This is a genomic window from Polaromonas sp. YR568, assembly GCF_943372955.1.
GTDB lineage: Bacteria > Pseudomonadota > Gammaproteobacteria > Burkholderiales > Burkholderiaceae_C > Polaromonas.
The window spans coordinates 225417-340759 of sequence record NZ_CALSAL010000001.1 but is presented as its reverse complement, the minus strand read 5'-3'; the positions used below and the strand labels follow the sequence as shown (position 1 = coordinate 340759).

Below are 115343 nucleotides of genomic sequence, written 5' to 3'. Positions count from 1 at the left end.
GTTGGGGTGCACCAGCCGGGCATCGCCGCGCTCGCCCCCCAGCAACTCACTCGCGCGGTTGGCCAGCACCTCGTTGACGTTCATGTTGGTCTGCGTGCCCGAGCCGGTCTGCCAGACCACCAGCGGGAATTCATCGGCGTGCAGCCCGGCAATCACCTCGTCGGCTGCCGCGACGATGCCCTCGGTCTTGCGCGCATCCTGCAGCCCCAGCGCATGATTGACTCTTGCAGAAGATCGCTTGATCTGCGCCAGCGCGCGGATGATCTCCAACGGCTGGCGCTCGCCGGAAATATCGAAGTTCTGCAATGAGCGCTGGGTCTGGGCGCCCCACAGGCGGTCTGAAGGAACCTGAATCGGGCCAAAGGTGTCGCGCTCGGTGCGCGTGGAAGGGGTAGGTGTGGGGGTGTTCATGGGGCCTGCCTGACCTGTCAAAATAGAGGGTTGAACCACCGGCTGGATGCAAATCCGCGTTCCAGCATAGCTGTTCCCAAAAGCAGCGCCTGCACCATGGGCGTTGCCCCATTTCACGACACACCATGACCACCACCATCCAGCAAGCCGACCTGATCGAATCCGTCGCAGCAGCCCTGCAGTACATCAGCTACTACCACCCTGCCGACTACATTGCCCACCTGGCCCGCGCCTATGAGCGTGAGCAGAGCCCGGCGGCCAAGGATGCGATCGCGCAGATCCTGACCAACAGCAAGATGAGCGCCACCGGCCAGCGCCCGATCTGCCAGGACACCGGCATCGTTAATGTGTTCCTCAAGGTCGGCATGGACGTGCGCTGGGGCGGCTTCACCGGAAGCCTGGACGACGCCATCAACGAAGGGGTGCGCCGTGGCTACAACCACCCTGACAACACCCTGCGCGCGTCCGTCGTAGCCGATCCGCAGTTCGAACGAAAGAACACCAAGGACAACACGCCGGCCGTGATCTTCACCGAGATCGTGCCCGGCAACACCGTGGAAGTCACTGTGGCGGCCAAAGGCGGTGGCAGCGAAAACAAAAGCAAGATGGTGATGCTCAACCCCGGCGACTCGGTGGTCGACTGGGTGCTGAAAACCGTGCCCACCATGGGCGCTGGCTGGTGCCCGCCCGGCATGCTGGGCATCGGCATTGGCGGCACCGCCGAGAAAGCCGTGCTGATGGCCAAGGAAAGCCTGATGGATGACCTCGACATGTACGAACTGCAGGCCAAATCGTCATCCGGCGCCAAACTGAGCAAGACCGAAGAGCTGCGCCTTGAGCTGTTCGAGAAGGTCAACGCCCTCGGCATCGGTGCACAAGGCTTGGGCGGCCTGACCACCGTGCTGGACATCAAGATCAAGATGTATCCGACCCATGCCGCGAGCAAGCCGGTGGCCATGATCCCCAACTGCGCCGCCACCCGCCACGCTCATTTCGTGATGGACGGCAGCGGCCCGGTGTACCTCGACCCGCCATCGCTGGACCTCTGGCCCAATGTGAACTGGGCGCCCGACTACAACAAGAGCAAGAAAGTCGATCTGAACACGCTGACCAAAGCCGAAGTCGCCAGCTGGAAACCCGGCCAGACCCTGCTGCTCAACGGCAAGATGCTGACCGGCCGCGACGCCGCGCACAAACGCATCGCCGACATGCTCGCCAAAGGCGAAAAGCTGCCGGTGGACTTCACTAACCGCGTCATCTACTACGTTGGCCCGGTCGATCCGGTCAAAGGCGAAGCCGTCGGCCCGGCCGGCCCGACCACCTCGACCCGCATGGACGGCTTCACCGAAATGATGCTGGCGCAGACCGGCCTGATTTCCATGGTCGGCAAGGCCGAACGCGGCCCGGTGGCGATTGAGTCCATCAAGAAGCACCAGAGCGCCTATCTGATGGCTGTCGGCGGCGCCGCCTACCTCGTGTCCAAAGCTATTCGCCACGCCGAGGTGGTGGGCTTTGCCGACCTGGGCATGGAGGCCATTTACGAATTCGACGTGGTTGACATGCCGGTGACAGTCGCGGTCGATGCCGGCGGCACCAGCGCCCACATCACCGGGCCTGCGGAATGGCAGAAGAAAATTGCCACGGGTGAGTTCAAGAAGATTCCTGTCGCCAGCATTTGACGTTGCGTCGCGCCATCGGGGTTTTTGACAGCGGCGTGGGCGGCCTGAGCGTGCTCCGGGCGCTCAGAGCACGCTTACCGGCCGAGGACTTCATCTACATCGCCGACAGCGGCCATGCGCCCTACGGCGAGCGTGACGACGACTTTCTGCGCCGTCGCTCAGCCACCATCGCAGCGCACCTCGCGGCGCAGAACATTTCGGCACTGGTGGTCGCTTGCAACACCGCCACCGCTGCAGCCATCGATGAGCTGCGGCAGCATCACCCGCAGCTGCCCATCGTTGGCGTGGAGCCCGCGCTCAAGCCCGCCGTGCTGGCCACGCGCACGCACCGCGTGGGTGTGATGGCCACGCGCAGCACGCTGGCCAGCTCGCGCTTCCGCGCCCTGCAGGATGCAGTGGGCGAACAGGTGACCTTCGTGCTGCAGCCCTGTGACGGTTTGGCCGACAGCATTGAGCAGGAGGCCATGTCTGGCCATGCCACTGCAGCCCGCACGCTGTGCGCGGAATACATCCAGGCGATGGGCCGTTTCGGAGATGCGCCAGGGGCCATCGACACGCTGGTACTGGGCTGCACCCACTACCCGTTTGCCATCGGTCACCTGAGCGATCTGTTGCCGCCCTCGGTGCAGATTCTCGACAACGGCGATGCCATCGCCCGCCAGACCGAGCGCCTGCTCTCGCAGCGTGAGGCAAAGCACCTTGTGCAGGGCGCGACCAACTTTTCATCCCCTCCGCGGGGTGAGGTGCAGCTGATCACCACCGGCGACCCACAGCGCCTGCAGGCGGCCGCTGCCCGCTGGTTGGGGCTTGAGGTTCCGGTTCAGTCGCTGCGCCTGTGAGACTGGCTACGCCGCACGCCTGACAGCCAAGTCAGCGACCGAGCTGCGTCTCCGCACGCAGATTCAGGGGCGGCTCAGGTGGCTCTTTCCAGCCACCACCCAACACTTTGTACAAGGTCACCTGGCTCTGCAACTGCGCCAGCCTGGTTTGCACCACGGCCTGTTGCGCAGCGAACAGCGAGCGCTGCGCGTCCAACTGATCCAGCGAGCTGGCGATGCCATTCTGGTACCGAAGATCGGCCAGCTTGAAGCGCGTCGTCTCGGCCGCAGCCTGGGCCTGCTGGGCCCGCAACTGCTCATCCAGCGTCGCACGGCCGGCTAGCGCATCCGACACCTCCTTGAAGGCGGTCTGGATGGACTTTTCATACTGGGCAATCGCAATGTCGCGGCCTGCATTGGCAGAAGCGAGGCCAGCCTGGTTACGACCTGCGTCAAAAATCGGCAGCAGCAACTGCGGTGCCAGCGTCCAGCCGTAGGAACCTGCCTTGAACAACCCCGAAAGGTGCGAGCTGGCACTGCCTGCGGTGGCTGTCAGCGAAATTCTCGGGAAGAACGCGGCACGCGCTGCACCGATGTTGGCGTTGGCCGCCAGCAATTGCTGCTCGGCCTGGCGGATATCCGGCCGGCGCGTCAGCAGGTCCGACGGCAGGCCTGCAGGCACATCGACCATCATCGGCACATCAGCCAGACCCTTGCCTGGCGCCGCCACGACAGCCAGATCACCGGTGAGCGGCTGCCCGACCAGCAACTGCAAGGCGCTCTGGTTCAGGGCGCGCTGGCGCAGCTGCTGGGCCAGCGAGACGCGGGCCGCTTCGAGCAATGACTCAGCCTGGCGCAGATCCAGCTCGGAGGTGACGCCGTTGTCAAACCGCAGCTTGCTGAGCTTGAACGATTCCTCGCGCGTTGACAGCGCCTGCCGCGTGGTGGCCAGCAATTCCTCATCGGCCAGCAGGCTGAGGTAGGTGTTGGCCACGGAGGCGATCAGGCTGATCTGCGTGGTTTTGCGCCCTTCTTCCGTGGCCAGGTACTGCGCCAGCGCCGCCTCTTTCAGGCTGGACACACGACCGAAGAAGTCCAGCTCGTACGAGGTGACGGCAAAACCTGCGGTGTACACGCTGGTGATGCTGGTGCCACCGTTCGCGGTATTGGGTTGACGCGAGCCGGTCAGGGCGGCATTGACCGTCGGGAACTGGTCGGCACGGCGAATGCCGTATTGCGCCCTCGCCTGCTCGATGTTGAGCACCGCAATCCGCAGGTCACGGTTGTTGTTCAGCGCCGCATCAATCAGTTTGCGCAGTTGCGGATCGCTGAAAAACGTCTGCCACTCCATATCGGCTGCAGGCACGGTGGACGTCGGTCTCGCTGCAGCCCCAGGAACAGCCACCGCGGGGAACTCCGCAGCAACTGGGGCAGCTGGCCGCTGGTAGGCGGGGATCATCGAGCAACCCGCCACCAGCAGGCCACTGCCCAAGGCCAGCGCCACTGCACAGGGCCGCGCTGCGCGTGTCAATCGGTTAACCATGAGACTTGCCCTCCGTCTGAGGTGCAGCAGGTGGCTCATCAAGCCCCACCGCATGCGCATGGGCGGCAAAGCGCTCGCGCTGCCGCTCGCTGCCCTTGAACACGCCACGCACCACCACAAAGAAAATCGGCACAAAAATCACGGCCAGCACCGTGCCGGTGATCATGCCGCCGATCACGCCGGTGCCGATGGCCCGCTGACTGGCAGAACCCGCACCGGAAGCCAGCGCAAGTGGCAGCACGCCGAGCATGAAGGCCAACGAGGTCATGATGATGGGCCGAAAGCGCAGGTGTGCCGCTGCCAGTGCGGACTCGACCACGCTCTTGCCGGTGGCCTGCAGGTCTTTCGCAAACTCGATGATCAGAATCGCGTTCTTCGCCGATAACCCGATGATGGTGATGAGACCCACCTGGAAATACACATCGTTCGCATATCCTCGGAGCAAGGTCGCCACCACCACGCCCAGCACGCCCAGCGGTACCACCAGAATCACTGCCAGCGGAATGGACCAGCTCTCGTACAAGGCCGCCAGACACAAAAATACCGCGAGGATAGCAAATCCGTAGAGGATGAAGGCCTGCGATCCAGCCAGCTTTTCCTCGCGCGAAAGGCCAGTCCACTCGTAACCGAAGCCTTGCGGCAACTGCGCGGCCAGCTTTTCCATCTCGGCGATAGCGGCACCAGTGCTGTAACCGGGTGCCGCACTGCCGCTGATGCGGGCCGCAGGGTAGCCGTTGTAGCGAATCGCCTGCATGGCCCCCTTGACCCAGCGGGTCGAGGCAAACGCGGACAGCGGAACCTGCTGCCCCTGGTTGTTGGTGGCATTGAGCCGGAGCAGGTCTTCGGGTTGCATGCGGGCCGGCGCATCGGCCTGCACCACCACGCGCTGCAGTCGGCCCTGGTTGGGGAAGTCATTGACGTAGCTCGACCCCAGCGCGACCGAGATCACCGAGTTGATCGACTCAAAGCTCACCCCCAGCGCATTGGCCTTGTCTCGGTCGATGTCGATCTGCAACTGGGGCGCGTCTTCCAGTCCGTCCGGTCGCACCTGGGCCAGCACCGGGCTCTTCGAGGCCATGCCGAGCAGCTGGTTACGTGCCGCCAGCAGCGCCTCACGCCCTGCACCGGCGCGGTCCTGCAGGCGGAAGTTGAATCCGCTGGACGACCCCAGTTCACGGATGGGGGGCGGACTGAGCGGAAAGATGAAGGCGTCGCGTATGCCCGACAGCGCACCGAACGCGCGCCCGGCCACCGCGTCGGCCGCCTGCGAGGGCTCGGTGCGCGTAGACCAGTCCTTCAGCGTCACAAAGGCCAGCGCGGCGTTTTGCCCCTGACCCGAGAAACTGAAGCCCAGCACGCCGACCATGCTCTGCACTTCAGGCTGCTTGAGGATGAACCCCTCGACCTGCTGAATGACGGCACGCGTGCGCTCCTGCGTGGCACCCGGCGGCAACTGGATATTGACCAGCAGATTGCCCTGGTCCTCAGCGGGCAGGAAGGACGTGGGCAGTCGCGTGTAGACCAAGGCCACCACGCCGATGATCACGCCGTAAATGAGCAGGTAGCGTTTGGCACGCTGAAGCATGCGCGCCACCAGGCCTTCATAGCTTTTGGCGGTGCTGGAGAAGCGGCGATTGAACCAGCCGAAAAAGCCTTTCTTCTCATGGTGGTGACCGGCCTCGACCGGCTTGAGCAAGGTCGCGCACAGCGCCGGTGTGAGTGACAGCGCAAGGAAGGCAGAAAAACCAATCGCCGCCACCATCACCGCTGCAAACTGGCGGTAGATGTTGCCGACCGAGCCCGAGAAGAACGCCAGCGGCACAAACACGGAGATCAGCACCACCGTCACGCCGATGATGGCGCCGGAAATCTGGCTCATTGCCTTGCGGGTGGCCTCCAGCGGCGGCAAGCCCTCCTCGCTCATGATGCGCTCGACGTTTTCCACCACCACAATCGCATCGTCTACCACGATGCCGATGACCAGCACCATGCCGAACATGGTGAGCACGTTGATCGAGAACCCGAGCGCCAGCAAGGTCGCAAAAGTGCCCAGCAGGGCAATCGGCACGACGATGGTCGGGATGATGGTGTAGCGGAAGTTCTGCAGGAACAGGAACATCACCAGGAACACCAGCACCACGGCTTCCACCAGCGTTTCGGCGACCTGGCGGATCGACAGGCTCACAAAGCCGGAGCTGTCGTAGGGAATGGTGTAGCTCACGCCTTCCGGGAAGTAGCGCTTGAGCTCCTCCATCTTGGTGCGCACGGCTTTCGCTGCAGCCAGTGCGTTGCCGCTCGGCGTGAGCTGCACACCAATGCCGGTGGAGGGTTGGCCATTCAGGCGCGCGGACGTCGCATAAGTCTGCCCGCCCAGTTCGATGCGGGCCACATCCTTGAGACGCACGGTGGAGCCGTTGGTATTGGCCTTGAGCACCACATTCCCGAACTGCTCCACGCCGGACAGCTGGCCGTTGACGACCACGGTGGCGCTGATGCTCTGCCCAGGCACGTTGGGCAGATCGCCAATCGTTCCAGAGGAGATTTGCGCGTTCTGGGCGCGGATGGCGTTGGTCACATCGGCCGGCGACAGCGAAAAGCCCACCAGCTTGGCCGGATCGATCCAGATGCGCATGGCGCGCTCGGTGCCGAAGAGCTGCGCCTGACCGATACCCGGGAGGCGCTGCAGCTCGGGAATCACGTTGCGCGAGGCATAGTCGCCCAACGCCACCGGATCGATGGCGGGATTGCTCGACGACAGAATCGTGAACAGCAGGAAGTTGGCGTTGGACTTGTCCACCCGCACGCCCTGCTGCGTCACCGCCTGCGGCAGGCGCGGCGCCGCTCGCGAAAGGCGGTTCTGCACGTCCACCTGCGCGAGATCGGGGTTGGTGCCCGGTTCAAAGCTCAGCGTGATGTTGCCGGTGCCGTTGGCTTGTGCCACTGCCTCCATGTAGATCAGCCCGGGCGTGCCGTTCATTTCGCGCTCGATGACACCGAGCACGCTTTCTTCCAGTGTGGTGGCCGATGCACCGGGGTAGCTGGCCGACACCACAATCGCTGGCGGTGCCACCGGCGGGTATTGCGAGATCGGCAGCTGCGTGATCGCCACCGAGCCCATCACCAGAATGAACAGCGCAATCACCCATGCAAAGATCGGGCGATCAATGAAAAATTTGGCCATGCGCAGGCCTCCTTACTTCGCGGCCGCAGAGGCTGCAGAGGCCGGAGCAGTGGGGCTGGACGCACCTGCCGAAGCAGCAGAAGCAGCTGGCGCCGATGCCGTAGCTGCGGGCGCCCCCGCCGCCGACGGCGGCTGCCACGGCACCGGTTTGACCGTAGCGCCAGGCTGCAGCTTCTGGAAGCCATCGACCATCACCTGCTCGCCGTCCTTCAGGCCATCGAGAACCACCCACTGCCCGCCTTTGGCGGAGCCGATCTTCACAGGCCGCGAGGCAACCTTGCCCTCAGGCGAGACCACCATCACACTGTCGCCCTGGGCGGTGCGGGTCACGGCCTGCTGGGGCAGGGTGATGGCGTTCGAGGCCTGGGCCTGCTCCAGGCGCACGCGCACATACAGACCCGGCAATAGCTGGCCGTCCGGGTTCGGCACTTCGGCACGCAGGGTGACCTGGCCCGTCGTGGCATCCACCGTCAAATCAGAAAACAGCAGCTTGCCGGGGCGGGCGTATTCGGTCCCGTCTTCCAGCACGATCCGCACGCTGGCCGCCTCGGCGCCGCTGGCCCGCTTGAACTGACCGGCGTCCATGGCGGCGCGCAGCTTCATCACCTCTGAGGCCGACTGCGTGAAGTTCACATACATCGGGTTGATCTGCTGAACCACGGCAAGCTGTGTTGCCTCGCCCTGCCCGACCAATGCGCCTTCGGTCACCAGCGCACGACCAATGCGGCCGGAAATGGGCGACGTCACCGATGCGTAGCCCAGATTGATGCTGGCTGTCTGCACATTGGCACGCGTAGACGCCACATCCGCTTCGGCCTGCTTTTGCGCCGCGACCGCGTTGGCAAATTCCTGCTTGCTGATGGCATTGGCTTCCACCAGAGGCTTGTAGCGCTCGGCCAGTGCAGAGGCCTGCGCGAGGTTGGCTTCCGCACGAGCTTGACCGGCCCTGGCACTCGCCAAGGCTGCAGCGTAAGGCGCAGGGTCAATCGCGAACAGGGCCTGCCCGGCCTTCACGTCGCTTCCTTCCCGGAACAGCCGCTTTTGCAAAATGCCCGCCGCACGCGCACGCACTTGCGCAATGCGCGAGGCCTCCAGCCGGCCCGGTAACTCGGTCACCAGCCCCACATCGCCGGGCTTGACCACCACGACACCCACCGATGCGGGTGGCGGCGGGGCTCCGGGAGCGCCGCCGCTCTTGCCGCAAGCAACCAAAACCACAGACACTGCGACGAGTGCAGCCAACCGGCCAGCGCGCGGCAGGACAAAAAGATGGGTGGGTGACACGACCGGATGGCCGACGCAAGACTTGGGCATGCTGTTCCTCAAATTTCTGGGGTGGGCGCAAAAGCAGAGCCATCAGTCATTGACATGCGTCAAGCAGACCGACAAAGAAGGAACTGTGTATTCTGCGGCTGCTATAGTTTACATACATTTGTGAATGTATAACGACAAGCAAGCGCACTGCTGCACTGTTGCGAGGAGACACGGCGTGGTACGTCGAACGAAGGAAGAGGCGCAGGCCACCCGACACCGGCTGCTGGACGCTGCAGAGCACCTGTTTCAGATGCAGGGGGTTTCGCGCACCAGCCTGCAGGACATCGCACGCCGTGCGGGCACGACGCGCGGCGCGGTGTACTGGCACTTCAAGGACAAGGCCGACCTGTTCAACGCGATGATGGAACGGGTCACGCTGCCGATGGAAGAGTCGTTCAAGCCAGCGGAGCCTTGCGACGCAAGCGTGGATGAACTGCATGCTGGCCGCGATGCGATCAGCCTCATCCGGCTGGCCACGCTCAATGCCCTGAACCAGATTGCCACCGACAGTCAGACGCGGCGGGTGCTTGAGGTGGCCACACAGAAAGTCGAATACGTTGAAGAGCTGCAGGCGGTGCGTGCAAGGCATCTCAGAGTCCGCGACGGATTCCTGAGCCGGATTGAGCAGAGCATGCGTGTGGCGATGGGGCGGGACCGCATCCACCCTGGCGTGTCAACCGAGGTCGCGGCACGCGGCCTGCACGCGCTGCTGGATGGCCTGATCCAGAACTGGTTGCTGCAGCCGGAGGCCTTCGACCTGCTGGCGGTCGGGGAATCCACGCTGATGGTGTATCTGAAAGGCTTGGGACTTGACTGGGAGTTTGGCGATACCCCAGCGGCTGCGCCGGTGACCTCAAGAAGGCCGAAGCCCTGAGTGCACGACCGGGCCGAAGTCTAGTGCAAATGACGCGGCTTGCGGCCACCACCGTGGCCGGAACCACCCTGCGGCCCGCCCAAACCACGCGGCGGCTTGCCCAGCTGCAGCGAACTGGCCAGCGCGTCAAAACGGCTCTCGAACAGCCTGTCGACGGCAGCCACCACTTCGCCAAGCTCCGATCCGTCAAAGTGCCGCTCCATCAGGCCAATCATGTCTTGCACCAGCAAATCGCGCTGGACCTGCATGATGGCTGCGGGAGTGGGGCCGACGAAATACATCGCGAAGTCGTCACGCGCCTCGCCTTCCTGCGCGTCGTCTTCATCGTCGAAGTCGGAGTCGTAGAACGTCACCTCGATCGGTGCGCCCGCCACCGCCAGGTCGTTCAGGCCCATGCACATTTCATCAAGCGCCTGGCGGAAATCCTCGTCACCCGGTACCGTCCAGCACATCTGCAGCAGGTGTGCCGGGCTGTCAAAGCGGATGCCCGGTTCTTCCTCGTAGGCGCTGGCGGCGCCCGCTGCGAGTGACTTCGAGCCGGCGTACTTCCACAGCGGCTTCAGAGCTTCCTGGAGCTGCTCGAACGTGACATCGTCGCGCAACGGCACTTCGCCGTGCACGTGAATCTCGAAGGGGGTGTTGTAGCGGGCCATGTAATTTATCTTACCCATTTTCGGGAGGGCAACCGCGGGCAAATCAGCCGGGTGGTGCCTGAGACCGGAATCGAACCGGTACGCCCGTTTTCACGAAGCGGCGGATTTTAAGTCCGCTGTGTCTACCTATTCCACCACTCAGGCCTGAGCGTCGCAACCCCAGCGGGTATTGTCAGACAAGAACCCCGTGCGGCATACGCGGCTGTGTTGGGATGGAGGCGCGGGCCGGAGTCGAACCGACCTACTCGGATTTGCAATCCGGTACATAACCGCTTTGTTACCGCGCCGTATCTTTTGCTGGGCGGATGGCGCCTGAGGCATCATCCAACCTTTGTGTTCGTTCCAATGAAAAAGGACAGCATTTTGAAGTGCTGCCCTTTGAATTGGAGCGGGAGAAGAGTCTCGAACTCTCGACCTCAACCTTGGCAAGGTTGCGCTCTACCAACTGAGCTACTCCCGCGATTACAGCCTCAAATTATAGCGCATTTTTTTACGCCTTGATCGAGGTGCTCAAAAAATTGATCAATGTTTGACGGTACCCGCCACATCGGCAGGCGCCACCACACCCGCAGGCGCAGCCACGGCGGGCTCTTCGTCGGGCAGCGGCACGGGCTGCCGCTCCAGCGCGACCTGCAGCACCTGATCGATCCATTTCACCGGAACGATCTCGAGACCGCTCTTCACGTTGTCGGGAATCTCCTGCAGGTCCTTGGCATTCTCTTCGGGAATCAGCACGGTCTTGATGCCGCCGCGCAGGGCTGCCAGCAGCTTTTCCTTGAGGCCACCAATGGCCGTCACTTCTCCGCGCAGCGTGATCTCGCCGGTCATGGCCACATCGCCGCGCACCGGAATGCCGGTCAGCGCGGAGACAAACGCCGTCGTCATCGCAGCGCCGGCACTGGGGCCATCCTTGGGCGTGGCGCCGTCGGGCACGTGGATGTGGATGTCGCGTTTCTCGAACATCTCGTCCTTGATGCCCAGCACCTTGGCACGGCTACGCACCACAGTACGGGCCGCTTCCACGGACTCTTTCATCACATCGCCCAGCGAGCCGGTGCGCGTGATGACCCCTTTGCCGGGCATGATGGCCGCCTCGATGGTGAGCAGGTCACCACCAACTTCCGTCCATGCCAGTCCGACCACCTGGCCGACCTGGTTCTGTTGCTCGGCACGGCCATAGTTGAATTTGCGAACGCCCAGAAAATCATTCAGGTTGTCCGGTGTGACCACGACCTTGGGCGTCATCTTGCCGAGCTGGATGCCCTTGATGACCTTGCGGCAGATCTTGGACAGCTCTCGCTCGAGCGAACGCACGCCGGCTTCGCGGGTGTAGTAGCGCACGATGTCGCGCACCGCCTGCTCCTGCACTTCCAGCTCGCCCTCTTTCACGCCGTTGTTCTTGACCTGCTTGGGCAGCAGGTAGCGCATGGCAATGCTGGTCTTTTCGTCTTCGGTGTAACCCGAGAGGCGAATCACCTCCATGCGGTCCAGCAGCGCTGGCGGGATGTTCATCGAGTTCGAGGTGGCGACAAACATCACGTCGCTGAGGTCGAAGTCCACTTCGACGTAGTGATCGCCAAAGGTATGGTTCTGCTCCGGGTCCAGCACCTCCAGCAGCGCGCTGGAAGGATCCCCACGGAAATCCGTACCCAGTTTGTCGATCTCGTCGAGCAGGAACAGCGGGTTGCGGGTACCGGCTTTCGTCAGGCTCTGCAGCACCTTGCCCGGCAGCGCGCCGATGTAGGTGCGGCGGTGACCGCGGATCTCCGCCTCATCGCGCATGCCGCCCAGCGCCATGCGCACGTACTTGCGGCCGGTGGCCTTGGCAATCGACTGGCCCAGCGAGGTCTTGCCCACGCCAGGAGGGCCCACGAGGCACAGGATGGGGGCCTTGAGCTTGTCCACACGCTGCTGAACCGCGAGGTATTCCACGATGCGATCCTTGACCTTCTCGAGGCCATAGTGGTCTTCATTGAGCACGTTCTCGGCATTGCCCAGATCGTGCTTGATCTTGGTCTTCTTGCTCCACGGCAGGCTGGTCAGCACATCGATGTAGGAGCGCACCACAGTCGCCTCTGCCGACATCGGTGACATCAGCTTGAGCTTTTTCAGTTCGCTCTCGGCCTTCTTGCGCGCTTCCTGCGGCATCTTGGCGGTCTTGATCTTTTTCTCGATCTCCTCGATGTCCGCGCCCTCTTCGCCTTCGCCCAGTTCCTTCTGGATGGCCTTGACCTGTTCGTTGAGGTAAAAGTCGCGCTGGTTTTTCTCCATCTGGCGCTTCACTCGGCCGCGGATCTTCTTGTCGACATTCAGGATGTCGACTTCGCGTTCAAGCTGCTCATAGAGGTTCTCGAGCCGCGACTTGACGTTGTCGAGGTCCAGGATGACCTGCTTGGCATCAAGCTTGAGCGGCAGGTGCGCGGCAATTGTGTCGGCCAGACGGCCGGCGTCGTCGATGCTGGAAATCGAGGTCAGGATTTCCGGCGGAATCTTCTTGTTGAGTTTGACGTAGTGGTCAAACTGCTGCATCACGGCACGGCGCAGGGCCTCGATCTCGCTGCTCTTGTCACCGGCGGCAAGTACCGCCACATCCACCGGCGTGACGTTTGCCGAAAAGTGGTGCTCGCCTTCTTCAATCCTGTTGACGCGGGCGCGCTGCTGGCCTTCGACCAGCACCTTCACGGTGCCGTCGGGCAGCTTGAGGAGCTGCAGAATCGTGGCCACGCAGCCGACTTCGAACATGTCCTCGACCGAGGGCTCGTCCTTGGCGGCGGCTTTTTGTGCCACCAGCATGATGCGGCGCTCGGCTTCCATCGCCGACTCCAGCGCCTTGATGCTCTTGGGTCGCCCCACGAACAGCGGGATGACCATGTGGGGAAACACCACAACATCCCGCAATGGCAGCAGCGGCAGGTCGATGGGGGAAGATGGCAAGGCGGTTTGTCCGGACATATAAACCTTAAACGTGGGACGAGACGACCAAGGGTCGGATCAGGAAGAGCTCTGTCTTTTTCAGACTGGGGGCACGCATACCGCTTTTCAAGGCAAGCGGCTCTGCCCTCTCCCTCATGTTCAGGCTTTTTTTGCGGCTTCGCGGTACACCAGAAGCGGCGGTTTGTTTTCTTCGATTGTGGACTCATCCACCACAACCTTGTCGACATTGCTGGCATTCGGCAGATCGAACATGGTGTCAATCAGCGACTGCTCGAGGATGGAACGCAATCCCCGCGCACCCGTCTTGCGGGCCAGCGCCTTGCGGGCGATGGCCTTGAGGGCTGACGGACGGATTTCGAGGTCCACGCCCTCCATCGACAACAGCTTGCTGAACTGCTTGACGACGGCATTCTTGGGCTCGGTGAGAATCTGGACCAGCGCGTCTTCGCTCAGTTCTGCCAGCGTCGCGACCACCGGCATGCGGCCCACCAGTTCGGGAATCAGGCCAAACTTGATGAGGTCTTCCGGCTCGACTTCCTTGAAGGCATCGGTCAGGGTTTTGGCCTTCTTGCTGCGCACTGCGGCGCCAAAGCCGATGCCTGATGCTTCGGTGCGGTTTTCAATGACCTTTTCCAGGCCGGCAAAAGCGCCTCCGCAGATGAACAGGATATTGGTGGTGTCGACCTGGAGAAAATCCTGGTTGGGATGCTTGCGACCGCCCTGCGGTGGCACCGACGCCATGGTGCCTTCAATCAGCTTGAGCAAGGCCTGCTGCACGCCCTCGCCCGACACGTCACGGGTGATGGACGGGTTGTCGGACTTGCGGGAAATCTTGTCGATCTCGTCGATGTACACAATGCCCTGCTGGGCGCGCTCGACTTCATAGTTGCAGCTTTGCAGCAGCTTCTGGATGATGTTCTCGACGTCTTCGCCCACATAGCCGGCTTCGGTCAGCGTGGTGGCGTCGGCCATCACGAAAGGCACATTAAGGGTGCGGGCCAGCGTTTGCGCCAGCAGCGTCTTGCCAGAGCCTGTGGGGCCGATCAGCAGGATGTTGCTCTTGGTGAGCTCGACGTCGTCTTTCTTGGCCTTTTCGCGGTGACGCAAGCGCTTGTAGTGGTTGTAGACTGCCACGGCCAGCGTGCGCTTGGCTGGCTCCTGGCCGATGACGTAACCATCGAGCGTGGCCTTGATTTCCGAGGGGGTTGGCAGGCTGCTGCGCGCCTCGTTGACGTCGGTGCCGGCGGGCAACTCATCACGGATGATTTCGTTGCACAGGTCAATGCATTCGTCGCAGATGAAAACCGAGGGGCCCGCGATCAGTTTCTTCACTTCATGCTGGCTTTTGCCGCAGAAGGAGCAATACAGCGTCTTCTCGCTGGAGGAGCCTTTTTTCTCGGCCATTGGTGGGGATGCCTTTAAGGTGCCTGTGGAAACTGTCACTCAATGATAACCAAATAAAAAACGGCGTTTTCACGATGGAAAACGCCGTTGTTGCAGAGCAACTGCCGGGGGAATCCCCGGGATTTGGGGGAAATCAGGGCCGCTTGGCGATCACCTGGTCGACCAGCCCGTATTCCTTGGCTTCGTCGGCAAACATGAAATAGTCGCGCTCGGTGTCGCGCTCGATTTTCTCCACGGTCTGACCGGTGTTGGCGGCCAGGATGCGGTTGAGCTGGTCACGCGTTTTCAGGATGTCGCGGGCATGGATTTCAATGTCTGTCGCCTGGCCCTGCGCGCCGCCCGAGGGCTGGTGAATCATCACGCGGGAATTGGGCAGCGTGAAACGCTTGCCTTTGGTGCCGGCGGACAGCAGGAAAGCGCCCATGCTGGCCGCCATGCCGACACACAGCGTCGACACATCGGGCTTGATGAACTGCATGGTGTCGTAAATCGCCATACCGGCCGTGACCGAGCCGCCAGGGGAGTTGATGTAAAACGAGATGTCTTTGTCGGGGTTCTCGCTCTCCAGAAACAACAGCTGGGCCACCACCAGGTTGGCCGTCTGGTCGTTGACCGGACCAACCAGGAAAATCACGCGCTCCTTGAGCAGGCGGGAATAAATGTCATAAGAGCGCTCGCCGCGGCCGGACTGCTCGATCACCATGGGCACCATGCCCAGGCCTTGTATGTCTTGCGCGCCAGCCTGGTAGCCACCGCCGTGAATGCTGTTTCGAACCATCATGTTTTCTCCAGAGATGCGTGTACTGTACCGAAAATAACCACCCCAAATGACTTGGGGCCTGTGCTGCAAAGCACAAGCCCCAATTTCAGCGCCATCAGACCGACTGGTCAGTCCGGATGGCTCGGGATCAGTTCTGACCCATCAGCTCGTCAAACGCGATGGATTTTTCGGTGACCTTGGCTTTGCTCAGCACGAATTCGGTCACGTTGTTCTCGATCACCACGGCCTCGACTTCCGCCATGCGGCGGTTGTCGCTCAGGTACCAGCGCACCACGTCCTGGGGCTTCTCGTAGCTGGCGGCCAGCTCGTCGATGTGGGCTTTGATCTGCTCGGGCTTGGCCTGCAGTTCATTGCTGCGAACCAGCTCAGCCACCACCAGACCCAGACGCACGCGGCGCTCGGCTTGCGGACGGAATACATCCTCAGGAATCGGAGCCTTGTCGGCGTCCTTGATGCCGCGCTGCTTGAGGTCGGCGCGGGCGCCTTCGATCATGCGGTCGACTTCGGCCTGCACGCTGGATTTGGGCAGGTCGAGTTCGGCGCTGGCAATCAGTGCGTCCATGACGGCATTCTTGTTGCGGGCCAGCAGACGCGCCTTGACTTCGCGCTCGAGGTTCTTGCGGATGTCGCTGCGCAGGCCCTCAACGGAAGCATCGGCAATGCCGAGCGATTTAGCCAGGGCTTCATTCACTTCGGGCAGGTGCGCGGCTTCGATCTTCTTCACGGTGACCAGGAAGTCAGCCTGCTTGCCGGCAACGTCCTTGCCGTGGTAATCGGCGGGGAAGCTCAGCGGGAAGGTCTTGCTTTCACCGCTTTTCATACCGCGCACGGCGTCTTCGAATTCCTTGAGCATCTGACCTTCGCCAACCAGGAACTGGAAGTCTTCGGCCTTGCCACCGGCGAATGGCTCGCCGTCAATCTTGCCTTCGAAGTCAATCGTGGCGCGGTCGCCGTCCTGGGCAGCGGCGTCCTGCGCGCGCTGGGCGAAGGTGCGGCGCTGCTTGCGCAGGATGTCCAGCGTCTTGTCGATGGCGGCGTCGCTGACTTCGGAGCTCACCTTCTCGACGGTGGCGCCAGACAGATCGGCAATCTTGACGTCGGGGTAGACCTCGAACACCGCATCAAAGGACAGTTCGCCCTCAGGGGCGCCTTCCTTTTCGCTGATGCGCGGCTGGCCAGCCACACGCAGCTTGGCTTCGTTTGCCGCGACCGAGAAAGCCTCACCGACCTTGTCGTTCATGACTTCGTAGTGCACCGAGTAGCCATAGCGCTGGGCCACCACATTCATCGGCACCTTGCCGGGACGGAAACCGTCCATCTTGACGGTGCGGGCGATCTTCTTGAGGCGGGAGTCCACTTCGGACTGGATGACGTTGACGGGCAGGGTCAGGGTCATCTTGCGCTCGAGCTTGTCGAGGGTTTCAACGTTCACGGACATGGTGTTCTCTCTGTATGTAAATGAGGGGGCCCCGCTGGCACCAGACGGCGGCTGCAGCGCCGCGCTCCATTTCGGGTAACCCTGTATTCTAAGGGCTAAGGGTTTGCCGGCAGGGTCGGCGGCAGGGCGATAACCGCACGGCTGTTGCCTGATTCCGGCGAGTCGCTCAATCGCTTCTTCGTCAACCACCAGCCGACCCCGGATCTGCGCGCGTTCAGTGAACCCCAGAAACAGGCCGTGAATCTGCATCTCACGACATGCTCAGCGACGTCCAGATTCTGTTGGTAGATCGCAAAACACCCATGACGCGCCAGACGAATCGCTGGAAGCCGCCGATTATGAGCATCTTCACCCCCTAATGGTGCGCCTGCCCGGCTCGCATGCACATGAATTGACCGCGGGGCGAGACCGATCAAGGCAAAAAGCCATCGATCTGAGGGCTGTTCCCCATCCTAGGGCTGCTGAACACCACCATCTGGCAGGCCATGTCAGGGCCCATCAAGCGCACCAACTTAATGCGCACCAGCGACGCCCCAAAGTCTCCAGATGGTGGTGTTGAAGGAGGAAATGCGTCAAAACTTTTGTGGATACACGACTTTTGAAAAAAGTGGATGGCATAAGGCTTGCCTAGGTGCGGCGCTGCCCGGCTGACAAACGGCAGTTTGCAGACCGTTACTCTCACCAACGCAACAGGAGTTCCCTCATGACGCTGATCCGCCGAAATTTCATCACTGGTGCTGCCGTCGCTGGCGGCGTACTGGGCGCGCCCGCCATTGCCCGTGCACAAACCAAGACCGTCCTCAACTGGAAGATGACCAGCGCCTACGGCAAGGGCTCACCTTTCTATATGGATGGCCCCGGCAGCGCGACCGATCTGGCCAAACGCATCCGCGAGATGTCGGACGGTCGCCTGAACATCCAGGTGTTTGGCGCCGGCGAACTGATCCCGGCCTTCGAGGGCTTCGATGCGGTGCGCGCGGGCACCGTGGAAATGAACCACGCCAACAGCTACTTCTGGACCGGCAAGACCTTCGCCGCTCAGTACTTCACAGCGGTGCCGTTCGGCATGAACTTCCAGGGCATGAACGGCTGGCTGTATGACGGCGGCGGCATTGATCTGTGGAACGAGGTGTATGCACCGTTCGGCATGGTGGCCATGCCCTGCGGCAACACCGGCGTGCAGATGACGGGCTGGTTCAAGAAGGAAATCAACTCCGTCGCCGACTTCAAGGGCCTGAAGATGCGCATTCCCGGCCTGGCCGGCAAGGTGTACGCCAATCTCGGCGTCGACGTCAAAGTGCTGCCGGGCGGCGAAATCTTCCCTGCGCTGGAGCGCGGTGTGATCGACGCCGCCGAGTTCGTGGGCCCCTTCCAGGACCGGCGCCTCGGACTGCACAAGGCCGCCAAGTACTACTACACCACCGGCTGGCACGAGTCGGCCACGGTGTCCGAGTTGCTGATCAACAAGGCAGCATGGGACAAGCTGCCGGCCGATCTGAAGGCCATCGTCAGCAACGCTGCAGCAGCCTGTAACGTCATCAGCGAAGGCTGGTGCCAGAAGGCCAACTCCGAGGCGATGGAAGACCTCATCAAGAACCAGAAGGTGATTGCCAAACCGTTGCCTGATTCAGTGGTCAAGGCCCTGCGGGCCGAGACGGAGAAGGTGTTGGCCGAAGCGGTTGCCAAGGACCCATTGACCAAGAAAGTGCACGACTCCTACTTCTCGTTCAAGGCCAAGTTCGACCGCTGGTCTGAGGTCAGCGAAGAGGCGTACCACATCAAAGTCCGCGGCTGAACGGGAGCGCCGGCATGACGAAAGCGATGTCAGTCGCAATCAACGGAATTGAGTCGCTGATCGATCGGACCGGTAAAGCCACACTCTGGATTGCACTGGCCATGATTGGCCTGGTGGCGACCAATGTGGTGCTGCGCTACACGCTGAGCTTCGGCTCGGTGTGGGCGCAGGAGCTGGAATGGCACCTCTTGTCGGCACTCATTCTGCTGGCCATGAGCTATGCCATCCAGCGCGGCGACAACGTCCGCGTGGACCTGTTCTATGCGGACTTTTCGCCACGCATGAAGTTCGCGGTGGATGTGCTGTCGACGGTGTTGATACTGCTTGTGGCGATCCTGTTCGTCAAGCTGTCGTTGCCCTACGTCATGCAGTCGTGGTCCATCTCCGAGAAGTCCGCCGACCCGGGGGGCATTCCGTACCGATGGGTTATCAAAAGCCTGATTCCGCTGGGTTACAGCCTGCTGGCCCTGCAATCCTTCGGCGCCTTGCTGAAGCTTCTGCGCGACCGTGCGCAGCAAGGAAAGTCCAGCCATGTTTGAGCCGCAAACCCTTGCCCTGATGATGCTCGCGGCATTCTTCGGAATGCTGATGCTGGGCGTGCCGGTGGCCACCACGCTGGCGACCGTCGGCTTTGTCTTTGGCTATATCGGCTTCGGAGACTCGCTCTTCAACCTGCTCCCGGCACGCGTGTACGGCATCGTCGCCGGTTACCAGTGGATGGCGATTCCGCTCTTCGTCTTCATGGGCGTCATGCTGGAAAAGTCACGGCTGGCCGACGACCTGCTCGACGTCATGGGCCACATCGCCGGTGGCGTACGCGGCGGCATGGGTGTGGGCATCATCCTGTTCGGCGTGCTGATGGGTGCCACCACCGGCATCGTCGGTGCTACGGTCATCACACTGGGCTTGTTGAGCCTGCCCACGCTGATCAAGCGCGGCTACAACAAGAGCATTGCGTGTGGTGCCATCTGCGCGTCGGGCACGCTCGGGCAGATCATTCCGCCCAGCCTGATCCTGATCCTGCTGTCGGACATCATGCAGCTCTCCGTCGGCACGCTGTTCGCTGCAGCAGTGGGCCCGGGCCTGCTGCTGTCGGGCGTGTACATCATCTTTCTGCTGGTGCTGGGCATGATCAAGCCCGACCTGATGCCGCCGATTCCCCAAGCCGAAAGGGACGGTGTCAGTCGCCGCGAACTCTGGATTCGGTTCTGGAAAGTCGTGGTGCCTCCCATCCTGCTGGTGGTTGCGGTACTCGGATCCATTGTTGGCGGCGTTGCAGCCCCCACGGAAGCGGCATCGATGGGTGCGGTGGGCGCTGTGCTGATAACCATAGCTTCCGGCCGATTCAAGTTCGACGTGCTCAAGCAAGTGGCTCTGGAGACCGCCAAAATTACCGCGGTCATGATGTTCATCCTGATGATGGCTCAGGTCTTCGCCCTCGCCTTCCGTGGGTTGCATGGCGAAGACATGATCACCAAGATGTTTGAGTGGCTGCCCGGTGGCGTCAACAGCGACATCTGGTTCATGATGGCGTTGATCTTCGTTCTCGGGTTCTTCATTGAATGGATCGAAATCAGCTACATCGCGGTGCCACTGTTCCTGCCCGTACTGCTGGCCCAGGGAGTGGACCCGGTCTGGCTGGCCATGCTGATCACCGTCAACCTGCAGTCGTCATTCCTGACGCCGCCGTTCGGCTGGGCACTTTTTTACCTGAAGGGGGTGGCCCCGCCCGAGGTGACCATCAAGGACATCTACAAAGGCGTGGTGCCCTTCCTGGTCATGCAGGCCATCACACTGGGCCTGGTGTTCTACTACCCGCAAATCTCGCTCTGGCTTCCCAAGGCGATTGGCTGGTGAGTCGATCACTCCGGGTTGAATCCAAAACGCCGAAGGGGAGGACGAATTCGTCCTCCCCTTCGCTTATTTCAGGCTTGCTTTAAGAGCCTGTTGTGAACGCCTGGACGGCAAGCAGTGTCAGACGACCTTGGCGGTCAGGGTGCCCAGACCTTCGCAGTAACCTTCCATCACGTCACCAGGCTTGACTGCAGCCACGCCAGCCGGTGTACCCGTCATGATCAAATCGCCCGCTTTGAGCTCGAAGATGGCCGACAGGTGCGCAATGATTTCGGGAACATTCCAGATCAGCTGCGACAGGTCACTTTTTTGGCGAACGGCACCGTTGACCTTGAGCCAGATCTCGCCTTTGCTGAGGTGTCCGATCTGCGAAGCGGGAACAATCTCACCCATCGGGGCAGAGTGCTCAAAAGCCTTGCCGATCTCCCAGGGGCGGCCGGTCTTCTTGGCTTCACCCTGCAGATCGCGACGCGTCATGTCCAGGCCCAGTGCGTAGCCGTACACGTGGTCAAGTGCCTTCTCGACAGGGATGTTCACACCACCTGTGCCGATGGCAATCACCATCTCGATTTCGTGGTGCACATCCTTGGTCGCGGATGGGTAGGGAAAGTCACCGTTGTTGAGGATCAGGTTGTCCGGGTTCTTGTTGAAGAAGAACGGCAGTTCGCGATCTGGGTCATGACCCATCTCACGGGTGTGCTCGGCGTAGTTGCGGCCCACGCAGTAAATGCGGCGAACCGGAAAACGCTTCGTTTCCCCCTTGATACCGACCGAGTTGACCTCTTGCGGTGCGAACAGATACTGAGCTGACATGCTTGATTTCCTTTTTTATGAATGAAGGGGTAAAGAGAAGGTTAAAGGGGAATTAACGGGAAGAGGCGAAATACTTGAAGCGGCGTTCGGTCCACGCCAGCGCTTCATTGATGCTGAACGCGAAGGCGAAGATGACCAGAATCAGCGCCCAGAAGTGCTCCATCAGGAAGTGGGCAGCGTACAGCTCAAAGAGCGTTCCAAAGCCCACGACAGAGATCAGCAACTGGCCAATGACCACGCCCTTGACCGCCCGGATCATGCCCAGGCGAATGCCCGCAAGAATCTCAGGCAGGGCGGCCCAGACGTAGATATTGACAAAGGACTGGTAGCGCGTGGCACCAAAGCTGCGCGACATCTCCACCAGAGAAGGCGGTATGTTGAGCACGCCAGCCCGCGCATTGAGCACGATGATCCAGATCGCAAACAGCACCACCGTCAGCACGATGGTCACTTCGCCAATGCCAGCCAGCACCATGATGACGGGCACCAGGGCCGACAGCGGCGCCGACAGGAACAGGTTGACCCAGGGCAGGATCAAGGCGTCAGCGGTCTTGACACGGCCCATCAGCACGCCCATCGGAATGCCAATCGCAATCGCGATCAGATTGCCGAGGAAGAAAGACTTCCCGGTGATGTACAACGCGTCAAGAAAGGACTTGGTCGGAACAATCTCCACCATCCGGGTGAAGATCTTGGTGAGCGGCGGCAGGATCAGACCCAGACCGGTATGCCCCACTATTTCCCACAGGATCGCCCACAGGATGAGCGAGGTGAAAAGCGGTATTCGATAACCTTTGATCAGCATGCTTGCCTCAGTCCAGGAATTTCTTCAGGCTCTGCCAGATGTTCTCAACGGCGTCGAGGTACTCTGGCTGGCGCCGGATGGCTTCGGGGTCCACGTTGCGTGAAATCTTCGGCTCGATGATTTCGGAAACGCGGCTCGGACGGCGATGCAGCAGAACAATGCGGTCCGACACATACACAGCCTCTTCAATGCTGTGCGTCACAAAAATAAAGGTCTTGTTTTCCTTGGCCACCAGCTCGAGCATGTCTTCCTGGAACTTGCGCCGGGTTTGTTCGTCCACCGCGGAGAAGGGCTCGTCCATCAACAGGACTTTGGCATTCACGGCCAGTGCCCGCGCCAGACCCACACGCTGGCGCATGCCGCCGGAGAGTTCGTGCGGGTACTTGAGTTCAAAGCCCTTGAGCCCCACCGTGTTGATGTACTTGGCGGCAATTTCCTCGCGCTTGGCGCGATCCACGCCGGCCAGCTCCAGACCGAAGCCCACATTGCGCAGAATCGTGGCCCAGGGCATCAATGCGAAATCCTGAAACACAAAGGCGCGCTCTGGTCCTGGCTCCGACACGGGCTTGCCATCGACCAGCACGCGCCCGCTGCTGGGCTGCAGCAAGCCGGCGATGATTTTCAGCAGCGTGGTCTTGCCGCAGCCTGAGGGGCCCAGCAAGGTGGTGAGCTTGCCAGTGGGGAAGTCGAGTGAAATGTCGTTCAACGCTTCGACACCGCCGGGATAAACCTTCTTGATGTTCTGGACCTGAACAATGGGTGGTGAATTCTGAATGGTCATGAGGGTTGTGAAGTTGATTTGCCTGGGGCGTTGTTCAGATCCGCTTTTCGGGCGAGAACATGAGTTTTTCGGTCTTCTCAAGCATTTCAATGAAAAACACAGAGGACACAATGATGGAAAGAATGGCGGCGTACATCTTTCCGTATTCCGCGACGGACTGGTTGTACGAAATGATGTCGCCGATACCTGTCGGGGTGATCAGCAGTTCGGCCAGGATGATGCCGATGAAGCCGGAAGCACAGCCCAGGCGAAGGCCTACGAAGATCAGCGGGCTGGCAGCCGGCAAGATGATGTTCATCACCACCTGAAACCGCGTGGCCTGGAACGACTTGGCCATTTCGACCAGCGAGCCCGGGGTGTTTCGCACAGCACCCAGGGTGTTGAGCACGATCACCGGCATCGCCATGATGCACACCGTGAAGATCTTGGCGGTGATGCCAATGCCATAGGCGAAAGTCAGGATGGGGATCAGCGCAGCCAGCGGTGCCGCCTGTGCCACGATGAAGATCGGGGCAAACAGCCATTCGCCACCCTCCTTCAGACCCATGAACATGCCGAGCGACACGCCCACAAAAATCGATGCCAGCAGGCCGATGGCCAGCGGATAGAGTGTTTTGGCAAAAGCCGTACCGAGAGAGCCGTCCATGATCATTTCGAACAGGGCGGCCATCGTTTCGGTGAACGACGGAAGCGCAGAGCTGTAGTTGATTCGTCCGGCGTATTCCCAAAACAGGATGACGACGACGAAAGACGTGATTTTGAGGAAGAAGTTTTTATTCAGAAACATGGGGACTTGCCAGTTCGCGGTGTACCGGGCGAGGGGCCGGCACTGCACCGGTGCGGGCAGACCCGGGAGAGGTGTGAACCTTCCGCGGGTCTGCAGGGAATCTGGAACTTACTTACCAGCGGCCTTGCGGGCCTTGTCCAGAGGGGACAGATACCAGAAATCCTCAACCTTCAGGGAGTCCACCGGGCCTTGCATCTGGCCGGCCTCAACATAAAACTCGAAGTCGCTCTTGGCCACGTCAGCGCCGCCACCCAAAGGTGAGTAGATGCCTTCCTTGGTGCTGACGGTGTAGAAGTTGGAGACCTTCTCCAGCACTTCCTTCGGCTGGTCCATCATCAGCTTGTACTTCAAGCGCTCCTGCTCAACGATGCCGGGGTTGGCCTGCATCTCGTTCCAGAGCTTGTAGAACTCGCCGACGATGATGTCGACCTTGGCTTCGTTTTTCTTGATCCAGTCCATCTGGCCGAAAATGGTTTCGTCAGAAGCGGGGTTGCTCACGCCAGGCAGGATGGTGAAGCGGCCGGGGGCCTTTTCCATCAGCTGGTTCTTGTTGGCCAAGTCCAGAATGGTGCCGGTGATCTGGCCCTTGATCATGCCAATCGCGCGGTTCTCGGAACCTGGCACGTAGCTGCGATCGCCGAACTTGATGCCTTCGCGCTTGGCGATGATGTTTCCGATGGCTTCAGTGCCGGTGCCGCGCGCATGGAAGGTGAAGGGCTGACCATCCAGGGCTTTCCAGTTCGCGTATTTCTTGTCGACCACCGGGAAGAACACCAGACGGGTACCCTGGAACAGGATGCGCACAGGAGCCTTGCTCTTCTGGATCACCGAGTACGGCGTGCCAACACCCAGATCAGACTGACCGTTCATCACCGCCTGGATGGCGAGTTCTTCCTTGGAAAAGAAGGTGATCTCGTAATCGACACCCTTGGCCTTGGCCCGCTCCAGCGCGATCACCATGGACAGGGTTTCGGTCGAAAGCACGTCGCCGAAGGCAACACGTACTTTTTGCGCATACGAAGTGGCGGCGAGACTGAGCAAAAGCGCTCCTCCCGCCATCTGGATGAACAACTTGTTGACCCTCTGCAATGACTTGAACATGAACTGTCTCCTTGCTTGTAAAAATGAGGTGCACCGTTTCCTCGCAAGCAACAGGCTGTGAAGCCACTGAACCGGCGAGGCAAACCATTAATTAAATTGGTTTAGGCCTATTAATTATTTGGTTGGGCCATTCTAGTGCGCTCAATTTTTGAAATTACTAGGTGTTTTCCCAATGAAAAAGCCTGTATTTCAATCGCAACCAAACACCTGATTGGTTCTAAAATCTACCCGGTGGCTTGCTGGTTGTTCAACCAGAGAGCCGTTGATTGCGATTGATTGGGAGGTAAGGCATTCATGAGGTCCAGTTCCGTAGCAGAACCAGTCGAAACCGATGAGGTTGATGTGTGGGAGGGTTTGCAGGCCGTCATTGCAGACATCGAGTCTGCAGGCGGAGAAAAACGCCTTCCCAACGAACGCGCACTGGCAGAGCGCCTGGGTGTGACCCGCGCCAGACTGCGCAAGACGCTGCAGGTTCTGGAGAACGAAGGCCGCCTGTGGCGCGGCGTGGGCCAAGGCACCTTTGTCGGCCCCAAGCCAGCCAAGCGCCCTGATCCAATGGTGCTCGCATCCAAAACCAATCCGGCACAGGTGATGCGTGCCCGGATGGCGCTGGAGCCTGAACTGGCTGGCCTCGCGGCGGTGAACGCCACAGACGACGAAATTGCCCAGCTCAAGGCACTGAGCTCCCGCTGCAAGGCGGCCGCCAACTGGCGCGAGTACGAGGTGTATGACGCCCTGCTGCACCACGAGATTGCCGTGTCTGCGCACAACACCGTGCTGCTGGCACTGACCGACCTGCTGACCGAGGTGCGTCGCTCAGTCACCTGGGGCCGCCCCCGCCCTGAAGGCGCGCGGCCGCCGGAAACCCATCACAGCTTTGCAGACCACGACCGGGTGATCGACGCGATCACGCACCGCGAGCCGATCAAGGCCGCCAATGCCATGCGGAGCCATTTGCAGACGGTGGAAGACCGGCTGATGGGCCGGATTTGAAGATGTGATGCGGGTTGGGATCTGACACGGTCGCGACCTGAAACCCGCAATAAAAAAGCCCCTCAGGTGCCAGGCATCCGGGGGGCTTTTTTCCAGGGCTACCGCCCCTTCATGCTTGCTCAGTGACGCACAGAGTCCAGTGCAGCGTTGAAGGTCGGGCTTGGACGCATCACCGTCACCACCTTGGCAGCGTCGGGCATGTAGTAGCCACCGATATCCACCGGCTTGCCCTGTACCGCCAGCAGCTCACCCATGATCTTCTGCTCGTTGTCGGTCAAGGCCTTGGCCAGAGGCGCGAAATGCGCCTTCAGCTGTGCATCGTCGTTCTGTGCAGCCAGTTCCTGGGCCCAGTAGAGCGCCAGGTAGAACTGGCTGCCGCGGTTGTCGATCTCGCCTGTCTTCGCCGACGGATTCTTGTTGTGGTCCAGCAGCTTGCCGGTGGCGGTGTCCAGCGTCTTGGCGAGGATCTTGGCCTTGTCGTTGCCGGTCTTGATGCCCATGTCTTCCAGACTCACAGCCAGCGCGAGGAACTCACCCAGCGAATCCCAGCGCAGGTGGTTTTCCTCCACCAGTTGCTTGACGTGCTTGGGGGCCGAGCCGCCGGCGCCGGTTTCGTACATGCCGCCGCCTGCCATCAGGGGCACGATGGACAGCATCTTGGCGCTGGTGCCGAGTTCCATGATGGGGAACAGGTCGGTCAGGTAGTCGCGCAGGATGTTGCCGGTCACCGAGATGGTGTCGAGCCCGCGGACCACGCGCTCGAGCGTGTAGCGCATGGCACGCACCTGCGACATGATCTGGATGTCCAGGCCCTTCGTGTCGTGATCCTTCAGGTAGGCCTCGACCTTCTTGATGACTTCGGCTTCGTGCGGGCGGTACGGGTCCAGCCAGAAAATCGCCGGCATGCCGGAGTTGCGCGCACGCGTGACGGCCAGCTTGACCCAGTCGCGGATCGGCGCATCCTTGACCTGGCACATGCGCCAGATGTCGCCGGCTTCGACATTCTGCGTGAGCAGGACTTCGCCAGTGGCGAGGTCAACAATGCGTGCTTCACCGTCTTCCAGGATTTCAAAGGTCTTGTCGTGCGAGCCGTACTCTTCGGCTTGCTGGGCCATCAGGCCGACGTTGGGAACCGTACCCATGGTGGTCGGGTCGAAGTTGCCGTTGGTCTTGCAGAAGTTGATGATCTCCTGGTAGATGCGGGCAAAGGTGCTCTCAGGGATCAGTGCCTTGGTGTCCTTCGGCTTGCCGTCAGCGCCCCACATCTTGCCGCCCAGACGGATCATGGCCGGCATCGATGCATCAACGATCACATCGTTGGGTGCATGCAGGTTGGTGATGCCTTTGGCCGAATCGACCATGGCCAGCTCGGGGCGGTGCTCATGGCAGGCGTGCAGGTCACGGATGACCTCTTCACGCTTGGTGGTGGGCAGGGCTTCGAGCTTTTCGTACAGGTTGACCAGGCCGTTGTTGACATTCACGCCCAACTCGTCGAACAGCTTGCCATGTTTCTCGAACGCTTCCTTGTAGAAAATGCGCACGGCATGGCCGAACACGATGGGGTGCGAGACCTTCATCATGGTGACCTTCACGTGCAGCGAGAGCATCACGCCCGTCTTGCGCGCGTCTTCCATCTGCTCTTCGTAGAACGCGCACAGCGCCTTCTTGCTCATGAACATGCTGTCGATGATCTCGCCAGCCTGCAGGGACACCTTGGGCTTGAGCACCACCGTCTTGCCGCTCTTGGTGACCAGGTCCATCTTGACGTCGCGGGCCTTGTCGAGGGTCATCGACTTCTCACCGTGGTAGAAGTCGCCATGCTTCATGTGGGCCACGTGGGTGCGGGAGGCCATGCTCCACTCACCCATGCTGTGCGGGCGCTTGCGTGCGTAGTTCTTCACTGCCAGCGGCGCGCGGCGGTCGGAGTTGCCTTCGCGCAGCACCGGGTTGACCGCACTGCCCAGGCAGCGGGAATAGCGGGCGCGGATGGCCTTGTCGGCCTCGGTTTTCGGGTCTTCCGGGAAGTCGGGAATCTTGTAACCCTTGGCCTGCAATTCCTTGATGCAGGTCACCAGCTGGTGCACCGAAGCGCTGATATTGGGCAGCTTGATGATGTTGGTGTCAGGCAGCAGCGTGAGGCGGCCCAGTTCGGACAGGTTGTCGGGCATCTTCTGGGCGTCGGTCAGAAACTCCGGAAACTCGCCCAACACCCGGGCGGCCACGGAAATATTGCTCTCAACCACATTGATGCCGGCAGGGGCAGCAAAGGTGCGCACGATGGGCAGAAACGCGGCAGTGGCCAGCGCGGGGGCCTCGTCAGTCAGCGTGTAGATGATTTTGGATTTGTCAGTGTTCATGGTGGTCCTTTAAGCCTCTTATTTTAAGCCGCTTCAATTCCGGGTCTTTTGCGCGACAGGCAGGGCGCCGGCAGATTGGCAGCGTGACCATCCACGGCCCGGGGCATGCGCCCGGGCACAGGCAAAAAAATGACCCGGGCTCCGGGGTACCGGAGCGTCAGGTCATTGTCAGAGTGGTGCGCGGGGCGGGACTCGAACCCGCACACCATTGCTGGCGTCAGGACCTAAACCTGGTGCGTCTACCAATTTCGCCACCCGCGCAGGTTTTCTTGTTGAAACGGGTGGCCTTGCACGCAAGACCACCCGTGTGAAATGGAGCACCGCATTTTAGCCCGAGCGGGCTGCGGTGCTGGCTCAAGCCGCTGCAGGCGCTGCTTGAGGCGGTTCGCGTTTGACGCGGAACCACGCGGCGTACATGGCTGGCAATGCCAGCAAGGTGAGCGCGGTGGCCACCACCAGCCCGCCCATGATGGCCACGGCCATCGGCCCCCAGAACACGCTGCGGGACAGCGGGATCATGGCCAGCACGGCAGCGGCGGCAGTGAGCACAATCGGGCGCAGGCGCCGCACGGCCGACTCCACAATCGCGTCCCAGGCGGGCACGCCGCGGGCACGGTCCTGTTCGATCTGGTCGATCAGGATGACCGAGTTGCGCTGGATCATGCCCATCAGCGCGATCACACCCAGCAGCGCCACAAAACCAAATGGCCGGCCCAGCAACAGCAAGGCGCCCGCCACACCGGCAATGCCGAGCGGCCCGGTGAGGAACACCAGCAAGGCACGGCTGAAGCTGTGCAGTTGCAGCATCAGCAGCGTGAAGGTGAGGAACAGCATGATGGGAATCCCCGCAGCAATCGACGCCGAGCCTTTGCTGCTTTCCTCTACCGCGCCAGCCACCTCGATGCGGTAACCCGCCAGACCTTTGGCCTGCCAGCCCTCTTCCAGCTGGCGCAATTGCGGCAGCAGTTCCTGCGTGACGGTGGCGCCCTGCAGGCCTTCAACGATATCGCTCTGCACCGTGATGGCGTAGTCGCGGTTCTCGCGCCACATCACGCCGGGTTCCCACGCAAACACTGGCGTGGCGATCTGCGTGAGCGGAATGGACTTGCCCGTCGCTGTGGGCAGGTAGGCGTTGCCAATGTCGGTGATCGCGTTGCGCTCGTCCAGCGGCTGACGCAGCACGATGTCGATGAGTTTGTCACCGTCGCGGAACTGCCCCACCGGCGTGCCTGCGAGGATGGTGCGCGAGGCCTGTGCGATCGACTGGCTGGTCACGCCGAGCGCGCGCGCCTTCGCCTGGTCGACTTCCAGCCGCAGCACTTTCACCGATTCGTTCCAGTTGTCATTCACCCCACGTGTGTTGGGACTGGCCCGCATGGCGGCCTTGACTTCATCAGCCCGCTCGCGCAACACCAGCGGGTCGGGCCCGGCCACGCGGAACTGCACCGGGTAAGGCACCGGTGGGCCATTGGGCAGCAGCTTGATGCGCCCACGCACCTCGGGGAACTCGGTGGCCAGCAAGGCCGGCAACTTCATGCGCAGCGATTCACGCACTTTCAAATCCTTGGGCACCACGATCATCTGGGACACATTGGTCTGGGGGAAGACCTGGTCCAGCGGCAGATAAAAGCGTGGTACCCCGGAGCCGATCCAGGTGCTGACGGTCTGCACGCCCTCCTCCTGCATGAGGCGCGCTTCCACGCGCTTGGCGGTGGCTTCATTGGCAGCAAACGAGGTACCCTCGGGGAACCAGATGTCCATCAGGATTTCAGGGCGGCTGGAATCCGGGAAGAACTGCTGCTGCACCTTGCCCATGCCGACGATGCCCAGCGCAAAAAGAAGCACCGTGGCACCGATGGTGGCCCAGCGGTGTTCGACGCACCAGTTCACCGTCCGGCGGAAGCGGTTGTAGAACGGGCTGTCAAACAGCTCGTGGGGGCTGCTGTCCGCACTGCCGCTGGAGTCGTTGGATGCGTTGAGGTCCTTGGCATGCGGCGGCACCTTGAGCAGCACCGTACCAAGGTAGGGCACAAAGTACACCGACACCAGCCAGCTGAGCACCAGCGCCACCACCGTCACGCCAAAGATCGCAAAGGTGTATTCCCCAGTGGTGGACCGGGCCAGCCCGATCGGCAGGAAGCCGACCGCGGTAATCAGCGTGCCCGTGAGCATGGGCATGGCCGTCAGCTCATAGGCGAAGGTGGCGGCACGAATCTTGTCGTAGCCCTCTTCCATCTTGCGCACCATCATCTCGACCGCAATGATGGCGTCGTCCACCAGCAACCCGAGCGCGATGATGAGCGAGCCCAGCGAAATTTTGTGCAGGCCAATCCCCCAGTACAGCATGGCGAGAAAGGTCAGGCTGAGCACAAGCGGGATCGTGATGCCCACCACCAGCCCCGGCCGCACGTCGATGTAGTAGCGCCTCCAGAGCGGCAACTGCCCCGGCCCGTCATGGGGCCGCTTGTGCAGGCCCAGGCTGACGAAGCTCACCGCCAGCACGATGACCACCGCCTCGATCAACACCCGGACGAACTCATTGACCGACGTCGCCACCGCCTTGGGCTGGTTCTGGATGTTCACCAGCTGAATCCCGGCCGGCAGCTTGCGGGACACGGTGTCCGACAAAGCCACCAGCGATTTGCCCAGCGCAATGATGTCGCCACCCTTGGCCATGGACACACCAATCGCAATCACCTCCTTGCCCTGGTGATGCACCTTGACGGTCGGCGGGTCCGCATAGCCCCGCTTGATCTCTGCGATATCGCCGAGCCGCAACTGGCTGCTTGACGCCGTGGTGCCACTGCCATAGCCGTTGCCGCGTATCGGCATGGCGCGCAGTTGCTCGACCGCCTCGAACTGGCCAGCCACACGCACCTGCACCACATCCAGCGGCGTCTGCACGGCACCGGCCGACTCCACCGCGTTTTGCTGGCTCAGTTGCGACAGCACCTGCGTCAGGTCCAGACCCAGCTGGGCCAGCCGCTTCTGCGAGATTTCGATGAAGACTTTTTCGTCCTGCACGCCGAATAGCTCGACTTTGCTGACATCAGGCACGCGCAGCAGTTGCTGGCGCACGTCGTCGGCCACGGTTTTCACCTCGGCATACGAAAAGCCATCGGCTTCCAGCGCGTATATGACGCCGTACACATCACCGAAGTCATCGTTGAAAAACGGCCCCTGGATACCGCCAGGAAGCGTGCCGCGTATGTCGCCAATCTTCTTGCGCACCGAGTACCAGACGTTGGGTACATCAGCGGGTCGCGACGAGTCCTTGATCTGAAAAATTATCTGCGACTCACCGGGCTTGGAGTAGCTGCGGATCTTGTCGGCGTAGGGCACTTCCTGCAGCGTGCGCTCCAGCTTGTCGGTGACCTGCTCAGCGACCTGCTGCGCGGTGGCGCCGGGCCAGTAGGTGCGGACCACCATGGCGCGGAAGGTGAAAGGCGGGTCTTCGTCCTGACCGAGCTGGAAGTACGCCGCAAAGCCCAGCACCATCAACACCACCAGCAGGTAGCGCGTGAGGGCCGGGTGCTCCAGTGCCCAGCGGGACAGGTTGAAGCGGCTGGACGGTGTGTCGCCGCCCGCCGGGTGGGCGTCGTGAGAGGGTGTGGTGCTCATCGCGGCCTCACTTGGCCGCTGTGGCCGCAGTAGCCGCATTGGGAGAAACCGCGGCCGGCGCTGGTGCAGCGGCAGTCGTCATCGCCGGCTGATACAGCGTGACCTTCTGGCCCGGCGACAGCACATGCACACCGGCGCTCACCACCAGCATGCCCGGTTGCAGGCCAGAGCCCACCACCACATCGTTGCCGTCCGCGGTGGCAACTTCAATCACCTGTGGCTTTACCGTCATGCTGGCCTTGTCGACCACCCATACGGTGGTGGCATTGCCATCGCGCCGCAGGGCGCTGGTCGGCAGCTTGATCACCGGCAGGCCGACGATGCCGCCGCTGTCGGGCAGCACATAGGCGGTGGCACCCAGCGGTGGCGGCTCCTTGCTGTCGACGCTGGCTTTCACGAGGTAGGTGCGAGTCACCGGGTCGCTGCTGGCCGCCACTTCGCGAATCCGGCCCGGCAGCATCGTGCCCTGCGACCACAACTTGATGCGCGCTGCTGCGCCGGGTCGCAGTGCGGTGACCTTGTCCTCAGGCACCGAGAACACCACATCGCGCGGTCCGTCCGCCGCGATGCGGACCACCGGCGCACCGGCGCTCACCACCTGACCGGGCTCTGCCTCGATAGCGGTGACCACACCCGACACATCGGCCACCAGTGAGGTGTAAGCCGCCTGATTACCCTGTACGGCGAACTGCGACTGGGCCTGCTCCAGCTGCGCCTGCGCGGATTTGAGCGTGGTCTCACGCCGCTCCAGTTCGGCACCGCTGATGAAGTTCTGCTCCTTCAACTCCTTGTAGCGCCTGAAATCAGCCGCCGCCAGATCGCGGCTGGTGGTGGCCGCAGCCACCTGGGCCCGCGCCGCATCTGCTGAGAGCTTGTAGTCTTGCGGGTCGAGCTGCGCCAGCACCTGGCCGGCCTTGACGCGCTGCCCCAGCTCAGCCTGCCGTCGCAAGATCTTGCCGCCGACCCGGAAGCCCAGACGCGACTCGACTTGCGCCTTCACCTCTCCGGCGTATTCGTGGGCGGAGCCAAAGGCGTTGGTGCCGACGGTGAGGACCTTGACGGCACGCACCGGCTCCTGAGGGGGAGTATCTGGGGAACAGGCCACCAGCAGAACGCTGGCGCCGACGAGTGAGAAGATGATTTTTTTCATGTCTGGCTCGAATTCATGGGGAGGCCGGACAATGAAAATCGTGATCTCACTGTACGGTGGTCAGGTGACGACTCATCACGTTTTGGGTGTTATCACCCTCCACTAATGACTGACCGGTTAGTAATCTAGGGGAAATGAAAAACCTTGTCAAGCGACAATCAGGCCATGAATTCAGGCCCCGAAACAGCCGCTACAGACAATACAAGTCGCACTACAGGTAGCAATACAGGCGACGGCACCCCGGTCCGACAGGCGCCCCCCAGCACCCCTACCCCGACACCAGCGCCCCCCTCTGCGCCCTCATTGCAGGGCGTGAGCCATTACGAGAATTTCCCGGTCGCCTCGTTTCTGTGCCCCCCTGCCCTGCGGCCACCCATCGCCGCCATTTACTGGTTCGCGCGCACGGCCGATGACATCGCCGACGAAGGCGATGCCTCGCCCGAAAGCCGCCTGGCCGACCTCGCGGCCTTCCATGCCGACCTGATGGCCACAGCCGATGGACGCGCCACCAGCGAACGATGGCCGCAGGTGTTCGAGCCGCTGGGCACAATGCTCAAGCAGTTTGCGCTGCCCGTGCCGCTGCTGGCCGACCTGCTCAGCGCCTTCGAGCAGGACGTGGTCAAGCAGCGCTATGCCAACCAGACCGAGTTGCTGGACTACTGCCGCCGCTCGGCCAACCCGGTGGGCCGCCTGCTGCTCCATCTCTACGGCGTGCAGGACGAGGAGTCGTTGCGACAGAGCGACTGCATTTGTACCGCGCTGCAGCTGATCAATTTCTGGCAGGACATCAGTGTCGACCACCCGCGCGGGCGCATCTACCTGCCCGCCGATGCGTGGGCGTGCCACGGCGTGCAGGAGGCGCAACTGTTGCAGTTGCAAAGCACACCAGAGGCGATTCGCCTGATTGCCGACTGCGTGGGTCAAGCCCGCGCGCTGATGCGGCAAGGCGCCGCATTGCCCAGGCGCGTGCCCGGCCGTGGCGGGTGGGAGCTGAGGCTGGTGGTTCAGGGCGGGCTGCGCATTCTCGACAAGATTGAGGCCATGGGATTCGACACGCTGGCCCGCAGGCCCAAACTCGGCCCCTGGGATGTGGTGGTGATGGGCTGGCGCGCACTCTGGATGTAGCGCCGCATCCCGCACCCGCCAAAAGGCCGGCAGCGCGCGGGTTTTACGCCGGTGGCGCTGCCAGCAGCAGCGCCTTGCCATGCAACAATTAGTGCATGACGCCTGAGCAGTATGTCCAGCAAAAAGCCGCCGCATCAGGCAGCAGTTTCTATTACGCATTCCTCTTCCTGCCCAAGGAACGGCGCGCCGCTATCACCGCCTTCTATGCGTTCTGCCGCGAAATCGACGATGTGGTCGATGAGGTGACCGACCCCGGCGTGGCCCGCACCAAGCTCGCCTGGTGGCACAGCGAGGTGCTCAAGTCTTTTGCCGGCCAGCCCACCCACCCGGTGATGAAAGCGCTGATGCCGCTGGCAGCCACCTACCGTATCGAGCCGCGCCATCTGCAGGCCGTGATTGACGGCTGCCAGATGGACCTGGAGCAAAACCGCTACCTCGACTTCCCGGGCCTGCAGCGCTACTGCCATCTGGTGGCCGGGATGGTGGGCGAGGTGGCGGCCAACATCTTTGGTCAGACGCAGGACGCCACGACCGCTTACGCGCACAAGCTGGGCCTGGCCTTCCAGCTGACCAACATCATCCGCGACGTGGGTGAAGACGCGATGCGCGGCCGCATCTATCTGCCGGTCAACGAATTGCAGCAATTTGACGTGAAGGCCCACGAAATACTCAAGCGCCAGTACTCGGACCGGTTCGTGGCGCTGATGAAATTCCAGACCGACCGGGCGCTGGCGCTGTACGAGGAAGCACTGGCCCTGCTGCCAGATGCCGACCGCCGTGCGCAAAAACCGGGGCTGATGATGGCCAGCATCTACCGCACACTGCTGCGTGAAATTGCCGCCGATGGCTACCAGGTGCTGCACCAGCGCGTGAGCCTGACGCCGCTGCGCAAGTTCTGGCTGGCGTGGAAGACGCAGGCACTGGGCCGGGTGCAATGACGCCTTGCTGCACGGGCACCCATGAGCCGAGGTCGCTGGCGTCATGAGGGTCGCAGTGATCGGCGCCGGCTGGGCCGGGTGTGCTGCAGCCGTCGAAGCCACCCGCCTGGGCCACCAGGTCACCTTGTATGAAACCACACGCGTACCCGGCGGCCGCGCCCGCCGGGTCGCCAGCGCCGTGGCGGGTCAGCCGGTGGCACTCGACAATGGCCAGCACATCCTGATTGGCGCTTACGCCGACACCCTGCAACTGATGGACGATCTCGGGGTTGATGTGTCCGCTGCATTTATGCGCATGCCTTTGACGCTGCAGTTCCCTGATGGCACCGGGTTCACACTGCCCGACTGGCCAGCGCCGCTGGATGCGCTGGCTGGCATCGTGAGCGCCCGTGGCTGGAGCCTTGCGGAAAAGCTGTCACTGCTCAAACTCGCAGCAAGCTGGCGCCTCGGCGGTTTTCAATGCGGACCAGAGGTGTCGGTGGCGGACCTCTGCCGTGGGCTCGCCCCGCGGGTGATGGACATGCTGATCGCGCCGCTGTGTGTGTCAGCACTCAACACGCCAGCAGAGCGCTCCAGCGGGCAGGTTTTTTTGCGGGTCATGCACGACGCGCTGTTCGCCGAAAGTGGCGGCTCCAACCTGCTGCTGCCGCGTCAGGACCTCAGCGCCCTGTTGCCAGAGCCCGCCATCGCGTGGCTGCAGAAGGAAGGGGCTGCCGTGTATCCGGGCACCCGGGTTTTGGCCATCAGCCGGGAAGGTGCCGGCTGGGTGGTGCAGACTGACAACCACAGCAGCGACCACAGCGACAGCCCCGCCGAAACCAGCCAAGCGGTGGATGCGGTGGTGCTGGCCTGCCCGCCGCTGGAAGCAGCGCGACTGGCCTACACCGGCAGTGCCGAGGGTGCAGCCTCCTGGGCAGCGACCGCACGCAGCCTGCATTACGAGGCCTTGACTACCGTGTATGCCCATGGCGACGGCGCGCGCCTCGCGCAACCGATGCTGGCCTTGCGCGACGGGCCGGGTGTGCCTGCGCAGTTTGTGTTTGACCGCGGCCAGTTGGACGGACCGGCTGGTTTGCTGGCTTTCGTGATCAGCGCCAGCACCGGTGACAGTGCTGAACTGACGCAGCAGGTGCTGGCGCAGGCCAGCCAGCAACTGAGGCTGCCATCGCTGACGCCGGTACAGACCATTGTTGAAAAACGCGCCACCTTTGCCTGCACGCCTGGGCTGCAGCGTCCCGCGGCAGAAATTGAACCGGGTTTGCTGGCGTGCGGCGACTATGTGCAGGGCCCCTACCCGGCTACGCTGGAAGGCGCGGTGCGCTCAGGCCTGCAGGCGGCCAGACACTTGCGCTGACAAAACCGCGAGGCGGTGGGCCGCACTCAGCTGCCGAACATGTCGCACAGCTCGGTCAATGTCGACACGGTGTCGTGCGGCATCAGCTCATGCGTCCAGAGGTGGTCGGCACGGTTGACCCACACCGTCTGCATGCCGCAGTTAAGGGCGCCCAGCACATCCAGCGCGGCATCGTCACCCACGTGCAGCACCTGACTGGCCTGCACATCCACCGCACCGGCCGCTGCATGAAAGATGCGCGGGTCGGGTTTGCCGACACCGAACTTCTGGGCACTGATATTGGCCTTGAAGTAGGGTTCGATGCCAATGCGCCGGATGTCCGCATTGCCATTGGACACTGCAACCAGCGGAAACCGGCTGGACAGAAATTGCAGCGATGCCAGTGCGTCGTCGAACAGCGTGACGCGGTTGCGTTCGTCAAAGAACACTTCAAAAGCGGCTTCGGCAAGCAGCGGGTCTTCGCCAGAGCGGTACAGCGCCAGGCGAATGGCCTCGCGGCGGATACCGCTCAGGTTGTATTGCAGGTCGGGGCGGGAACGGACCACGTGCTCGCGTATCTCATGGCGCGCTGCCGCGCTGGCAAAAAGCGCAGCCGTCATCGGCGCAGCGTGACTCAGCCAGTCATTGAGTGCTTTCTCGGCCCTCTCGATGGCCGGCCAGACCGGCCACAGCGTGTCGTCCAGATCGAGGCTGATGGCACGTACGGTTGTCAGGTCAATCATAGGTAGGCGAGAATAACCCATGTCCCTGATGATGCCGTTCACGCCGGAACCCGCCTTTTCCCACGGCGCACCACCCGCCGCCACCTCCACCACCGCGATTCTTCTGTGCAACCTCGGCACGCCCGATGAGCCCACTGCGCCTGCGCTGCGGCGCTACCTCGCCGAGTTCCTGAGCGACCCGCGCGTGGTCGAAATTCCCAAGCCGGTGTGGTGGCTGATCCTGCACGGCATCATCCTGCGGGTGCGGCCCAAGAAGTCAGCCGCCAAGTACGCCAGCATCTGGATGAAGGAAGGCTCACCGCTGAAGGTGTGGACCGAAAAGCAGGCGCTGATGCTGCAGGGTTACCTGGCGGTGCGCGGCCACTCGGTCACGGTGCGCTACGCCATGCGCTACGGCAATCCGTCGATTGCCTCGCAGCTCGACCAGCTCAAAGCCGATGGTGTGACGCGTGTGCTCATCCTGCCCGCCTACCCGCAGTACAGCGCCGCCACTACGGCCAGCGTATTTGATGCGGTCTACACCTGGGCGGCGCAGATCCGGCGCGTGCCAGAGTTCCGATTCATCAACAACTACCACGATGCGCCGGGCTACATCAGCGCGCTGGCCAGCCGTGTGCGTGAGCACTGGCGCCAGAACGGGCAGGCCGATCAGCTGGTGATGAGTTTTCATGGCGTGCCCGAGCGCACGCTGCACATGGGCGACCCCTACCACTGCGAATGCCACAAGACGGCGCGCCTGCTGGCCACCCAGTTGGGCTTGCGCAAGGAGCAGTACGTGGTGACCTTCCAGTCGCGATTCGGCAAGGCCAAATGGCTGGAGCCCTACACCGAACCCACGCTGGTCCGCATGGCGCAGGAAGGCGTCAAGCGCGTCGACGTGATCTGCCCCGGCTTCACCGGCGATTGCCTTGAAACGCTTGAAGAAATCTCGATGGAGGCACGTCAGGCCTTTCTGGAAGCTGGCGGCGAAACCTTTGAGTACATCCCTTGCCTGAACGACAGCCCCGAGTGGATTGCCGCACTGGCCGAGTTCAGCGCCACGCACCTGGGTGGCTGGCCCACAGACGGCGGTGTGCCTGCAGCAGAGCTCGCGGCCTCGCGCGAACGTGCGCTGGCGCTCGGCGCCAGCCAGTGAGCGTTTCAGTAGAGCTGGGCTGGAAACTCAGGCCTTGAGCTTGAGCAGTTGCACCATCAGCTGGATGGTCTTGACCTCGATGTCGATGAAGCCCGACAGGTTGGGCCCTGTGAGCCACGACGGCTCCCAGTTGCTCTCTTTGAGCGTTTTCTTCCAGAAGTCATAGGTCATGGCGACCCGCAATGCCTCGGCCATTTCTGCGCGACGCGCAGGCGGCACCGCCTGGCCCGCAAACACCGCCCGCCAGTTGGTCAGGTCCACATCCACACCCTGCTCACGCAAGGATTTCACGCCGTAGGCCGCCTTGGCCGACGACACGCCCAGCGCGCGAAGCCTGCCACCAGCAATGTCCTGTGCGAACACGCTGTAGCTGGTGATGCCCACCGCCACCTTGCCCATCATCACCGCCTCGACGAGCTCGAAGCTGCGCGCAAACGGCAGGTAGGTGGTGTCGTCCAGCGGCCCACCGGCCGCCTTGGCCAGCAGCCCTGTGAAGACATGGTCCACGCCGCCTGCAGTGCCAATGCCGATCGGCGTTTGCTTGGGCGCGGTGCGCAGACGCTGCACCAGGTCGTTGACGGTCTTGATGGGCGAATTGGCAGCGACAACCACCACCAGGTAGTCGCTGATCAGGCGGGCCACAGGTTGCACCCGGGCCAGCGTTGCCGCCGGCTTTTGTACCGCGATGGAGCCCACCAGCGTGGTGTCGCCCATGAAGAAGGAATTGGGGTCGGCGCTGTGCTTGTCGACGAAGGTCATCAATCCGACGGTGCCGCCCTTGCCGTCCAGGTTGTCGTATTCAATCTCGTCGGTGATGCCCAGCCCGACCATGGCGTCCCCGAGCGCGCGACCGGTCTGGTCCAGACTGCTGCGCGAGACCGCCGGAATCACGATCTTGAGCTTGTTGCCCAGTTTGGGGATTTTCGGCGCCTGCGCAGAGCTGATGCCTGGGATCGCCATGGCCATACCGGCCACCCCCACCCCACCCAGAAAAGTACGTCGCGGAACAGTGTGCATGAGGCTCTCCACGCCAGGGATTGCTGTTCACCGGTCAGGGGCTGGCATGACTCCCTGCCCGATGTAACAAAGTGTATGCACGTTCCATGCCACACGGCAAGCCCTCCGGCAGCGGCCGCAGGCCGCTCTTCTGCGGTGTTCCGCAGTGAAGTCTCAAGCCGGAACGCCGCGCGCCGACCAGCGCCTGGCCAGACGCGGCAGCACCAGCACGCCGACCACAATCACCATCAGCGTGATCGACATCGGACGCTGGAAGAACACCGCCGCACTGCCCTCGCCAATCGACATCGCGTTGCGCAGCTGCGCTTCGGCCAGCGGGCCGAGAATCATGCCGACGACCACCGGCGCGGTCGGGAAGTCAAAGCGGCGCATCACGACGCCGAGCAGACCAATGCCATACAGCAGGAACAGGTCAAACGCGCTCTGGCGCATGCCATAGGCACCGACCGTCGCAAAAATCAGGATGCCGGCATAAAGCTGCGGCTTGGGGATTTTGAGCAGTTTGACCCACAGCCCGACCAGCGGCAGATTGAGCACCAGCAGCATGACGTTGCCGATGTACAGAGAAGCAATCAGCGCCCACACCAGCGCAGCCGAGTTGGTGAACAGTTGGGGACCGGGCTGGATGCCGTAGTTCTGGAACGCCCCCAGCAGGATGGCGGTGGTGTTGGAGGTGGGAATGCCCAGCGTGAGCAGCGGAATCAGCGCGGCCGTCACGGTGGCGTTGTTGGCCGCCTCGGGGCCGGCCACGCCTTCAATCGCACCGCTGGTACCAAACTCGGCTTTGTCCTCGGGTGTCTTGGCCAGTTTCTTTTCGGTCGCGTAGCTCAGGAAGGTCGGGATCTCGGTGCCACCGGCGGGAATGCAGCCGAATGGGGTGCCGATGGCGGTGCCGCGCAACCACGCCGGTATCGACCGCTTCCAGTCGCGCTTGGTCATGTGCACGCGGCTCAAGCGGTTCTGGCCTTCCACCACCCGGCCTTCATAGAGCACGGCATACAGCACCTCGGCCACCGCAAACAAACCCACAGCGACCAGTACGATCTCGATGCCGTCCAGCAACTCCGGCACACCGCCGGTGTAACGGCCCTGGCCGGAAATCTGGTCAAGACCGACGCAACCCGCGGCCAGACCGACCAGCAGCGCCGTCATGCCGCGCAGCGTGCTCTTGCCCAGCACCGCACTGACAGTGGTGAAGGCTAGCAGCATCAGCAGGAAATACTCAGGCGGCCCGAGCTTGACGGCAAACTCTGCCACCCACGGCGCAAACAGCGTGACGATCACCGTGGCGATGGTGCCCGCCACGAAGGAGCCAATCGCGGCTGTGGCCAGTGCAGCGCCAGCCCGCCCGCTCTTGGCCATCCGGTTGCCTTCCATGGCCGTGACCATGCTGGCAGTCTCGCCTGGTGTGTTGAGCAGGATGGAGGTGGTGGAGCCCCCGTACATCGCACCGTAGTAGATGCCGGAGAAAAAAATCATTGACGCGGTCACATCGACCTTGGCCGTGATCGGCAGCAGCATGGCCACAGCCACTGCCGGACCGATGCCAGGCAGCACACCAACCGCCGTGCCAAGTGCACAGCCCACAAGACACCAGATCAGGTTGGCCGGCGTGATGGCGGTTGCAAAACCGGCCATGAGGGCATTGAAGATATCGATATCCATGGTGTACCTCGCTCAGAGCCAGCCAGTGCTGGTGAGCCCTGGCAGGTTGATGGCCAGAAACTGGGTGAACATCCAGAATACGGGGGCCGAGATCAGCAGGCCCGCGATCACATCAGTGACCCATGTCCGCAGACCGCCCGCCGGTTGCCCGGGCGCCAGTGCGGCGCGGCGCAAGCCCTGCACCGCTAGCACATAGCACAGCGTGCAGCTGAAGATGAAGCCGATGCTGGTGATCAGCGCCGCATTCATCAACAAGCCAGCCGACACCCACACCAGACCGGTCCAGTTGGCCTGCGGCGCACCCGACGGCGTCTCCAGCGCGCGAAAGCCGCCGGAGCACGCCTCCCAGATGATCCATGCGCCGCACACCGTGAGCGACACCGAGACCAGCCAGGGCAGAAAGTTGGGGCCGACACCACCATAGCCGGCCACGGAAGAAATGCCGATGGCGCCGAAGCCGAGCGCCAGCCCGGTCAACAACACACCCAGCCCCACCAGGGTTTGGGGCAGCACGGCGCTGCCCCCCGCATCAGAGGCGCCGGGGCCCGGGGAGTCTGTTGTGGTCATGGTGAAGGTCCTGGAGAACAGTGAGTGAAAGCAACATGCCGCCACTGGCCTCAGGGGGCCAGCGGAGGCATGTCGGGACTGCCATGAAGACAGTCGGTACGCCGGGAATCAGGCGAGGAGAAAGCAGCTAATGCCGCGTCAGATCATGCCGGACTTGACCATGGTGGCGCGCAGGCTGGCGAAGTCGTCGTCAACGAACTTCTCGAACGCGGCGCCGGTGAGTACGGCGGCAGTCCAGTTGTTCTTCTCGGACGCCTCCAGCCAGCTCTTGGACTTGACGGCCTTGAGGATCATGTCCGTGAGGGCCTGACGCTGCTGCGCGGTGATGCCAGGGGCGCCGTACACACCGCGCCAGTTGCCGATGACCACGTTCACGCCCTGCTCCTTGAGCGTCGGCACATCCACGCCCTTGAGGCGGGTGTCCGACGTGACGGCCAGCGCCTTCATCTTGCCGGTGGTGATGTATTCGGCGAACTCGCTGTAGCCGCTGCCGCCGACGGTGACGTTGCCACCCAGGATGGCGGCGGTGGCTTCTCCGCCCCCACGGAAGGCCACGTAGTTGATCTTGGAGGGGTCCACACCCACTTCACGGGCGATCATGGCCGCAGCGATGTGCTCGGTGGAGCCACGCGAACCGCCGCCCCACTTCACGCTGCCGGGGTCTTTCTTGAGCTGCTCGATCACTTCCTTCATCGACTTGAAGGGTGAGTTGGCGGGCAGCACAAACACGTTGTACTCGCTGGTGAGGCGGGCAATCGGCGTGGCCTGCGAGAGGCTGACCGGTGGCTTGCCGGTGATCAGTCCACCCAGCATCACGGCGCCCATCACCATCAGTGCGTTGGAGTCGCCTTTGCTGCCATTGACGAACTGGGCCAGACCCAGCGCACCGGCGGCGCCGCCCTTGTTGTCATAGTTCACGGTAGCGGCAGCGCCGGAGTCCATCAGCGCCTTGCCGAGGGCGCGGCCCGTGGTGTCCCAGCCACCGCCCGGGTTGGCGGGAATCATCATCTTCACATTGGCTGCGGCCAGTGCAGGCATGGGCAGTGCGCCCGCAGCGGCCAGAGCGGCCATCGATTTAAGAAAAGTATCGCGACGCATGGATGTCTCCTTGGTATGAAATCAGGACTGGCAGAAAGTGGGCTGATCGTGAGCGGCGTCTGGCGGGCGGCCTTGCCGCAGCCGCAAACACCACTGGCCGTTGCGTATCATGCGCTCCGTTTCTGTCAAACGGCTGTCCGGAGACACTGGGGAAAGTGCTAATGTCCTGCCCATGCCATCCACGTCGTCCAGTGCCCATCCCGCCATGAAGCTGCTGCTGATCGAGGACGATCCGTCCATGCAGACCGCCCTGCAGCGGGCGCTGGGGCGCCGCGGTATCGGGGTGACTGGCTGCACCGATGGCCGCCAGGCGCTGGCGCAGTGGAGCAGCAGCCAGCCCGACGTGGTCGTGCTGGACTTGAGCCTTCCCGGCATGGATGGCCTGCAGGTCCTGACACAGGCCCGCAGCCAGGGACTGGTCACACCGGTGCTGATTCTGACCGCGCGCGGCACGGTCGGCGACCGCATCATGGGGCTCAACAGCGGGGCCGATGACTACCTGCCCAAGCCTTTTGATCTGGACGAACTGGAAGCACGTGTGCGGGCCCTGCACCGGCGACGCGTACCGGCCGCACGCGAAGCGGACCCCGGCGGCCTGCAGGTCGTGGGCGGCCTGAGCCATGACAAGGACAGCGGCGCCATCTACCACCGGGGTGTAGTGCTGGACCTCACGCCGCGCGAGCTGGCCCTGCTGCAGACCCTGCTGGCCAAGCCGGGGCATGCCGTATCGAAAGAGCGGTTGTTCGCCCAGGTGTTTCCCGGCGAGGACAACGTGCAGTACGAGGCGATTGAGGTGGTGGTGTATCGCCTCCGCAAAAAGCTCGCTGGCACCGGCGTCACGCTGGTCACCCTGCGGGGCCTCGGCTACCTGCTGAAAATAGACGCATGAGAGCAACTTCCCTCAGACGCTACCTGCTCACCGGCATTCTGGTGCCGGTCGGCGTGCTGATCATCATCAACACCATCAGCCTGTATCAGCAGGCTCTGGGTGCAGTGAACACCGCCTACGACCGCACGCTGCTGGCATCGGCCAAATCCATCGGCGAAGAGCTGGATGTTGAAGGCTACGACCAGCAGTCCCGCCTCAGGGTGGCCCTGCCCTATGCGGCGCTGGAAGCGTTTGAGGCCGACAACCAGAGCCGGTTTTTCTACCGCGTCTCCAGCCTCAGCGGCGAGGTGGTTTCAGGCTTTTCAGACCTGTCGTTCTGGCGCGGCAGCATACCGGCCAAGCCGCCCTACTCGGCACTGGTGGACTTCTACGACGACACCTACCAGGGCGACGACGTGCGTGTGGCGGTGTTGCTGCAACCGGTGGCGAGCGCCAATGGGCGCGCGATGGCGGTGATCCAGGTGGCCGAAACGCTGGAACTGCGCCAGACCCTGGCACGCAAGATCCTGCTCGACACCCTGTGGCGGCAGGCGATTTTGCTGGCCGTGATTGCGCTGGTGGCCGTGATCGTGGTGCAGCGGGCCACACGGCCAGTGCGCCGGCTCAGTGCCGAACTGCAGGCGCGCCGCGAAGGCGACCTGACACCGATTGCAGCGCCCGATGCGCCGCGCGAATTGCTGCCACTGATGGACGCGACCAACCAGGTCATGGGGCGCCTGCAGCACCTGCTGGAGCACCAGAAGCGCTTTGTGCGCGACGCCGCCCATCAGCTGCGCACACCGCTGGCGGTACTCAAGGTGCAGGTGCAGTCGGCCCTGCGCGGCGACCTCGACGCCACCGCAGCGCTTTCCGAAATCAACCAGACGGTGGACCGCGCGACGGTGCTGGCCAACCAGATGCTGGCGCTCGCCAAAGTCGAGCAACTGCGCCAGCAGCCCGGGGCGCAGCAGAGCGATCTGGCGGCGGTAGTGCGCGCGGTGGCGCTGGACCTTTCACCGCTGCTGGTCGAAAAAGACATCGACTTCGACATCGAGACAACGGCGGCAGACATCAGCGCGCATGAATGGATGCTGGGTGAGTTGAGCCGCAACCTGCTGCACAACGCCATCAAGCACACGCCCGCTGGCGGCACGCTCGCGGTGCGGGTGATCCGCGACTCCCGCTCGGTGGCGCTGACGATCACCGACAGTGGCCCGGGCATTTCCAACGAGCTGGCCGCGCGCCTGTACCAGCCGTTTTCTGCCGGCAATGAGCGGCAAGGCTCGGGGCTGGGCCTAGCGATCTGCCGCGAAATCGTGGAGGCGCTGCAGGGCACGGTCACGCTCGAAAACAATGTGGTGCACGGACAGGTGACGGGGCTGACCGCCACGGTACGGCTGCCACTGGCCGAGGTTTCCTGAGGGCCTGGCGCACAAATCCTTTCCTTGCGTCAAAATCATCGCCAATGGACAAACTTCGTCTGGACAAATGGCTGTGGGCTGCACGCTTTTACAAGACGCGCTCCCTCGCAGTAGAAGAAATTGACCGCGGCCGCGTGCGCGTGAACGACCAGGACGCCAAGCCGTCACGCGAGGTCAAGGTCGGAGACACCGTTGCCCTGCGGCAAGGGCCGGTGGTGCGAACAGTGGTGGTGCGGGGCATCAGCAGCCAGCGCGGCGGCGCGCCGCAAGCCCGCCTGCTTTACGAAGAGACCGCCGAAAGCCTGCAGCGACAGGCGCTTGCTGCCGAGCAGCACCGGCTGGCGAACGATCCGGCAGCCAGCCAGTTGCATGGGCGCCCCACCAAGCGGGATCGTCGCCACCTCGAAAAAACCTGGGATAACAAAACCTGGGATAGCCGCTGGAGCGCCTCGGTCGACTGAAACGCGCCGCGCGTCAATAGGGCCATAGCCAACGAATCAATTCGCCGCAGCCGTATCCGCATAAGCGCGCTGCGCCAGGGCCTGCGCCAGCAGCTCGGCCGGGTCCAGCAGCGTCAACTCCGGCATGCCGGGTACCTCAGGCAGGGCCAGCGGAATCTCTGTGCAGCCGAGGATCAGCGTCGTCAGCCCATGCCGGCGTGCCAGCGCTTCGGCCACCGCGCTGAAGCATCCCTGGGCATAGGCCATGTCGCCCTTTTTGACGCCGAGGTAGATGCCGTCCATCAGCTGCTTCTGCTCGTTAACCTCGGGAACATGGCAACGCAACCCGAGCTCGCCCATGGCCTTGTCATACAGCCCGGCACGGTAAGTGCCTTCTGTGGCCAGCAGGCCAACTTCTTTCACGCCCCGGCGCGCCAGTGTCTCGGCCACTTCACGGGCGACATGCAGCACCTCCAGCTGGGGAAACCGCTCCTGCAGGTCCGCGTGCCACGCGTGCGCCGTGTTACAGGCCACAGCCACTGCGGTGGAGCCCAGAGCCGCAAGCCGCCCCATGGCCTGCAGCATCGGCTCCAGTGGCTGATGCCCCCCGGCGCCGGGCAGCCCCAGCGCACTACTGCGATCCGGTACCGGAACCTGCGCCAGCCAGTGCTCGGGGAAGGCCTGATCAGTCACTGGAATCTGGAGTGCCTGCATGTGTTCCGTGCAGGCTCTGACAAACAGCCGCACGAAATCGGCCCCCGCTGCGGGCCCCATACCGCCCAGAATGCCGACAGTGCGGGGACGATGGGCCTTCTGTGTGCCCAGGGTAGTCATGACCTGCCTCCTTTGGTTTGAATGCCTTGACATGTCCTCGACATGGCAGCAGACATGGCGCCGCCCACAGAAGCGCTCAAGGCTTCCGGTCAGGTGGCATTTGCAACTGGGGAATCAGGCGAAGCCGCAGCCCGTGACCGGGAGGGCCTCGCCTGTGTCGGCCTGGCGGGGAGCACACCAGCTGCGCGCCGGTGTATCCTGCCAGCCGCCAGACTCACATGGCGGGCTTGTCGCTCAGCGCCTTCATGTTGGCCTTGAGCTCCTCACTCATGGGCAGGTTCAGGTTCACGCCCTTCGGTGGAATCGGCGACTGGAACCACTTGGTGTACAGGCGCGCGAACTCACCCGACTTGATCAGGCGGGTGATGGTGTCATCCACAAGTTTTTTGAACTCGGGATCGTCCTTGCGAACCATGCAGGCATAAGGCTCGACCTGCAGGGAGTCGCCCACCACATCGAGGGACTCCGGGCTCTTGGAGTTGGCCTTCAGACCGAACAGCAGGATGTCGTCCATCGCGAAGGCCAGTGCGCGGTCGCTTTCGACCAGCAGCAGCGAATCATCGTGGTCCTTGCCCAGAATCAGCTGCATGTCCAGTTTCTGGTCGGCGCTGTATCGGCGGATCACCTGGGCGTTGGTGGTGCCGGTGGTGCTGGCCACTGTTTTCTTGGCCAGGTCAGCGTAGTTCTTGATGCCGGAGCTCTTCTTCACCAGCAGACGGGTGCCGGTGTAGAAGGTGTTGATCGAGAAAGCCACGTCCTTGCCACGGGTCGAGTTGTTGGTGGTTGATCCGCACTCCAGGTCATAGGTGCCATTCATCAGCAGCGGAATGCGGTTCTGGGACGTCACAGGCATATAGGCCACTTCAAGGGTGGGCTTCTTCAGCTTCTTGCGCACATCGTCGATCACGGCTTCGGTGATCTCTGCAGAGAAACCAACTGCGGTCTTGGAGCCGATGAGGTAACTGAACGGAACCGAGGCCTCGCGGTAGGAGACCGTGATCTTGTTGCTGTCTGCAATCTTCTTCAGCGTCTGGGCGCCAGCCGTGGTGGCCAGGCCTGCGGTGAGCAGCACAGCGGTCATGAGTGTCGAGAGTTTCATTCGAATCCTTTCAGGATCATCGGTTAATGAAGTTGAACAGCGGGTGGAAGCTCGCGGCCCTAGTGTAGGAACAGCCGTGCGCACTGTGTCATTCATTTTGACGACAAGCCCATGACCAAAAATTATGGTTTACCCAACACTGGAATACCCGCATACAAAGCGTCAGTCGTTCGCAAGGGTCATAACAGTACAACATGCCTTTCAGCGAAATCTGCATTGTTCAGGGGTGCTGCGTGTCCGTAGAGTCGCACCATTCTCAAACGCAGTCACAGGGGACTTCAGATGCATGTGTGTGTATTGGGCGCAGGAATTGTGGGCCTGGCCACCGCCTACCAATTGCGCCTGGCGGGCCATGAGGTGACCGTCGTTGACCGCGCCACACCGGGCGCGGGTGCCAGCGGCGGCAACGGCTCACAGCTGAGCTACTCCTATGTTCAACCGCTGGCAGACCCGGGCATCTGGCGGCAGCTGCCGAAGCTGCTGCTGTCGCCCGACTCCCCTCTCAAAATTCGTCCGCAGTGGGACTGGCGGCAGTGGCAATGGGGGCTGCAGTTCCTCGCCGCCTGCAACAGCACCACCTCACGCGAGACCACCGCCAGCCTGCTCACGCTGGCCGCACGCAGCCGGCAGTCTTTCGACAACATGCTGGCGCGTGAGCAGCTCAATTGCGATTTTTCAGCCACCGGCAAGCTGGTGCTCTACAGCGATGCCGACTCGCTGGCCAATGCCAAGCGGCAGATGCTGCTGCAGCGCGCGATGGGCAGCCAACAGGAAGCCGTGAGCTCTGACCGCTGCGTGGAGTTGGAGCCGGCGCTCAAGCACCACCACGCCAACATCTCGGGGGCGATCTACACCCCCGGGGAATGTGCCGCAGACTGCCAGAAGACCTGCACGGCACTGATGCAGGTGCTGCGATCGCAGGGCGTGCGGTTCCTGCTGGGCACGTCCATCAGTTCGCTAATTCAGCGGGGCAAGCTGATCACCGCAGTGGCCACCTCGCAAGGCCATCTGGAGGCCGACCGTTTTGTGATGGCGCTGGGCGCCGACTCTCCCCGGCTGGCAGCCAGGCTGGGCATTCATCTGCCCATCTATCCCCTGAAGGGTTACAGCATCACGGTGGACGTCGCCGGTCCGCCAGATGCCGCACCCTTCGTGAACGTAACCGACAGCGCCCGCAAGGTGGTGTTCGCACGCATCGGCTCGCGCCTGCGCGTGGCCGGCATGGCTGAACTCACCGGCTATGACACCCGCATCCAGCTGGCTCAAATCGAATCGCTCAAGGCCTCCACGCAGGCCATGTTCCCCTACAGCAGCCGTTTCGAAGCCCTGCACCCGTGGGCTGGCATGCGACCGGCCACACCTACCGGTCTGCCGGTGGTGGGCCGCCATCAGCGGGGGCCGGACAACCTGCTGTTCAACACGGGGCATGGTGCCTTGGGCTTCACGCTGGCGTTCGGCTCGGCAGAAAAGATTGCGGCACTGATCAACCGCCCCAGCCCCGCGCTGAGCATGCGAGCCCCCTCGACCACTTCAGACGGTCTGCGCCAGGGCCTGATGAAAGCATCGCACAAAGGCACGTACCGCCACTGAACCAGGCTTGCCGGCGGGCCAGAGCGCCTTGACCGGCACCGGAATCAGGGGGTCCAGCGTCAGCACATCGACCCGCGTGCGGTCAGCAGACGCTGCGGTGCAGGTGTCGATCAGGGCAATGCCCAGGCCGTGATGGGCCAGCGCCAGCGCCGAGTGGTAGGTCTGTACGGTGATGTCGAACTGCAGACCGACCTCGGCCTCGCGGCACGCCTGGTTGAGGCTGCGCCCCACCGGGTCCATCACGTCCAGCCCGATGACAGGTTGGCCACTGAGCTCGGCCAGCGACACGCTGCCCCGCTTGATCAGCCGGCTTGGCAGCATGCCCTTGGGCACCACGCACACCATGTGCCCGTCGGAAAGATGCTCCTGCGCCAGCGCAGAGTGGGTAACCTGGCTGAAAAGAAAGCCCACGTCCGCTTCCTGCAAAGCCAGGGCGGAGACGATCTGCGGTGAGTGCAAAGCCTGCACCGTGATAGTCACGTCCGCGTGCTTGACGCGGAACAACTTGATGGCCCGCGGCAGGATTTCGTAGCTCAGTGCCAGCACCGTCAGCACACGCAACTCCTTGGCACTGTTGCCGGCCTTAAGCGTGACTGCGAGGCGCTGCACCTCGTCCAGCTGGGAAAACAGGCGCTCGATGTGCGGGTGCAGCGTCAGCGCTTCAGCCGTCGGCATCAGCCGCCCCTTGCTCCGCTGGAACAACGTAAAACCCAGTTGCAGCTCTGCGTGCTGCAAGATGCGGCTGACGGCGGGCTGGGTGACATTGATCAGACGCGCCGCGCCACTGACGCTGCCGGTCAGCATCACGGCATTGAACACCTCAATATGGCGAAGACGCATGGTCGGCAGGGGCAGGCGCGCCCGGTGGGTTCGGTAAGGGTTGACTCAAGTGATGGATAGGCAACAGGCAGGCCGACGCACCGCCAATAGCCACAACAACTCAAGCAAGTATTGTGCGCAGCAGTTTCAGCCGCGCGACATCGCGGAAAACACCGATGGCTGGCCCTCTGGATCGCCGGAGCGGCAACGCCCGATTGGGGCCGCGCAAACTATGCGGCGGTTGCGGCCAGCCGTGCGGCGGCTTCGCGTTTGCCCATCTTGCGGAGCTGGGCGATGGCGGGCAACTGGCTGGCACGTGGCCGGGTGGTTCCATCTTCCCAGTTATAGACCGAGGCGCCAGACACGCCCAGAATGCGCCCTGCATCGGCAGCAGACAATCCGAGCCGCTTGCGCTGGGCGGCCAGCCCCTTGGCCGAAAAGCGCAGCGCAGTGGGCGTGTCTCCTGAATCGGCTGCAGGCGCGCTCGCCTTCCCCTTGCCTAATCGACCCACCAGACGCTCAAGCGTCATCACACGACGCTTCAGTGCAGCAATGTCGCTGCGGTACTGGCTGGAAGCCTTTTTGAGTGACTGAACCTCGGACCGGACTTCCTTTCGGGCGACCCGCGAGATTTCCTGTTTAAGGACGGATGCAATGTTCATTTGCGCATTCTGACACCAGAATAAGTCGCCTCCGCCGTTTCTGTTTACTTTGGATACAAATCACTACCGCAGTGGAAACTCCAGACTTTCACGCAAAGCAGGAACAAAAAAGCCCCACAGCACGAGGGCTGACGGGGCTTTCAGGGTGTTTTCAATTGCGGTTTAAGGCAGCAGAAAACACAGGTTTGGCGGAAACGGAGGGATTCGAACCCTCGATGAGGCTCTACACCCCATACTCCCTTAGCAGGGGAGCACCTTCGGCCACTCGGTCACGTTTCCAGTAACGCAATTATCTCACGACTTGGGCGCACGGCGACCACCGCGTCCGCGCGGGCTCAGGCGGCGGGCTGGTCCAGATCAAACGCCTTGTGTAGCGCGCGCACAGCCAGTTCCATGTATTTCTCGTCAATCACGACAGAAGTCTTGATTTCGCTGGTCGAGATCATCTGGATGTTGATGCCCTCCTCGCTCAGCACGCGGAACATCTTGCTGGCAATACCCACATGGCTGCGCATGCCAATGCCGACGATGCTAACCTTGCAGATCTTGGCGTCGCCGGTGACTTCCTGTGCGCCCAGCTTGGGCAGAACCTGGGTCTTGAGCAGGTCCATGGCCTTGGCGTAGTCGTTGCGGTGAACAGTGAAGCTGAAGTCGGTCTTGCCTTCCTTGCTCACGTTCTGGATGATGACATCCACCTCGATGTTGGCGTCAGCCACCGCACCCAGAATCTGGTACGCGATACCCGGTGTGTCAGGCACGCCCAGCACGGAGATTTTGGCTTCATCGCGGTTGAAAGCGATGCCCGATACGATGGCTTGTTCCATGTTTTCGTCTTCCTCAAAACTGATCAAAGTGCCTGACCTGGCTTCTTCGTTGATATCGATGTCCCAATCGGTGAAGCTGGACAGCACGCGCAGCGGCACCTTGTACTTGCCGGCGAATTCCACCGAGCGGATCTGCAGCACCTTGGAGCCCATGGAGGCCATCTCCAGCATCTCTTCAAAGCTCACCGTGTGCAGACGGCGCGCCTCGGGCACCACGCGCGGATCGGTGGTGTAGACGCCATCGACGTCGGTGTAAATCAGGCACTCATGCGCCTTCAGGGCCGCTGCAACGGCAACCGCTGAGGTGTCGGAGCCGCCCCGACCGAGGGTGGTGATGTTGCCGCCGTCGTCCACACCCTGGAAGCCGGTGATGATGACCACCTTGCCTGCCGCCAGGTCAGCACGCACGCGCTGGTCGTCAATCGATTCAATGCGCGCCTTGGTGTAGGCGTTGTTGGTCTTGATGGTGACCTGCCAGCCAGCGTAGCTCACGGCCTGCAGACCCTCGGCCTGCAGGGCAATCGCCAGCAAGGCGCTGGACGCCTGCTCCCCAGTGGCGGCCAGCGCGTCGAGCTCACGGCCATAGGCGTCGCCAAGTTTGGCAGGCGCCAGCTCCTTGGCCAGACCCAGCAGACGGTTGGTCTCGCCGCTCATGGCACTGGGCACCACCACCATCTGGTGGCCGGCGCGCGCCCACTTGGCGACCCGCTTGGCCACGTTGCGGATGCGCTCGGTCGAGCCCATCGACGTACCGCCGTATTTATGAACGATCAATGCCATTACAGAGTGTCAATCAGGGGTTGGTTGCGGACGCTGCCAGCCGGACCCGCGAAGGCCTGCCGGCCCCGCTGTGCACACGCTCGGGCGGCCAGCAAAGCCTTCAATTATAACCAGCCAGCCTGTGCCGGAACGCTGCTCACTCCCAGTGAAGCCGGTCCCCGACACGGGTGACATGACCGTCCGCCACCTTGAGGTGAATCCGGTGGCCCCGTGTTGTGCAGGCCGCGATCTGCCCAAGCAGCTGATCGAGCTGCGCGGTGCTGGGGGTCACATGGTGGCAATCGTCCAGCCATTGCCGCAGCAGGTTGGCCTGTCTGGCCACCGAGAGCGTCTGCAACGCAAGGATGGACGGTGGAACCCCCGCCCGCTGCAGGTCTTCGCGCGCCACCTCGACCAGCAGCATCTGCGCCTGCGCCATGTGCCGGCCGCTGCGCGCAAAGGTGGTCCGGAACTGCGGAAACGTAGCTTCCAGCACGGGCAACAGGCGAGCACGGATGCGGTTGCGGGTGAAGCGCTCGTTGGCGTTGGTGGGGTCATCGATGAAGGCCTGACCCTGCAGCACCAGCCAGTCACGCAAGTCACCCGCTGGCGTCTGCAGCAAAGGCCGGTGGAACTGCACGCCACCGCGCTCGAACTGCATCGCCATGCCTGACAACCCGGGCAGACCGGCGCCGCGACTCAGCGCCAGCAGCATCGTCTCCACCTGATCGTCGGCATGCTGGCCCAGCAGTACCGCGCTGGCACCGTGCGATCGCGCTGCCTCGGCCAGCGCCGCGTAGCGGGCAATCCGCGCCGCGTCTTCGGGGCTTTGACCTGCAGCATGGTCTGCATTCACGCGCACCACGTGCAGGGGAACCGTCAAGGCAGCGCAGGTGGCTTCACACATGCGCACAAAATCATCGGCAGCGGCTTGCAAGCCGTGGTGAACGTGGATGGCGACGACCTGCCTTGGCCAGCGCAGAGCAGCCGCGAGCAGCAAGGCGGTGGAATCGGCGCCGCCACTGAAAGCCACCGCAATCGGCGGATGATCTGAAAGAGAGGGAGGCAGGTGATCCAGCGCGGCGAGCGCTGGATTGGCTGCACCGTCCGGCATGGCCGCACTCATGGGCCACTCATGAGCTGTACCGGGCAGGCGCGGCGGCAGTTTTACTTCGCGTCGGCTTTGGTGTCGGTGAAACGGCCATAGCTCTGCAGGCGTTCATAGCGGCGGTCCAGCAGCTCCTTGACCTTCAGGTCGCTGACCTGGCGGAAGGCATCGTTGAGCGCGCGCTTGAGAAAGGCGGCCATCTGCTTGGGGTCGCGGTGGGCGCCGCCCACGGGCTCGTTCACGATCTTGTCGATCACGCCCAGCGCCTTGAGACGATGCGCGGTGATGCCCAAGGCCTCTGCCGCTTCCTGGGCCTTGTCAGAGGTTTTCCAGAGAATCGACGCGCAGCCCTCGGGGCTGATGACGGAATAAATCGAGTACTGCAGCATCACCACCTGGTCAGCCACCGAGATGGCGAGCGCGCCACCCGAGCCGCCTTCGCCGATGATGGTGGTGATGATGGGCACCTCCAGCTGTGCCATCTCGAAGATGTTGCGGCCAATCGCCTCGGACTGGCCTCGCTCTTCGGCATCAATGCCTGGGTAAGCGCCGGGCGTATCCACAAAGGTGAATACGGGTAGCTTGAATTTCTCGGCGGTCTTCATCAGGCGCAAGGCTTTGCGGTAGCCCTCGGGCTTGGTCATGCCGAAGTTGCGCAGACCGCGCTCCTTGGTGTCGCGTCCCTTCTGGTGGCCCAGCACCATGCAGGCCGTGCCGTTGAAGCGCGCCAGACCGCCTACGATGGAAAGGTCATCGGCAAAGTGCCGGTCACCGTGCAGTTCAACGAAGTCTGTGAATATCTCGCTGATGTAGTCCAGCGTGTAGGGCCTCTCGGCGTGCCGGGCGATCTTGGTGATCTGCCAGGGCGTCAGGTCGCTGTAGATGTCTTTGGTGAGCTGCTGGCTCTTCTTGGCGAGCTGGTCGATTTCTTCGGAAATATCGACAGCCGACTCGGTCTGCACATACCGCAACTCTTCGATCTTTCCTTCAAGGTCGGCAATCGGCTGCTCGAAATCGAGGAAGGTCTTCTTCGCCATGTGTGCACTCCTCAGGACTTGACTTAAGGGAACGGATTCAATTCGCGGCAGGCGCCTGCGGCCCGCCCAGCACTGGCACCGGGTCCAGCGAGCGCCAAATATACCAAGTTGCCACACTGCAATACGGCGCCCAGGCGGCAGCGACTTCGCGGGCATCGCTGCGGCTGACGGATTCACCGGAAAAGTAGTTCTGGCTGATCCCGTTGATCAGGCCCACGTCATCGAGCGGCAGCACGTTGGGCCGCATCAGGTAGAAGATCAGGAACATCTCTGCCGTCCAGCGACCAATGCCGCGGATGGCCACCAGTTCGGCAATGATGGCCTCATCGTCCATCGACTCCCAGTCCCGTACGTGCACGGTGCCGGAATCGAAGTGGATCGAGAGGTCCACCAGGTACTCGACCTTGCGGGCGCTCAGCCCGGCGGCCCGCATGTCGTCCACCTTCAGGCGCAGCACATTGGCCGGCGTCATCTTTTTGGGCAGCGCCTCAAAGCGGTGCCAGACCGTCTGCGCAGCCTTGACGGAAATCTGCTGGCCCACAATGCTGCGCGCCAGCGTACTGAAGGCATCGCCCCGCGCCTGCAGACAGGCATCGCCAAACTGCGGAATCAACCGCTTCATCACCCGGTCTTTTTTGGCCAGATGCCGGCAGGCGTCTGCCCAGTACGCCGGCATGGGCGCTGGCGCGTCTGCCACCTCCACTTCTGCCAGCTCGGTGCTGCCGGGACCGGTTTTCACTATTTTTTTCACGGCAATGATGTCCTGCCCACAGGCACCCGGCACACCCGATGGATGTCACAACTCACGACTGAACCTCCCAGGTGGTACCTTGCGGCGAATCCTTGAGCACAATGCCGCGTGCCAGCAAGTCCTGACGGATGCGGTCCGCCGCAGCAAAATCCTTCGCTTTCTTGGCCTCGGCGCGGTCACCAATCAGCCGCACGATGGTGGCTTCGTCCATGCCAGCGCCAGCCTGCAGGTAAGCAGCCGGATCGGCTTGCAGCAGACCGAGGCAAGACCCCAGCGCACGCAGCAAACCGGCGCGCTCGGCGGACTGCGTGCGGTTGACTTCACTGGCCAGATCAAACAGCACGGCCACGGCTTCGGGAGTACCGAAATCTTCATCCATCGCCGCCTTGAAGCGCGCGGCAAACGGGTCCGTCCAGTCCACCTGCACATCAGAAGGCTTAACCAGCGCCAGCGCGGTGTACAGCCGCTTGAGCGCATTGCGGGCGTCATCCAGATGCGCGTCGCTGTAGTTGAGGGCGCTGCGGTAGTGAGCACGCACGATGAAAAAGCGCACCGTCTCGGCGTCGTATTTGGCCAGCACGTCGCGGATGGTGAAAAAGTTGCCCAGCGACTTGGACATCTTCTCGTTGTCCACCCGCACAAAACCGTTGTGCACCCAGAAGCGGGCCAGTGGCTTGCCGTTGGCGCCCTCGCTCTGGGCAATCTCGTTTTCATGGTGCGGAAACTGCAAATCAGCGCCGCCGCCATGAATGTCAAACGTTTCGCCGAGGGTCTGGCAACTCATGGCCGAGCACTCGATGTGCCAGCCGGGTCGGCCAGGGCCGTAATCGTGGCCCAGTGAGGCGCTGTCCCATTTGGCGTCGTCCGGCTCCGTGGGTTTGGCGCTCTTCCACAAGACAAAGTCGAGCGGATCGTCTTTGCCCTCCAGCACCGCCACCCGCTCGCCGGCGCGCAGTTCATCCAGCGACTTACCAGACAACTTGCCGTAGCCGGGAAACTTGCGCACGGCGTAGTTCATGTCACCGCTGGAGCCCCGATACGCCAGGCCCTTTTGCTCCAGCGTCGCGATCATGGCCAGCATCTGGGGCACGTACTCGGTGGCCCGCGGCTCCAAACTCGGGGGCTCGATGCCCAGCGCGCCGATGTCCTGATGCATGGCCGCGATCATCTCGTCCGTCAGCGCGCGAATGGTGATGCCGCGCTCCACCGCGCGCTTGATGATCTTGTCGTCGATGTCGGTGATATTGCGCACATAGGTCACCTTCAGGCCACTGGCCTTGAGCCAGCGCTGCACCACGTCAAACGCCATCATCATGCGGGCATGCCCGATGTGGCACAGGTCGTAGATCGTCATGCCACACACATACATGCGGACATGACCGGGAATCAGCGGAGAAAAATCTTCCACGTCACGCGTCAGCGTGTTGTAAATGCGAAGGCTCATGAATGAAGTGTGGCGGTCCGGCCGGGGGCCGTCCGGCACAGGATATGCAATGGTTATCTCACGGAGATCAGGGTCAGACAAGGGCCATTGGGCGTATGCAACAACAGGTGTCTGCAAACTGCAGCCGGGGCCGGGCATCAGCGCCGCAGCATCGCTTGACTGCCTCGGAACTATACCCCCTCAGTTACAATCAAGCAGTATACCGAGAGGTCAGTCGTGAGCCGTACGGGGCGGAAATCAAGAGAAATCACCGGAACGCCCCGCACGCAACCGGCTGCGCCCGAGCCCGGCTTCAGACGGCTCTGGCCGACCTCTTTCGCTACCCTGATGATGACGTGACACCGCAACGCCAAAGCACCGAGCCCAGGCACTGAACAGACAGCACACCATCTTTCGAGAGCATCCATGCGCACTCCCGCTATCGCCCCCCGCCTGCTTCTTGCCATCTGGTACCCGATCGCGCTCGTTGCGGCACTGGGCACCACAGCCGCCCGGGCCGATGACTATGCCGACGTCAATCGACTGATGCGCGCCGGCCAGTCGGCCGAAGCAATGGTCAAGGTCGATCAGTACCTGGCCAGCAAACCGCGCGATCCGCAGATGCGGTTTCTCAAGGGCGTGATCCAGACCGAAGCGGGCCGTGCCAACGAGGCGATCACCACCTTCATCAAAATCACCGAAGACTACCCGGAGCTGCCAGAGCCGTACAACAACCTCGCCGTGCTGTACGCCGGCCAGAACCAGTACGACAAGGCACGCGCCGCACTGGAAATGGCGATTCGCACCAACCCGAGCTATGCCACCGCCCACGAAAACCTCGGCGACGTGTACGCACGGCTGGCCAGCCAGGCCTACAGCAAGGCGCTCCAGCTGGACGGTGCCAACACCGGCATCCCGCCCAAGCTGTCACTCATCCGTACCCTCTTTTCAGTCGACTCCAAAGTACAGGCCAGGCCTGCCAGCGGGGCACAGGCTTCCGGGCCCGTGACGGTGGCGCCGCCAGCCGCCACACCGGCGGCCAAACCTGCAGCCACGGCACCTGTGGCGCCCGCGCCTTCCGCCGCACCGGCTGCAGCACCTGCAGCACCGACAACCAAGGCGCCCGCCACAGAGCCAACGAAAGCTGCGCCGGGCACCGAGAAAGAAGTCGAGGCCGCCGTCCGCGCCTGGGCCGATGCATGGGCGGCCAAAGACATGCCCGCCTACCTCGCCAGTTACAGCACCAGCTTTGACCCCCCCGGCAACATGGACCGCAAGGCATGGGAGCAGGACCGGCGCCTGAAGATCACCGGCAAATCGCGCATCACCGTCAAGCTGTCCAATCTGAGCGTGTCCGTCCAGGGCAACAAGGCCAGCGCGAAGTTCAAACAGGACTACAGCGCGGACACCCTCAACATCTCCAGCCGCAAGACGCTGGAGCTGAGCAAAAGCGGTGCGCGCTGGCAAATCATCCGCGAATCCACCGGTGGTTGATGGATCGCAGGTCAGCCGAACGTTCTGACAAATGAGGACCATGCCGGGCTCTGCGCTGAAGATCGGCCTGTGGGCGCTGGCTTGCGTTGCCCTGTGGAGCAGCTGGCCAGCCCGTGCCCTCGCAGCACAGGCAGAAAAGGCCCAGACCCCGGCGCGCAAGACGCCAGCGGCCGCACCGCGCGCCGCTGCCGTTCGTGACGGCGAGGCAGAGGCCCGGCTCATCGAGATTTACCGCCTCATCGGGCGGTCGGCCAATCGCGAAGCGCTCAAGCAGGCCGAAGGCCTGGTGAAAGACCACCCGAACTTCCAGCTGGCGCAGCTCGTCTATGGCGATTTGCTGGCAGGGCAGATGCGGCCCGTGAAAACCCTTGGAGATGTTCCGGAAGGTGAGGCAAAGGCCGCTGCGCCGGTGCTGGCAGACCTGCGCAAGGAATCCCAGCAGCGGCTGCGCGCCCTGCGCGAGCGCCCTGCCCCGGGTCTGGTGCCTTCGCAGTTCCTGGCGCTGTCGCCACAGAACAAACACGCCATCGCCGTAGACGCCTCGAAGTCGAGGCTGTACCTGTTCGAGAACACCGCCACCGGCCTCAAGCTGGTCGCTGACTACTACATCTCGGTCGGCAAACTGGGCACCGAGAAAGCCGTTGAGGGCGACCAGCGCACCCCGCTGGGTGTGTACTTCATCACCAGCAACCTCAACCCGCGTTCGCTGAAAGACTTCTACGGCGCCGGCGCCCTGCCCATCAACTACCCCAACCAGCTCGACCTCAAGCGTGGCAAGACCGGCAGCGGCATCTGGCTTCACGGCACGCCGCCCGAGCAGTTCTCGCGCGCGCCGCAGGCCAGCGACGGCTGCGTGGTACTGGCCAATCCAGACCTCGAACGCATCATCAGGACGGTGGAGGTGCGCAGCACGCCTGTGGTGATCTCGCAGAGCCTGAAGTGGGTCCCGCCCCAGTCGCTGAAGGCCGAGGTACAGTCGTTCGAGGAAGCCCTGAAGGGCTGGCACACCACGAAATCAAGCGGTGACATCCGCAAGCTCACCGCGTGGTACACGCCGGACTTCACCAGTTACGGCAAAACCTTCGCCCAATGGACGCCCACACTGCAAAGCGAACTCAAGCAGGTCGGTAACCGGGGTACCCAGATCAAGGATGTGTCCTATCTGCGCTGGACAGACACCGCAGACACCATGGTGGTAACCTTTGGTGAAGTGGCCAAAGGGGCCCGTACCGGGCTCACCAAACGGCAGTACTGGGTCCGCCAGGGCACGCAGTGGAAGATCTTTTTTGAAGGCACGCTTTGACATGATGGCCAACTCGCCGAACGCCTCCTCACACCCACATGAAGCCCCTGCCCTCGGTAGATGCGGCGTATCAGAGTCGGTGCGCCGTCAGTTCCTCACTGGCCTTGGCACGGCAATCGCCTGCCTCACACTGGCTGCGGCCCCGTTGGCCATGGCCCAAACCACTGCACCAACGCCGCAAGTGAAGTTCTCCACCAGCCAGGGCGACTTTGTCGTGGAGCTCTATCCAGACAAAGCACCCAAAACGGTGGCCAACTTCATGCAGTACGTGAAAGACAAGCACTACGACGGCACGATCTTTCACCGCGTCATCAGCAACTTCATGATTCAGGGTGGCGGCTTCGATGCCAGCTACACCGAAAAGAAAACGCGCCCCCCCGTCCCCCATGAGGGCCGCGAGGCGCTGAGCAAGGGCGGCCCGAAGAATGTCACAGGTACCCTCGCCATGGCGCGCACCAGCGACCCGCAATCGGCCACGGCCCAGTTCTTCATCAACGTACAGGACAACGACTTCCTCGACCCGACGTTGATCCCACCCGGTGACCCGGTGCCGCGCTTCGAATACCAGGGGCGCACCTACGAGAACGTCGCGCGGGCCCAGCTGCTCAACGCGCCGCAGCTTTACGGCTACACCGTGTTTGGCAAGGTCATCAGCGGGATGGATGTGATCCAGACCATCCGGACGGTGCCTACCGGTGCAGGTGGCCCCTTCCCGACCGATGTGCCCAGGACACCGGTCGTCATCAAATCTGCCACCCTGCTCAATCCCTGAGCGCTTCCCTTTACCTCTTCACCTCTTCACCTCTTCACCTCTTCACCTCTTCACTTTTTCACTGGAACCCCATGAGCAACCCCAAAGTCGAACTCCACATTGCAGGCCACGGCGTCATCACGCTGGAGCTGGATGCTGCCAAGGCACCCAAGACCGTCGCCAACTTCCTGAGCTATGTGAACAAGGGCCATTACAGCAACACCGTGTTTCACCGCGTGATCCCCGGCTTCATGGTGCAGGGCGGTGGTTTTGAAGTGGGCATGAAACAAAAGCCCACCGATGGCGAGATCGAAAACGAAGCCAACAACGGCCTGAAGAACGACACCTACACCGTGGCCATGGCGCGTACCAACGCACCACATTCGGCCAGCGCACAGTTCTTCATCAACGTGTCTGACAACAGTTTCCTGAACCACACCTCGCCCACGCCTTCCGACTGGGGCTACGCGGTGTTTGGCAAGGTGATTTCGGGCACCGAAGTAGTCGACAAAATCAAGACCGTGAAGACCGGCCGCAAGGGCTTTCACGACGACGTGCCACTGGAAGATGTGGTCATCGAGAAAGCCGTGGCGCTGGCCTGACGCGCCGCATGCGCGTGCAGGCCACTCTTTCCCACCTCTGGCACTGAACAGCAGTGCCACACGCCATGAGCACACCTGCCACGCCGCCTGTGATCCAGTCGCTGGAGGCACCCGCCACCTGGCGCACCGTGGACTTCATCTCCGACCTGCACCTGCAGGCTGGCGATGCCGCCACCTTCGCGGCCTGGCAGCACTACATGGAGAGCACGCCGGCTGATGCGGTGTTCATCCTCGGCGACCTGTTCGAGGCGTGGGTGGGCGACGATGCCGCCGGCGCCGACCTGAGCCTGCCGGCCACCTCTTTTGAAGGCCAGTGCGCACGCCTGATGGGGCAAACTGCCGGGCGTCTGGCGCTGTACTTCATGCACGGCAACCGCGACTTTCTCGTCGGGCCCCATCTGATGGACCTGTGCAACGCGACCTTGCTGCAAGACCCCACGGTGCTGGTGTTTCCAGCCACGACGCAGCGCCGCTGGCTGCTCTCGCATGGCGACGCGCTGTGCCTTGACGACACCGACTACCTGCAGTTCCGGGATCAGGTGCGCAGCCCGCAATGGCAGACAGCCTTTCTGGCCAAACCGCTGGCAGAGAGGCAAACCATTGCCCGCCAGTTGCGGCAGCAAAGCGAGAGGGCCCATGCACAACGCCGTACTGCCGGTACGCCGGAAGTCGACGTGGACACAGCTGCCGCGCGCCAGTGGCTGCACGCCGCTGATTCGCAGGTGCTGATTCATGGCCACACCCACAAACCGGCCGTTCATGACCTGGGGCAAGGCATGGCGCGCATTGTGCTGAGCGACTGGGACGCTGCTGCCACGGTTCCGCGCGCGGAGGTGCTGCGACTGACAGTAGACGGCCTCAAACGCATTCCCTTGCTGTGATCCGGCCATGCTGAACTGGCTCAAAAACCTCGGCCGTGCGGCCCAACCGAATGCCTCGGCATCCAAAAGTGCAATACTCGAGCAGCTCTGGCTCGACACGCTGCTGCAATACCCCTTTCTGGCCCGTCGCCCCGTCGCTGATCTGCAGCAATTGCGGGGCCTCGTGGAGCGGTTTTTGAAACGCAAGGAATTCACTGGCGTCAACGGTTTGGTCGTGACCGACGCGATGGCTGTGGCGATTGCAGCGCAGGCCTGCCTGCCAGTGCTTCATCTGGGCCTTCGCTGGTATGACGGGTTCACAGGCATCGTGGTTCACCCCGGCCCGATGGTGGCCCAACGTGAAGTCACCGACCACACCGGAGTTGTTCACCGCTACCGCGAAGTGCTGCAGGGCGAGGCCATGCAGGACGGGCCGGTCACCCTGAGCTGGGAGCACGTGGAGGCCGCCGGTGCGTCGGCCGAGGGCGGACACAACCTGGTGATTCACGAGTTCGTCCACAAGATCGACATGCGCGATGGCGAGGCCGATGGCTGCCCGCCGCTTGCCACCCGACGCTCACAGTCCGACTGGCATGAAACCATGCAGCCAGCCTACGACGCGTTCTGCGAGAAAGTGGCCATGGCCCAGCGCTTCGGTGCCGAGGCACCCTGGCTCGATGCCTATGGCGCCACCTCACCGGCGGAGTTTTTCGCAGTGACCAGCGAAGCCTACTTTGTGAACCGCGAACGTTTCACGCTAGAGTTTCCGGCGCTGACGGTGCTGTTCGACAAGTTCTTCCTCGTCCGTCGCACCTGAGCGTGGCGCTCTGGAGCGGCACCCGAGAGTGCCGCCCCGAGGAAACCCGCTCAACGCTTGAGCAACACCTTCAAAGCGTTTTGTACGCGGCGTGCATGGGCCGCATCAAACGGGCTGCCCAGCACCTGCGCGACGTCTTCGCCCCAGGTCTCTGAAGGTGCAGGTGCGTTGCGCCGGGTCAGCAGTTGCAACTGCAACATGCGGCGCGCACTGAGCTGATCGGCCGGCGTGGGCACATCGGCGGCGATCTCCATGCGGAGCAGCGACTCGGCAGCGTCCTTGCCGGCAGGTGCACTGACGGCCTGAACCCAGCGACTGCGCACCGCTGGCGTGACTTGCTTGCCGAGTTCCTGAACACCGGGCAGTTGCGCCGGGTCGCGCTTTTCCCATGCGGTGACGAGATGGGTCAGCACCTCACCATGCGCCTGCATCGCCAGCTTTTTCAACGCCAGGTTGGCGGCCTCGAAGGCTTCGCGCTGGGCACGGAATGCGGCATCACCCAGACGCGGGCCGCGCTCCTCAAACGCGGGGCGGTCGCTGCGCGGACCGCGCTCGTCACGCCCGCCGCGACCTTCACGCTCAGGGCGATAGGGCTCGAACTTGTTGTCGGTGCTGCCGCGCGGACCACCCGGTTTGCTGCCAGGGCGGGCATCCTTGCGGTCACCGAACTTGCCACCACGCCCAGCCGCTGCGGGCTCTGCCTTGCGCATACCGGGGCGATCATCACCACGCATGGCGACCACCGGCTTGGGGGCTGGCTTGGGCGGGGCAGCGGGGGCTGGGGCTTCGGCAGTCGTCTCTGGTGCAGAGTCTCTGGTTTCCGCAACGGCCTCTGCAACGGGTACTGCAACAGTTTCAGCCTCAGAAGAAGCCGCAGGTGCCGCAACCGCAACAGGGGCAGGTTCGGATTCTGTTTCAGTCACCGCTGCGGGTTCGGCGGCTGCGGGCGCAACCGCTGCGGCAGCCGGTGCCGGTACAGGCACCTTGCCCTGCACGATCGCCTCCAGCGCCTTGGCGGCAGCGTGGATTTTCTGCGCATCGCCACTCGCTGTGGCCGCAGCCACCGCCTTGGACGCCTCCAGCACCATGCGGTCGTACTCACCCAGAGCCGCAGCAGCCTTTTCGCGCTCGGCCGTCTTGCGCTGGAAAGCGTCGTCAATCGGCTTGCGGAACGCGTCCCACATTTTCTGTTCGAGCTTGCGCTCAATCGGCACGGCCTGCGCTTCATGCTGCCAGCGCTGCTGCAGAGCCTTGACCGCGTCAATGCGCAGCACTGGCTCGGCACCCAGAGCCTGCGCCTCTTCAATCATGGCTTTGCGGCGCGCCGTACTGTCGTGACGTGCGGCAGTCAGTGGCGCATCGGCGGCATCCATCGCTGCTTTCCATTGCGGCTGAATCTCGGCAAATGCTTTTTCGCCCAGATGACCAGCTTCGCGCCACTTTTCCACGAAGCCATTGAGGCTGCGGATATGGTGCTTCCAGTCGGTGTTGGTCTTGTGGGCCTCAGCCCAGGCCAGTACTTCGTCAATCAGCGCACGTCGCTCGGCCTTGACGGCTTCGCTTTGCTCCTTGACCTTCTCCAGCCAGGCTTCAACCACCTTGTGCGCTTCATTGCAGGCGTCATCAAAGCGCTTCCACAGCGCGTGGTTGGGTGTGCCGCCCTGGTCGCTGGTTTTCCACTGCTCGCGCATGGCGCGCAGGGCTTCCTGCTGTTTGCGGCCACCCAGTGGCTTGGCCACCAGAGCCTCGGCCTTGCCCACCAGTTCTTCACGGATCTGGTCGGCACGCCAGCGCTGCCAGCCTTCCAGCTCGCCCGCAGCCGTCAGGGCCGCGTGGGCGGCGGCTTCGAGCTTGCTGTCGATGTGGCGGATGTTTTCCTTCAGCGCCTGGCGCAGCTCGGCGGCCACCTTCGGAGTGGACTTGCCGTGGCCTTCGGTCACCTCGTGCTCGAGTTTGGCGAGGGCCGCCTGCACGGCAGCGGCAGCTTTTTCACGCATCTCTTTCAGTACGGCCGGGTCCATCCGGGCTTTGGGCGCACGGGCCGCAGCCTCACCTTCCACCGGGGCCACGCCGCGTGCCACGCGCAACTCGTCCGCCCACACCGGAACCGCTGGCAAAGGCGCAGCCGTGTCTTCAGCGGCTTTCACAGCCTGGGCCAATGCGCCCTGGAACGCTTCCCACACGGCCAGCAACTGGGCACGTGAGGCGTCGAGCAGAGGCGGGAATTTGGCGTCCACGCTGGCCCAGTTCGCGTCTGCAGTCACCTCATCAGCCTGCGCCTGCCAGTGGGTCACATCGGCGCGCAGGGTTTCAAGAGCGGCTTCCGCTTCGCGCCAGGGTTTGATCGACAGCACTTCAATGCGCTGGGCGATCAGCACGGCGGCCTCTCGCTGCACCTGGGTGCGGTGCTGCAGGTCTTCGATGGTTTTCACACGCTCGGCCAGCTGTACCTTGAGGCCAGCCAGTGGCTCGCGCGACAACGGCGCGCCCGCCTTCGCAGCGTCACGCTGCCAGGCCAGCGCATCGGCCAGGTTCAGCTTGGACAGGGCCAGCAGGGCGTTGGCCTTTTCGGCCCATTCGGCGGCAACCGCCTCCTGACCCTTGCTGCGCTTGAGTTCATCAAGCTTTTCCTTCAGCGGCTTGGCAGCGCCCTTGTCGCGATTGGCGAGTTCCTTATAAACATCGGCCATCTGCTCGGCAGATGGCTCGCCGGCCAGCCACTGGCGAATGCGGGCCGCACGCTCACCCGATGTGGGCGCAGAAAATGCGCCGCCCGTGATGCCGTCCAGCGGATGCGCATCAGCGCCTTTGGCTCCACCGGGTTTGGTGGCTGGCGCTGGAGAGGTATCGGCTTTGGAAGATTTGGACATGGGGAAACGCAGCATAAAAAGTGAAATTCAATCGGAACGGAAACAATCAAAAGCGCGTCAGTGCGTCAAGACGATGACGCGCGGCGGGCCGGTGCGCTCACCTGCCCCGGGCAGGCAAGCGATCACAGACTGTGGAGGGACATGGAAGCAGCGCTGGCGTGCACAGCCAGCAGCTCCGCTGCCCGACTTCACGGGCAAGCCGGGCAATCCAGCTATTTTCGCTGTTTTTAGGGCATCGCCAAATTGAGCTCCGCGCGCGGTGTCCATTTGGCCTCGGGTGGCACGGCTTTGGCAGCCCCGAGGAAGAGCCGCGCTGGTGGCAATTCGCGGCTGGCCAGGTAGTCTTTCACTGCCACACCGCGCTGCACTGCCAGCTCGCGCATGGCGTCGTCGTTCACGGTGATGCTGGCCATCAGCAGTTTTTCCATCTCGGGCACTGGCAGGTCTTTGGCCAGGCCGATCAGGTTGCGCGGCTTCGGCATGTCGGCGCGCTTGTAGACCTCCTTGAGCAGCGCGGGGTACTCGTCGACGCTGACCGTCACGGTGGCCGAGGTGGTGCCGCCCTCCTTCACGGTGCTGCGGCGCTTCTCGGCGCGCACCAGTGCATCGAGCCGCTCCCGCTTGAAGCCTTCGCGCTCCACCTCGACACTGCTGATGCCCACCACGGTGAGTTGCAGCGAGGGGCGGTCCAGCAATGCCTTGGCCACCTTGTCGAGCCCTGCCTTGGCCTCGGCCGACAGCTGTGCGCTGCCGGCTGCAAAGGACACGATGCTCAGCTCATCGCCGCCGCCCCCGAACGCGCTGGCCAGCAGACTGAACGGCGCCGTGATGGCTTTGACGATCACGTTGATGATGACCTTGATGATGATCGGCCCGAGGCTGAACTGCGGGTCGTTGAGTGAGCCGCTGATCGGCAGGTCAATATCGATGACGCCATTGCGGTCGGCCAGCAGTGCCACCGCCAGCTTGACCGGCAGGCTGCCCGGTGCGCCTTCGACCTTGTCGCCAAAAGCGAGCTGGTTCAGGATGACCTTGTTGGTGGCGGTAAGCTGTCCGTCGGGTTTGATGAGATAGCTGACATCGACACTGAGCTTGCCGCGGTTGATGCCATAGCCTGCGTACTTCACTGAATACGGCGAGAGCGGCGGTAACTCCAGATCGCGCACCTTGCCCTTGATGTCCAGCGCCAGCGGCGTGGCCAGCGGATTGAGTTTGCCCAGAATTTCGAGCGAGGCGGTTCCCTCGGCGCGGCCCCGCAACTCGAGATCAGCCATCTCGGGGGCGGCCGGCCCGGTACCGGTGGCAGGGGTCGCAGGCACCGACGAGAACGCACTGAGCTTGCCGGTGAGGTCGCTCAGGTCTGCCGAGTAATTCGGTTTGACGAAGCGGTCGGAGAACAGCACCTTGCCGTTGATGAGGCTCATCGGGCCAAATCGGATCACTGGCTCCAGGCCGCTGCTTGCCGCTGGTGCTGGTGCAGCAGCCCGGGCTGTCGATACCGGAACAGGGGACGTGGCCACCGGCGTAACGACCGGTGGCGTGGCGGGCTTTCTGACCAGATCCTGCAGGTTGATGCGGCCGTCGGGCAGCACGATCACGCGGGCAAAGAAGTCGGTGATCACGGTCTCTTTGACCTCCACCACTGTGGCTCTGGCCGGCTCGACGGTCACATCTACACCGCGCAGGTTGAGCGCTTTCCAGGCCAGCAGGTCTTCGCTGGGCGCGAGTGTGTTGGCCTGAAACTCCTCCAGCGCAACGTTGCCCGCCAGCCGGGCCTGCGGCCCCTTGGGCGTTTGCCGGTACGACACCCGTCCCTTGAAACTGGCATCGGCGCGAAGCAGCTCGATGTTGACTGCATCGGCGAAATAGGGCTCAAAGGCTTGCACCGGCAGGCGGTCCGCCGTGAGCCGCCCCTGCGCCTGAATGGGCAGCAATCCCACCGTGCCATTGAAATCCACCCTGCCCGGCTCGAACCGGCCGGTCGCCAATCGCAGCGAAGCGGCCAGCGGCATGGGCTTGGCTGCTTGTGCCTGCTGGCCGGGTCTGTCGTCCAACACCAGTGCACCCAGGCGGGCCTGGACACCACTGACCTCAAACGCGACCGGCTTGACGCCAGACTTGTCAGCAAACGACATCGCCCCGCCCTGCAGCTGCACATCGTTGATCGCCACCGCCCAGCTGGGCGCCGTGGCGCGGGTGGCTTCGGTGGTTTTGGGCGGCGGTGCAATGACTGGCGTATCGGCTGGCGTACCGGCCACGCCCCTACCTGTTGGTGATTTGGTTGGTGTGACCAGCCAACGCTCATACATCCAGCGCTTGTCGGTGCCCCGGTCCACGAGAGCCCGCGGCTGGGTCAGTTGCAGGGAAGCGGCCTTGAAGGTCTTGCCGGTCACATCCACCTCGGCCTGCGTCAGCTCGACGCGCTTGACCGACACCACCGAGGTTCTGCCCTCGGCCAGTTGCACATCGCCCACGGCAATCTGCGGCGCCATGATCTGCAGCCGCTGTGCCTGGTCGCCGCGAGCGGCCTGCCAATTCACTGCCAGTTCGGCATCCAGCTGCCCATTGAGGGCTGGCAACAGAAACTGGCCCACGTACTTGGCCGCCATGTTCAGCGGCCAGGCAGCGAGTGTGGCTGTGGCTTGCGCCACCTGGTCGGTCGCCGTGCCACGAAAGCTCAGCCGCGCCGGCTGCGCAGGGTGTGCCTCTGCCGGCGCCTTGGCTTTTCTCGCAGTGGTTCCGCCGGGTCTGGAGCTGGCCTTGTCGCCCGGCTCCTGGGCTGGCGGTGCCAGGCTGGCCGAGCCATCAAACTGCAAAGGCGCGTTGGCCGCGAACGGATAGGCCAGCGCCGACGCATTGAGGGCCACATCGGCCAGGCGAATCGTGGCCGGGGCGGCGAGGCTCTCGTCACGCCAGTGGATCTGTCCACCCTCGACGCTCATGCGGGCCATTTCAACCCGCCACGGTCGAGTGGCCGTCTGGCCGGGCGCGGGAGGCGCGCTTTTTGAGGGCGGCAGCACATTGAGCTGACCCGCCCGGTTCCGGCGCAGCTCGATGACTGGCTGGGACAACTCCACCGCAGAAAGCTTGACCACCTGCTCCAGCGGCCGCACGTCGCCCATGACGATGTGCAGGCGCTCAAAACGGAGCAGATCGTGGTTGGCAACGGTGTTGCCCATCACCGGGGCCCCCTGACTGGCGGGTGCAGAGGAGCCTTCAGCCGGCAGGGTATCCAGAATCCGCACCTGGTTGGCCGTGACGGTGCCAGAGATGCGAACCACCGTGCCAGGGCTTTGCTCGAAAGCCACCTTCACCTCGGCGTTCACCACGGCACTTTGCAGCCGCACTGGCAATCCGGCTGGCCAGTAACCGAGATAGGGACTCAGGTCGAAGCCGACAAGATTCAGCGTGGCATCGGTTTTGCGCGTCTGGGCGAACGGTGTTCCGACCGCCGCGGTATCGAAGCTGCTGCCGTTGAGCTTGAAGGCAAGGTGCGGGTTGGTTTTGACCTCACGCTGGGACGGCAGGTTACTCAGGAAAGGCAGTGACAGGTTCAGTTCACGGACGGTGTGGGTTTTTGCCACTGGCAGATCGGCAAAATCCAGCTCGCCTCCCCGAATCACCAGGTTGTAGAGGGCAAAACGTGGCGTCTTGGCGGCGGGCTCACTTGGCGAGGCGGCCAGGCGTGTCAGAACATCGTCGATGTCGTAGCGCCCCTCAGCCAGCCGGCTGAGAAAAACTACTGGTGCGTCCACCTCAATGGCGTCAACCACCGGCGCCAGCCGCAGCAGGGACTGCAATTCACCATCTATATATATACGCTTGATCTTCATCTGGGAAGCAGCGTTGGCCCCTGCAGCGCCTGGCGCTTTCAGGATGGCGAGGTCAGTGAGCGTGATCTCCAGCGACCATGGCTTGAAGTCAACCGCTCCCAGGGTGACCTGACGCCCCAGTTTTTCAGAAGCGATTTTTTCGATCTGCGACTTCACCAGCGGTGGCACAGCAGCCCAGGCCACCGCCCAAAGCAACACCAGACTGCCCAACGCCCACGCCGCACGCCGCCGCCAGAGGGAACTGCGGGTCACGGCAAGGGCCTGCGAAGGAAGATTTCTGGCCGCTGCACGCCAATCGGCAGTGCGCAGGCGGGTGACCAGGAAGGCGGTGTCGAGCTGGGGCATAGGCTCCGAGTTTTTAGCGTTAGCGCCCATTGGTCAATGGGCAAGCACGATGAGCCCCGCAAAACATCGGGATTGGGCCTGCTGCGCAGGCCCCAAATGAAAAACCCCGGTCAGCTGAACCGACCGGGGTTGACGGCGGGCGTGATGCTCATGCCGTCGGACTTCGCAAGGGAGAGCGTTATCGTCTCACAGTGCGATGGAGGCAAGTGATTGCCTCCAATTGTCCCGGGGTTGGTTACCCGGGTGATGCCTGAATTCCTCAGGCACCGCCAGATTAAACCTGCCAGCCGCCGCCTGCAAGCGCAACTTTTCAATCACGATGGCCGGTGTGATTGCTGTTCTCATGGACACATCTCTTTCACCTCCCCACCCCATCGTGCAGCACTGGCCCATGCGAGATGCACATGTCAGTGAATGACCGACAAGTGGACGGGAAAGCGGCTGATTTCACCGTTTGGGGAGCTGAACTTAAGCTGGCGTGTTGCATCAATAAGCCGTTGCAAGTGCCTTGTCCCAGTCGGTTTTGGCCCGATTGCCCGTGTTTCGCCTCGCTTTTTAACTACTTTTAATAATATTATTTATAATTTATATTATTGACAGGTTATTAAACAAGCCCATAGAATCCGCGCAGTTCCAAAAACTTAGGGACAACCCGAACCCGCTGCCCTCTTCAACGACGAAGCTGGCAACGTCAAACCGATGGGGTGACACCCCACCAGACTCTCAGTCGAGAGCGTTACGGTTTGATGGCGACCCAATCAAAGTCTGCGCGGCCCCTCCAGGCTTGCAGACGTAGAAAGGAGTGCTATGACAGCGCTAGGAAAATTCGGCTCCGGTCTGAATGTCAAAACGCACGTGAACAACGTGCGCAGCAGTGTCTCGAACATTGTTGACGACATCGCCCAGGGCTTTTTCGAGATCACGCACAACAGCTTTGCCCTTCTGGGCTTGGCGGTCGTGTTTGCCGTGATTACCCTCACCGCCCGGCCCGACCTGCGTCAGGCTGGCGAAATGAAACTGATGACCTGGTTGCAAGAGCGCCAGGACGAAGCACTGGGCTTTACCGAGCCCGGCGCAATCGAGCGTGCCACCGCGTCCAACCCCAAGGACTTGCCTGCCCCGCAGGCAGCCATTGCCTACTGGTTGAGCAAAAAATACGCCGTGGCGCCTGAGCCGCTGAGTGTTCTGGTGGCCGAGGCCTATGAGATCGGTGCCAAAGCCCGGCTCGACCCCACGCTGATTCTGGCCATCATGGCCATTGAGTCCGGCTTCAATCCCTTCGCGCAAAGCCCGGTGGGTGCACAGGGCCTGATGCAGGTGATGACCAAGGTCCATCACGACAAGTACGACAACTTTGGTGGCAGACTGGCCGCGTTCGACCCGGTGACCAATCTCCGGGTGGGCGTCAAGGTATTGCAGGAATGCATCGCCCGTGCAGGCTCCATCGAAGGGGGTCTCAAGTATTACGTGGGCGCTGCCAACCTGGAAGATGACGGCGGTTATGCCAGCAAGGTGATGGCTGAGCATGCACGTCTGCAGGCGGTGGCGGGCTCCAAGCGACCATCGCCCTTCCTCAACGCAGGGGATCAGGCGCGCCCCGTGCCGGCTTCGCTGCCAGCCCAGCCCGAGACTGCCGCACCCGCAGACCAGGCTCCAGAAAAAGTGGCCCTGCTCAGCCGTTCCTGAACGGCGCCTTTTCGGTGCCCCTCAGTTACACTAGGGGAGTGCGCAACTGGCGATAGGCTGGCGGTTTTTCAAGCCGCTCGGCTGACGTGGGACACCACTGGGAAGCGCACCGCTGACAGCCGATGGGCCGAAGCGTTCAGCCGTTCGCCTGGGCAGCCCTTGCTTTCACCGGTCACGCTCGACCGGTGAACAAGGATACAAGTCTTGAAGGACTGCCATGTACCACCGCAACATCCTGGTCGAACAGACCGATCCCGAAATTTTTGCTGCCATTCAGGCTGAGAATGCCCGGCAGGAGCACCACATCGAGCTGATTGCGAGCGAGAACTACGCCTCGCCTGCCGTGATGGCAGCCCAGGGCTCGCAGCTCACCAACAAATACGCTGAAGGCTATCCCGGCCGCCGCTACTACGGTGGCTGCGAGCATGTGGACGTGGCCGAGCAATTGGCGATCGACCGCATCAAGACCATCTTCGGCGCCGACGCAGCCAACGTGCAGCCGCATTGCGGCGCTTCGGCCAACGAGGCCGTGTTCCTGGCCTTCCTCAAGCCCGGCGACACCATCATGGGCATGAGCCTGGCTGAAGGCGGTCACCTGACGCACGGCATGGCGCTGAATATCAGCGGCAAATGGTTCAACGTGGTCTCCTATGGTCTCAATGCCAAGGAAGAAATCGACTACGACGCCATGGAGCGCAAGGCGCACGAGACCAAGCCCAAACTCATCATCGCCGGTGCCTCGGCCTACAGCCTGCATATCGACTTTGCCCGCTTCGCCAAAGTGGCGAAAGACGTTGGCGCCATCTTCATGGTGGACATGGCCCACTACGCGGGCCTGATTGCCGCAGGCGTGTACCCCAACCCGGTTCCGCATGCCGACGTCGTGACCTCCACCACCCACAAGAGCCTGCGTGGCCCGCGTGGCGGCATCATCCTGATGAAGGCCGAGCACGAGAAAGCCATCAACAGCGCCATCTTCCCCGGCCTGCAGGGCGGTCCACTGATGCACGTGATCGCCGCCAAGGCGGTGGCCTTCAAGGAAGCCATGTCGCCAGACTTCAAGGCTTACCAGCAACAGGTGATCAAGAACGCGCAGATCGTGGCCGACACGCTGACGCAGCGCGGTTTGCGCATTGTGAGCGGTCGCACCGAGAGCCACGTGATGCTGGTCGACCTGCGCGCCAAGGGCATCACCGGCAAGGAAGCCGAGGCCGTACTGGGCAGCGCCCACATGACTATCAACAAGAACGCCATTCCGAACGACCCCGAGAAACCGATGGTCACCAGCGGTGTGCGCATCGGCACGCCGGCGATGACCACGCGCGGCTTCAAGGACGAAGAGGCGCGACTGACCGCCAACCTGATCGCTGACGTGCTGGACAGCCCGCGCGACGCGGCCAACATTGAAGCGGTGCGTGCCAAGGTCAACGCCCTGACCGCCCGGTTCCCGGTGTACAAGTGATCCTTCCCCTGAGGCGCTGCGCGCCTTCCGTCCTGAACGCCGTCCCTCGGCGGCAGAGGGAATGCGCCCAGTGGTCCGGCAAAGCCGGTTCCGCGGGCGCCCCTGATGGGGTCCAGGCTTTCGCATTTGAAGGCTCGCAGCCATGAAGTGCCCGTTCTGCGGCAACCTGGAAACCCAGGTGGTGGAGACCCGGGTGGCCGAAGATGCGGACTTCATCCGCCGCCGGCGGCAGTGCGGCGCCTGTGAAAAGCGCTTTACCACCTACGAGCGACCCGACGTCAACTTTCCCGCCATCGTCAAGAAGGACGGCCGGCGCATCGAATACAAGCGCAGCAAGATCCTCGACTCGATGACGCTGGCGCTGCGAAAGCGTCCGGTCAGTACCGAGCAGGTGGACTCGGCCATTGAACGCATCGAGGAAAAGCTGCTGAACCTGGGGCTGCGCGAAGTGGCGTCCAACCGCCTCGGTGAGCTGGTCATGCGCGAGCTCAAGAAGCTCGACAAGGTGGCCTACGTCCGTTTTGCCAGCGTCTACCGCAGCTTTGAGGATATTGACGAATTCAAGACGCTGGTTGATGAAGTGGGCGGCAATTCATCGAAGGGGCGCTGAATCCACCAACGCGACACCAATGCGACGCCTTCAGGCGCGTGCACGGCCATTAGCCGCAGTGGCTCACCGTCAGACGGGTGGTTCTCACCCTGCCGGTATTGCTGAGGACCAACTGGCGCGCCTCGGACGGCGCTGCCGACGGCACACAGACTGTGAACGTACCCGCCTGGAAGGCGCCAGAAGTGTGACGGGCCATGCCCAGACCGGTGTAGGAGACATAGTTCGCAACCGTGCTGTTGCCGGTCAACCGGAGTGGCGAAGAAGACGGCTGCTCACGAAACAGCATTTCCTCACCCGGATCACGGCTGGCGTTGTTGTTGACGTCGTTGAAGACAATCCAGCCTTCATGCCAGCCCCCGGTGCTGACGCACTGATCGCCAGCCGGCGATTTGCAGAGCACCACTCTTGAATTGCGTGCAATGGCCTCGCTGCGGGCAAGCTGAAGTCCTGTGAACAGGCTGTTGGCGCTCGCCGTCAAGCGGAATGAATCGGTCAGCTTGCCCATCGCGGGTGCCGCGACCGCCTGAAATGTGATGGCCAGCGCCAGCACCACCAACACTTCGAGCAGCGACACACCGTCCTGCCCGGACCGTTTGGACCTCCCCATCAGACCTCCCTGCTTTTTTGTTTGTCTTTAGCGATGACCCTCCTTCGTGCGAGGCGGTGTCACCCATGCGACAAATCGTAGCGGGACCCTTGGCGGGTGACATCCTCACATTGGAGGAGATCAGCTCGATTCAGCAGGGAAATAAAAACATCAAGGGCAGCGGGCGACGGTGCATGACCGCCCGCTGCCGGAAACTCATTTCTTGTACCAGTAGGTCCGGCGGATATTCTTGGGCACCGCCTTGGTCGGGGTGCAGGCGCCGAGTGCGGACTTGCAATCGCCGCTGGCACCGCCGCCGCCACCGCCGCCGCAACCCACGCAGAATTCCTTCTTGACGTCTCCTTTGGCGGTGCTGATGGTCACGATACCGGCGGTCGGCGTTGGCGGCAGACCGCCACCATCGTAGATGGTGAAGTCGTAGGCACCAGTAAATGGATTGAGTGCGTAGCCCTTGGCCTCACCGAGGTTGGAGGAACACGAGGTGAGGCTCGGGGGCGTTGGCCGGTTGGTTCCGAAGAACGTGGTTCCGCGAATGGTTAACGAGGCATTGACGGATTTTTCACCGGTCGCATAGGTCGTGTAGAAGCCTTTCAAGGTTCCGTTGTAGGCTTCAGTCGATGCATCGAATAGGGTCGCCTCTGTGATGGTTGTGGCAGTGGATGAGTCCTTGCCCGTGATGGTGTCCTTGATCGCATAGAAACGGTTGGTCACGTTGTAGGACGATCCGGTTGCCGTACTCTTCAGCGGATGCTCCCGGTCACCAGAACCCAGCAAGACCACGTCATACGAGCTCACGCCACCCGTCACCCCGACTGGAAGTACGCTGGGCGGGAAGAAGAACTTGCGGGGGGTCGTGCCACTGCTGCACGTGCCGGCGCTGCATCCCAACGCGGCCAGCTTGGTCACTTGCCATTTGTCGGGTGTATTGCCGCCGGCGGGTTCGAGGTCCACCCGCCAGACGTTGCCGCCCATGTCTGGCGCGTAGAAGCGGTCGGTCTTGCCATCGTTGTCACGGTCCACAAAACTGATGTCACTTGGGATGGACCAGTTCATGCCCGATACGCCACAAGCCGCCTGGGTCGAATTGCCCGAGCATGAAGTAGCGCCTGCCGTGTACCCCGCACTCCAGACCCGCGCGCCAGTTGCAGCGTCCAGCACAAAGACGCCACGCCCCATCGTGCCCGCCACGGGCGGCTCGCTGTCTTCGGCGGTGTCGTATCCCGCACCAAACACCACCACAGGGTTGGCATAGCCATTGACCAGAGTCACCCGCGGACGGGACCAGGTCTGTCCCAATTCACTGAACCCCGTGTCGGTCGAGCTGACTTTCCACATGAATTTGGGATCAGTTGGCTCCGTCACATCCAGGGCATAGATGAAACGCCCGCCCCTGCGCATGGTGAGGTACAGATAAGCCTTGTCAATCGTGCCGTCCGCCTTCAGTTGCTGGAAGACGCCCGCTGAACCATCCATGAAATAGTCTTTTGGCTGGGCGCTGGCCAGCGCCGTCGACGGAAGCTTCAGTTCGGGGCTGTTGATGCGCTGGCGGTTCAACTTGCCGAAAAATTCGGGCAACACCAGACCCCACAACTCCTCGCCAGGTTTGACGCCAGAGCTGTTGTCCGGAATATTGGTTGCCTGACTACCGTTCACGGCGCGGAAAATGCCGTCATTCGCACCGTAATAAACCACCAGACCCCGACCATCACCGTAGTTGACCACGACGGGGCGCGAATGCAGCACATCTCCGTGAACAGACGGACGAACCGTGTAGCCGCTTCCGGGACTGGCTTCATCACCAAAGTTGTCTTCGCCGCGCACCCAGTTGATCAAGGCCGTGCGGTCGATTGAACCAGACTTGCTGACCGTGATGGTCCCGGTGGCTGGAGTGGTTGGCGTCGTGACGACCGTGAAGTTGAACGTGTTGGTCGTGACCCCGGAGACCACGAAGCTGCCGACGTAAGCCGATTCGTTCGTTCCGGCAGTTCCGCCGATATTCACGGTCTGCCCGTTTGTGAAGCCGTGCGCCGCGGCAGTGGCCGTGGCAATGGTTCCCACCCTTGTCAGGCTGGTGATGGTTTTGGGGTTGCCGGATCCATCGGCAGTGATGGTGCCGGTGGCAGGGCTGGTCGGGGTCGTCGCACTGATCGCGTAGGTGAACGACTTGTTGGTCTTCGAGATGATGGAAACAGGGCCGATGTTGTACTCAGGGATCGCCACGTTTGATGCATCAGCAACGCCAGAGATAGTTACCTGGTTGCCGGCAGAGAATCCGTGGTTTGCGGTGGTGGTGACCGTGACCGTGGTGCTTCCGGTGGCCCGCACGACACCGGGCGTGGGGTTGCTGTTGTAGGCCTCAATGTTGCGGGTCGTGCTACCCACCTTGGCGGTACCACCACCAGCCGGAGACACCGGTCCCTCCGTCAGCGTATACGAGAAGGAGTTCACATTGATGGGGGTAACCGTGAAAGTCCCGTTGTATTGCGCTTGGGTCGCGCCCGAAATGGTGACGGACTGCCCCGACGTAAAGCCATGACCGGGCAGGGTCACGGTTGCCGTGGATCCACTGCGCGTGATGGAAGTAACCGTCTGAGGCGCACCAGGCCGCGATGCGCTGTAAGTGCCAAGCGCAGGCGTCACCGGATACTCAGGTACGGTGAATGTGAACGTGGTTGCGCCCGTCACTGTGACAGAGGCTTTGTTACCGTTGTACTCGCTCTGATTGGCGCCGCTGATCGAGACAGTGTCGCCAGAGGTGAGCCCATGGTTGCTGCTGGTCGTCACGGTTGCCGTGGTGCCTGAGCGTACGATGGAAGACACGGAAATGGGCGAAGAGGCGCTCAGCATCGCATCGGTGATCGCCGCGTTGGTCGTCGCGAACGCATTGCCAGAGGCGGTCAGTGTGGACGAACAGCTGCTGCCACCCGGGCAGTAGGTGTACAGCCGACGCGGACTGGACGGTGTGGAGAGGTAGTCGACGGACAGATTGTTCACGCGGGAACGCTGCGCTGCGCCACCCTTTTCAACCAGCTCGCCGTCAGGCGCGTCGAAGGCGAGGCCAGAGCCCCGCTGGTCATTGACGAAAAAGCCGCCTGTCGAATCAGGTGCCACGCCAACTTCCTTCCTCGACCAGAAGCTCACAGCGTCAGGCGTGATGAAGCCGGTGCCAGCCGTACTGATGGCCGCATTGCCGTTGCTGTCTCCGAGCTTCAGTGTTGCGGTGTTGGGATCTGGATTGGTCGGATCCGGATACTCCAGAATGAACTGGTACTGCTTGAGGTTGCCGAGCCAGCGTGGATTGGCACCCGAGTCAGGACGGAACATGCCCAGAAAAATCTGGTTCAGGTAGGTACCCTGGGCGTTGACGCTGACTGGAAGGCTGGCAGACGAGAACACGCTGTTGACCGCCTGAACTTCATTGAGGATTTTCAGGATGGCTGTAGAAATTTCATCGTAAGACGAAGTTGCAAAGTACTTTCCACCGCCGTACTTCGCCATGCTAGTCATCAATGCCGGATAGTCGGGCTTGCAACTGGTGCCCAGCAATCCGACGGTATAGGTAGTGATCCCCTGGTTCCCGTCGAAGCCGCCGTAGATGTCCGTCTGATACATGTAGCGCGCCCACTCATCGGCGTACAGACCAGACGATTCAGTGTGGTTACCCATGGTGTAGCTGCCACAGCTGAACGCAGTCGTTCCGTAGGAGCCTGAGGGAACCGTGATGTTCGTCAGCTGGCCGCTGGTGACTCCAGGCGCGGAAGTGAGCGCCGTTCTGGGGCTCGCACTGCCACCATCCCCCGGAGTACCCGCCGTCGTGAACGCGTTGCCGATGAAGATCACAAAATTCTTCTGGCAGCCCGCTGTGGGCTGGATGCCTGCGTACGAACGGCCCGACAAGCCCGTTCTGCCGGCATAGTAGGCCCACGCCTCCTGCATGACCGACCCGGTTGCCTCGCCGTTGGCCTTGATGTACCCATCACCGGCTCCGCCATCTGTCTTCCATGTTTTGATCCAGGCCAGAAAATTGGCTTTGGCCGTACCCGACATCAGCGTCAGCGGCTGAACGAGGCAGCCCCCATCAGATCCACCGCAGTTGGCGTTGTTGATGTCCCGGATGTTGTTGGCGTTGTAAACCATCAATCCGATGTTCACCGTATCAGCGGGCAGGGAGGAAATCACGTTGTAGATGGCGCACTGCTCAATACCACCCGCTGTTCCGTTGAGCGATGGCGCTGTGCCGTCGGAATAGGTGCAGGTGCCTGCGTTGGATGAAAAGTTCGCAGCGTTATCAAGTATCAGCAGGACATTGGGCACGCCAGTCGCACCGCTGTTATCCGCGTAGACGTCAATGTCTTCCGCATGGACGAGAAAAGACGCACCAAACAGGCAGGTGATCAAACAAACGACAAAGAGCTGGATTTTTTTCATGGTGCTGACTCCGCAACCTGTGAGGGCTGAATACGCTAGGTGCAATTGACGGTTGAGGGAACACGGATCGAAATACCCTGGACCTGGCTGGATGTGGTGCCGGTTGCCGCGTCCGTCACGCTGGCCTGGATGTCCCACTGCTGCTGCTTGCATGCAGAAGGCTTGGAAACCATGGTGCCATCGGCCTTGATCGCATTGTCGCCATCGCCGCCCTCGAAACAGGCAACGTCATTGGCCTTGGAAGGGTCCAGCGAGGAACTCAAAATGGGAACCTCAACCAGACAGGTATTCATGGCCTGCACCTGCACGTTGTAGGTTGCCGGTCCGGTAGCCACCGTCACGGTCTGCGCGGCAATCAGGCTCAGGTCTTCGGTCACCTTGATCTGCTCGATCACCTTTTCGATGGCTTCCTGCGTCGCAGCAGAGGCCTCCGCCTGCGTCTGCATGTTGCCGGCGATTCGCAGATTGGTATTGCCGGACTTGAGGCTGAACACCACCAGCAGTGTCAGCACCACCAGCATGATCATGCTGATGAGCAGAGTGGAGCCCTTCTGAGTCTGATGGCGATTCATTGCTCTCTCCGTGCGCTGGGATTCACAAGCCGGATCAACTGGCTGAAAACGCGCCGCTTGAAGGCGTCGTTGGTCGCTGTGGTGGTACCGTCAAGCCCAAGGGTGTAGGTTTTGTTGTCCTGATAGCCGACAGTCCGTTCGTTGTTTCGGGCCAGAACATTGACCCGTATTGCCACCACATCAGCCCAGGCGCCCACCGTGGCAGCATCTTTGGCATAGCTGTCCGGCGCACCGTCACCGGTGGTGTCGAAACCATAATCAAGTTGCAGTTTTTCAATGCCCTCGACGAGGGGCGTTGTCACAAACCTCGTCGCCCCACCCTGTACCGACAACTCCATGCGCTTGAGCGTCGGGACTGAGGTACCCCCATCATCGGTATTAGCTGCCGAGCAGACTGAGCCGGACGCCGGAACGCTGCAAGGGCTGACGTAATAGATATGCACCAGATACTTCCGCAATGCAGCGGTCGTGAGGGTGTCTTTCTTCTTAAGCGTGAACACGGCGGTGTCCACAGCCGTACTGGTCGCGACGCTGATCACGCGGTTGAACTCGAGCCCCGAGGCGCTCAGCCCCGCCTGAAAATAAGCCTGACCCGGAACCAGTGCCCCACTGACGACGGCTGTATCTGCCCGACGCACAACCAGAATGTCCGTACCGTCCAGATGATTGGCGGCAAGCAACGGGCAAGCTGCAAACTCGGCTGGCAAAGTCCCGCCCGGCGAGTCGTATCCCTGCACGGAAAAAGGCATTGCGCTCGACAAATCCGCAGCAGCCACACTGCATGGATCGGGCAGCGTAGTCGGCACCGTCAACGTGGATACGGCGGAAAACTCGCCGTAGTAACCCGCCAGTTGAAGGTCCTCCTGCAGCAATTGCATGGCGTAGCGCCCGTTCTCAATTTGCCGGCTTGATTTTTCAAGCTCTGCCTGCGTACTGCTTTGTCGGGCGATCAGCGTGGTGAGTCCTGCAAGCAGAATCAATCCGATCGTCAGGGAGATCATCCACTCGACCAGAGTCATCCCTCGCTGGCTGTGCAGGGTACGGCGGGAGCGCGCTGGCTGGGACAAGTTTGTCATGGAGTAAGGTCCTCAGCTCAGGCTGGCAATCTGGACTGGAACCGACACGGCACGGCGCTGGGTGTCATCACCGTACAGGTTGGTGCCGCATGTCACGCCAGCAGGAGCTGCGGTTTTACCGGTGCCCTGCCATACCACGCTGACCTGGTACACGCCAGCCGAGACCTGGCTCACGCAACCGCGTGCGCCCAACATGGCACCCGCGTCGTTGGTGCCTATCTTTTCCGCACTGCCCAACAACAGGTTATTCCAGTCGGTCAGATCCTGGACGGCGCGCGCATTCTGATCTGCGGTTCCTGACGTGCACGCCGGGCTCAAAGTGGAGTTGGTTCCCAGATAAGGCGTGCCATCCGCTCCGGTAGTCACCACGTAGCAAACAGCGACCTTGCGATTGGTATTGATGCGATTGACCATGTCCTGCGCTACCACCACTGCCTGCACGCGTTGATACGACTCCAGCTGCGAGCGCTGGCTCTGGACCATCAGCCCCACCAGACCGAGAAGCCCGAGCATCAGGATCACCATGGTGATCAACACCTCGATCATGCTGGACCCTTGCTGGTCACGCCGCGAGGGACGATGAAAAAACCTGCCGCTCACCATCATGAACACGCTCCCAAACGGGTCTTGGGCAACCCACTGAGCTCGAAAGCCACACAACGAACAGCATCCGTTCCAGTGCCGTTGACCTGGACACTGGTTGCAGTGGCCTGCTCCTTCAGTCGCCCGCTGCCCAGGTAGACAACCTCGGTGACACCACTGCTCATGGTGATCCCCGAATAAGCCAGTTGCTCGCCCAGCGAGGTTGTACCGACCTTCACACTCCAGCCGTTGCCCCAACCGCCGGTGGCCGCGAAAAGGCCTACCTCTGCATTGCGCTTGATGGCCTCCGACCGCGCGAACGTGGCAGCGCTGGAAAACTCCCCCGTAGCGGTCTTCACACGCTGCCCGGCAACAAAACTTTTGAATGAAGGAATCCCCACGGCCATCATCACGCTGGCCAGGGCCACAACCGTCAACAGCTCAATGAGAGTGAAACCAGAGGAATGCTGTCGCATACCGACCTTTGTCACCAGCAATCGGAAACGCCGGTGCCAGCACCCGACTTGGTTTTGGTTCCGGTCTGATTGAGCGTCAGGGTTCCACAGGCCGCGTCCTGTACGGCCTGCGCACCTTGGGGGGTGGCCGTGATCAGGTAGCTCGGCGGCGTTGTGGTCATGTCGGCAGTCACCGTCACGGCATACTTGCCATCGATCTCTTTGGGCGCAGGCACGTTCAAAGCCGCCAGATTGGCCGCATAACTGCGCGCGTCAAGAATGTACTGCTCCTGCTTGTTGCTGAGCGTGTACATGTAACTCTGCACAGCCGTCCGGTTGGCACGGGCGATGTACTTGGTGTAGGACGGGTAGGCAATCGCGGACAGGATACCGATGATGGCCACTGTGATCAAAAGCTCCAGCAGCGTGAAACCCCGCTGGCGACGGGCTTTCGCGGAAGACGAGGCTTGGGGAAACGGTGGTTTTCTCATACCCGGCAGTGTCTGACTTGGCACCCCAACCAGCCAGACCCGGCAGACAACTGGTAGGGTTCTTCAGACAAATGGTAAAAATCGTGACATGGCGTCCACTTTTTCACACGAATCCATGGTCCGGTTGGCCATGGAGCAGGCGCAGCAGGCGACCCGCCTGAGCGACCCAAATCCCCGGGTGGGCTGCGTCATCACCTCGCCATCGGGTGAAGTCTTTGGGCTGGGACACACCCAGAGGGTGGGCGAGGCACACGCAGAAGTCATGGCCTTGCGCGACGCAGCCGCCAAAGGGCGTGATGTTCGCGGCGCCACCGCTTTCGTCACCCTGGAGCCCTGCGCCCACCACGGGCGCACCCCACCCTGCTGTGATGCGCTGATTGAGGCAGGCATTGCCAGGGCCGTGGTGGTGCAGCAAGACCCCAACGCACTGGTAGCCGGCAAGGGGCTTGCGCGCATGCGGGCTGCAGGCATTGACGTAGAGGTGCTGCCGCCAGAGCACCCGTCTGCGGTGGCCGTGCGGGAGCTGAACATCGGATTTTTCAGCCGCATGGTCCGTCAAACGCCATGGGTGCGAATGAAGATAGCCGCCTCGCTGGACGGCGTGACTGCCCTGCCCAATGGCCAAAGCCAGTGGATCACGTCGCCTGAGGCCCGCGCCGACGGCCATTCCTGGCGCGCCCGCGCCAGCGCCGTGCTGACCGGCATCGGTACGCTGCTGGAAGACAACCCGCAACTCGACGTCCGCCTTGTCGAGACGGCCCGCCAACCCAGCCGGGTGATTGTGGACAGCCAGTTGCAGACGCCCACCACCGCCCGGATTTTTGACGCAGGCGGCCCGGTCTGGATTTACACGGCGATGGATGACCCCACCCGGTCAGCGGCGCTGAGGGCCCGCGGCGCCACGGTCACCTGCCTGCCCGACCCGAACGGCAAAGTGGACCTGCGCGCGATGATGAAAGACCTCGCCCGCCGCGAAGTCAATGAACTGCATATCGAAGCCGGCAGCAAGCTCAATGGCTCGCTGATCCGTGCGAAGCTGGTCGACGAATTCCTGATTTACCTCGCACCCACCCTGCTTGGCACCGGCGCAGGCATGGCCGCCTGGGGGCCGCTACAAGCCCTCACGGAGGGGCTGGCGCTGGAGTTCCGGTCCACAGAAGCCGTGGGCCAGGACCTTCGGATCCTCGCCCGGGTGGCTGGGAAGGACCCGTTCTAGGGCGCCACCACCCGTTGACAGTCTTTTTTCGCACTTTTGCGCTACCGAGACCCTTCTCGGCTCGGGTGTCACGATTCCCTGCGAAAATAGTGCCATGTTTACCGGAATCATCACCGGCGTGGGGCGCATCGTCGCCATCCACAGCCTGGGCAGCTCTTCAGACCATGGCAAGCGACTCACCATCGAGGCGCCTGCGGGTTACCTTGATGATGTAGGTCTCGGTGACAGCATTGCGCTCAATGGCGCGTGCATGACGGCCACCGCCATTGACCTGGCGCAGCAACGGTTTTCTATCGATATTTCTGCCGAATCGCTGGCCAAAACGACCGGGCTAGCCGAAACCGGCACCATCAACCTCGAAAAAGCGCTGCGCGCCCATGACCGGCTGGGCGGGCATATCGTCTCTGGCCATGTGGATGGCATCGGCACGGTGACGCATTTCGCGGAAGTGGGCGAAAGCTGGGAACTGCGTATCCTCGCCCCAGCCGAACTGGGCAAATACCTGGCCTATAAAGGCTCGATCACCGTCAACGGCGTGAGCCTGACCGTGAACCGTGTGACCGACTTGGCCGCGACCGCCGAACACGCGGGCGGTTGCGAGGTCAGCATCAACCTCATCCCCCACACCGTACAAAACACCGCCCTGGGTCGCCTGCAGCGCGGCTCGCAGGTCAATCTTGAAATCGACCTGATTGCGCGCTATGTCGAGCGCATGCTCGCGGGCGCAGCCACCCCACCGACACATTGAATGAAGCACTGAACCATGACACAGCACGCCGCTACTGCCGCCCCGACGACCATCTCGCCCGTGGAGGACATCGTGGCCGACATGCGTGCCGGACGCATGGTCATCCTGATTGACGAGGAAGACCGCGAAAATGAAGGTGATCTGGTGCTCGCCGCAGACCACGTCACCCCGGAAGCGATCAATTTCATGGCCCGCTACGGTCGTGGCCTGATCTGCCTGACGCTCACACGCGAGCGCTGCGAGCTGCTGCAGCTGCCACCCATGGCCACTCGCAACGGCACCAAGCATTCCACGGCGTTTACTGTCTCGATTGAAGCCGCCGAAGGCGTGACCACCGGCATCTCGGCCGCCGACCGGGCCCGCACTGTGCAGGCCGCCGTCGCAAAGAGCGCCAAGGTGAGCGACTTGGTCCAGCCCGGTCACGTCTTTCCGCTGCAGGCGGTCGATGGCGGTGTGCTGATGCGCGCCGGCCACACCGAAGCCGGTTGCGACCTGGCCGGCATGGCCGGCTGCTCGCCCGCCGCCGTGATCTGCGAAATCATGAAGGACGACGGCACCATGGCCCGCCTGCCCGACCTGCAGGTGTTTGCCGCCGAGCACGGCCTGAAGATCGGCACCATTGCCGACCTGATTGAACACCGCAGCCGCAACGACTCGCTGATCGAGAAGATCGGCTGCCGCCCGCTCAAGACCGCTTTCGGCGAGTTCACCGCCCACGCCTTCCGCGACAAGACCAGCCAGGGTCTGCACCTGGCGCTGGTACTGGGCCAATGGAATCCGGGCGATGCGGTAGTGGCCCGCGTGCATGAACCACTCTCGGTGCTGGACGTGCTCGAAACCGGCCGTTCCATGCATTCGTGGAGCCTGGAAGAAAGCCTGCAACGCATCGCCAAAGAGGGCAAAGGTGTGGCCGTGCTGCTCAATTGCGGCGAGAGCAGCGCACAGCTGCTGGCGCAGTTTGAGGGAACCGCACGCGCCAGCCAGGCACCCGAACGGGGCCGCATGGACCTGCGCACCTATGGCGTGGGCGCGCAAATCCTGCGCGAGTGCGGCGCCTTGAGGATGAACCTCATGGGCAACCCGCGCCGCATGCCCAGCATGACGGGCTATGGCCTCGAAATCGTGGGCTACATCACCAAAGACTGAACCAACTTCATAAAAACCGGAAAAAGGGAGTACACCGTGTTCGGAGCCGACAAGGGAACCGCTGACAAGCTCGATGGCCACAAGCTGTCCATCGGCATTGTCCAGGCACGCTTCAACGAAAGCGTGACCAATGCACTGGCCACCGCCTGCCGCGACGAGCTGCTGGCGCTGGGCGTGCAGGAGAAAAACATCACCCACGTGAAGGTGCCAGGCGCCCTGGAAGTGCCATGTGCCCTGCAGGCCATGGCCGAGAGCAGCAAGTACGACGCGCTGATTGCGCTGGGCTGCATCATCCGTGGCGAGACCTACCACTTCGAGCTGGTCGCCAACGAAAGCGGCTCGGCCGTCACCCGACTGGCGCTGGATTACCAGCTGCCGATTGCCAACGCGATTCTCACCACGGAGAACCTCGCACAAGCCGAGGCCCGGCAGCATGAAAAAGGGCAGGACGCCGCCCGCGTGGCCGTCGAAATGGCCAACCTTTTGGAGGAACTGGGTTGACCCCACCGGTCAGCCCGCCGGCCACCTTGCCGACACCGATTGACGCCATGCCGTACGCACACACTCATTGCCTCCCCCACCGATTGCACATCCATGGCTGAACCCACTTCAAAAACCACCGCGAAAGCCAAGCGCCCGCCTCAAACCCGCACCGGCCTCACCGACACCGGCGTCAAGAAAGCGGCTGATAAATCGGCTCGCACCCGCGCGCGCGAATTCGCCCTGCAGGCGCTCTATCAGCACCTGGTGGGTCGCAACCCGTCGGATGCGATTGACGCGTTCACACGCGACCTGGTCGGCTTCCACAAGGCCGATTCGGCCCACTACGACGCGCTGTTGCACGGCTGCATTGAAGGCGCAACCACGCTGGACGCCGGTATCACCCCGCTGCTGGACCGCCCCATGGCAGAAATCTCGCCCGTCGAGCACGCCGTGCTGTGGATTGGCGCCTACGAATTCACCCATTGCCTCGACGTGCCCTACCGCGTGGTAATCAACGAATGCATCGAGCTGGCCAAGGCCTTTGGCGGCACCGACGGGCACAAGTACGTCAACGGGGTGCTGCACAAGCTGGCCCCGTCGCTGCGCCCGGCTGAAGTGGCAGCCGACAAGTCCCGCTCGGCCGACGCTGGCCCGCGTTCCTGAGGGCGCGCCAGTGAAGATCGCGCGGCGGGCTGAGCGGATCGAGCCGTTTTACGTGATGGAGGTGGCCAAGGCGGCGGCGGCCATGTCTAAGGAGTTCGCCCACACCGCCTCGCCAATGATTTTTCTCAATATCGGCGAACCGGACTTCACTGCGCCTCCGCTGGTGCAACAGGCCGCAGCGCGCGCCATCGTCGACGGCAGCACGCAGTACACCCAGGCCATGGGCCTGCCGGCGCTGCGCGAGCGCATCAGCGACTGGTACGCCAGCCGCTTCGGCGCGCAGGTGGCGCCTGGCCGCATCATCATCACCGCCGGTGCCTCTGCGGCGCTGCATCTGGCGTGCCTGGCACTGATTGAAGCAGGCGACGACATCCTGATGCCGGACCCCAGCTACCCCTGCAACCGCCACTTTGTCAGCGCAGCCGAAGGCAATGCGGTGCTGATTCCCACCACCGCCGAGGAGCGCTTCCAGCTCACCCGCGCGAAGGTCGAAGCCGCGTGGACCGCAAGCACCCGCGGCGTGCTGCTGGCTTCGCCATCCAACCCCACGGGCACCTCGATTGCGCCAGAGGAGCTGCAGCGCATCCACGAGTTCGTGCACAGCAAAGGCGGCATTACGCTGATCGACGAGATTTATCTCGGCCTCAGCTACGAAGAACACTTCGGCCACTCCGCACTGGCCATGCCCGGCGGACTGGGCGACAGCGTCATCAGCATCAACAGCTTCAGCAAGTACTTCAACATGACCGGCTGGCGGCTGGGCTGGCTGGTTCTGCCGGAAGCACTGGCGCCCGTGATCGAACGCATGGCGCAAAACCTCTTCATCTGCGCCAGCACGGTTGCCCAACAGGCAGCCCTCGCCTGCTTCGAGCCCGCAAGCCTCGCCGAATACGAACGCCGCCGCGCCGAGTTCAAGGCGCGGCGCGACTACTTCATTCCCGAACTCAATCGCCTCGGCCTGACCGTCCCCGTGATGCCGGACGGCGCGTTCTACGCCTACGCCGACTGCACCGATGCCGCAGCGCGACTGGGCGTCAGCGGCAGCTGGGATTTCGCGTTCGAACTGATGAAGCGTGCTCACCTCGCCGTCACACCGGGTCGCGACTTTGGGCAGTCTGCACCTGAACGCTTTGTGCGCTTTTCCACTGCGAATTCGATGGAGCAGTTGAGAGAAGTGGTCGCCCGTTTGGAGTCTGTTCTTGCCTGATCTGAAATCGATGAAGTCAAACGTCGACGACTCCTTCATCAAGCAGGAGCCGCGGGACTGGCTTCGCCAGACCGCAGGCGCAGCGGCCCCCTCGGGGGGCAGCGCATTACACGCAGCCGAAGGTGAAGTGAAAAGCGTGGGGGCCATATTCCAGTGGCCATTGCGTGTGTATTGGGAAGACACCGATGCGGGTGGCATCGTGTTTTACGCCAACTATCTGAAATTTTTTGAACGTTCACGCACTGAGTGGCTCCGATCTTTGGGCATTGGCCAGCAGCGACTGAAGGAAGAAGTGGGTGGCATGTTCGTCGTGACCGATACCCAACTCCGCTACCACCGCCCCGCTCGTCTTGACGATGAACTGATTGTTACCGCCACCGTGATCGAAAAAGGGCGTGCTTCATTGATAATCGGGCAGCGAGCGCTATTAAAAACGGAGCAGTCAGAAATTCTCCAGGAGGAAAATCTGCCCATGCTGTGTGAAGGAAAAATCCGCATTGGGTGGGTGAATGCAAGCACTCTCCAGCCCATGCGTATCCCTGCATCCATTCTCGACAGTCTGTCCCCACCCCAGAGTGCCACCCCATGAACCAAGACCTCTCCATCGTCAGTCTTCTACTTAATGCCAGCTGGGTCGTGCAGGCCGTCGTGGCACTGCTGGTTGGCGTCTCGATTGCCAGCTGGGCTGCCATCTTCCGCAAAGTGGTGGCGCTCAAGAAGGTGCAGACGCTCAACGATGCATTTGACCGCGAGTTCTGGTCGGGCACCAGCCTGAACGACCTGTTTGCCGGCGCGGCGCAGAACGCCAAATATTCCGGACCGATGGAGCGTATCTTTGCCAGTGGCATGCGCGAATACCAGAAGCTGCGCGAGCGCCGCATCGCCGACGCCGGCACCCTGATGGACGGCGCCCGCCGCGCGATGCGGGCCAGTTACCAGCGCGAGGTCGATGCCATCGAGGCCAACCTGTCCTTTCTGGCCACTGTCGGCTCGGTGTCGCCCTATGTGGGCCTGTTCGGCACGGTGTGGGGCATCATGCATGCCTTCACCGGTCTGGCTGCACTGGAACAGGTCACGCTGGCCACCGTGGCGCCCGGCATTGCCGAGGCACTGGTCGCCACCGCCATCGGCCTGTTTGCCGCCATTCCGGCTGTGGTGGCCTACAACCGCTTCGCCCACGACATCGACCGCGTGGCGAACCGGCTGGAGACATTCATTGAAGAGTTCTCCAATATCCTGCAGCGCAACCTCGGCGCGCAATCCCCATCGGGTCATTAAAAATGTCAGCCCCCACGCTTTTCGCTTCGCGTAATGCGCTGCCCCCCGAGGGGGCTGGACTTGCTCGGGGCGGCCCTTCGCGGCGTCCGCCAGCCTGAAAGGAGCCGCCATGCCAGCAGTCACCTCCCGCGGCCGGGGTCGCCGCAATATCAGTGAGATCAACATGGTGCCGTTCATCGACGTCATGCTGGTGCTATTGATCATCTTCATGGTCACGGCGCCGCTGATCACGCCCAGCCTGATTGCGCTGCCCAAGGTCGGCAAGGCCAACCTGCCGCGGCAGCCAGCCAATCCGGTGCAGATCGAAATCCAGAAGGACGAAACGGTACAGATCCGCATCAAGGCCGATGCACGGCCCAGCAATGTGGCCAACGTGGCGGCGGACGTCATCAAGTTCGAACCGGGCGTCAAGGCCGCCGCTGCAGAGGCAGTGCCGGTGGTCATCAGTGCGGACAAGAGCATCCGCTATGAGACGGTGGTGAAAGTCATGGGCGCGCTGCAGGAAGCGGGGGTCACCCGTGTCGGCCTGTCGGTGCAGCCCGGAAAGTGATGCACTGGCTGCGGCACCCTCACCGATGATCCGTCGCAAGCCCTGACACACCATGCCCAGCGCCGCCGACCGACTTGAATTTGGCCCGCCCCGCGCCGATGGTGCGCTGCGGTCGTTTGGCCTGGCGCTGGTGGTGCACGCGCTGCTGATTGCAGCGCTCACATGGGGCCTGAACTGGAAGCGCAGCAATCCGGACATTGCGTTCGAAGCCGAGCTGTGGTCCAGCACGCCTCAGGAAGCCGCCCCCCCTGTGGTCGAAGCACCGCCCCCGCCACCACCGCCGCCCGAGGTCATCCCTCCGCAACCCCAGGTCGCTCCGCCTCCGCCCACGCCCGACGCCGAGATTGCGCTGGAGCAGGAGAAGAAACGCAAGCTGGCTCAGCAGAAAGAAGCCGAGGCGCAAAAGCAGGCGAAGCTCAAGGCCGAGCAGGCCAAGAAAGAAAAGGAACTGAAAGCCAAAGAAGAACTGGCCAAGCGCAAGGCTGCCGAAGAAGCCAAAAAAGCCGACGCCCGCAAGCAGGATGCGAAAGACGAGGCGAAGGAAAAGCAGGCCGAAGCCGCACTGGCCAGGCAGCGGCAGGAAGCGCTGAACCGCATGATGGGCCTGGCAGGCGCCACGGGCGGAGCAGATGCCAAGGGCACGGCACAGAAGTCTGGCGGGCCGTCTGCCAGCTACGGCGGGAAGGTTCGGGCCAAGGTCAAACCCAACGTGGTGTTCACTGACGATGCCATCGGTAACCCCACAGCCGAGGTGGAAGTACGCACCGCACCCGACGGCACCATTCTCGGTCAGCGGCTCGTCAAGTCCAGCGGCAACAAGGCATGGGACGACGCGGTCATCAAGGCCATCATCCGCACCGGCACCATGCCCCGCGATGTGGATGGGCGTGTCCCCACACCGATGATTCTGGAATTCCGGCTCAGGGATTGAAAACGACGCTGCTGGCGCAGAAACCAGCGCACTATTACTCGTAAACGATCTGCGCCAGGCCCCGGTCGGCTTGCGCCATCCAGCTGGCCAGCGCCGCGTCGGTCGGGTAGAAACGGGCGGCATCGCCCAGTTGCAATTCGGCCGCTGCGCCCAGCCCCTCACCATCACTGTGGCGGCGCAGGCTCAGGCGCACCGGCAGGCCGCGCAGCAGCTCGCCCTGCTCCGACATCTCCTTGCGCGGCGGGAAATCCCTCACCATACGTGAGATGTCTGGTGCCGTGCCGTTCACAGCCACACGCAGATACTTGCCGAACTTGCAGCGCGCCGTCTCCAGGTCCCACACCTGCGTGACCTTGAAGCGCCGGCCGAAGCGTTCTGAAGCGCCCTGCAGCGTGCCCTGCACGATGACCAGTTCGTCGTCTTTCAGCAGGTTGCGGTTGGCGTTGTAGACCGCCTCGTCCACCGAGGCTTCCAGCACATCGGTCTTGTCGTCGAGCTTGAAGATGATGAGCTTGCCGCGGTTACCGTTGATGACGCGCAGATCGCCCACGATGGCGGCCAGCAGTTGCTGCTCGCGCGAGTCGATCAGGTCATCGATGCGGCGCTTGGCAAACTGCCGCACCTCGGTTTCCACCTCGTCGAACAGGTGACCCGACAGGTAAAAACCGATGGCAGTTTTTTCATGCACCAGCCGTGCCTTCACGCCAAAGGGCACAGCCTCAACCAGCGGCGGCTCCTGCGTGCTGGCGGCATGCGAGTCGCCCATGTCGAACAGGCCGCCCTGGTTGGCGTTGGCTTCAGTGGCAGCGGCAAACTCGAATGCCCGGTCGACCGAGGCCAGCAGCGACGCGCGGTTGAGGTGCAGGTTGTCGAAGGCGCCGCCCTTGATCAGCGCCTCCACCGTGCGCTTGTTCAGCTTGCTGCGGTCGACGCGCACGCAAAAGTCATAGAGCGAGGTGAAGGGGCCACCCTCCTTGCGGGCAGCCACGATGGCGGCAATCGCCTGCTGGCCGGTGCCCTTGATAGCACCGAGTCCATAACGCACGCTGGTGTTGCCAGTGGGCTCGAAGCGGTAGTCGCCGCGGTTGATGTCGGGCGACTCGAACTGGATGCCCATCTTCAGCGCATCGCCAAACAGCACCTTGAGCTTGTCGGTGTCGTCCATCTCCACCGTCATGTTGGCGGCAAAGAACTCGGCGGTGTAGTGCACCTTGAGCCAGGCGGTGTGGTAGGCCAGCAGGGCATAGGCAGCGGAGTGCGACTTGTTGAAGCCGTAGCCCGCGAACTTTTCCATCAGGTCGAAGACCTCGTCGGCCTTCTCTTCGGTGAGGCCACCCTCGCCTGCGCCCTTGCGGAACACCTCGCGCTGGGCGTCCATCTCCTCTTTCTTCTTCTTGCCCATGGCGCGGCGCAGCAGGTCAGCGCCGCCCAGCGAATAGCCGCCCAGAATCTGCGCAGTCTGCATCACCTGCTCCTGGTACACCATGATGCCGTAGGTCTCTTCCAGAATCGCCTTGACGCGCGGGTCGGGGTACTCGGGCTCTTCCTTGCCCTGCTTACGCGCGATGTAGGTCGGAATCAGCTCCATCGGCCCGGGGCGGTAGAGCGCGTTCATCGCGATCAGGTCTTCCAGGCGATCCGGCTTGGCGTCTTTCAGCATGCGCTGCATGCCGATACTTTCAAACTGGAACACGGCTTCGGTCTGGCCGCGCCCGAACAGCTCATAGACCTTCTTGTCATTGAGCGGCAGGTTCTCGAAGCTGAAGTCCTTCTGCGCCGGATGCCGGGCGATGATGAAGTCCTTGGCCATCTCCAGAATGGTGAGCGTGGCCAGCCCCAGAAAGTCGAACTTCACAAGGCCAATCGCCTCCACGTCGTCCTTGTCGAACTGGCTCACTGCCGAATCGCTGCCGGGCTGCGCGTAGAGTGGGCAAAAGTCGGTAAGCTTGCTCGGCGCGATCAGCACGCCACCGGCATGCATGCCGACATTGCGCGTCAGGCCTTCGAGCTTTTGCGCCAGCTCCAGCAGCGTGCGCACGTCTTCTTCCTTGCGTTCGCGCTCGGCCAGAATGGGCTCGACCTCCTTGGCCTTCTCGATGGTGATGTGCTGGCCGGGCTTGTTCGGAATCAGCTTGGAAATGCCGTCGCAAAAACCATAGGGAAAGTCCAGCACCCGGCCCACGTCGCGGATGGCCGCGCGCGCCGCCATGGTGCCAAAGGTGACGATCTGGCTCACCGCGTCCTTGCCGTACTTGTCTTTCACATAGTCGATGACGCGGTCGCGGTTGAGCTGGCAGAAGTCAATGTCGAAGTCGGGCATGGACACCCGCTCCGGGTTGAGGAATCGCTCGAACAGCAGGTTGTACTGCAGCGGGTCCAGATCAGTGATCTTCAGCGCGTAGGCCACCAGCGAGCCGGCACCTGAGCCCCGGCCCGGGCCCACCGGACAACCGTTGTTCTTGGCCCAGTTGATGAAGTCACCCACGATGAGGAAGTAGCCCGGGAAGCCCATCTTGAGGATGGTGTTGATCTCGAACTCCAGCCGCTCGACATACACCGGGCGCTTGGCGTCACGGACCGCCGCGTCGGGGTAGAGGTGAGCCAGTCGCGCCTCCAGCCCCTCGAACGAGGCGTGGCGGAAGTAGTCGTCAATCGGCATTCGGGCGCCATTGACCTCGGGCGTCGGGTAGTCCGGCAGCATGGGCTTGCCAAGCTCCAGCGTCAGGCTGCAGCGCTTGGCGATCTCCAGCGTGTTGGCCAGTGCCGAGGGCACATCGGCGAACAGCGCTTCCATCTGCGCGGCCGACTTGAAGTACTGCTCGCGGGTGAACTTGCGCACCCGGCGCGCGTTGCCCAGGATCTCGCCCTCGGAAATGCACACCCGAGCCTCATGCGCCTCGTAGTCGTCGTAGGTCAGAAACTGCACCGGGTGCGTGGCCACCACCGGCAGCTTGAGCCGGGCTGCCAATTGCACGGCAGCGGCGACGTGGCGCTCGTCGTCGGGTCGCTGGGCACGCTGCAGCTCCAGGTAAAAACGGTGCGGGAACATGCCCGCCAGATGCAGCGCACACTCGACGGCACGGGTGTCATCACCCTGTAGCAGCGCCTGGCCAACCGCGCCGCCCTGCGCCCCTGAGAGGGCAATCAACCCCTCGTTCAGCTCGGCCAACCACTCCAGGCGAATCACCGCCTGGTCGCGCACCACATTGCGCGTCCAGGCGCGGGTGATCAGTTCTGACAGATTGAGATAACCCTGCCGGTTCTGCACCAGCAGCAGCAGGCGGGCAGCGGGCGCATTGGCCTCCTTGCCCGGCACCTGAACCCACACATCGGCACCGATCAGCGGCTTAACGCCGGCACCGCGGCATTCCTTGTAGAACTTGACGGTACCGAACAGGTTGCTCAGATCGGTGATGGCCAGCGCCGGCTGCTGGTCGGTGGCGGCAGCCCCCACGATTTCGTCGATGCGGTTGGTACCATCGACCACCGAAAACTCGGTGTGAATTCTTAAATGAACAAACATGCAAATCATTTTAGGACCCCAGGCACGGAGCACAGCCCCTGAATTCCCATGCGCCTGCCTACAATTTAGGCACCATGCAGACCCTGAACATTGCCGCCTACAAATTCATAGCGCTCGACCGCCTGCCGACGCGGCAAAGCGAGCTGCGGGAGCAACTGGCAGTGCGCGGCATCAGGGGAACGGTGCTGCTGGCCGAGGAAGGCATCAATCTTTTTCTGGCGGGGACGCGGGCCGACATCGACGATTTCTTGAACTGGCTGCGGCAGGACCCTTGTTTTCACGATCTGGAAGTCAAGAAGAGCTGGTCGGCCGTGCAGCCCTTTCGCAAGCTGCTCGTGAAAATCAAGCCGGAAATCATCCGCATGAACCACCCGGCCATCCAGCCCGCAGCGGGCCGCGCCCCTGCCGTGGACGCACCCACCCTGCAGCGCTGGCTGGACCAGGGCCACGACGACGCGGGGCGGCCAGTGGTCACACTCGACACGCGCAACGCCTTCGAGGTCGACGTGGGTACCTTCGACCACGCCATCGACTGGCGCATCGACAAGTTCACTGAATTTCCGCAAGCCCTGCAGGCACACCGGGATGAGCTGGCGGGCAAAACCGTGGTGAGTTTTTGCACTGGCGGCATCCGCTGCGAGAAGGCGGCGATCCTGATGCGCGAGACAGGCCTGGAAAATGTGTACCAGCTCGACGGCGGCATCCTGAAATACTTTGAAACCTGCGGTCACCGGCATTTCACCGGGGAATGCTTTGTGTTTGACGACCGACGGGCGGTTGACGCGGCATTGCAGCCACGAATCAACCCTGGACAACCGGCATCCGATGCAAGATTTGAAGGCGGCGCGCGACCAACAGGGTCAGCGTCTGACAGACGCCTCGCCCATCCTGACGAAAACTGTTGATACGGCGAGGCCGATGACGCTTCACCAAGCAAGTCCATCCGCACGCCGCAATCCACTCACGTCGAGCGCCCCAATGCCAACGCCCATGCCAACCCCATCCCGCCCAGCCTCCGTGCAATCCGCCTTTCAGCCCTCGGCGCTGGCCCATGCGTTCGAGCAGGTGCGGGCCCGCACCGAGGCACTGGCCGCGCCACTGAGCGCCGAAGACTGCCAGCTGCAATCGATGCCGGATGCCAGCCCCACCAAGTGGCATCTGGCGCATCTGACCTGGTTCTTCGAGACCTTCATCCTCGAACGCCATGAGCATGACTTCCAGCCGTTCGACGCGAGCTTCCGGGTGCTCTTCAACAGCTATTACAACGGCGTCGGCGACAAACACCCACGCCCCCAGCGCGGGCTGATCAGCCGGCCTACGCTGGGTGAGGTGATGGCCTACCGGGCGCAGGTCAATGAGCGCATGCTGGCCCTGCTGTCCGCCCCCTCAGCCAAAGGCGATGCCAGCCTCGCGCAGCTCGTCACGCTGGGCCTGCACCATGAGCAGCAGCACCAGGAGCTGCTGCTCACCGACATCAAGCACGCGCTCTCTTTCAACCCCCAGCGGCCCGCCTACGCCCAGCGCTGGCCGCTCACAGGCATTCACCTGCAGCCACTGCAGTGGCATGGGTTTGAAGGCGGACTGGTCGAGCACGGCCACCTGCCTGCCGAGGACGGCGCTTTTGCGTTCGACAACGAAACACCGCGCCACAAGGTCTACGTCGCGCCGTTCGAGCTGGCCAGCCGGCTGGTGACCAACGCCGAGTGGATGGGCTTCATCGCCGACGGCGGCTACGAGCGCCCTGAGCTGTGGCTGGCCATGGGCTGGGACTGGGTACAGGCGGGCCAGCGCCGCTTGCCGCTCTACTGGCAGGAGGCGCCAGACTCAGCGCCGGGTCGTTATATCAACTTCACGCTGCACGGGCAGGTCGAGGTAGACCCCAACACCCCCGCCTGCCATCTGAGCTATTTCGAAGCCGACGCGTTTGCGCGCTGGTCAGGCGCGCGCCTGCCGACGGAGTTTGAATGGGAGCTGGCTGCGCGGCGCCAGCCGGCGGCTCACTGGCGCAATGGCAACTTTTCCGAAGCGGCGGCCTTTCATCCCTTGCCCACGCAGGCCGACCACGGCCACGCGCCGGTGCAGATGGCGGGCGACGTGTGGGAGTGGACGCAGTCGAACTACAACCCCTACCCGGGCTACCGCCCCTGGGAGGGACTGGTGGGCGAGTACAACGGCAAGTTCATGTGCAACCAGTTTGTGCTGCGCGGCGGGTCGTGCGCCACGCCGCAAAGCCACATCCGCGCCAGCTACCGCAACTTCTTCCCGCCCGAGGCGCAGTGGCAGTTCAGCGGGCTGCGGCTGGCGCGTGATGCCGCCTAGCCTCGTCAATCGGCTGTAAAGCGCCGCTCCGGCAAGGGAATGAACTCGGTCTCGCCGGGCACCTGGCCCATGCCCTGCGCCAGCCAGTCGTTCGAGGCCTGAACGATGCGCTCCTTGCGGCTGGAGACAAAGTTCCACCACATATAGCGGTGCCCATCGAGTGGCTCTCCGCCGACCACGACCAGTCGCACATCAGTCGTGGCGTGCAGCGTGGTGGGCAGGCCCGAGGTCAGAGTGCACAAGGCGTTGGTGGGTACCGCATCGCCGGCCACGACCACGCCACCGCTCACCACATACACCGCCAGCTCCTCTGCCAGCGCCGGCAGTTCCACACTGGCACCCGTAGCGAGCCGGATGTCGAGGTAAACCGTTTTGGAGAACGTCTTGACCGGCGATGTCTTGCCAAATGCGTCGCCGATCAGCACACGCACTTCAACGCCCGGTAGCGTGACCACAGGAATCGCATCGGCCGGGGTGTGCGTGAAGTCAGGCGCCACCTCTTCAAATGCCTTGGGCAGCGCCGCCCACAGCTGCAGGCCGTGGTTGACATAAGCCGTGCTGCGCAGGTCTTCCGGCGCACGCTCTGAATGCACAATGCCGCGCCCTGCCGTCATCCAGTTGATGGCGCCGGGCTCAATGCGCTGACTGGAACCGACGCTGTCGCGGTGCATCATGGCGCCTTCAAACAGGTAGGTCACGGTGGCCAGTCCGATGTGCGGATGGGGCCGCACATCGTGATTGGTGCCGGGCTGCTCGGTCACCGGTCCGAAGTGATCAAAGAAAATGAAGGGGCCCACCGACTGCTGTTGCGCAGCCGGCAAAAGGCGCCGCACCATGAAGCCACCGCCCAGGTCCTTGTGGTGGCCCGTCAGTACACGTTGAACCGTCATGGCATGCGCTCCAGTGAGGTGGTGATGTCGGTGGTGACCGTGGTCATCAATTTATGAACCGGACATTTCTGCGCCACAGATTCCAGCTCGCGCACCTGCGCATCGGTCAGCGTGCCCTGCACCTGCATGCGCGCACTGAGCCGGTACACGCCAGTGCGTTCACCGGAGTCGTCGCGGTCAATCACCGTACGGACATCGTCCACAGGAATGCCCTTCTTGCGGGCGTACCACATCACCGTCAGAGCCTTGCAGGCACCCAGCGCCGCGTCGTACAGGTCGTGCGGACTGGGGCCTGCGTCTTCACCGCCTTCGGCGGCGCTCACATCGGCACTCAGCACATGGTCGCGGATCGCGATGGTCTGCGCCATGGGCGCGGACGGCTTCTTCTGGATGAGCACGGACATGGGCAACTCCTGAAGTGATGACATTCTGGTGTGCTGCCTCACGGGGCAGTACACATCGGGCCCGACGGATTACTTGCGCAGGCGCGCAGCGGTCTCTGCCACGCGCGCGCCGAACAGACGCGCCGTCTCCAGATCGCCAGCGCTCATCTCGGCTGCGCCGGCATCGGAAGGCGACTGCGCCATCGCGCCGCTGAACGAACCCATGTAATTGTTGTCGTCGCGCTTGGCAGCCTTGCTGTTGCTGGGCATCATGCCAGTGCCCACCCACACGCCGCCGTGCTGCATGGCCAGCGTGAACAGGTAGTGCAGCGTGGACAGCTTGTCGCCATTCATGCTGGCGCTGTTGGTGAAGCCGGCAAACAGCTTGTCCTTCCAGGCCTGGCCGAACCAGGGCTTGGACGACGCATCGGCAAATTTCTTGAACTGCCAGCTGACGCTGCCCATGTAGGTCGGGCTTCCCATGATGATGGCGTCGGCCGCCGCGAGCTTTTCCCACGCACCTTCCGGCAGGTTGCCATCGGCGTCAATCGCGATCAGCTCTGCACCGGCGCCATTGGCCACCGATTGCGCCATGCGCTGGGTATGGCCGTAGCCCGAGTGGTAAACCACAACAACTTGAGACATGTGTGAACTCCTTGAGGGTCAAAAAAGTAAAAGAGAAACCGTGAAAACTCAGGCGCCGCGCTTGCCGTCCAGGCTCCAGGCGCCGGCACCGAAAGCCGTGATCACCAGCAAACCACCCACCACAGCCATGTTCTTGAAGAACATCAACGACTGCATCATCTGCATGTCAGCCGGCATGGCCCAGTAGTTGTGGAAGATGAAGGTGATGACGAAAGTGAAGATCGCAAGCAGCAACGCGGCCAGTCGGGTCTGGAAGCCCACCACCAGCAGCAGGCCAAGGCCCAGCTCGGCAGCGACGGCAATCGCTGCGGCCACTTCAGGCAATGGCACGCCCTTTGAGGCGATGTAGCCCACGGTGCCAGTGAAGCCAGCAATCTTGCTGAAGCCGGCAGGCACAAATAGCAGGGCCAGCAGCAGGCGGCCAATCAGGGAAAACGGGTTTTGGAGAGAGTTGAACATGATGAGTCCTTTCGAGACAGTGGGCTTTTGACAGCTTGAAGATGATGGATGAAAACACGGTGACCAGCAAGCCAGCACACCGCAGGGGAAAACTCAGGCTTCGAGATCGAACACCAGCACCTCGGCCGATTGGCCGTGAGCCAGTTGCAGGCGGGGCTCTGACTCCAATTTGGCGGCGTCACCGGTCTTCAGCCGCTGGCCATTGACCTCCAGTTCGCCGCGCACCAGATGCACATAGGTCTTGCGCTTCGGGTCCAGCGCCAGTTCGACCGACTCCTCACCGTCGAGCAGGCCCGCATAGAGCCGCGCATCGGCATGAATGGTCACCGAGCCCTGGGCACCGTCGGGCGAGGCCACCAGGCGCAGCTGGCCGCGCTTTTCAGCGTCACTGAAGGACTTCTGCTCGTAGCTGGGCGGAATGCCCGTCACGTTGGGCTCGATCCAGATCTGCAGGAAATGCGTGGTCTGGCCCTCGGCATGATTGAACTCGCTGTGCTGCACGCCGGTGCCGGCGCTCATGCGCTGCACATCGCCGGGCGGAATGCCCTTGACGTTGCCCATGCTGTCCTTGTGCGCCAGCTCACCGCTCAGCACGTAGCTGATGATTTCCATGTCACGGTGGCCGTGCGTGCCGAAGCCGCGACCAGCGGCCACGCGGTCTTCGTTGATCACGCGCAGGTTGCCAAAACCCATGTGGGCAGGGTCGTAGTAACCGGCGAAAGAAAAGGAATGGAAGGACTTCAGCCAGCCGTGGTCGGCATAACCGCGTTCGCTGGAGGCTCTCAGAGTGACCATGATGGGCTCCTTTCAGGGGCTGTTGGGAAAGCTGCCGGGGCGCTGCTTTCAATGCCTCTACTGTAGAAGCCGATACCACTCTTTTCGTTGCACGGATTTGATGGCATCATTCAAATTAATTGAACTATTAAATCATGATCAAACTGCCATGAGCATCATCACCAACCCGATCCGGGACACCCTGACGCCCGAAACACTGGGGCTGATCGCGGCCGTGCACAGCGCGGGCAGCATGGCTGCGGCGGCACGGCAGCTGGGCGTGGTGCCCAGCGCCCTCACCTACCGCATCCGGCTGGTGGAAGACGCGCTCGATGTTCTGCTGTTTGACCGCTCATCACGGCAGGCCAAGCTCACCGCCGCCGGGCGCGAACTCCTGCGCGAAGGCGACCGGCTGCTGACCGAGCTTGACGCGGTGGCCAATCGCGTCAAGCGCGTGGCCACCGGCTGGGAACCCGAGCTCACGTTGGCGGTGGACCGCGTGATCTCGCGCACCACCGTCATGGAGCTGTGCGAGGCCTTTTTCTCGCTGGACCCACCGACCCGCCTGCGCATTCGCAGCGAGGCCCTGTCCGGCACGCTGCAGGCGCTGACCTCAGGGCAGGCCGATCTGGCCATCGGGGTGGCCATGGAGCCCGCCACCGACCGCTCGGTGCAGAGCAAGCCACTGGGCAGCATCCCGTTTGTGTATGCCGTCGCCCCACATCACCCGCTGGCCAGCGCACCGGAACCACTGACCGATGCGATGCTGATGCAACACCGCGCCGTGGCGGTGGCCGATTCCGTGCAGCGCGGCAGCGGCCTAACCGTCGGGCTGATGGGTGGGCAGAACATCTTCACTGTGCCCGGCATGCAGGAAAAGCTCGATGCGCAGCTGCGTGGTCTGGGCGTCGGCTTTTTGCCCGAGTATCTGGCCCGCCCGCACATCACCGCAGGCCGGCTGGTCGAAAAGCGCGTGCAGCGCCCCACACGCACCGTGGCGCCCAGCTACGCGTGGCGAAGGCACGATGACCTGCCGACAGGCCGCGCGTTGCAGTGGTGGCTGGAGCAGCTGGCTCGCCCGGCCACGCGGCAGGCCCTGCTGTCGTACGACCAGATCCGTTAAAACCCGAAGATCAACCGCAGGGGCCAACACAGCGTAGGCATTGGCCTCTGCTGCGTGTAGAGTGTGTGCATGGACGGCTTTGCGTTCACCACCACAAGCAAGACAAACCAGAACAAGACAGACCAGAACATGACAAAAACAACCCGCAAGCGAACATCCCCACCCCAAGCCTCCGCACAGCCCGCAGCGCCGCGGCACATCGCAGTGATTGGCGCCGGGATTGCCGGCATCGCCTGCGCGCGCACCCTGGTGCAGGCAGGGCACAAGGTCACGGTGTTCGAGAAAAGCCGCGGAACGGGCGGGCGCATGTCCACACGCAACACGGAATTTGGCGGGTTCGACCATGGCGCGCAGTACTTCACCGTTCGCGATGCGCGGTTTGAAATGGCCCTGGCTACTGTGCCGGGCCGCGTACGCCCCTGGAGCGCCAACACCGTGCGCATCCTCGACGAGCTAGGCCGCGTCGTGGCAGCGGCGTTGCCGCCGAAAGAGCCCCATTGGGTCGCCACACCCGGCATGAACGCGCTGGTGCGGCAATGGGCGGAGCCGCTGGTCAGCGCCGGGCAACTGATGCTGCAGACGCAGGTGGTCCGCATCGAGAAAGACAAGCTGCACCCCGAGCGCTGGCAGCTGCAGACAGAAGGCCCGGGCGCCGACAGCCGTGTTCACTCTGGTTTTGATGATGTGGTGCTGGCCATTCCCTCGGTGCAGGCCCATGCCCTGCTGCTCAGCTCGCAGCAAGCCAAGCCGCTGATCGCACCGATCGCCAGCGTAAGCGTTGCGCCCTGCTGGACGCTGATGCTGGCCTTTCCGCAGGCGAACCAGCCGACGCTGTCGCACCTGGGCCCGCACTGGAATGCAGCGCGCAGCACCCACCACCGCATCGCCTGGCTGGCACGCGAGTCGTCCAAGCCTGGCCACGGCCCGATTGAACGCTGGACCGTACAGGCCAGCCCTGACTGGTCGGTGCGCCACCTGGAAGACGACGCCGAGCGCGTGAAGGCCAAGCTGCTGAGAGCCTTCACCGAAGTGACCGGCATTCGCGCCGAACCGCCCCACGCGGCCGTGCACCGCTGGCGCTATGCGCAAACCACCAAGCCCCTGGGCAAAAGCCATTTGTGGGATGCCCAATCCCACATCGGCGCCTGTGGTGACTGGTGCATTGGCCATCGAGTGGAGGATGGTTTCATTTCCGGGCTCGAAATGGCACTGGCCATTTGCTGAACCCGCGCGGAGGTGGGAAGTCAGCCTGATCGCGCGCCCTACGTGGGGCGCTTTGCGCCCTCTCCCACCGGGCCGCTGCACGCGGGCTCGCTGGTTGCGGCGCTGGCCAGCTGGCTCGACGCGAGAGTCCATCAGGGCCGATGGCTGGTGCGCATTGAAGATGTCGACACGCCGCGCTTCGTGCCTGGTGCAGACAGCCTGATCCTGCAACAGCTCGCAGCCTGCGGCCTGGTGCCAGACGAAGCGCCGGTGTACCAGTCACAGCGCGGGGCGCTTTACCAGCAGGCGCTGGATCAACTCGTGACCGATGGACTCGCCTACCCCTGCGCGTGCAGCCGGCAGGACATTGAGCGCGCACTGGAAAATCTCGGACACCCCCGGCATCGACACGGCGAACTGGTCTATCCCGGCACTTGTCGAAATGGCCTGAACGGCCGTGCCGCCCGGGCCTGGCGATTTGCGGTGGGCCCGTCGCGCGACGTGTTGCACTGGCACGATCAATGGCTAGGCGAGCAGACGCAGGATGTCGCTCAGGAAGTGGGTGACTTCGTGCTCAGGCGTGCCGACGGTTACTGGGCCTACCAGTTGGCGGTGGTGGTGGACGATGCGGCGCAAGGGGTGACCGATGTGGTCCGTGGTGAAGACCTGGCCAACAACACCGCGCGGCAAATCCTGCTGCAGTGGGCACTGGGTCTGCCCACACCGCGCTATCTGCACACCCCGCTGGTGCTGGGCGCGAACGGCGAGAAGCTCTCCAAACAAAACGGCGCCACGGCGCTGGACCTGACGCAGCCCCTGCAGGCCCTTGCCGCTGCGGGTCGGGTACTGGGCATTCCAGACGACCAGCATGCAGCCACAGCGGCCGACTGGCTGCGGCACGCACTGCCGCATTGGGCATCTATATCGAGAAGATGCATCAAGCCGGCCGACTAAAATCATTCGGTGACTGACGCCCCCACTCCGCCTCCCGCGAATTTCCCGCCACGCGCCATCCGCAGCTTTGTGCGGCGCACTGGCCGCACCACCGTCGGCCAGGCCAAGGCCTTTGCCGATGTGGGCCCGCAGTTCCTGCTGCCTTACGAGCCAGCACCACTCGACATCGCCGGGGCCTTTGGGCGTACCGCGCCGACGATTCTGGAAATCGGCTTTGGCATGGGCGAGGCCACCGCGCACATCGCGGCGCTGATGCCGGAGAAAAACTTCCTCTGTTGCGAAGTGCACACGCCCGGCGTGGGCGCCCTGCTCAAGCGCATTGCCGAGCAGTCACTGCAGAACATCCGCATCCTGCAGCACGACGCAGTAGAAGTCATGGACCACATGCTGCCCGCCGGCGACGGGGCGCTGCTCGACGGTGTGCACATTTTTTTTCCAGACCCGTGGCACAAGAAAAAACACAACAAGCGCCGCCTGATCCAGCCACCGCTGATTGCCAAGCTGGCCGCCAGGCTCAAGCCCGGTGGCTACCTGCACTGCGCGACCGACTGGCAGCCCTACGCCGAGCAGATTCTGGAAGTGCTGAGCGCCGAGCCGCTGCTGCGCAACTCGGCAGACGAGTCGCAAGGCGGTTACGCGCCCAAGCCCGACTACCGGCCGCTGACCAAATTTGAGAACCGCGGCATCAAGCTAGGCCATGGTGTGTGGGATGTGGTGTTCGCCCGTGCCTGAACCTTCAAAGCAACAAGTCAAACAGGATGGTCCGACCGCCGGGCCGCCCCAAGGTCGGACAGCCCCCTCGGGGCTGACGACCGCGGCTCCAAACCTGCCTGCGCAGGTTGGGACGGGAGGAAGGGCCCACGTCTCAGACGTGGGCACGTACAGGGAGCCATACGCAGTGGCCAGCGTGGGGGCCAAGTGACTCACGGCCTGCCCACCCGGCAAGGCGTGAGCCCCAGCTGCGTCGGGCTGCCCGCAGGCGACTGGCCAACCATGACGGATTTTCTGGTCGAGCGCTTCCCCGCGATTTCACGCACTACCTGGCTGGCGCGCATGCAGGCGGGCCTGGTCGCCGATGAGTTCGGCACCCCGGTCACCCCCGAGCGGCCCTACCGGGGCCACATGCGTGTGTACTACTACCGCGACTTGCCTGCGGAACCCCGCATCCCCTTTGAGGAAACCGTGCTCTACCAGGACGCGCATCTGGTGGTGGCCGACAAACCGCACTTTCTGCCCGTCACGCCCTCGGGCCACTACCTGCAGGAAACGCTGCTGGTGCGCCTCAAAAACAAGCTGGCCATCGACACGCTGGCGCCGATTCACCGCATCGACCGCGAAACAGCCGGGCTGGTGCTGTTCAGCGTCAGCCCCGGCGAACGCAATGCCTACCAGGCGCTGTTCCGAGACCATGCAGTGACCAAGCACTACGAGGCCATCGCACCTTGGCGGAAAGATTTGACATGGCCCATCACCCGTAAAAGCCGAATCGTTGAAGACGAACCGTTCTTCAGGCAGCGCGAGGTACCGGGCCAGCCCAACAGCGAAACCCACATGGATGTGATTGAAAAAAATGGCGACCTGGCCAGATACGCGCTAAGTCCGGTGACTGGTAAAAAACACCAGTTGCGCGTCCATATGAACGCACTAGGCTTGCCGATTCTGAATGACCGGATGTACCCTCCTGTGGCTGATACCCCGATTGATGACTACAGCTTGCCCCTGCAGTTGCTGGCCAGGTCGATTGCGTTTCCCGACCCTGTGACAGGCCAGGCGCGGTATTTTCAAAGCCAGCGCACGCTGGCGTGACAGGCCTTGCAACTGAGGTGACGAGGGGTTCTACGGTTATTGCACATCGTTGAGAGAGCGCGTCGTCTTTCAGCGAAACTAGCGGGTAACGTTCTGTCCAAGCCCTTTCTCTCCATCCCTGCCCAGAAAGAACTCCCAACATGGCTTATTTTTCTTTTCAAAACTTCAAATCACTGCTAAGCGTCGCCGCTCTGACCGCAGCAACCGCTTTGACAAGTACCTCGTACGCGCAGACTATTTTCCGCGTCACCACCATCCCCGAGGAAGCAGCCACAGAGCAGACCCGCAAATTTGGCCCGATTGTGAAATACCTGGAGAGCAAGCTGGGTCAAAAAGTTGAGTTTATTCCGGTATCTGACTACCCCGCTGCAGTGGAAGCGCTGGTCAATAAGCAGGTCGACATGGTCTGGTTTGGCGGCTTCACGTTTGTGCAGGCAAGCGTGCGTTCAGGCGGCAAAATTGTGCCGATCGCCCAGCGCGAGGAAGACACCAAGTTTCAATCGGTGTTCATCACCAAACCTGGCTCAGGTATCAAAACGCTGGCCGACCTCAAAGGCAAACAGGTCAGTTTTGGTTCGCAATCATCAACGTCTGGGCATTTGATGCCGCGCAGCTTTTTACTCGACGCCAAAATTGACCCTGACAAAGACTTCAAGCGGGTGGCTTATTCGGGCGCGCACGACGCCACCATTGCATCCGTTGTCAGCGGAAAGGTTGACGCTGCTGCGCTTGACATCACCGTTTGGAACAAGTTTGTGAAAGAAGGCAAGGTGTCGGACAAAGACGCGGTGGTGTTCTTCTCCACGCCGGGTTACTTCAACTACAACTGGTCAGTGCACGCAGACATGCCAGCCGCCCAGCGCGAACGCGTTAAAAAAGCGCTGCTGGACATTGACCCTAAGACACCTGAAGGCAAAGAAATTCTGGATTTGAACCGCGCGACCAAATACATTGCAACAGTGCCTGAGAACTACCGCGGCATCGAAGCTGCTGCCCGCAGTGCCGGCTTGCTTAAATAAACAGACCCATCAACAGGCTGATCAACAACGTGCAGGTTCTTCTGGCCGATGTATCGGCGCGCCATCCCGCCGCCAAAGGCAATGTGCCTGATGCACTGCGGCATGTCTCTTTAAAAGTGCAGTCTGGCGAGCAAGTGGCCATTATTGGTCCGTCCGGCGCAGGCAAAACCACCTTGCTGCAATTGACTGCATGCGCGTTAAAGCCCACCACGGGGGCGCTCCAGCTGGGCGACGTTGACCCTTGGGGCCTACCGATCCGTGGGCTTCAAAAGTTGCGAGCCAAATTATTTTTGGCTCCGCAAGTGCCGCCATTGCCGCCGCGCCAGCGTGTGGTGACGGCAGTGCTGGCGGGACTTTTGCCGCAAATGGGTATTTGGGCAAGCCTTCGCAGCCTGTTTTATCCGAGGCATATTGAAACGGCTGATGCAGCCCTGGCAAGGTTTGATTTGGCTGACAAGCTTTTTGAGCGGGTTGACCGCCTGTCAGGCGGTGAGCGGCAACGTGTCGGGCTGGCGCGCATTTTGGCGTCAAACGCGCAGTTGCTGCTGGTTGACGAACCACTGTCAGCGCTGGATCCAGCGCGCAGTGAGCAGGCCATCCAGGCACTGACCGATATCGCGGCCGAGCGCGGCGCAACGCTGGTGGCAACCTTGCACCATGTTGACATGGCACTGCGGTCATTTCCGCGCATTATTGGTCTGCGCGATGGTCAGCTTGTTTTTGACCTTCCTGCCGCACAAGTTTCACCCCAGCACCTGCATGACCTGTACGCGCAGCACTTGCATGAGCTCGATGGCCCGCCGGTAGCAGCTGATCATGTACCTGATGCACCTTCACTTCCCGCTGTGATGCACTGCCGCTGATGCAGACGGTGCTTTCGCAAACCGCCAAGCGCGACCCGGCCTGGATGGGTCGCCTGTTCTGGCTACTGGCTGGGTTGGCACTGCTGTGGCCTGCGCTTGTACTGACTGAATTCAAAGTCTGGACACTGTTTGAGGCCAGTAATTTAAAGCCGACCTTGAAATTTTTGGGTGACTTCTTTCCGCCAAAAATAGAAGGTGAATTTTTACTGCTGGTCGCCAAGGAAACCTGGCGTACGGTTGCCATTGCCACTGCCGGTATAGCTCTGGCAATGGTGCTGGCCGTGCCGCTGGCGCTGCTGTCGGTGCGGGTTTTGTCGGTGTCCGCGTTGACCGGAAAGATGAACAAGCTTCCCTCGGTGTTGCGCACACTGCTGCGCTGGGTCATGGTGTTGCTGCGCAGCGTCCCAGAATTGATTTGGGCACTGATCTTTGTGCGGGTGGTCGGCCTGGGGCCAACGGCGGGCGTGATCGCGATTGCACTGACCTACGGCGGCATGTTGGGCAAGGTCTATGCCGAAATTCTGGAAAGCGGCGATGCGCAAGTCACGCAGAGTCTGCTCCGCAACGGCGCGGGACGCCTCCAGGCGTTTTTTTACGGCCTGTTGCCACAAAACGCTGCCGAGTTGACCAGCTATTCGGTGTACCGCTGGGAGTGCGCCATCCGTTCGTCAGCCGTGCTGGGTTTTGTGGGCGCGGGTGGCCTGGGTCAGCAAATGGATGCATCGATGAAGATGTTCAATGGTTCTGAAGTCGCCACCATGCTGATTGTTTTTATGTTGCTGGTGTGGCTGGCAGATGCCACCAGCGCTTGGTTGCGTAAAAAGCTGGGGTGAGCGTGCAAACGTCACGCGTATCACCCCGTAAGATGCCGCCGCCGCTGTTCGCTGCGCGCTGCAAGGCATGCTGGTTTGTGTTCGGTCTGGTCTGCCTCACAGTTGCCAGCTTTTGGACGCTTGACTTGAAGTGGGCGCAGTTCTTCAGTGTGGATGCTGCCGGCCGAATGGGCAAGTTCGTTGGCGAATTGTTGGTGCCTGAAACCAGCAGCAAATTCTTGACCAAACTCATTTGGGCTGCGCTAGAAACGCTGGCCATGAGCGCACTGGGCACATTGCTGGCGGTCATTTTTGGCTTGGCCCTGGCCGTGCCCGCCAGCAAAACGCACCACGACGATCCAGCCCGGTGGCGCGGCATCAGCCGCGCGGTGTTGAATATGCTGCGCAGCATTCCTGAGCTGGTGTGGGCAGCGCTGCTGCTGATCAGCGCGGGCTTGGGGCCACTGGCTGGTACGCTGGCTTTGGCGCTGCACACGTCAGGCGTGCTGGGCCGCTTGTTTGCTGAAAGCATTGAAAACGCGGGCGCAGGCCCGGCGTTTGCGCTGCGTTGTCGCGGCATCACAGAGGCCAAAATTTTTTGGTATGCCACTTTCCCGCAAATCTTGCCGCAGCTCGTTAGCTACACCTTGTACCGCTGGGAAAACAACATCCGTGCCGCCGCCGTGCTGGGCGTGGTGGGTGCTGGGGGCTTGGGTCAAATGCTCGCTTTTCATATGGGCCTGTTCCAGATGGGTGAAACTGGCAGCATTTTGCTGGCCATGCTGGTGCTGGTCGCTCTCGTCGATGCCCTGAGTTTTGCCAGCCGCCGCTGGCTGTCGGTGTAGGCTGCCGGCTTTGTCATCCACCTTCCTCTCCGTCTATTGAAAAAAGCCGTCGTGAACACAATCCCCGCCCCTAGCTTGACACCACAGTTCATCAACGCTGCTCAAAGCGCATCAACCACATCTGGTATCCAGCAAGAACTGACAGCCAACCTGCTCAAACCAGCAGCGAGCCTGTCGCCCAAGTTTTTTTACGATGCACTCGGCTCCAAGCTGTTTGAAGCGATCACGTTGCTGGACGAGTACTACCCCACCCGCACCGAAGCGGCGATTTTCGAAGCCTCACGCGCGGACATGGCACAAGCGCTGGTGGACGCTGGCATCCGCAGCCCCTGCCTGATTGATCTGGGCGCCGGCAACTGCGCCAAGGCCGCCAGCCTGATGCCGGCGCTGCAGCCGCGGCAGTATGTGCCAGTCGATATTTCGGTCGAGTTCATGCGCGATGCCGCAGCGCAGGTGCAGAACAGCTTTCCGGCGCTCGACATCGTGGGCGTCGGCATGGATTTTTCTTCGGGCCTGCAGCTGCCTGCCGAAGTGCAGCCGCATGACCGGGTGTTTTTCTACCCCGGCTCCAGCCTAGGCAATTTCCATCCCGACGAGGCAAGGGGTTTTCTGCAGCACATCGCCGACCCGGCCGAGGGGCATGCGCGTGGCCTGCTGCTGGGGATTGATCTGGTCAAGGACAGCGCCACGCTGGAAGCCGCCTACGCCGATGCGCTGGGCGTGACCGCCGCCTTCAACAAAAACCTGCTGCTGAATGTGAACCGACTGCTGGGCTCGGACTTCTCGGTCAGCCAGTGGCAGCACGTGGCGTTTTTCGACCGGGCGCTGTCACGCATCGAGATGCATCTGGAGGCCCGCATGGACCTGCAGGTGAGCTGGCCAGGCCAGCAGCGGCGCTTCCGCGCGGGGGAGCGCATTCACACCGAATGCTCGTACAAATACACGCTGGACGGCATGCAGGCGCTGTTGCACCAGGCCGGTTTTTCGCAGGTGCGGCACTGGACCGACCCGAAGCAATGGTTCGCTGTGTTCTGGGCTACCGTCTAAAAAGGAAGAAGGCGGCTCACCCGCATCACTACACGCATCAAACCCGTTCAGCCACCCAAGGCTGAACCGACTTCAGGGCCTCGCCCAGCTTGGTCGCATCGGTACCGCCAGCCATCGCCATGTCGGCCTTGCCGCCGCCCTTGCCGCCCACCTGCTGGGCCACAAAGTTGACGAGTTCGCCCGCCTTGACCTTGCCCACGCTGTCAGCCGTGACGCCGGCAGCGATCTGGACCTTGTCGCCATCGACCGCAGCAAGCACGATCACGGCGGTCTTGAGCTTGTCTTTGAGCTTGTCCATGGTGTCGCGCAGGGTCTTGGCGTCAGCGCCTTCAAGACGAGCCGCGAGCACCTTGAGACCCTTGACATCGATGGCCTGGGCCATCAGCTCGTCGCCCTGCGACGATGCCAGCTTGCCCTTGAGCGCCGCGATTTCCTTCTCCAGCGCCTTGACCTGATCCAGCACCTGCGTGATGCGGCTCTGCAATTCGGCCGGGTTGGCTTTCAGCGAGCCGGCAGCCGCCTCCACCGTGGATTCGAGCGACTGCAGATAGGCCAGCGCGTTGGCACCTGTCACTGCCTCGACGCGACGCACACCGGCCGCCACGCCGCTTTCAGCGACGATCTTGAAGAGGCCGATGTCACCGGTGCGGCCCACGTGCGTGCCGCCGCACAGCTCCTTGCTGGAGCCGATGCTGAGCACACGCACTTCATCGCCGTATTTCTCGCCGAACAGCATCATGGCGCCCGACTTCTGTGCCGATTCCATGTCCATCACGCTCGCGTCGGTGGCAGCGTTGGCCAGAATCTCGGCATTCACCAGGGCTTCAATGCGGCGGATCTCGTCGTCGGTGACTGGGGCGTTGTGTGCAAAGTCAAACCGCGTGCGGTCGGCGTTCACCAGCGAGCCCTTTTGCTGCACGTGGCTGCCCAGCACTTCGCGCAGGGCCTTGTGCATCAGGTGCGTGGCGCTGTGGTTGCGCACCGTGGCTGCGCGCACGGCGGTGTTGACCTGCGCCATCACCTGATCGCCCACCTTCAGCGTGCCGTAGCTCACCATGCCGTGGTGGCCAAACACATCGGACTTGATCTTCTGGGTGTCCTGCACTTCAAATTGCGCGTCTTTGGTGGTCTCACCCGCCACCAGACGGCCCTGGTCGCCCACCTGACCGCCGCTTTCGGCATAAAACGGTGTGGTGCTGAGCACCACCACGCCGCTCTGCCCTGCATTCAGTGCCTGCACCGCCACGCCGTCGGCATAGAGCGCGACCACTTTGGCAGCTTCCTCCAGCAGGTCGTAACCAGTGAAGGCATGGCCTGAGCCGGCGTACTCCAGCGCGCGGTCCATCTTGAATTTGCCAGCAGCGCGGGCCTGGTTCTTCTGCTTTTCCATCGCGGCGTTGAAGCCAGCCTCGTCCACATCCACACCGCGCTCACGGCAGACATCGGCTGACAAATCCAGCGGGAAGCCATAGGTGTCGTGCAGCTTGAAGGCCACGTCGCCCGGCAGCACCTTGGCGCCACCAGCCAGCGCCGTGTCAAGGATGGTCATGCCGATTTCCAGCGTCTCGAAGAAGCGCTCTTCCTCGGCTTTCAGCACCGCCGTGATGCGCTGCTGCTCGTCCCTGAGTTTGGGGTAGGCGTCGCCCATCAGGCGGACCAGATCGGCCACCAGCTTATGGAAAAACGGCGTCTTCTTGCCCAGCTTGTAGCCATGGCGAATCGCGCGGCGCACGATGCGGCGCTGCACATAGCCGCGGCCTTCGTTGGAGGGGTTCACGCCGTCGCTCACCAAAAAGGCGGTGGCGCGGATGTGGTCGGCAATCACGCGCAGCGACTTGTTGCTGAGGTCCTGCTCACCGGTTTCACGGGAAGCGGCCTTGATCAGCTGGTCAAAGATGTCGATCTCGTAGTTGCTGTGGACATGCTGCAGGATGGCGGCCAGACGCTCCAGGCCCATGCCGGTGTCGACGCAGGGCGCCGGCAGCTTCTTCACGCTGCCATCGGGCTGCATGTCGAACTGCATGAACACATGGTTCCAGATTTCGATGTAGCGGTCGCCGTCGGCCTCGGGGCTGCCCGGAGGGCCGCCAGCAATGTGCGGGCCGTGGTCGTAGAAGATTTCCGAGCAGGGGCCGCAAGGGCCGGTGTCGGCCATCATCCAGAAGTTGTCGCTGGCGTACTTGGCGCCCTTGTTGTCGCCAATGCGCACCACGCGCTCGGGCGGCAGGCCAATTTCCTTGGTCCAGATGTCATAGGCCTCGTCGTCGTCGATGTAGACGGTGGCCCAGAGCTTTTCCTTGGGCAGCTTGTAGACCTCGGTCAGCAGCTCCCAGCCCCACTTGAGCGAGTCGCGCTTGAAGTAGTCGCCGAACGACCAGTTGCCCAGCATCTCGAAGAAGGTGTGGTGGCGCGCGGTGTAGCCCACGTTTTCCAGATCGTTGTGCTTGCCGCCGGCGCGCAGACAGGCCTGCACGGATGCCGCACGCACGTAGGAGCGCTTGTCGGTGCCAAGGAACACGTCCTTGAACTGCACCATGCCGGAGTTGGTGAACATCAGCGTCGGGTCGTTGCCCGGTACCAGTGAGCTGGACGCGACCACCGTGTGGCCCTTGGACGCGAAGAAGTCCAGAAAGGTCTTGCGGATGTCTGCAACGGTGAAGCTGGCGGGAGTCGTTGGGCTCATGGTGTGCTGGTTGGGGCTGCGAACACTCCCGCAGGCCAGCACAAGGCTGCCGGCAAGGGCGTTCAGATCGGTACGGGGGAGACCACGCACCGTTGCCGGTGCTTTGCGCAGTCTGGAGTGGAGATTATAAGTTTGCAGGGCATTGCCGCAGACCGCTCGGTCCGCCACCGGCGCTGTTGGCGTTGGTTGGGGCACAGGCAGCCCCGCGCCAGCAACCCTCGACACAAATTCCCCGGACGCGCTATGCTGTACGGCTGTGCGTTCTGCGCCCCTCCCGGAGCCAGCCACGCCCCACGCCCCACGCCCAACAACGCCAAAACACCCACGCAAAGAGACAACCATGGACATGAAGACCTCCCCCATTTCCCTGCTGAAAGACCCCAGCCTGCTCAAGACCGACGCCCTGATCAACGGCCAGTGGGTCGCCGGCAGTGCCCGCTTTGACGTGAACGACCCCTCCAATGGCCGCAAGCTGGCCGACGTGGCCAATCTGGGCCCTCTAGATGCCGAGGCAGCCATCGCCGCCGCTAACGCCGCATGGCCCGCATGGCGCAACAAGACCGGCAAGGAGCGCCACGCGCTGCTGATGAAGTGGTTCCACCTGCTGATGGCCAACCAGGAGGACCTGGGCCGCATCATGACCGCCGAGCAGGGCAAACCGTTCGCCGAGGCCAAGGGCGAAGTCGCCTACGGTGCGAGTTTTGTCGAATGGTTTGCCGAAGAAGCCAAGCGCGTGAACGGCGAAACCCTGCCCCAGTTCGACAACAGCCGCCGCCTGATGGTCATCAAGCAGCCGATTGGTGTGTGCGCCGCCATCACGCCCTGGAACTTCCCGCTGGCGATGATCACCCGCAAGGTGGCGCCCGCGCTGGCTGCCGGCTGCCCGGTGGTCATCAAGCCCGCTGAACTCACACCCCTCACGGCCCTGGCTGCCGCCGAGCTGGCCGTGCGTGCCGGCATTCCTGCCGGCGTGCTGAATGTGCTGACGGCCGACTCGGCCAATTCCATCGCGATTGGCAAGGTGTTCTGCGCCAGCGACACGGTGCGCCACATCAGTTTCACCGGCTCCACCGAAGTGGGCCGCATCCTGATGGCGCAGAGCGCGCCGTCCGTGAAGAAGCTTTCTCTGGAACTGGGTGGCAACGCGCCCTTCATCGTGTTCGACGACGCCGATGTGGACTCGGCCGTCGAGGGCGCGATGGCCAGCAAATACCGCAACGCTGGCCAGACGTGCGTCTGCGCCAACCGCATCTATGTGCAGGACGGCGTGTACGACGAGTTCGTGCAGAAGTTCGCCTCCAAGGTCAAGACGCTGAAAGTCGGCAACGGCTTTGAAGAAGGCGTGGTGCAGGGCCCGCTGATCGAGGACGCCGCAGTCGACAAGGTGCAGCGCCATGTGGCTGACGCAATTGCCAAGGGCGGCAAGCTGCTGGTGGGTGGCCACAAGCTGGAAGGCCAGTTCTTTGAACCGACGGTGATTTCCGAAGCCACGGGCGACATGCTGTGCGCGAAGGAAGAAACCTTTGGCCCCTTCGCACCGGTGTTCCGCTTCAAGGCCGAGCAGGAAGCCGTCGACGCTGCCAACAACACCGAGTTTGGCCTCGCCAGCTACTTCTACAGCCGCGACATCGGCCGTATCTACCGCATTGCAGAAGCGCTGGAATACGGCATGGTCGGCATCAACGTCGGCGTGATCGCCACCGAGCACGTGCCCTTCGGCGGCGTGAAGCAGTCAGGCCTGGGCCGCGAAGGCTCCAGCCACGGCATGGAAGAGTACGTGGAGATGAAGTACCTGTGCCTAGGTGATATCAACAAGTAAGACTTGCGGGTACGCGACGGGTTGGCGACGCTGATCCTTGCCAGGATCAGCGCGATAGAATTCAGCCAGTGCGGGTGTAGTTCAATGGCAGAACGGCAGCTTCCCAAGCTTCATACGAGGGTTCGATTCCCTTCACCCGCTCCAAACCCGTTCTCTAGCCGCTCCATCGCTCCAAGCCCCTCCCGCAGACCTCTCAATCCACCGCCGGTACCGTGGCCAGTGTGAAATAGAACTGCGCGCCGCCACCCGTGGTGGCATCTGCCCATACCCTTCCGCCATGCCGGGCCACGATGCGGTGAACGGTGGCCAGCCCGACACCGGTACCAGAAAAATCCGCAGGTGAATGCAGCCGCTGAAATGTGCCGAACAGCTTGTCGGCGTAGACCATGTCGAAACCGGCGCCGTTGTCCTTGACGTGGTACACGGTCTGGCCATCGGCGCCCTGCGCACTGCCCACGTCTATGCGTGCGTGTGGCTGGCGGGCCGTGAACTTCCATGCGTTGCCAACCAGGTTCTGCATCACAACCGACAGCAGCAAGGGATCGCCATGGGCCACCAAGCCCGGCTGGATATGAACCTCGACCTGCCGGCCGGGCTCGCGCTCCCGGCAGTCGCGGATGGCCAGTTCGGCCAGCGCCGACACATCCACGGCTTCAAACCGCAGACGGTCACGCGACACCTTGGCCAGCAACAGCAGGCCTTCAATCAATGAGCCCATCTGCTGCGCGCCAGCCTTGATGCGGGTGAGGTAGTGGCGCGACTTGTCGTCCAGCTGCTCGCCGGCAGCGCGCTCCAGCAATTGACTGAAGCCGTCAATCGTGTTCAGCGGCGAACGCAGGTCATGTGAGACCGAATAGGAAAAGGCCTCCAGTTCGGCGTTGGCCGCCTCCAGCTCGGCGGTGCGCCTGCGCACCCGGTCTTCCAGGCTGGCATTGAGCAACAGAATGTTCTGCTGTGCCAGCTTGCGCTCGGTGATGTCCTGATAGGCCCCCTGCACGCGGCTGATGTGGCCGTCGTCATTGCGCAAGGCCTGGGCCACCACGCGCACCCACAGCCGCTTGCCTGCGGTGGTGATGATTTCCAGCTCCTCGTCAATCGGCAGACCCAGAGTGATGCAGCGGTTGAAGGCGGCCTGCATGTGCGCCTGCCAGGGCGGCGCGAAACAGGCCAGTGCGTCATCCAGATAGGGGCGACTGCCGAACGGCACCCCATGCAGCGCGCACACTTCGTCTGACCACAACAGCTAGCGTGTCTTCAGATCAAGCGACCAGCCGCCCAGGTGTGCGGTGCGGCCGGCAATGGCGAGCAGCGCCTCGCTCTGGCGCAGCCGGTCTTCTGTTTCGCGGCGCTTGGTGATGTCCTCGGTCACTGCAATCACCCGTGACGGCGTGCCATCGGCGCCGCGCACCATTGACACCGTGGAGCGGACCCAGACGGTATCTCCGCCCTTCTTCAGGTAACGCTTTTCCTCGGTGAACGACTCCAGCTCGCCGCGCAGCAGGCGCTCGCGCAGCGCGGTGTAGCGGCTGCGGTCGTCGGGATGGGTCAGCTCGCGCGTGTCCATGGCCCGCAATTCGGCTTCAGAGTACCCGACGGTGGCGTAGTACGCGGGGTTGGCCATCACCAGCCGGCCATCCGGGGTGTTCATCACGATACCTGCTGCGGTGGTGCCAAACACCAGCTGCACCATCTCCTGGCTGTCCTTGAGCTGCTGTTCTATTTCTGCACGGCGCTGAATCTCCTGCTGAAGCGCCCGCGTCCGTTCCCGCACGCGGCTGCGGATCTGCAGGTTCCAGAGCAACACCAGCGCCAGTATCAGCAACACGCCAACCGACCCGCCGATCACCCACCGGACCATCAGTGCCCGCGCCTCGGATTCCGGCTGGTACATGAAGTCGGACAGCGAATGGTCTTTTTTCACCATGCCCAGATCAGCCAGTGTGCGGCCGATGGCCTCCAGGCGGCCGGCATTCAAATGGCCGATCTCCACCACGTCGGGCAGGACATAAGGGCGCATGTCGGCTGCCTCCTGCAGCAGCTTGTCGCGCGTCACGCCGCGCTGCACGACGCCGGGCATGGTCAGTATGGCGTCGACCAGTTCCTGCTCGTTGGCGAAGGCGTACTCCCAGCCTCTGCGTGTGGCGCGCAGAAAGGCAGCGGTCTCTGCCCGGTTGTCCTCCAGCACCGCTTCTGTCGTGAAGATGAGGTCGCCATAGAAATCAACGCCGTAGTCCACGCTGCGCATGATGCTCGGTACCACGCCGCGCTCGCGCATCCACGCCGGCTCCACGGTGGCATAGGCCGACACGGCATCCACCCGGCCATCGACCAGGTCCTGCAGATTCCAGGTCTGCGGCAGGATGTTGACGCGCGCGGGATCAATGCCCTCCCGCTGCAGCATGGCGCGCAGCTGGATGCCGCCCTGGTCGTTCGACAGCATCACGCGGGCGCCTACCAGATCGCTGGGTGAGCGGATGTTGCGGTCCTGCCGGCTCATGATGACGTAGGGCGAATGCTGGAAGATGGCCGCCAGCGCCACCAGCGGCTCGCCGTTGATGCGCTGAATCAGCAGGTCCGAATCGCCAATGCCGAAGTGCGCCCGGCCTTGTGTGACCATGGCAAGGGCCGATTTGTCGGCGCCGCCTTCGAGAAGGGTGACATCAAGCCCCTCTTCGCGGTAAAAGCCCTTGTTCAGCGCCGCGTAATAGCCAGCGAACTGGAACTGGTGGTACCACTTGAGCTGCAGCGTTACGGCTTTGGGCTCTGC

At 62.6% G+C, this 115343-nt stretch carries 96 protein-coding genes, 6 tRNA genes and 1 riboswitch (2 of these 103 cut by a window edge); of the genes, 48 read left to right on the top strand and 54 right to left on the bottom strand.

All coding sequences use genetic code 11. From position 1 onward, the window contains the following. Nucleotides 1-411, bottom strand: the 5' portion of a protein-coding gene (fumC, locus tag AAG793_RS01585; RefSeq protein ID WP_341903099.1) for a class II fumarate hydratase. The gene continues 999 nt to the left of window position 1, outside the view; only the first 411 of its 1410 coding nucleotides appear in the window; the start codon lies at nt 409-411; its stop codon lies off the left edge, out of view. Between the two features lie 125 nt (nt 412-536). Here fumC and AAG793_RS01580 point away from each other — a divergent pair, with 125 nt between their 5' ends. Both AAG793_RS01580 and murI read left to right on the top strand, forming a co-directional pair. Continuing rightward, nucleotides 537-2090 (top strand): fumarate hydratase, encoded by a 1554-nt coding sequence (locus AAG793_RS01580; protein WP_341903096.1) that lies wholly within the window; start codon nt 537-539, stop codon nt 2088-2090. A 2-nt stretch (nt 2091-2092) separates the two neighbouring features. Further along, nucleotides 2093-2929, top strand: a complete 837-nt coding sequence (gene murI / locus AAG793_RS01575) for a glutamate racemase (RefSeq protein WP_341905348.1) — start codon at nt 2093-2095, stop codon at nt 2927-2929. Between the two features lie 31 nt (nt 2930-2960). On the opposite strand, the gene AAG793_RS01570 is transcribed toward murI, so the two are convergent. Genes AAG793_RS01570 through AAG793_RS01560 form a run of 3 tightly spaced genes read right to left on the bottom strand, consistent with a single transcriptional unit; the run spans nt 2961 to nt 8946 of the window. Further along, a complete protein-coding gene (locus AAG793_RS01570; RefSeq protein ID WP_341903093.1) occupies nt 2961-4451 on the bottom strand; it encodes an efflux transporter outer membrane subunit in 1491 nt (496 codons plus the stop codon). Further along, nucleotides 4444-7632 carry an efflux RND transporter permease subunit gene (locus tag AAG793_RS01565; RefSeq protein WP_341903090.1) on the bottom strand — a complete coding sequence of 1063 codons (3189 nt, stop codon included), beginning with the start codon at nt 7630-7632 and terminating at the stop codon, nt 4444-4446. Before AAG793_RS01565 ends, AAG793_RS01570 begins: the two co-directional genes overlap by 8 nt. A 12-nt stretch (nt 7633-7644) precedes the next feature. Beyond that, on the bottom strand, nt 7645-8946 hold the full coding sequence (locus AAG793_RS01560; protein ID WP_341903087.1) for an efflux RND transporter periplasmic adaptor subunit: 1302 nt from the start codon (nt 8944-8946) through the stop codon (nt 7645-7647). A 175-nt stretch (nt 8947-9121) separates the two neighbouring features. On the opposite strand from AAG793_RS01560, the gene AAG793_RS01555 reads away from it, so the two are divergent. After that, nucleotides 9122-9820: a TetR family transcriptional regulator gene (locus AAG793_RS01555; protein ID WP_341903084.1), complete on the top strand. Its 699-nt coding sequence runs from the start codon at nt 9122-9124 to the stop codon at nt 9818-9820. A gap of 20 nt (nt 9821-9840) precedes the next feature. Here AAG793_RS01555 and AAG793_RS01550 read toward each other — a convergent pair whose 3' ends face one another. The 8 genes from AAG793_RS01550 to tig all read right to left on the bottom strand — a co-directional run bounded on the left by AAG793_RS01550 (nt 9841) and on the right by tig (nt 17030). Continuing rightward, nucleotides 9841-10473 (bottom strand): DUF6806 family protein, encoded by a 633-nt coding sequence (locus tag AAG793_RS01550; RefSeq protein ID WP_341903081.1) that lies wholly within the window; start codon nt 10471-10473, stop codon nt 9841-9843. 52 nt (nt 10474-10525) lie between these two features. Further along, nucleotides 10526-10617 (bottom strand) — tRNA-Leu (locus AAG793_RS01545). A 69-nt stretch (nt 10618-10686) separates the two neighbouring features. After that, a tRNA-Cys gene (locus AAG793_RS01540) sits at nt 10687-10760 on the bottom strand. Nucleotides 10761-10857: 97 nt separating this feature from the next. Beyond that, nucleotides 10858-10933: transfer RNA gene (locus AAG793_RS01535), tRNA-Gly, on the bottom strand. A 62-nt stretch (nt 10934-10995) separates the two neighbouring features. After that, nucleotides 10996-13425, bottom strand: coding sequence for an endopeptidase La (lon, locus tag AAG793_RS01530; RefSeq protein ID WP_341903078.1), 2430 nt, complete (start codon nt 13423-13425; stop codon nt 10996-10998). A gap of 120 nt (nt 13426-13545) precedes the next feature. Further along, a complete protein-coding gene (gene clpX, locus AAG793_RS01525; protein ID WP_341903075.1) occupies nt 13546-14811 on the bottom strand; it encodes an ATP-dependent Clp protease ATP-binding subunit ClpX in 1266 nt (421 codons plus the stop codon). 133 nt (nt 14812-14944) lie between these two features. Then, nucleotides 14945-15589 (bottom strand): ATP-dependent Clp endopeptidase proteolytic subunit ClpP, encoded by a 645-nt coding sequence (gene clpP, locus AAG793_RS01520; RefSeq protein ID WP_341905345.1) that lies wholly within the window; start codon nt 15587-15589, stop codon nt 14945-14947. A 130-nt stretch (nt 15590-15719) separates the two neighbouring features. Further along, nucleotides 15720-17030 (bottom strand): trigger factor, encoded by a 1311-nt coding sequence (tig, locus tag AAG793_RS01515; RefSeq protein WP_341903073.1) that lies wholly within the window; start codon nt 17028-17030, stop codon nt 15720-15722. A gap of 703 nt (nt 17031-17733) precedes the next feature. On the opposite strand from tig, the gene dctP reads away from it, so the two are divergent. The 3 genes from dctP to AAG793_RS01500 are packed head-to-tail and all read left to right on the top strand — an operon-like array spanning nt 17734 to nt 20682. After that, entirely contained in the window at nt 17734-18825 is a 1092-nt protein-coding gene (dctP, locus tag AAG793_RS01510) for a TRAP transporter substrate-binding protein DctP (RefSeq protein ID WP_341903070.1), read from the top strand. 14 nt (nt 18826-18839) lie between these two features. After that, entirely contained in the window at nt 18840-19364 is a 525-nt protein-coding gene (locus AAG793_RS01505; protein WP_341903067.1) for a TRAP transporter small permease subunit, read from the top strand. After that, on the top strand, nt 19357-20682 hold the full coding sequence (locus tag AAG793_RS01500) for a TRAP transporter large permease subunit (RefSeq protein ID WP_341903064.1): 1326 nt from the start codon (nt 19357-19359) through the stop codon (nt 20680-20682). Before AAG793_RS01505 ends, AAG793_RS01500 begins: the two co-directional genes overlap by 8 nt. A gap of 117 nt (nt 20683-20799) precedes the next feature. On the opposite strand, the gene AAG793_RS01495 is transcribed toward AAG793_RS01500, so the two are convergent. The 5 genes from AAG793_RS01495 to AAG793_RS01475 form a co-directional block, all read right to left on the bottom strand. Beyond that, the gene (locus tag AAG793_RS01495) at nt 20800-21492 is read right to left on the bottom strand and encodes a fumarylacetoacetate hydrolase family protein (RefSeq protein ID WP_341903061.1); all 693 of its coding nucleotides are present in this window, start codon (nt 21490-21492) and stop codon (nt 20800-20802) included. A 52-nt stretch (nt 21493-21544) separates the two neighbouring features. Beyond that, nucleotides 21545-22297: an ABC transporter permease subunit gene (locus AAG793_RS01490; protein ID WP_341903059.1), complete on the bottom strand. Its 753-nt coding sequence runs from the start codon at nt 22295-22297 to the stop codon at nt 21545-21547. A 7-nt stretch (nt 22298-22304) separates the two neighbouring features. Further along, on the bottom strand, nt 22305-23078 hold the full coding sequence (locus tag AAG793_RS01485) for an ABC transporter ATP-binding protein (protein WP_341903056.1): 774 nt from the start codon (nt 23076-23078) through the stop codon (nt 22305-22307). Between the two features lie 34 nt (nt 23079-23112). Next, a complete protein-coding gene (locus tag AAG793_RS01480) occupies nt 23113-23865 on the bottom strand; it encodes an ABC transporter permease subunit (protein ID WP_341903053.1) in 753 nt (250 codons plus the stop codon). A gap of 108 nt (nt 23866-23973) precedes the next feature. Next, a complete protein-coding gene (locus AAG793_RS01475; RefSeq protein ID WP_341903050.1) occupies nt 23974-24966 on the bottom strand; it encodes an ABC transporter substrate-binding protein in 993 nt (330 codons plus the stop codon). A 294-nt stretch (nt 24967-25260) separates the two neighbouring features. On the opposite strand from AAG793_RS01475, the gene AAG793_RS01470 reads away from it, so the two are divergent. Then, nucleotides 25261-25959: an FCD domain-containing protein gene (locus AAG793_RS01470; protein WP_341903047.1), complete on the top strand. Its 699-nt coding sequence runs from the start codon at nt 25261-25263 to the stop codon at nt 25957-25959. A 119-nt stretch (nt 25960-26078) separates the two neighbouring features. Here the strand turns inward: AAG793_RS01470 and AAG793_RS01465 are convergent, their stop codons facing one another. The 4 genes from AAG793_RS01465 to AAG793_RS01450 form a co-directional block, all read right to left on the bottom strand. Further along, on the bottom strand, nt 26079-28316 hold the full coding sequence (locus tag AAG793_RS01465) for an NADP-dependent isocitrate dehydrogenase (RefSeq protein ID WP_341903045.1): 2238 nt from the start codon (nt 28314-28316) through the stop codon (nt 26079-26081). 174 nt (nt 28317-28490) lie between these two features. Next, nucleotides 28491-28577 (bottom strand) — tRNA-Leu (locus AAG793_RS01460). A 93-nt stretch (nt 28578-28670) separates the two neighbouring features. After that, nucleotides 28671-31937 (bottom strand): efflux RND transporter permease subunit, encoded by a 3267-nt coding sequence (locus AAG793_RS01455; RefSeq protein WP_341903042.1) that lies wholly within the window; start codon nt 31935-31937, stop codon nt 28671-28673. A gap of 7 nt (nt 31938-31944) precedes the next feature. After that, nucleotides 31945-33087, bottom strand: a complete 1143-nt coding sequence (locus AAG793_RS01450; protein ID WP_341903039.1) for an efflux RND transporter periplasmic adaptor subunit — start codon at nt 33085-33087, stop codon at nt 31945-31947. Nucleotides 33088-33399: 312 nt separating this feature from the next. Between AAG793_RS01450 and hpnC the strand changes: the two genes are divergently transcribed. From hpnC to hpnE, 3 genes are all read left to right on the top strand, one after another. Then, a complete protein-coding gene (hpnC, locus tag AAG793_RS01445; protein WP_341903037.1) occupies nt 33400-34212 on the top strand; it encodes a squalene synthase HpnC in 813 nt (270 codons plus the stop codon). 95 nt (nt 34213-34307) lie between these two features. Continuing rightward, nucleotides 34308-35150 (top strand): presqualene diphosphate synthase HpnD, encoded by an 843-nt coding sequence (gene hpnD, locus AAG793_RS01440; protein WP_341903035.1) that lies wholly within the window; start codon nt 34308-34310, stop codon nt 35148-35150. 43 nt (nt 35151-35193) lie between these two features. Further along, complete coding sequence (gene hpnE / locus AAG793_RS01435) at nt 35194-36504, top strand: hydroxysqualene dehydroxylase HpnE (RefSeq protein WP_341903032.1); 1311 nt, start codon at nt 35194-35196, stop codon at nt 36502-36504. A gap of 26 nt (nt 36505-36530) precedes the next feature. On the opposite strand, the gene AAG793_RS01430 is transcribed toward hpnE, so the two are convergent. Further along, nucleotides 36531-37226, bottom strand: a complete 696-nt coding sequence (locus AAG793_RS01430; protein ID WP_341903028.1) for an HAD family hydrolase — start codon at nt 37224-37226, stop codon at nt 36531-36533. Between the two features lie 31 nt (nt 37227-37257). Between AAG793_RS01430 and hemH the strand changes: the two genes are divergently transcribed. Next, nucleotides 37258-38361, top strand: coding sequence for a ferrochelatase (gene hemH, locus AAG793_RS01425; RefSeq protein WP_341905343.1), 1104 nt, complete (start codon nt 37258-37260; stop codon nt 38359-38361). 27 nt (nt 38362-38388) lie between these two features. Here the strand turns inward: hemH and AAG793_RS01420 are convergent, their stop codons facing one another. The 4 genes from AAG793_RS01420 to AAG793_RS01405 form a co-directional block, all read right to left on the bottom strand. Beyond that, complete coding sequence (locus AAG793_RS01420) at nt 38389-39378, bottom strand: tripartite tricarboxylate transporter substrate-binding protein (protein WP_341903026.1); 990 nt, start codon at nt 39376-39378, stop codon at nt 38389-38391. A gap of 153 nt (nt 39379-39531) precedes the next feature. Then, nucleotides 39532-41037 (bottom strand): tripartite tricarboxylate transporter permease, encoded by a 1506-nt coding sequence (locus AAG793_RS01415; RefSeq protein WP_341905340.1) that lies wholly within the window; start codon nt 41035-41037, stop codon nt 39532-39534. 18 nt (nt 41038-41055) lie between these two features. Continuing rightward, a complete protein-coding gene (locus AAG793_RS01410) occupies nt 41056-41610 on the bottom strand; it encodes a tripartite tricarboxylate transporter TctB family protein (RefSeq protein WP_341903023.1) in 555 nt (184 codons plus the stop codon). Between the two features lie 138 nt (nt 41611-41748). Then, entirely contained in the window at nt 41749-42708 is a 960-nt protein-coding gene (locus AAG793_RS01405; protein WP_341903020.1) for a tripartite tricarboxylate transporter substrate-binding protein, read from the bottom strand. A 172-nt stretch (nt 42709-42880) separates the two neighbouring features. Here AAG793_RS01405 and AAG793_RS01400 point away from each other — a divergent pair, with 172 nt between their 5' ends. From AAG793_RS01400 to AAG793_RS01390, 3 genes are read left to right on the top strand one after another with little or no spacing between them, the layout of a single operon-like run. Then, entirely contained in the window at nt 42881-43597 is a 717-nt protein-coding gene (locus tag AAG793_RS01400) for a response regulator transcription factor (protein ID WP_341903017.1), read from the top strand. Beyond that, on the top strand, nt 43594-44997 hold the full coding sequence (locus AAG793_RS01395) for a sensor histidine kinase N-terminal domain-containing protein (protein ID WP_341903013.1): 1404 nt from the start codon (nt 43594-43596) through the stop codon (nt 44995-44997). The genes AAG793_RS01400 and AAG793_RS01395 overlap by 4 nt, the downstream gene beginning before the upstream one ends. A gap of 44 nt (nt 44998-45041) precedes the next feature. Beyond that, a complete protein-coding gene (locus AAG793_RS01390; RefSeq protein WP_341903011.1) occupies nt 45042-45458 on the top strand; it encodes a S4 domain-containing protein in 417 nt (138 codons plus the stop codon). Nucleotides 45459-45494: 36 nt separating this feature from the next. On the opposite strand, the gene AAG793_RS01385 is transcribed toward AAG793_RS01390, so the two are convergent. Beyond that, the gene (locus tag AAG793_RS01385; RefSeq protein WP_341903008.1) at nt 45495-46271 is read right to left on the bottom strand and encodes an amino acid racemase; all 777 of its coding nucleotides are present in this window, start codon (nt 46269-46271) and stop codon (nt 45495-45497) included. Nucleotides 46272-46485: 214 nt separating this feature from the next. Further along, a complete protein-coding gene (locus AAG793_RS01380; protein WP_341903006.1) occupies nt 46486-47370 on the bottom strand; it encodes a transporter substrate-binding domain-containing protein in 885 nt (294 codons plus the stop codon). 282 nt (nt 47371-47652) lie between these two features. Here AAG793_RS01380 and AAG793_RS01375 point away from each other — a divergent pair, with 282 nt between their 5' ends. Then, nucleotides 47653-48960, top strand: a complete 1308-nt coding sequence (locus AAG793_RS01375; protein WP_341903004.1) for a D-amino acid dehydrogenase — start codon at nt 47653-47655, stop codon at nt 48958-48960. Here AAG793_RS01375 and AAG793_RS01370 read toward each other — a convergent pair. The 8 genes from AAG793_RS01370 to cysS form a co-directional block, all read right to left on the bottom strand. Further along, nucleotides 48901-49800, bottom strand: coding sequence for a LysR substrate-binding domain-containing protein (locus tag AAG793_RS01370; protein ID WP_341903001.1), 900 nt, complete (start codon nt 49798-49800; stop codon nt 48901-48903). The genes AAG793_RS01375 and AAG793_RS01370 overlap by 60 nt on opposite strands. Nucleotides 49801-50009: 209 nt before the next feature. Then, nucleotides 50010-50441 (bottom strand): helix-turn-helix domain-containing protein, encoded by a 432-nt coding sequence (locus tag AAG793_RS01365; RefSeq protein ID WP_341902996.1) that lies wholly within the window; start codon nt 50439-50441, stop codon nt 50010-50012. Between the two features lie 186 nt (nt 50442-50627). Continuing rightward, nucleotides 50628-50720: transfer RNA gene (locus tag AAG793_RS01360), tRNA-Ser, on the bottom strand. Nucleotides 50721-50776: 56 nt separating this feature from the next. Then, on the bottom strand, nt 50777-52045 hold the full coding sequence (locus tag AAG793_RS01355) for an aspartate kinase (protein ID WP_341902994.1): 1269 nt from the start codon (nt 52043-52045) through the stop codon (nt 50777-50779). Nucleotides 52046-52181: 136 nt separating this feature from the next. Then, complete coding sequence (tilS, locus tag AAG793_RS01350) at nt 52182-53150, bottom strand: tRNA lysidine(34) synthetase TilS (RefSeq protein ID WP_341902992.1); 969 nt, start codon at nt 53148-53150, stop codon at nt 52182-52184. Between the two features lie 41 nt (nt 53151-53191). Beyond that, on the bottom strand, nt 53192-54169 hold the full coding sequence (locus tag AAG793_RS01345) for an acetyl-CoA carboxylase carboxyltransferase subunit alpha (RefSeq protein WP_341902989.1): 978 nt from the start codon (nt 54167-54169) through the stop codon (nt 53192-53194). 37 nt (nt 54170-54206) lie between these two features. Next, on the bottom strand, nt 54207-54845 hold the full coding sequence (locus AAG793_RS01340; RefSeq protein WP_341905337.1) for a DNA-3-methyladenine glycosylase 2 family protein: 639 nt from the start codon (nt 54843-54845) through the stop codon (nt 54207-54209). A 127-nt stretch (nt 54846-54972) separates the two neighbouring features. After that, on the bottom strand, nt 54973-56364 hold the full coding sequence (gene cysS, locus AAG793_RS01335) for a cysteine--tRNA ligase (RefSeq protein ID WP_341902986.1): 1392 nt from the start codon (nt 56362-56364) through the stop codon (nt 54973-54975). A 405-nt stretch (nt 56365-56769) separates the two neighbouring features. Between cysS and AAG793_RS01330 the strand changes: the two genes are divergently transcribed. The 6 genes from AAG793_RS01330 (at nt 56770) to AAG793_RS01305 (ending at nt 62170) form a co-directional block, all read left to right on the top strand. Further along, nucleotides 56770-57837 (top strand): tetratricopeptide repeat protein, encoded by a 1068-nt coding sequence (locus AAG793_RS01330; RefSeq protein WP_341902983.1) that lies wholly within the window; start codon nt 56770-56772, stop codon nt 57835-57837. A gap of 40 nt (nt 57838-57877) precedes the next feature. Further along, on the top strand, nt 57878-59140 hold the full coding sequence (locus tag AAG793_RS01325; protein ID WP_341902980.1) for a L,D-transpeptidase: 1263 nt from the start codon (nt 57878-57880) through the stop codon (nt 59138-59140). Between the two features lie 151 nt (nt 59141-59291). Beyond that, nucleotides 59292-59912: a peptidylprolyl isomerase gene (locus tag AAG793_RS01320; RefSeq protein ID WP_341902977.1), complete on the top strand. Its 621-nt coding sequence runs from the start codon at nt 59292-59294 to the stop codon at nt 59910-59912. Nucleotides 59913-59983: 71 nt separating this feature from the next. Beyond that, on the top strand, nt 59984-60493 hold the full coding sequence (locus AAG793_RS01315) for a peptidylprolyl isomerase (protein ID WP_341902975.1): 510 nt from the start codon (nt 59984-59986) through the stop codon (nt 60491-60493). A 65-nt stretch (nt 60494-60558) separates the two neighbouring features. Then, entirely contained in the window at nt 60559-61374 is an 816-nt protein-coding gene (locus tag AAG793_RS01310) for a UDP-2,3-diacylglucosamine diphosphatase (protein WP_341902972.1), read from the top strand. A gap of 7 nt (nt 61375-61381) precedes the next feature. Continuing rightward, the gene (locus AAG793_RS01305) at nt 61382-62170 is read left to right on the top strand and encodes a M90 family metallopeptidase (protein ID WP_341902970.1); all 789 of its coding nucleotides are present in this window, start codon (nt 61382-61384) and stop codon (nt 62168-62170) included. A gap of 50 nt (nt 62171-62220) precedes the next feature. Here the strand turns inward: AAG793_RS01305 and AAG793_RS01300 are convergent, their stop codons facing one another. Both AAG793_RS01300 and AAG793_RS01295 read right to left on the bottom strand, forming a co-directional pair. Further along, the gene (locus AAG793_RS01300) at nt 62221-65040 is read right to left on the bottom strand and encodes a DUF349 domain-containing protein (RefSeq protein WP_341902966.1); all 2820 of its coding nucleotides are present in this window, start codon (nt 65038-65040) and stop codon (nt 62221-62223) included. 227 nt (nt 65041-65267) lie between these two features. After that, nucleotides 65268-69218, bottom strand: coding sequence for a DUF748 domain-containing protein (locus AAG793_RS01295; RefSeq protein WP_341902964.1), 3951 nt, complete (start codon nt 69216-69218; stop codon nt 65268-65270). Nucleotides 69219-70025: 807 nt separating this feature from the next. Between AAG793_RS01295 and AAG793_RS01290 the strand changes: the two genes are divergently transcribed. The 3 genes from AAG793_RS01290 (at nt 70026) to nrdR (ending at nt 72976) form a co-directional block, all read left to right on the top strand. Continuing rightward, nucleotides 70026-70904 carry a transglycosylase SLT domain-containing protein gene (locus AAG793_RS01290; RefSeq protein WP_341902961.1) on the top strand — a complete coding sequence of 293 codons (879 nt, stop codon included), beginning with the start codon at nt 70026-70028 and terminating at the stop codon, nt 70902-70904. A gap of 32 nt (nt 70905-70936) precedes the next feature. Further along, nucleotides 70937-71065, top strand: a riboswitch (ZMP/ZTP riboswitch). Between the two features lie 56 nt (nt 71066-71121). Next, a complete protein-coding gene (gene glyA / locus AAG793_RS01285; protein WP_341902959.1) occupies nt 71122-72366 on the top strand; it encodes a serine hydroxymethyltransferase in 1245 nt (414 codons plus the stop codon). 142 nt (nt 72367-72508) lie between these two features. Next, the gene (nrdR, locus tag AAG793_RS01280; protein WP_341902956.1) at nt 72509-72976 is read left to right on the top strand and encodes a transcriptional regulator NrdR; all 468 of its coding nucleotides are present in this window, start codon (nt 72509-72511) and stop codon (nt 72974-72976) included. 49 nt (nt 72977-73025) lie between these two features. Here nrdR and AAG793_RS01275 read toward each other — a convergent pair whose 3' ends face one another. The 7 genes from AAG793_RS01275 to AAG793_RS01245 all read right to left on the bottom strand — a co-directional run bounded on the left by AAG793_RS01275 (nt 73026) and on the right by AAG793_RS01245 (nt 81187). Further along, nucleotides 73026-73583, bottom strand: a complete 558-nt coding sequence (locus AAG793_RS01275) for a GspH/FimT family protein (protein WP_341902953.1) — start codon at nt 73581-73583, stop codon at nt 73026-73028. 195 nt (nt 73584-73778) lie between these two features. Then, nucleotides 73779-78011, bottom strand: coding sequence for a PilC/PilY family type IV pilus protein (locus tag AAG793_RS01270; RefSeq protein ID WP_341902950.1), 4233 nt, complete (start codon nt 78009-78011; stop codon nt 73779-73781). 35 nt (nt 78012-78046) lie between these two features. After that, on the bottom strand, nt 78047-78583 hold the full coding sequence (locus tag AAG793_RS01265) for a hypothetical protein (protein WP_341902946.1): 537 nt from the start codon (nt 78581-78583) through the stop codon (nt 78047-78049). After that, the gene (locus AAG793_RS01260) at nt 78580-79659 is read right to left on the bottom strand and encodes a PilW family protein (RefSeq protein ID WP_341902943.1); all 1080 of its coding nucleotides are present in this window, start codon (nt 79657-79659) and stop codon (nt 78580-78582) included. The genes AAG793_RS01265 and AAG793_RS01260 overlap by 4 nt, the downstream gene beginning before the upstream one ends. A 12-nt stretch (nt 79660-79671) precedes the next feature. Then, a complete protein-coding gene (pilV, locus tag AAG793_RS01255) occupies nt 79672-80262 on the bottom strand; it encodes a type IV pilus modification protein PilV (protein WP_341905334.1) in 591 nt (196 codons plus the stop codon). Beyond that, nucleotides 80262-80732, bottom strand: a complete 471-nt coding sequence (locus tag AAG793_RS01250; RefSeq protein ID WP_341905332.1) for a GspH/FimT family pseudopilin — start codon at nt 80730-80732, stop codon at nt 80262-80264. The genes pilV and AAG793_RS01250 overlap by 1 nt, the downstream gene beginning before the upstream one ends. Continuing rightward, nucleotides 80729-81187, bottom strand: coding sequence for a type IV pilin protein (locus AAG793_RS01245; RefSeq protein WP_341902940.1), 459 nt, complete (start codon nt 81185-81187; stop codon nt 80729-80731). The genes AAG793_RS01250 and AAG793_RS01245 overlap by 4 nt, the downstream gene beginning before the upstream one ends. Before the next feature lie 88 nt (nt 81188-81275). Between AAG793_RS01245 and ribD the strand changes: the two genes are divergently transcribed. The 10 genes from ribD to tolA all read left to right on the top strand — a co-directional run bounded on the left by ribD (nt 81276) and on the right by tolA (nt 89409). Then, the gene (ribD, locus tag AAG793_RS01240; protein WP_341902936.1) at nt 81276-82403 is read left to right on the top strand and encodes a bifunctional diaminohydroxyphosphoribosylaminopyrimidine deaminase/5-amino-6-(5-phosphoribosylamino)uracil reductase RibD; all 1128 of its coding nucleotides are present in this window, start codon (nt 81276-81278) and stop codon (nt 82401-82403) included. 94 nt (nt 82404-82497) lie between these two features. Further along, entirely contained in the window at nt 82498-83151 is a 654-nt protein-coding gene (locus tag AAG793_RS01235; protein ID WP_341902933.1) for a riboflavin synthase, read from the top strand. A 15-nt stretch (nt 83152-83166) separates the two neighbouring features. Beyond that, on the top strand, nt 83167-84297 hold the full coding sequence (gene ribBA, locus AAG793_RS01230; RefSeq protein WP_341902930.1) for a bifunctional 3,4-dihydroxy-2-butanone-4-phosphate synthase/GTP cyclohydrolase II: 1131 nt from the start codon (nt 83167-83169) through the stop codon (nt 84295-84297). A gap of 36 nt (nt 84298-84333) precedes the next feature. Continuing rightward, entirely contained in the window at nt 84334-84798 is a 465-nt protein-coding gene (gene ribH, locus AAG793_RS01225) for a 6,7-dimethyl-8-ribityllumazine synthase (protein WP_341902928.1), read from the top strand. Nucleotides 84799-84891: 93 nt separating this feature from the next. Next, a complete protein-coding gene (gene nusB / locus AAG793_RS01220; protein ID WP_341902926.1) occupies nt 84892-85443 on the top strand; it encodes a transcription antitermination factor NusB in 552 nt (183 codons plus the stop codon). 10 nt (nt 85444-85453) lie between these two features. Beyond that, complete coding sequence (locus tag AAG793_RS01215; RefSeq protein WP_341902924.1) at nt 85454-86650, top strand: pyridoxal phosphate-dependent aminotransferase; 1197 nt, start codon at nt 85454-85456, stop codon at nt 86648-86650. A gap of 145 nt (nt 86651-86795) precedes the next feature. After that, on the top strand, nt 86796-87239 hold the full coding sequence (locus tag AAG793_RS01210; RefSeq protein WP_341905329.1) for a tol-pal system-associated acyl-CoA thioesterase: 444 nt from the start codon (nt 86796-86798) through the stop codon (nt 87237-87239). Further along, nucleotides 87236-87928, top strand: a complete 693-nt coding sequence (gene tolQ, locus AAG793_RS01205) for a protein TolQ (protein ID WP_341902921.1) — start codon at nt 87236-87238, stop codon at nt 87926-87928. Before AAG793_RS01210 ends, tolQ begins: the two co-directional genes overlap by 4 nt. 109 nt (nt 87929-88037) lie before the next feature. Beyond that, nucleotides 88038-88478: a biopolymer transporter ExbD gene (locus AAG793_RS01200; RefSeq protein WP_341902918.1), complete on the top strand. Its 441-nt coding sequence runs from the start codon at nt 88038-88040 to the stop codon at nt 88476-88478. A gap of 52 nt (nt 88479-88530) precedes the next feature. After that, nucleotides 88531-89409 (top strand): cell envelope integrity protein TolA, encoded by an 879-nt coding sequence (gene tolA / locus AAG793_RS01195; protein ID WP_341902915.1) that lies wholly within the window; start codon nt 88531-88533, stop codon nt 89407-89409. Nucleotides 89410-89443: 34 nt separating this feature from the next. On the opposite strand, the gene dnaE is transcribed toward tolA, so the two are convergent. Then, complete coding sequence (gene dnaE, locus AAG793_RS01190) at nt 89444-92932, bottom strand: DNA polymerase III subunit alpha (protein ID WP_341902913.1); 3489 nt, start codon at nt 92930-92932, stop codon at nt 89444-89446. Between the two features lie 74 nt (nt 92933-93006). Here dnaE and AAG793_RS01185 point away from each other — a divergent pair, with 74 nt between their 5' ends. Together AAG793_RS01185 and egtB are read left to right on the top strand one after the other, a co-directional pair. Beyond that, a complete protein-coding gene (locus AAG793_RS01185; protein WP_341902912.1) occupies nt 93007-93837 on the top strand; it encodes a sulfurtransferase in 831 nt (276 codons plus the stop codon). Nucleotides 93838-93922: 85 nt separating this feature from the next. Beyond that, a complete protein-coding gene (egtB, locus tag AAG793_RS01180; RefSeq protein ID WP_341902909.1) occupies nt 93923-95251 on the top strand; it encodes an ergothioneine biosynthesis protein EgtB in 1329 nt (442 codons plus the stop codon). A 5-nt stretch (nt 95252-95256) separates the two neighbouring features. On the opposite strand, the gene AAG793_RS01175 is transcribed toward egtB, so the two are convergent. The 5 genes from AAG793_RS01175 to AAG793_RS01155 all read right to left on the bottom strand — a co-directional run bounded on the left by AAG793_RS01175 (nt 95257) and on the right by AAG793_RS01155 (nt 98423). Then, nucleotides 95257-96141 carry a pirin family protein gene (locus AAG793_RS01175; RefSeq protein ID WP_341902907.1) on the bottom strand — a complete coding sequence of 295 codons (885 nt, stop codon included), beginning with the start codon at nt 96139-96141 and terminating at the stop codon, nt 95257-95259. Then, nucleotides 96138-96545, bottom strand: coding sequence for an OsmC family protein (locus tag AAG793_RS01170; protein ID WP_341902904.1), 408 nt, complete (start codon nt 96543-96545; stop codon nt 96138-96140). Before AAG793_RS01170 ends, AAG793_RS01175 begins: the two co-directional genes overlap by 4 nt. A gap of 69 nt (nt 96546-96614) precedes the next feature. Further along, nucleotides 96615-97169 carry a flavodoxin family protein gene (locus AAG793_RS01165; protein WP_341902901.1) on the bottom strand — a complete coding sequence of 185 codons (555 nt, stop codon included), beginning with the start codon at nt 97167-97169 and terminating at the stop codon, nt 96615-96617. 48 nt (nt 97170-97217) lie between these two features. Beyond that, entirely contained in the window at nt 97218-97628 is a 411-nt protein-coding gene (locus tag AAG793_RS01160; RefSeq protein WP_341902899.1) for a DoxX family protein, read from the bottom strand. Nucleotides 97629-97721: 93 nt separating this feature from the next. After that, the gene (locus AAG793_RS01155) at nt 97722-98423 is read right to left on the bottom strand and encodes a pirin family protein (protein WP_341902896.1); all 702 of its coding nucleotides are present in this window, start codon (nt 98421-98423) and stop codon (nt 97722-97724) included. Between the two features lie 148 nt (nt 98424-98571). Here AAG793_RS01155 and AAG793_RS01150 point away from each other — a divergent pair, with 148 nt between their 5' ends. The 10 genes from AAG793_RS01150 (at nt 98572) to egtD (ending at nt 108074) form a co-directional block, all read left to right on the top strand. Continuing rightward, entirely contained in the window at nt 98572-99525 is a 954-nt protein-coding gene (locus AAG793_RS01150; RefSeq protein WP_341902891.1) for a LysR family transcriptional regulator, read from the top strand. Between the two features lie 129 nt (nt 99526-99654). After that, nucleotides 99655-100749 carry an FAD-dependent oxidoreductase gene (locus AAG793_RS01145; RefSeq protein WP_341902889.1) on the top strand — a complete coding sequence of 365 codons (1095 nt, stop codon included), beginning with the start codon at nt 99655-99657 and terminating at the stop codon, nt 100747-100749. A gap of 12 nt (nt 100750-100761) precedes the next feature. After that, on the top strand, nt 100762-101682 hold the full coding sequence (gene gluQRS, locus AAG793_RS01140) for a tRNA glutamyl-Q(34) synthetase GluQRS (RefSeq protein ID WP_341902887.1): 921 nt from the start codon (nt 100762-100764) through the stop codon (nt 101680-101682). A gap of 9 nt (nt 101683-101691) precedes the next feature. Further along, nucleotides 101692-102414 carry a tRNA (guanosine(46)-N7)-methyltransferase TrmB gene (trmB, locus tag AAG793_RS01135; protein ID WP_341902885.1) on the top strand — a complete coding sequence of 241 codons (723 nt, stop codon included), beginning with the start codon at nt 101692-101694 and terminating at the stop codon, nt 102412-102414. Between the two features lie 216 nt (nt 102415-102630). Continuing rightward, the gene (locus tag AAG793_RS01130) at nt 102631-103488 is read left to right on the top strand and encodes an RluA family pseudouridine synthase (protein WP_341902883.1); all 858 of its coding nucleotides are present in this window, start codon (nt 102631-102633) and stop codon (nt 103486-103488) included. A gap of 140 nt (nt 103489-103628) precedes the next feature. Then, on the top strand, nt 103629-104507 hold the full coding sequence (locus AAG793_RS01125) for a putative selenate ABC transporter substrate-binding protein (protein ID WP_341902881.1): 879 nt from the start codon (nt 103629-103631) through the stop codon (nt 104505-104507). Between the two features lie 29 nt (nt 104508-104536). Further along, on the top strand, nt 104537-105370 hold the full coding sequence (locus AAG793_RS01120) for an ATP-binding cassette domain-containing protein (RefSeq protein WP_341902880.1): 834 nt from the start codon (nt 104537-104539) through the stop codon (nt 105368-105370). Beyond that, nucleotides 105370-106203: an ABC transporter permease subunit gene (locus tag AAG793_RS01115; protein WP_341902878.1), complete on the top strand. Its 834-nt coding sequence runs from the start codon at nt 105370-105372 to the stop codon at nt 106201-106203. Before AAG793_RS01120 ends, AAG793_RS01115 begins: the two co-directional genes overlap by 1 nt. Nucleotides 106204-106235: 32 nt before the next feature. After that, the gene (phnE, locus tag AAG793_RS01110) at nt 106236-107027 is read left to right on the top strand and encodes a phosphonate ABC transporter, permease protein PhnE (protein WP_341902876.1); all 792 of its coding nucleotides are present in this window, start codon (nt 106236-106238) and stop codon (nt 107025-107027) included. A gap of 126 nt (nt 107028-107153) precedes the next feature. Continuing rightward, a complete protein-coding gene (gene egtD / locus AAG793_RS01105; protein WP_341905326.1) occupies nt 107154-108074 on the top strand; it encodes an L-histidine N(alpha)-methyltransferase in 921 nt (306 codons plus the stop codon). 37 nt (nt 108075-108111) lie between these two features. Here egtD and alaS read toward each other — a convergent pair whose 3' ends face one another. Further along, nucleotides 108112-110757 carry an alanine--tRNA ligase gene (gene alaS / locus AAG793_RS01100; RefSeq protein ID WP_341902872.1) on the bottom strand — a complete coding sequence of 882 codons (2646 nt, stop codon included), beginning with the start codon at nt 110755-110757 and terminating at the stop codon, nt 108112-108114. A 340-nt stretch (nt 110758-111097) separates the two neighbouring features. Between alaS and AAG793_RS01095 the strand changes: the two genes are divergently transcribed. Then, nucleotides 111098-112576 (top strand): NAD-dependent succinate-semialdehyde dehydrogenase, encoded by a 1479-nt coding sequence (locus AAG793_RS01095; RefSeq protein ID WP_341902869.1) that lies wholly within the window; start codon nt 111098-111100, stop codon nt 112574-112576. Between the two features lie 70 nt (nt 112577-112646). Then, nucleotides 112647-112720, top strand: a tRNA-Gly gene (locus tag AAG793_RS01090). Between the two features lie 49 nt (nt 112721-112769). Here the strand turns inward: AAG793_RS01090 and AAG793_RS01085 are convergent. Together AAG793_RS01085 and AAG793_RS01080 are read right to left on the bottom strand one after the other, a co-directional pair. Beyond that, nucleotides 112770-113816 carry an ATP-binding protein gene (locus AAG793_RS01085; RefSeq protein ID WP_341902867.1) on the bottom strand — a complete coding sequence of 349 codons (1047 nt, stop codon included), beginning with the start codon at nt 113814-113816 and terminating at the stop codon, nt 112770-112772. 3 nt (nt 113817-113819) lie between these two features. Then, a protein-coding gene (locus tag AAG793_RS01080) for an ABC transporter substrate-binding protein (protein ID WP_341902865.1) crosses the window boundary here: on the bottom strand, nt 113820-115343 show its 3' portion. The gene runs 51 nt beyond the window's last position; 1524 of the gene's 1575 nt are visible here — the last part of the coding sequence; the start codon falls outside the window, past its right edge; it ends in the stop codon at nt 113820-113822.

Coding starts and splice junctions, on each gene's coding strand:
- AAG793_RS01580 (WP_341903096.1), top strand. CDS start 537: ATGACCACCACCATCCAGCAAGCCGACCTGATCGAATCCGTCGCAGCA.
- AAG793_RS01570 (WP_341903093.1), bottom strand. CDS start 4,451: ATGGTTAACCGATTGACACGCGCAGCGCGGCCCTGTGCAGTGGCGCTG.
- AAG793_RS01565 (WP_341903090.1), bottom strand. CDS start 7,632: ATGGCCAAATTTTTCATTGATCGCCCGATCTTTGCATGGGTGATTGCG.
- AAG793_RS01560 (WP_341903087.1), bottom strand. CDS start 8,946: ATGCCCAAGTCTTGCGTCGGCCATCCGGTCGTGTCACCCACCCATCTT.
- AAG793_RS01550 (WP_341903081.1), bottom strand. CDS start 10,473: ATGGCCCGCTACAACACCCCCTTCGAGATTCACGTGCACGGCGAAGTG.
- lon (WP_341903078.1), bottom strand. CDS start 13,425: ATGTCCGGACAAACCGCCTTGCCATCTTCCCCCATCGACCTGCCGCTG.
- clpX (WP_341903075.1), bottom strand. CDS start 14,811: ATGGCCGAGAAAAAAGGCTCCTCCAGCGAGAAGACGCTGTATTGCTCC.
- clpP (WP_341905345.1), bottom strand. CDS start 15,589: ATGGTTCGAAACAGCATTCACGGCGGTGGCTACCAGGCTGGCGCGCAA.
- tig (WP_341903073.1), bottom strand. CDS start 17,030: ATGTCCGTGAACGTTGAAACCCTCGACAAGCTCGAGCGCAAGATGACC.
- dctP (WP_341903070.1), top strand. CDS start 17,734: ATGACGCTGATCCGCCGAAATTTCATCACTGGTGCTGCCGTCGCTGGC.
- AAG793_RS01505 (WP_341903067.1), top strand. CDS start 18,840: ATGACGAAAGCGATGTCAGTCGCAATCAACGGAATTGAGTCGCTGATC.
- AAG793_RS01500 (WP_341903064.1), top strand. CDS start 19,357: ATGTTTGAGCCGCAAACCCTTGCCCTGATGATGCTCGCGGCATTCTTC.
- AAG793_RS01495 (WP_341903061.1), bottom strand. CDS start 21,492: ATGTCAGCTCAGTATCTGTTCGCACCGCAAGAGGTCAACTCGGTCGGT.
- AAG793_RS01490 (WP_341903059.1), bottom strand. CDS start 22,297: ATGCTGATCAAAGGTTATCGAATACCGCTTTTCACCTCGCTCATCCTG.
- AAG793_RS01485 (WP_341903056.1), bottom strand. CDS start 23,078: ATGACCATTCAGAATTCACCACCCATTGTTCAGGTCCAGAACATCAAG.
- AAG793_RS01480 (WP_341903053.1), bottom strand. CDS start 23,865: ATGTTTCTGAATAAAAACTTCTTCCTCAAAATCACGTCTTTCGTCGTC.
- AAG793_RS01475 (WP_341903050.1), bottom strand. CDS start 24,966: ATGTTCAAGTCATTGCAGAGGGTCAACAAGTTGTTCATCCAGATGGCG.
- AAG793_RS01470 (WP_341903047.1), top strand. CDS start 25,261: ATGAGGTCCAGTTCCGTAGCAGAACCAGTCGAAACCGATGAGGTTGAT.
- AAG793_RS01465 (WP_341903045.1), bottom strand. CDS start 28,316: ATGAACACTGACAAATCCAAAATCATCTACACGCTGACTGACGAGGCC.
- AAG793_RS01455 (WP_341903042.1), bottom strand. CDS start 31,937: ATGAGCACCACACCCTCTCACGACGCCCACCCGGCGGGCGGCGACACA.
- AAG793_RS01450 (WP_341903039.1), bottom strand. CDS start 33,087: ATGAAAAAAATCATCTTCTCACTCGTCGGCGCCAGCGTTCTGCTGGTG.
- hpnD (WP_341903035.1), top strand. CDS start 34,308: ATGACGCCTGAGCAGTATGTCCAGCAAAAAGCCGCCGCATCAGGCAGC.
- hpnE (WP_341903032.1), top strand. CDS start 35,194: ATGAGGGTCGCAGTGATCGGCGCCGGCTGGGCCGGGTGTGCTGCAGCC.
- AAG793_RS01430 (WP_341903028.1), bottom strand. CDS start 37,226: ATGATTGACCTGACAACCGTACGTGCCATCAGCCTCGATCTGGACGAC.
- hemH (WP_341905343.1), top strand. CDS start 37,258: ATGCCGTTCACGCCGGAACCCGCCTTTTCCCACGGCGCACCACCCGCC.
- AAG793_RS01420 (WP_341903026.1), bottom strand. CDS start 39,378: ATGCACACTGTTCCGCGACGTACTTTTCTGGGTGGGGTGGGGGTGGCC.
- AAG793_RS01410 (WP_341903023.1), bottom strand. CDS start 41,610: ATGACCACAACAGACTCCCCGGGCCCCGGCGCCTCTGATGCGGGGGGC.
- AAG793_RS01405 (WP_341903020.1), bottom strand. CDS start 42,708: ATGCGTCGCGATACTTTTCTTAAATCGATGGCCGCTCTGGCCGCTGCG.
- AAG793_RS01400 (WP_341903017.1), top strand. CDS start 42,881: ATGCCATCCACGTCGTCCAGTGCCCATCCCGCCATGAAGCTGCTGCTG.
- AAG793_RS01395 (WP_341903013.1), top strand. CDS start 43,594: ATGAGAGCAACTTCCCTCAGACGCTACCTGCTCACCGGCATTCTGGTG.
- AAG793_RS01390 (WP_341903011.1), top strand. CDS start 45,042: ATGGACAAACTTCGTCTGGACAAATGGCTGTGGGCTGCACGCTTTTAC.
- AAG793_RS01385 (WP_341903008.1), bottom strand. CDS start 46,271: ATGACTACCCTGGGCACACAGAAGGCCCATCGTCCCCGCACTGTCGGC.
- AAG793_RS01380 (WP_341903006.1), bottom strand. CDS start 47,370: ATGAAACTCTCGACACTCATGACCGCTGTGCTGCTCACCGCAGGCCTG.
- AAG793_RS01375 (WP_341903004.1), top strand. CDS start 47,653: ATGCATGTGTGTGTATTGGGCGCAGGAATTGTGGGCCTGGCCACCGCC.
- AAG793_RS01370 (WP_341903001.1), bottom strand. CDS start 49,800: ATGCGTCTTCGCCATATTGAGGTGTTCAATGCCGTGATGCTGACCGGC.
- AAG793_RS01365 (WP_341902996.1), bottom strand. CDS start 50,441: ATGAACATTGCATCCGTCCTTAAACAGGAAATCTCGCGGGTCGCCCGA.
- AAG793_RS01355 (WP_341902994.1), bottom strand. CDS start 52,045: ATGGCATTGATCGTTCATAAATACGGCGGTACGTCGATGGGCTCGACC.
- tilS (WP_341902992.1), bottom strand. CDS start 53,150: ATGAGTGCGGCCATGCCGGACGGTGCAGCCAATCCAGCGCTCGCCGCG.
- AAG793_RS01345 (WP_341902989.1), bottom strand. CDS start 54,169: ATGGCGAAGAAGACCTTCCTCGATTTCGAGCAGCCGATTGCCGACCTT.
- AAG793_RS01340 (WP_341905337.1), bottom strand. CDS start 54,845: ATGCCGGCGTACTGGGCAGACGCCTGCCGGCATCTGGCCAAAAAAGAC.
- cysS (WP_341902986.1), bottom strand. CDS start 56,364: ATGAGCCTTCGCATTTACAACACGCTGACGCGTGACGTGGAAGATTTT.
- AAG793_RS01330 (WP_341902983.1), top strand. CDS start 56,770: ATGCGCACTCCCGCTATCGCCCCCCGCCTGCTTCTTGCCATCTGGTAC.
- AAG793_RS01325 (WP_341902980.1), top strand. CDS start 57,878: ATGCCGGGCTCTGCGCTGAAGATCGGCCTGTGGGCGCTGGCTTGCGTT.
- AAG793_RS01320 (WP_341902977.1), top strand. CDS start 59,292: ATGGCCCAAACCACTGCACCAACGCCGCAAGTGAAGTTCTCCACCAGC.
- AAG793_RS01315 (WP_341902975.1), top strand. CDS start 59,984: ATGAGCAACCCCAAAGTCGAACTCCACATTGCAGGCCACGGCGTCATC.
- AAG793_RS01310 (WP_341902972.1), top strand. CDS start 60,559: ATGAGCACACCTGCCACGCCGCCTGTGATCCAGTCGCTGGAGGCACCC.
- AAG793_RS01305 (WP_341902970.1), top strand. CDS start 61,382: ATGCTGAACTGGCTCAAAAACCTCGGCCGTGCGGCCCAACCGAATGCC.
- AAG793_RS01300 (WP_341902966.1), bottom strand. CDS start 65,040: ATGTCCAAATCTTCCAAAGCCGATACCTCTCCAGCGCCAGCCACCAAA.
- AAG793_RS01295 (WP_341902964.1), bottom strand. CDS start 69,218: ATGCCCCAGCTCGACACCGCCTTCCTGGTCACCCGCCTGCGCACTGCC.
- AAG793_RS01290 (WP_341902961.1), top strand. CDS start 70,026: ATGACAGCGCTAGGAAAATTCGGCTCCGGTCTGAATGTCAAAACGCAC.
- glyA (WP_341902959.1), top strand. CDS start 71,122: ATGTACCACCGCAACATCCTGGTCGAACAGACCGATCCCGAAATTTTT.
- nrdR (WP_341902956.1), top strand. CDS start 72,509: ATGAAGTGCCCGTTCTGCGGCAACCTGGAAACCCAGGTGGTGGAGACC.
- AAG793_RS01275 (WP_341902953.1), bottom strand. CDS start 73,583: ATGGGGAGGTCCAAACGGTCCGGGCAGGACGGTGTGTCGCTGCTCGAA.
- AAG793_RS01270 (WP_341902950.1), bottom strand. CDS start 78,011: ATGAAAAAAATCCAGCTCTTTGTCGTTTGTTTGATCACCTGCCTGTTT.
- AAG793_RS01265 (WP_341902946.1), bottom strand. CDS start 78,583: ATGAATCGCCATCAGACTCAGAAGGGCTCCACTCTGCTCATCAGCATG.
- AAG793_RS01260 (WP_341902943.1), bottom strand. CDS start 79,659: ATGACAAACTTGTCCCAGCCAGCGCGCTCCCGCCGTACCCTGCACAGC.
- pilV (WP_341905334.1), bottom strand. CDS start 80,262: ATGGTGAGCGGCAGGTTTTTTCATCGTCCCTCGCGGCGTGACCAGCAA.
- AAG793_RS01245 (WP_341902940.1), bottom strand. CDS start 81,187: ATGAGAAAACCACCGTTTCCCCAAGCCTCGTCTTCCGCGAAAGCCCGT.
- ribD (WP_341902936.1), top strand. CDS start 81,276: ATGGCGTCCACTTTTTCACACGAATCCATGGTCCGGTTGGCCATGGAG.
- AAG793_RS01235 (WP_341902933.1), top strand. CDS start 82,498: ATGTTTACCGGAATCATCACCGGCGTGGGGCGCATCGTCGCCATCCAC.
- ribBA (WP_341902930.1), top strand. CDS start 83,167: ATGACACAGCACGCCGCTACTGCCGCCCCGACGACCATCTCGCCCGTG.
- nusB (WP_341902926.1), top strand. CDS start 84,892: ATGGCTGAACCCACTTCAAAAACCACCGCGAAAGCCAAGCGCCCGCCT.
- tolQ (WP_341902921.1), top strand. CDS start 87,236: ATGAACCAAGACCTCTCCATCGTCAGTCTTCTACTTAATGCCAGCTGG.
- AAG793_RS01200 (WP_341902918.1), top strand. CDS start 88,038: ATGCCAGCAGTCACCTCCCGCGGCCGGGGTCGCCGCAATATCAGTGAG.
- tolA (WP_341902915.1), top strand. CDS start 88,531: ATGCCCAGCGCCGCCGACCGACTTGAATTTGGCCCGCCCCGCGCCGAT.
- dnaE (WP_341902913.1), bottom strand. CDS start 92,932: ATGTTTGTTCATTTAAGAATTCACACCGAGTTTTCGGTGGTCGATGGT.
- AAG793_RS01185 (WP_341902912.1), top strand. CDS start 93,007: ATGCAGACCCTGAACATTGCCGCCTACAAATTCATAGCGCTCGACCGC.
- egtB (WP_341902909.1), top strand. CDS start 93,923: ATGCCAACCCCATCCCGCCCAGCCTCCGTGCAATCCGCCTTTCAGCCC.
- AAG793_RS01175 (WP_341902907.1), bottom strand. CDS start 96,141: ATGACGGTTCAACGTGTACTGACGGGCCACCACAAGGACCTGGGCGGT.
- AAG793_RS01170 (WP_341902904.1), bottom strand. CDS start 96,545: ATGTCCGTGCTCATCCAGAAGAAGCCGTCCGCGCCCATGGCGCAGACC.
- AAG793_RS01165 (WP_341902901.1), bottom strand. CDS start 97,169: ATGTCTCAAGTTGTTGTGGTTTACCACTCGGGCTACGGCCATACCCAG.
- AAG793_RS01160 (WP_341902899.1), bottom strand. CDS start 97,628: ATGTTCAACTCTCTCCAAAACCCGTTTTCCCTGATTGGCCGCCTGCTG.
- AAG793_RS01155 (WP_341902896.1), bottom strand. CDS start 98,423: ATGGTCACTCTGAGAGCCTCCAGCGAACGCGGTTATGCCGACCACGGC.
- AAG793_RS01150 (WP_341902891.1), top strand. CDS start 98,572: ATGAGCATCATCACCAACCCGATCCGGGACACCCTGACGCCCGAAACA.
- AAG793_RS01145 (WP_341902889.1), top strand. CDS start 99,655: ATGACAAAAACAACCCGCAAGCGAACATCCCCACCCCAAGCCTCCGCA.
- AAG793_RS01125 (WP_341902881.1), top strand. CDS start 103,629: ATGGCTTATTTTTCTTTTCAAAACTTCAAATCACTGCTAAGCGTCGCC.
- AAG793_RS01115 (WP_341902878.1), top strand. CDS start 105,370: ATGCAGACGGTGCTTTCGCAAACCGCCAAGCGCGACCCGGCCTGGATG.
- phnE (WP_341902876.1), top strand. CDS start 106,236: ATGCCGCCGCCGCTGTTCGCTGCGCGCTGCAAGGCATGCTGGTTTGTG.
- alaS (WP_341902872.1), bottom strand. CDS start 110,757: ATGAGCCCAACGACTCCCGCCAGCTTCACCGTTGCAGACATCCGCAAG.
- AAG793_RS01095 (WP_341902869.1), top strand. CDS start 111,098: ATGGACATGAAGACCTCCCCCATTTCCCTGCTGAAAGACCCCAGCCTG.